Below are 115343 nucleotides of genomic sequence, written 5' to 3'. Positions count from 1 at the left end.
ATAGTCATATCCTTTCCAAAAATCTACACCTTCCTCTTCTGGCTCATAGAAAAGCTCATTTTGCCACGCTGAAAAATTCTGATATTCAACAACTTCTCGCTCATTTTTTTGATATGTTTCTATGTTGATCAATGCATTTTTTAAATCTTCACAAAATAATATTGTACTATAACTATCTGCCCAAAAAGAATAAATCCTTACAATTAGTTCTTTAGTACTTTCTGTAGTCACATAGCAAAATCGAATAGGCATGTTTTTAAAAATATCATAGGCATATCCTAAATAATGATTCGCTATGGATTCCATTATTAGCTCCGTCTTAGAAACTGTCTGAAATTCTAATTCTTTCAATTGATCTATATACTGTTTTGGATACAGTAAACTTGTTTCTTTTACAGCTTTGAAAAGTAACGTTTCATTTTTTTGAATGACAGCATGAATCGCTTCTTTTAACTTATCTTCTTTAGTCGTATTATCAAGTTTTACTATTACTTGATTATAAAATACCGATGATTCACTTTCGTATATTGCCCAAAGATTTCTTTGGTTTACTGAAAGTTCATAACTGTCAATTCCTTTTACTGTATTTTCTTGCATAATAATGATAGTACTTGTAAAATATTTTAGCTATATGATTTTATTAGATAGTTTTTTTGATTGTTTAAAAAATAGAGGCAATAATTTTTCGGTCTCCTTTATATGGGGTTCTACCATGTGACATAAGCATATTATCAAGAAATAATACATCTCCCGTTTGCCAAGGAAATTCATATGTTGCTTTCGCATATGCTTCTTTAATTTCTTCTATCTCTTCTTTAGAAATTGGTGTTCCATCGCCGTAAAAAGTATTACTTGGTAAGTCATCGTCTGAATCAATAATTGATAAAAAATCTTCATCAAATGTGTATTTATTAAAGAAAAAACCATGATTGAACCAAACAGTATCTTCTGTATGTGGATGCTTCCAAATAGCATCTTTTGTCCAGGTTAATACTAATTTATCTTCACTTACCCAATTACATGTAATTCCTTTTTCTGCGCATATCGCTATTACTTCTTCTTTGTCATTTGTTTGAAATACTTCTTGCCAGGGTAACCCTAATGATTTCGTTAAGTTTCGAACATATTTTACACCTTTTTCTGAAAACTTAGTTCTAGTTTCTTCACTAAGATTTTGAAGCACTAATCTATTATCTGCTATAGGTGTGGCACCTCTTTCTTCAGCTGGAATAATACAACAGAATACAATATGATCTGGATGATTGGGATCATATGAACTTTCACTATGCATATTGATACTATACTCACTAGGGTATGTAGTAGTATGATATACATTGTCACCTACAGAATAACGAGGAGATGATCTCATCTTATATTCTAGAGGTTTTTCTGCAAATAATTTTACTAAATCTTGGAATTTCTCCACTGTATTTATATCAAATCCACGGAATAATACAGCTCCATTTTTTCGAAGTTTTTCTTTAAATTCATCTCTATGCTCATCAATCCATGATTTCAGGTAGATTCCTGATTTTGAAGTTTCCGCCAATAATGGAAATTGTAATATTTCTGACATTATTGAAAAATCAATTGAGATAACATTTTCAACATTTCTCGCTTTTGTATTCAACAGTTTATTTACTCTAGACATAATTAAAAAGTTTAGTGTATTGGATCATAGGACTTATTAGCCCTATAATCATATTAAATTTTCACAATATTTATTTTTGAATTCTTATCAGATTACATCTTAAATGCTTTTAATCTCGATATGTTTTTGGACTTTAAATCCGTTTTTATTTCTTCTTTGAAATCAATAGTTGAGATTTCTTTATTTGGATTTTTCAGAAGTTCAACCATTAGTCTCTTGAAATCTTTCAATACATTTGTCATTGATTTTTCATCATATACATCTATATTAAATTGTAATTCCATTTGTAGAAAGTCTTTATATAGTTCAGCTGTAAAAAGAATATCTAGTTTTGGAACTGATTCTCCTTCATCTGTTACTTCATCTACTAGTAAATTTTCTTTAATGTAAGTAGGAGAATCATTTGTCATATTCTCATAAGTAATCATGATATCGTATATTGGGTTTCTATTAGAAATAGTTTGTATATCCAAATCTTCTATTAACCAATCAAAATAATAGTTTTGATGATCAAAACTTAGAATATTATTTTTTCTTACTTGCTGAAATATTGTATTGAAATTATTTTCTTCTTCAATTGTATTTCTAAGTACTATAGTATTTAAATAATTTCCTATTTGATGTTCTAACTCAGGGCGATATCTTCCTAAGGATCGCGTAGCGATAATAATATCTTTTTGTAAAGTATATTTTTGAAATAGTATATTAATTACTGCTAAAATCCCTATGAATACTGTTCCATTATTTTTTTCGCAAAATGCCTTTAGTTCATTCGATAATTCTTCATTAATTCGCATCTTAAGCAATTTTCCATTATAAGTTTTTACCAATGGGCGTATTTTTGTGGTTGGCAAATTTATTAGTGAAAGTTTACCTGATAATTGATTCATCCAAAAAGATTTACTCTTTGAAAATTCCTCTTCGTAGCGTTGTGACGAATGCCAATATGCATATTCTTTATATTGTATTTCTAATTCTGGCAATATAGGTTGCATATTAGCCATATAGGCTACATAGGTTGTCATTACATCTGTATGAAAAACTTTTAAGGAATTTGCATCTCCAACCATTTGATGCATTCTAAAAAAGAATTTATATTTTTTATTTGGCAGTTGGAATAGACATGTTTGTATTAGTGGTCCTTTCTCAAAATCAAAATAATTTTGTAAATATCCATTCAGATATGTGTTCATATCATGAATAGCAGTTGAGCGATTGCTTAGGTCTATAACATTTAACTCATATTCATCTGAGATCTTTGATATAATAAATTGAGAGATTTTACCTGTTTCATTTTTTCTAAAAACTGTTCTTAGAATTTCATGTCTTTGTATTGTCGCTTCTATGGCTTTTTTAAATAACTCTATTGATTCAATTTCATCTATATCATCAAAATAAACTGTATCGTAGTGAATTGAATCGCCATCAAGTTCTGTTAAAAGAAACAAATTTTGTTGTGCATCAGATAGCATATAGGATGCCGCTTTCGGCAAAATTTCTATCATAGATGCTGTATGTCTATCCTTGCTTTTGATTAATTTTGTGTGAGAAGCTAAACTTGTATTTTCAAATAATTCGCCTAGACTAAATTGTACATCAAATTCTTTTTTATAGCGGATGATTAATAAGTTCATTTTTAAACTATGTCCTCCTAACGCAATAAAATCATCAGCCATTCCAATAGATTCTTGTTGTAACGTTTTTTTCCATATTTCTACCACTTGTTTTTCAATATCATCTTGTGGTGCTATATAGTCAATTCCACTTTCTAATTGATTAACAAAAGGGTCTGGTAATACTTTTTTATCAATTTTTCCATTAGACGTCAACTTAAATTCTTCTACTTGAATAAAAATTGTTGGAATCATATAATCGGTTAAATAATGAGCTAGAAATTCTCTAAGACTATTTGCTTTTTGCTTATTTTTAGACTTGAAATAAGCAAAAATTGTATTTTCTTCTGAATCTTCTTTTTTTACTGCAAGTACAACAGTATTTTCTATTTCTTTATGATGTAGTATTGCATTTTCTATTTCACCAAGATCAATTCTATAACCTCTAATTTTGACTTGATTGTCTATTCTACCTAGAATTTCTATATTTCCATCTATAAGATATTTCCCTAAATCTCCTGTTTTATAGAGTGTTGTATTCGCTTTAAAAGGATTAGTTATGAAAGTTTGGGCTGTTAGTTCCGGTTGGTTTAAATAACCTCTACAAACTTGTATTCCTGAAATACATAACTCTCCTATTTCATCTATCTGGCATAGCTCTCCTTCTTCATTACATATATAGATATCTGTGTTTTGAACTGGCTTACCTATAAGTACTTTACTTTGTGCTATTTTTTCTTGGATTCTAAAATAAGCTGTAACATCTGAACATTCAGATTGTCCATAGGTATTTATGATTTCTATTGAAGGATTGAGATCGAAAAATTTATTTACATAATTAGGAGTCAATCGTTCACCTGTAAGAATAAGTTTTTCTAAATGTGCCAATTTCGATTCATTTCCAGTAGCAAAAACATTGTTTAATTGAGATGGAATTAATTCCAATATTTTCACATTATTTGCAATTGTTTTATCTAATAATAATGAAATGTCTTGTAGTTCTTCTAAAGTGGTTAACATTACTGTTCCACCAGTTAATAGAGGTCCCCACAATTGCCATAATCCTCCTACGAAATTCAATTTTGACGTATGACAAATACGAGTGTTTTCATTTAAATCTAAGAGTTCTATTTTACTCAATAAATGGTTTATAATACCTCTATGTTCTATCATACATCCTTTTGGAATTCCAGTAGAACCTGAAGTATAAACAATATAGGCTAATTGTGATGATTTTCTTGATGTATATATTGTTGAAAATGTAGATGATTTTTCTAGGAATGTATTTATATGGTTTTGATCAATTATTATTTTAGTATTCTTTTTGATTACTTGTAAACGCTCTTGTGGCGTTTTTATATCTATTGGAGAACAGCAACCATTTACTTTAAATATTGCTAGTATTACAATAATATATAATTCAGATCTTTGTAGTTGAACTCCAATAATATCTTCCGCTTCTATGTCATATAAAGGCAAGAGATAATTTGAAAAACGATTACTTTCTTCATTTAATTCTCTGTATGTCAAACTTTTTCCTTCAAATTGTATAGCAATCTGATTGGGCGTTTTTATGACTTGCTCTAAAAATAAATCAACTATTGTTTTATCTAAGGAATACATTCTTGTGATGCTATTAAAATCTATTTTTTACTTCTGTAAGAACTTCTTATTTATTCAGCATGTACCAAATTAAATACATTTGCTATTTCTTGCATTTCTTGTATATCAGTATCAATAACAAATCTATTTATACCTAATTTTATATACTTAATAATATACTCTTTTACTTGTTCGTGGGAGCCTACTAAATATGGGCAATCTGCTCTAAAATGTTTAAATGGATCCATTTGAAAAACCATATCTTCACTTTCTTCTAGTAATTTTTTCTTCCATTCTGCATCAGTATTAAGCATCGATAATTCGAGTAATTCTCCGTATTCTTCATATTCTGGTTTAAAGAGGGCTTTCATTACTGAGATTGCTTCTTCTTGGGTTTTTCTAGCAATAATTCCTAGATACATTCCTGTATTCTCAGTAGTGAGACTACATTTAGTTACAGGTTTTCCCATTTTTAAATTTGAGAGTTTCATTTTTTCTCTTAATCGATTAGCATCATCTGAACTTCCTGCAATAAAACTTTCAGGAAAAAGTTCAGCTTCTATAGTAGATGTTAGCTTTAGGTTTTGAGTTTCGTAATAAACTCCTTTATATGTAAGAGATGTCGAATTATTTCTCAATAATGCATATACTATTTCTATATATTCTTCTAATCTGTTATAACGTTCTTCATGCGATAGGTGGTCGCCAATGGAGGCTAATTCAGATACTGAAGTTCCTATAATAAAGTTTAAATATATTTTCCTTTTGTATAATTCCGTGTAACTAATAATTTTTTGAGCAGCTGTATATGGATGCATATAGGCTGGATTCACAGCAATGATAGGCTTTTGGTTATCAGTACTTGTCAAAATTTCTTGGGCTAAAACCCAAGGTTCTGTATTATTAGAATTACTTTGAAAAAATAGAATTCCTTCAAAATTCAATCTTTCACTTTCTTGAATCATTGTTTTCATTTGTGATATGGAATCTGCCTCACCTTCAACTCTTCTATAAGTCACAAACAGTTTTATATCTTGCTTATTCATCTTTTAGAGCCCCATTTCGTATTGTACTTCTATTACCGATTCTATAATAATATTAGCCAATTCTTTTACTTCATCAGTTGTAATTGTCAATGGAGGGCTAATGAGCAGGTGATCACCTAAAATCCCATCTACAGATCCTTTTCCTGGATATAGGACAACTCCTTTTTCTAAAGCTTTTTGATATATTTTTTTGCTAAGTTGTAATTCTGCAGGAAATGGTTCTTTTGTTATTTTATCTTTTACTAATTCTATTCCAAGTAGTAATCCTTTCCCTCTTATATCTCCAACAATAGCTGAAGTTAAAAGTGAATTTAAACGTTCCTGTAAAATTCCGCCTGTAATTCGTACATTTTCAAGTATATTATTTTCTTCAAAATAATCTATTACAAAGCTTCCTACTGCTGCACCAACAGGATTACATGCAAATGTATGGCCTGCTTTAAATGTGGCTTTATTTTCTTCAAAAACAGTCGCTATTTTTTCATTAATTATTACTGCTGAAAGCGGAAAATATCCTCCACTAATTCCCTTTCCTGCTGCTATTATGTCTGGAGTCGTTTGAAATTGCTCTATTCCAAAATTGGTTCCTAACCTCCCAAAACCTGTCATCACCTCATCAGAAATAAAAAGAATTCCATATTTTTCGCAAATCTCTTTAATTCTTGGAAAGTAATTTTCAGGAGGAGGAACTGCTCCTAAAGCTGCTCCAACAATAGGTTCTGCTATAAATGCTGCTATTGTATTTGGATCATTTTCTTCTATTAAATTTAAAAATTCTTCAATACAATAATCACAATATTCTTTTTCTGATAGACCATTTGCATATCTATATTGGTATGCAGCAGAAATATGTGGAAAGTTATGCATCCAGTTATCATACATTTGCCTTCTGTATTTCATTCCTCCTACATCTAAAGTAAATATAGAATTCCCATGATAGCTGTACCATCTTGATATGATTTTGTGCTTCTTATCATTTCCAATTAACTGATGATATTGTAAGGCAATTTTTAATGCATTTTCTACTGCTTCAGTTCCACTCATAACGGTCCAAGCTCTTTTGAATCCTTTAGGTGAAAATTTCACTAGTTTACTCAAGTATTCTTCAACTATAGTTGCGCTAAAAGCATGGGTAGGTAAAATGGATACTTTTTGTACTTGTCTCTTTATGACCTCTGAAATTTCCTCAATTCCATGGCCAATATTAGCAACAGCCGCAGAACCTGAACTAGCGTCTAAATATTTATTCCCCATTTCATCAAAAAGGTAAATACCTTTCCCATAAGCTATTTTAGGGTATGTTTCTGTCATTTCAGGACACACCACCATAGAATGTATTAATGATTCTATCATTGAGTACTATTTTGATATTTATAATAAAGATGCATATGGAATAGTATTTACAAGAATCTAAATACTATAAACCCAATTTTTTGAATTGTATAAAATCACGCTATTTATCGTAACTGAAGAAAAGCAACATAGCGTTTTAAATAATTTAAAAATTATTTGTATACCCTTTTTAAGTAGAAATAATTATCTACAAGGTTTAAGCAATATTTTAGTGGAAATTTTAAGCTTACTTTACAGCTTCGCTATTCTACCTTACAGGGTAAGATAGTCAATTGTAAAAATATATTTTTTGTTAATCTTTTGAGCCGATCAACGATGCTAATATATAAATTATAGTTATAATTTACAATTTTTAATAAATTAAAAACAGACTTATTTGGTATTAAAATACGATTTGTTTCGTTTTTTAACTTTTTTTACTTCAAGATGTTTTTATTTGATTTTCATATTGAATCGCGTCTTATTCTTTTCTTTTATTGTTTTTTTTATTTCACTATTATAATCAATATTTTTTATTTTCTCACTCGGATTATTCAAAAGTTCATTTAAAATTCTTTTGAAATCACTCATTAGTTTTCTAATCATTGCCTCTTCATAAATATCTGTATTATAATTAATATCAAAATATAAATATTCTCCTTCTTCTTTAACATTAATCAACATATCTAGTTTAGAATTTTCCAAGTCGTCTACATTAATTACATCTATTTCTTCTCTCGTAAGTTTTAAATGTAAGTTTTCGTTTTCGTCTGTATTATGATACGATAGCATTACATCATATATAGGATTCCTACTAGGGTCATATGTGAGTTTTAAATCATCCATTAACTTATCTACAGGATACATTTGATGTTTTGTACTGGCTAATGTAGAGTTTTTTATTTTCACGTATGTTTCTATAAAGTTATCTTCTACATCTAATTTGTTTCTATGAATTTTCATATTCATATAAATCCCAATTTGATTTTCTAAATCTGTAATATCTCTCCCTGCTATTGGAGAACCAATTATTAAATCTTTTGTATTAGTATATTTATAGAATAATATTTTCCATACTGTCAGTATTCCTGAAAACATTGTTCCTTTATTATGAAGACAAAATTCTTTGAACTTATTTGTCGTTTCTGAGTATATATATGTTGATAATGTGCATCCGTTATAGGTCATAACTTTAGGCCTAGGTTTTTGATTTGGTAATTCTAAAATTGGTAATTTTCCAGACAATTCATTTAACCAAAACTTTTTATGTTCTTGGAATTCTTTGGTTTTTAATTGTTCATATTGCCATAAGGTATAATCTTTATATTGGATTCTTAACTCTGATAAACTTGGTTTTCTATCCATTATAAATGCTTCATAGTATTCTAGAACATCATCTTTCATAATTTTCATCGACACTCCATCAGTAATAATATGGTGCATCATATAATGAAAAATAAAACTATTATCTTCTAACTGAAATAAACATGTTCTTAATAATATATCTTCTGATAAATTGAATACCTTATTTTTATCTTTCAGGATATAATCATTTACATATTCTTCTTTGTTTCCTGCATTTCTAAGATCTTTATACTCCAGTTTAAAATTGATAATTGTTTCTGGTAAAATCCATTGTCTTAGTTCATCATTTTCATCTTTTCTAAATATAGTCCGTAGAGATTCATGTCTTATTATAGTTGAATGTATTGCTTTTTCTAAAAGTTCAACATCTACTTTAGCTGGGATAATCATTACATCTGATACTATATATGCTATGGAACGCTCTTCTAATTGACTTAATACCCAAAGCTTTTTTTGTGCAAAAGAAAGCGGATATCCAACATTTGAAAATGCTGCTTTTTGTATACTATCCTCATTCTTTTTAAAATCATTTAAATACTTTATTATCGCTTGCTTTTTTTCTTTTAATAAAAGTATGATTTCTTGATTAACAACTCCTTTTGGAGCTTTTACATCAAGTTCATTATCATTCACTAATGTTATTCTTATATTTTTACTCCTTAATTCTTTTAATACTTCTTCTATTGTCATATTATTTTCTCAAATTTTGATTTTGATCAATCATTAACATGCGTTTACTCATTTAAATTTTAAATGATTCTAATTCTTCTTCCGAATTATCCCAAACTACATTAGAAATATTTTCAGCAATTACTTCCAAAATAGGATTATCAAAGAATTTTTGAATATTAATTTTTATTCCAAATTCTTTTTGGATTCTTGCAATAACTCGAATTACTTTTAAACTATGTCCTCCTAAATCCATGAAATTTGCATGTATGCTAATTTCCCCTGGTTCAATTTTTAATATATCAGCCCAGATTTCTATTAGCTTTTCTTCAATTTCATTTCTTGGACCTGTATATAAATTTACTTTTTCAAGTTTGTTTTCTTCTATTTTTAATAATGCATTTTTATCTATTTTACCATTTATAGTGATTGGTAATTCATCTACCCTGATATATTCAGAAGGAAGCATATATCCAGGTATTTTGCTATGTAAATATTCTATTAATGTCGTTACTGTTATATTTTCTTTTGAAACAAAATACACTACTATCCTATTTTCTTCCTCTTCAGTTTTCTTAATTAATACTACAGCTTCATCAATTGTTTCTATATTTTTTAAATAACTTTCTATTTCACCTAATTCTATTCTATATCCTCTTATTTTTACTTGATCGTCTTTTCTTCCATAAAATTGAATATTTCCATCAAGTAACCATTTACAAATATCTCCTGTTTTATAAAGACGTTCACCTACTTTGTATGGGTGTGGAATGAATTTTTCTTGAGTTAAGACCTCTTTGTTTAAATATCCTAAGGCTAAACCTTTTCCTCCAATATACATCTCGCCTTTGATACCGATTGGTTGCATTACTCCAAGTTCATTTAGTATGAATATTTCTGTATTCGCAATAGGTTTTCCAATTAATATTTCTCCTTCTGAAACCTCTGTAGCATTATAAACAACACAGCCTACTGTCGTTTCTGTTGGTCCATACTCATTATATATTTGTATAGAAGGATTTATTCTTTTTAATATATTAATGTGTTTTTGCTCTAACTTATCACCTCCTACAATAGCTGTATTAATATTACTTTTTCCAATATTCAAACTTTCTAATACACTTATATGTGCTGGTGTTAATTTAATATATGACAATTCACTTTCAAAATAGTGTTTTAATATTTCTGTGATATTGAATTCAGAATCATATATATGTAATTTCCCTCCATTAAGTATCGGTAAGAATAAGCTTGTTACTGTTAAATCAAAAGATAGGGAAGTAAATAATCCAAAATCATTTGAACAATTCTGATCTTTAAAATAATATCCTTTACTCCATTCCAAATAATTCATCAATGATCCGTGTGATATCATTACGCCTTTAGGCTTTCCAGTTGATCCCGATGTGTATAATGCATAGGCAATATCTTGAGGTAATATGGTAGTATTTTCCAATTTTAAATCATATGATCCATTTTTAAATTGTTCTAAAATATTATTATTTATCAATAATTTACAGGCACTATCCTCTACAATATATTGTATTCTTTCTTCTGGATATAAAGGGTCAATTGGTACATATGTTCCTCCTATTTTTAATATCGCTAATATTGATATTACAACCCACTCGCTTCGTTCTAATTGTATCCCTACATAATCTTTTTGTTGAATGTTATATTCTGTAGTCAAGAAATTAGCATATTGATTAGATAAGTCATCTAATTCTTTATAGGTATATGTTTTATATGCCGTAGATAGGACTATTTGATCTTTATGAGTTAACAATTGCATATTAAATGCATCAACAATTGTAAAATGTTCATTATAGTCAACGGTAGTATTAATATAACTTCCTAATAGTTCTTTTTGTTCTCTATCTGAAATAATTTCTATCTTTTTTAATGATTTGTTTGGATATAAAAGGAATTCACTGATGACTTTTTTGAATTGTTCTGCTAAGTTTTCAATTAGAGTGGTTTCAAAATTATTTTCATTGTATTCAAATTCTATTTGTATTCCATTATCAGCTGGATAAATAAAAATCCCAAATTGATAGTTCATTTGCTCTCTATATTCTACTGCTTTTACTCCTGATTTAGATTCTTTCTCATTTTCATTTTTAGATTCTATTCCAGTAGTCTCTAATGGATAATTCTCGAATGTTAGTGTATGATTAATCAATTCTGAATCTAATGAAGATCGCGATTGTATTTCAGATAAACCTGTAAAGTGATGTTCTTGATTATCTAAAAAGTTTTGTTGTAACCTTTCTATTAATTGTCTAGGAGTATCATCAACTTCATATTTTACTCTGACAGGTATTGTGTTTACAAATAATCCTACCATATTTTCAATTCCATCGATATGTCCTGGTCTTCCAGACACAACGGTTCCAAACACTACATCTTGTGTATTATTGTAATTTGACAATAAATAACCCCAAACTGATTGAATAAAAATATTATGTGAAACTCCTATATTTAAGCATAATGCTTTCATTTCATTATAAAGATCATTATTTATAAGAATGCTTTTAATTGATTTACTAAAATCTTTATCTTCATCATAATCTGATTTTTTATAAGGTAGTTCTGTTTTCTTTGAAACATCTAATAAATATTCATCCCAATAGTCTAAAGATTTTTGTTCATTAATAGTATCTAACCACTTTATATAATTTGAATATGGATAGACTGTTTGTAAGTCTAATTGAATAGAGTTTTCAATACTATTTAATATTTGTACAAACTCATTAATCATAATTCGGATACACCAACCATCCATTAAAATATGATGATGACTCCAGATAAATTCATAGTTGACATCTCCTAAATCTAGAATTGTTAATCGCATTTGACATGGTTTTGACAAATCAAATCCTCTTTGTATATCTTCTTGTTTTTTCTCTTCTATATAATCCTTTTTTTTCTCAAGTGTTAGATTTTGAGGCACCACTTCATAAGCAAAACTACTTGGTACATTTTTATGAACTATTTGCAGTAATTCTTCATCTATATTATTTGTGAAACTGGTTCTTAATATAGCATGTCTTGAAACTAAAATATCAAACGCTTTTTTAACATTATCCTTAGTGATTGATATACCTTCAAATCGATATGATACTTGATCAAAAAATAGTTTAGGATTATTATTTGATAGCCAAAAGAAGTATATCCCTTTTTGTAATGGAGATAATTTATAAATATCTTCAATCGTATTATTATGATTAATATCTAATAATGTTTCAATAGAAAGGGATGAATATGTTAAATCTGAAGGTGTAAGCAATTGTTTATTTGCATCTGCTAATTCTTTTATTAGTTTCTCTAAATTAGATTTGTAAGCGTTTGAAAGCTTTACTATTGTTTCTAATTCATAGTCTTCCTTATTATAAAAAAGTGTCAATTCTAATTGATTATTCACTATCATTCCAGATATATTAAGTGTAATATCATCTGTATTTCTAATATCTGAGTTCATCCCTGCACTATCTGAAACATATTCAAATTGTTGTGCTTCGTTATTTTCTGAATTTAATTCATTTCCAAAATCTCCTAAATAATTAAATTCAATTGTAGGTTTTAATTCATTTATAAAATCTTCTTTTGTAATATATTTTAGCATTCCGTAACCAACTCCCTTATTTGGTATTTTTCTTAAAGATTCTTTTACTTTAATTAAGTTATATAGATTAGTCTCAGCATTTACATCTAAAATAAAGGGGAATAGTGATGTAAACCAGCCTATTGTTCTTGTAATATCAATATCTTCAATAAATTCTTCTCTACCATGACCTTCCATATTAATGATGCTTCGGTCTACTTTCAATACTTCTTTGATGGCTAGACCTAAGCTTGTCAACAAAACATCATTGATTTCTGTATTGTATACACTATGCACTTTTGTTTGTAATACATTTGTTAGTTCGCTATTTAACTGAAATGTTATTTCTGCAGGTGATTTTTCATTCGTTAAATTTTGACGGTCTTTAGGTAAATTAGGAATTTGTGTATTAGCTAATCCTTTCCAGTATTGTTGTTCTTTATGGCTTATACCATTAAATGCATAGTTATGTAATGCTCTAGACCATTCTTGGAATGAACTTGTTTTTAATGGTAATACTAATCTTTGGTTTTTTTCAGCTAAGTTGTATAATGTAGATATATCCTCTAATAGAATACGCCACGATACGCCATCAATGACTAAATGATGAATAATTAATGCTATATAGTCTCCATCATCTAATCTAAAATTACCCACTCGCATCAATGGTCCTTCTGTTAAATTAATACTAGATTGCAATTCATTCGCAATAACACTCATTTTATTAATCTGATCTTTTAATGATCCTTCAGTAGTCAAATCATGAAAGTCTAATGAGTAATTTTTTGATGTAACATTTCTATTGTATTGTTTTCTAACTCCATCTTTATCTACATAAACCATTCGTAATGCATCATGATGACTTACTACATGTTTTATACATTCGTTTAATAATGTATTATTTAGCGGATTTTTACTTTTTATTAATATCGATTGATTATAATGAGATGGATTTTTTATGTTTTCATCTGAAAAGAGCCATTCTTGTATTGGTGTTAATAAAACCTCTCCCTCTAATATACTTTGATCAATTTCTTTAATTTTATTTTTAATTAATGCTGCTAAACCTTTAAAAACCGGTGTTCGCATAATATCATCTACCTTAAGTTTGTAACCCAATTGAGATAAACGAGAAACTATTTGAATAGATTTTATAGATTCTCCCCCTAAACTGAAGAAATTATCATTCATACTGATATTCTTTCTTCCTAGTACAGCTTCACAAACAGTAATTAATGTTTTCTCTTGTTCGGATTGAGGACCAACATATTCAATTTCATTTGATAATGATAAATCTTGAGGATTCGGTAATTTCTTTCGGTCTATTTTTCCATTTGCTGTTAAAGGGAATTTTTCCAATTGGATATAATATAAAGGAATCATATAGGATGGTATTTTATCCTGTAAATAAATTCTCATTTCACTAGCTTCACATGTTTCAGAAACTATTACATATGCTACTAATTCTTTTTTAGCATGTTCAGCTTCAAAATGCGTAACTAAAACTTCTTTAATATTATTCTTTTGAGATAACTGATATTCTATTTCTTCTAATTCAATTCTAAATCCATTAATTTTCACTTGATTATCTCTTCGTCCATGAAATTCTAATGTTCCATTTGGAAGCCACATTCCTATATCTCCTGTTTTGTATAGCTTTTCTCCTGATTTAAATGGATGGTCTACAAATTTCTCAGCAGTAAGCTCATCTCTATTTAGATAGCCTTTTGCTAATCCAATTCCCGATACACAAAGTTCTCCTTCTATTCCTATTCCACATAATCCTAAGTATTCATCTAACACATACATTTGCATATTTTGAATAGGTTTACCTACTGAAATATTTAAACGTTCAGGAATGGCATCCATAATATGTAATGTAACATCATCTGATGCTTCTGCTGGACCATATGCATTCACTAGTTTTATTGCTGGATACTTGATAAACCAACGTGTTACTAAATCTTTAGTTACTGTATCTCCAGTCACTAATAGATAGCTTAATCCTTCAAAAGAGTTTCGCTCAAGACTTTCATCCATATCTAGTAAAACTTTCAAGTAACTCGGAACTGTTTGGAGAATTGTTGGCCTTTCTTCATATAATCTGTCTAAAAATACTTTTGAATTTAAGACAGTTTCTTGATCATATATACTTGTGGTTCCACCCACAATTAAACTGTTTAATAATTGCCAAACCGAAATATCAAATGTATAAGGTGCATTTTGAATGATACTACTATCAGAAGTTAATTCCAATTCAGATTCCATGACATAGAAATGATTCATCATCCCTTTATGTTCAATCATTACTCCTTTTGGGTTTCCTGTAGACCCAGAAGTATAAATGATATAGGCTAAATCATCAGCAGTTATTTTCACCGAACTAAATGTTTTGGTAATATTTGGCATTACTGCTAAAAATGAAGTGATAAAATTTTCATCAATAATATTTTTACAATTACTATCATCCAAAATATATTGTTTTCGTTCTTCAGGATAAGATGTATCTACTGGGATGTATGCACATCCTAATTTAAATATTGACATAACAGAAGTCATCAACCAATGTGTTCTATCAATATTTATAACAACTAAATCTCCTTGACTTAGTGCATATACATCTTGTAAATACTGTGCAAATTTATCTGTGAGTTCATCTAATTCTTGATAAGTAATTTCAATATTGCCATTTTTAACTGCAATCTTAGTTGGTGTTTTTTGTACATATAATTGAAACATATCAAGAAATGAAACCTCTTTTGAAAAAGCTGTATCTGTAGCATTAAAATCAAGTATTAATTCTTTTTGCTCTCTAGCTGACAAGTAGTTTAATGCATATATTTTTTCTTCAGGTTTTTTTAGAATTGATAATAATAACTCTTGAAAATGATACATTAATTTTGTAATCATTTCGGCTTCATATACATTAGTATTATAACTGATTCGAAAGTTTAATCCTTCACCAACTTCTTCAAAATCGAGCTCTAAGTCAAACTTGCAAAGGCATTTGCCACCATTTTGTACCAATCCATATTCTTTGTTATTTGATACTTCTTCTTCACGATTACCAATGTTTTGTGAGGTTAATATAACATCAAATACGGCACTTCTACTACTATCCCTAATTATATTTAAATCATCAACTAATAAATCAAAAGGATACATCTGATGATCATATGATTCTAGCGTATCATTCTTTACTTTATTGAAAAATTCACTAAAACTCAATTTTGCATCAACCTTATTCCTTAATGCTAATGTATTTATGTAAAATCCTATTTGATCTTTTAAATCAATATGATTCCTACCAGCAGTTGGATTTCCTATTATGATGTCTTTTTGTCCACTATATTTATAGAATAAAATGTTCCAAACGCTTAATAATCCTATGTATAAACTTGATTGTTGTTTTTTACAATAGTTTAAAAAGAGTTGAGTAGTTTCTGGGGCAATACACATTGTATAATAATTCCCTTCATGATCAAATATTTTAGGACGTGCTTTACTAGTTGGTAGATCTAAAACAGGTAAGTTTCCTGATAATTGATTTAACCAATATGATTTGTGTTCCTTATAAACATCTTTCTCTAATTCTTTTTTTTGCCAAAATGTATAATCTTTGTATTGTATCTTTAATTCAGGTAACATTACTTTTTCACCAGATAAAAAAGCTTCATAATAAAGCATTAAATCTCTTGAAAGAATATCTATTGACCAACCATCACTGATGGTATGGTGCATATTATAATAAAAAATATAATAACTATCAGTAAGTTGTAATAAGCTCATACGCAATAATGGACCATTTTCAAGATCAAAAGGTTTTACCGAATCTTCTGATACGTAAGATGCTACTAATTCATCTGCGTTTACTAATTGTTGGTAATCTTTATGAATCAACTCGAACCCTAGTTCTTTTCGCTCTTTTACCCATTGTCTTATTTCGCCCTCTGCATTTTCTTTAAAAACAGTCCGTAATATTTCATGACGATCAATAACAGCATTAATCGCTCGTTCAAAAATCCCTAAATCGTCTATTACTAAGGGGGTTGTAACTGGCAAATTATAGGCTTCTGATCCTCCCTCAAACTGACTTAATATCCATAATCGATATTGAGCAGATGATAATGGGTAGCTTTCTTGAACAGCTATACTTTCAATACTTGTATAACGATCTTGCGTATTATTATCATTAAAAAAAGCCAATATCGCTTCTTTATTATCACGTATATTTTCCTTGATTACATCAGTAAGATTTCCATCATGATTAATCTTAAGATTACCATTATCGCATGTAATGTGTATCCCTTGCTCAAATAATTCTTTTATAAATCCTTTCATTATATGATATCTTCAAATTTAGTACTTGCAACTACCTCTTTATTGTCTTTAATTTGAATATTAAAATCAATTTCTTTGGACAAGTTTCTAATCGTAGAGTTCATGAAGAAGTCTTTAAGGTTTAACTCCACATTGAATATCTTATGAATACTATTGGATATGGTCATCGCTTTTAAAGAATCTCCTCCCATTTCAAAAAAATCATCGTCTATCCCAATTCCTTTTATTTCAAAAAACTCTTCAAACAAATTGTATAGTTTGTTCTCTGTCTCTGTCTCTGGTCTTGCAAAAGGTGTCGATAATGAACTCCTGTCTATTGTATGAGTGGTTACCTTCAATAGCTCTTTTTCCATAATCTCTTTCTTAGCAGTTGCTGGAGCAACCCATCTTTGAATTCTTTTTTCTAAATCTCCAACTGAGATCACTAATTGACTAGCCGATAACCTTGAGAGCGAATGTTCTATAACTTCAATAAGTTCTGAAGGGTCTAATACTAATTCTTCTGTTTCTCCATTAAAACTTAATCCATCAAAATTTATACTGATACTATTTTTTATACATTGTGCATTGGCAACATAGTCCATATACGCATTGGCCGCTGCATAAGCTGCAAATTCTTTCCCTCCAATCACGGTGGCTAATGAAGAGGTAAAGACACAAAAATCAAGGGGCTGATCCTTAAAAAGATCCATCAAAACTTCCACTCCTTTTACTTTCGCTTCAAATTGAATCTCACTTTCTTCCTCTTTTAATAAATGAATTCCGCGTCTGATAGAAGGGCCTGTTATCACACCTGCTGTGTGGAAGATTCCTTGAATTTCTCCAAAAATTGCAGTTCCTTGGCTTAGAGCCGTTAACATACCTGATTTGTCTGAAGCATTTGCTTTAAAGTAAGCTACATTACCTTTCTCAAGAAGTAATTGTAAACGATTATATTTTGTGAGGTCTTGATCCTTTTCACTAACGAATGTCCTACCTGTTAGAATTAAAGAGGCATCATATTTTTCAAGTAGATATTCTGCCAATACAAAACCTAACTCACCTAAGGCTCCTGTAATTAGGTATACGCCCTTGTTTTTTATCTTCGAGCTTGTTACCGGTATATTATTACTTACATCTATTCGATCGTAGACTTTCACCCATCTGTTTTCTAGCCTATGAGCCACAAATCGATCCGGTGTAACATCTTGAATTTCTCTTACTAATTGTAAAACTGTATCAGTATTTGCTTCACTAACTCTTACATCGATGTTTCTGGTTTGTAATTCTGGATTTTCTTGAGAAATTACAGGTAGGATTCCTTCAATTAAAGAAACTAAAGCAGGAGAATCTTCGTTGCCAAAAACTTTGTGTAATTCTTGCGTCACAACGGATACATTTACTCTTTCTTTTATGCCTGTAAGAGCTTTTGCGATATACAATAAACTATAGAATCCTTGTTGTTTCTCTAACCTATCATTCTCTTGTCTTACTGAATTGATATTCAAGAGCTGAATAATATGTTTAGGGTGAATAGTATTGCTTGATAAGCCATCAAATATTCTTTGATAATCTGCCGAATTTCCAAGATCTATTTCATAGCTTGTATCGGATACTTTTACAAATTCATTTCCTGCATATACTGTTATAATATTTGTGGTTGTCTTTGCAAGCTCATTTATTAGTAATCTACTAAAGCTGTTATCATTGAGAAAAACAATATACCAGTCTTCTTTATTTACCTGCTCGCATATCGTAACCCGATTATCTCTCTTCCAAGTGGGTTGATAGAACCATTGGCTTATCTCACTATTTTTACGGATTTCCCTACTGAAGATATCTTGCGATAATAACTCATTTAAATTTTCTGCTACCGAGTACACTACTGGTTCAAAAGCATACGTTGGCATTGAAATTTTATGTCGTGGGGTATTTCCATGGAACTCGTTCCATGGAATCGGTACTCCAAATGTCCATAGCTTTCCGATTCCATTTAAAAAATAGCTCGTATCATTCTCTTCTTCCTTTGGGTGTCTTACCACATTACAGGCTCGGATAGTTTCTGATTGCCTCGCATAGGATCTTGCAAAATTATACAAGGTAGAACCTGGTCCAACTTCTATTAAAACGACATGATCCTGACTAACTATATTCTCTAATCCTTCTTCAAATCGAACCGTTTTTCTAATATGGTCTGACCAATAACTTTTTTGATTTAGATCTTCTATAGTTATTGATTTTCCACTAACATTCGAGATATAAGGAATTTTTGGTGTATGAATTGTAATAGTTTCCATAAAATTCGTGAACTCTTCTTCTATTGGCCTCATCATACTTGAATGAAAAGCATGGGATGTTTGTAGGGATTGGTATGAAATCCCATCCTCTGTAAGTTGCTCACACAAAGCAGCTATAGCTTCATCTGTTCCTGAGAAGGTACAACGTTCTTTACTATTTATAGTGGCTATCGAAATAGCTTCTGTGGTATATTTATTTGCTATTTCTGGTCTTAATCCTACTCCTATCATACTTCCACTTGGAAGGCTCTGAATCATCGATCCTCTTTTAATTACTATTTTTATAGCATCTTCTAATGAAAACACACCACTTAAACAGGCTGCAACATATTCCCCAATACTATGACCAATCATCATATCGGGTTGTATTCCATAATGCATCAATTGCTTGGCTAAAGCATATTCAAACACAAAGAGAATGGGTTGCGTATTTTGAGTCTCATGGATTAGGTTAGCATCTTCACTGAAGAGGATCTCTTTATAGCGATTACCGCTTATCTGCTCTGCAATGGAAAAACATTCATCCAGCGTTTCTCTAAAGACTTCTTGAGAAGCATATAAGTCTTTTCCCATATTGACATATTGGGATCCTTGTCCTGAAAACATAAATACAACTTTTTTCTTCACATCTCCATGAATCTGATTTCGGAAATAACTGCCCTGCTCTAGTCTTTCAATCGCTGTTGCTCTATCTGATGCAGTGAAACTCATCCGATGTTTGAATGTCGTTCTTCCACTTTGAAGGGTCCAAGCCGCATTGGATAGATTAACACTCTCCTTCTCTTGTAAAAATGATTGTAGCTCTACTATTGATCTTTCTAAAGCTGTTGCTGTTTTGGCCGAAAGAGTAAAAATTTGTGGCTTATCTGTTTTCAAAACCTCATCTTGGATTGAATATTCTTCTAAGATTATATGAGCATTAGTGCCTCCTATTCCAAAAGAACTTACGCCTGCTCTACGAGGACCATCATAGGACGAGATCCATGGGCTTAAAGTATCATTTATATATAGATTACTATTCTCATACCTCAGTTCTGGATTTGGGGTGTTAAAATGCAGAGACGGAGCTAACTTTTGGTGTTGTAAACACAATACTGTTTTGATAAGTCCAGCTACACCTGCAGCGGTATCCAAATGCCCTATATTGCTCTTTACAGAGCCTAATCCACAATACTTATCTCCCGTATTACCAAAGACTTGACGAAGGGCCTCAAATTCTATAACATCTCCCAATTTTGTAGCCGTACCATGGGTTTCTATATAACTTATTGTTCTAGGGTCTACCTGGGAAAATTGTTGTGCTTTTTTGATGACTTCGATCTGACCATCAACACTCGGTGCTGTATAACCTACTTTGCGGTTTCCATCATTATTTATTGCACTGCCTTTAAGGATCGCTAAGATGTTATCTCCATCGGCGATGGCCTTATCTAATTTTTTTAATACCACTACTCCTGCTCCTTCACTCTCTACTGTACCACTTGCCAAGACATCAAAGCTTCGCGTATGTCCATCAGGGGAACTGATCATTCCTTCTTGATAAATGTATCCTTCTTTTCTTCCAATTTGCAAGGAAACTCCTCCGGCTACCGCTAGATCATTCTCTCCCGATAATAAACTTTTTGCAGCATGATGAATCGCTACTAATGAAGTAGAACACGCTGTATTTACTGTATTTACAGCGCCTTTTAAATTCAACTTATAGGCAATTAATGAATTTGCAAAATCTTTGTCTTGTAAATAACTCGCTGTATATCCATCTATTTTTCCTGAATTCTCAGCTAAAAGGTTGTAGGCTTGCCAACCTAAATTTGCTTTATTACCTGCATATAAGCCTATAAGGCCTCTATAATTTAAAGGATTATAGCCCGAATCTTCTAGTGCAGACCAAACTACTTCATGAAGTAATCGGGTTTGAGGATCTAACAATTGAGCCTCCGATGGCATATACCCAAAAAAGGATGCATCAAAAAAGTTTCGGTCTTTCAAATAGAAACCTGAACGTACGTAGTTTTTATTGTTTATTAATGACCTTGAAACACCTGAGGCTAATAATTCTTCTTCTGTAAAGCGATAAGAGGGTTCTTGCCCTTTTTCTAAAAGATTCCAATATTCCGAAATAGTACGCGCTCCTGGAGTTTTTATTGACATACCTATAATAGCGATATCTCTATTTTCATTCGTAGTGTTAAAATCTTGAGGTCTGCTACCTTCGAATTTTGCTTCAAAATTGGAGGAAAATGTAGTGTCAAAAAATTCTGCTTGCTGACGAATAGTCGTATTCTGAAATAAGATTGCTACTGAAATATCTTGGTGTAATATTTTTTCTATTTGGGTTTTTAATGCAATTATCTTTAAGGAATTCCCCCCAACATTAAAAAATCCATCGTCTATTCCTATTTCGCCTTTGTCTTTGTGTAAAAGTTCGGACCAAATTGAAGCTAATGCATCTTCTATTTTTCCTCTTGGAGCGATATAAGCTTCTCCTGAGGCTAATTCTGCATTCTCTACTCTTAATAATTCTTTCTTATCTACTTTACCATTTGAGGTTAATGGCAACTCCTCTAATCTAAAAATCTTAGAAGGACTCATGTAGTTGGGTAAGCTAAGTAATAAGTGATTTTGTATATCTGATCTACTGATCTCATAATCACTAGTTATATAGGCCCATAATTCTTTTTCGTGACTTACAGCATTATCTGTCGCTATTACTGCCGCATTTTTTATACCCTCAAAGCTTAATAGTGTATTCTCTATTTCGCCTAATTCAATACGATGACCTCTTATTTTTATTTGATTGTCTATACGTCCTACAAATACAAGATTACCATCTGCTAACCATTTACCACAATCACCAGTGCGGTATAAACGTCCATTTTTAACAAATGGATTTTTGATAAACTTCTCTTGAGTAAGTTCTTCATTATTGAGATACCCTTTGGCTAATCCTTTTCCAGTTATACAGATTTCTCCAACGGCTCCAAGAGCTGTTAATTGGGTACTTTCTTTATCTAATATATATATTTGTCTGTTGAGAATAGGTCTTCCGATTGGAACATTTTTTTCTCCTCCTTTTACTTTATAATAGGTAGAGCATACAGTACTTTCAGTTGGGCCATATGTGTTATACACATTAAAAATGTCATATAAATTATTAATCTGATTCATCGTTAATACATCTCCACCACTAATAACTTCTCTTAGCGAAAGTGTATATGATTTATAATTTTCATTTAAATATTGTAATACGTAAGGGTTTGTACTTAGAATCGTAATTCTTTTTTCTTGACATAAATTAAATAACGCTTTGAAGTCCGTTTTATCTTTATGAATGACCAACATTCCTCCACTAATTAAAATAGGAAATATTTCTTCAATTGATGTATCAAAAGATAAACTAGCCTGTTGTAAAATACTATCTTTTGAGGTTACTTTAAAATATGATTTGAATGTACTAACGTAGTCTATAAAAGAGGCATGTGATATTTCAACTCCTTTCGGTTTTCCTATAGAGCCAGAAGTATAAATAATATATGCCAAATCATTTAGGGCAATATTGTTTTCTAGTTTATTTTTCTCAAAATTTTCATTTAAATCTTTAAATCTATTTATTAATACACTATCTATCACAATAGAGCAAGATGAATCTTTTAAGATGTAATCTATTCGTTCAATTGGATTATTAGTATCAATCGGAACGTATACAGCACCACTTTTTAGTACAGCAAGAATACTAACTATTGCCCATTCATTTCGTTCTAGTTTTATTCCAACCAGCTCTCCTTGTTTCAAGCCATTTTCTTTTGCTAAATAATGGACTAGTTGATTAGATTTTTCATCTAGTTCTTTATAAGTCAACTCATTTTTTTCGAATACTATGGCAATATCATTTGGTCTTGTTATTGCTTGCTCTTCAAAAAGATCTATTACTGTTTTATTGTTAACTTGAGTAATTTCTGCATTATTGAATTCATTCAATAATTTTTCACGTTCAACATCTAATAAATAATCAAAATCAGATATTGAAATATCATTATTTTTAAGTGCAAATTTTATAATATTATCATAATGATAAAAAATTCTTTCGATAATCTCTCCATCATAAAGATCAGGATTGTAAATAATATCTAGAGATAAGTATTCTCCAACTTCTTGGAAAGCAAACTCTATATCGAAAAGACTTATAACATCTCCTAAATCTTTTACAAATAACTTGTCGGTTCTTTCAATTTCCTCAGTGAAATTAAACTCCGTTGTGTTATTTAAATGAACGAATACGTCAAAAATAGTACCTCTACTTATATCCCTTTCTAAATTTAAATCTTCAACTAGGCGATTAAATGGATACACTTGATGTTCATAGGATTCTAGTAAATTGTTTTTAATTTGGGTATAATTCCAATCAAAATTTTCTTTCCCATTTACTTGATCACGCAATGTTAAAGTATTTACATAGAATCCTATTTGATTCTCCAACTCTGCATGTTCTCTTCCAGCTGTTGGACTGCCAATTATAATATCTTCTTCTCCAGTATATTTATAAAGTAAGATTTTGACAGAAGCTATAAGAAATGTGAATAGGGTTCCTCCATTTACTTTGACATAATCATTAATTGATTTTACTTTATCTTTAGTTATGTAGGTCCTTAAATTCTTCCCCGAATTTGTCATCACTCTAGGACGTGACTTCATCCCCGGAAGACTTAAGAGTGTTAATTCACCTGATAATTTATTTTCCCAATATTCTTTATGGTTGCCATATTCGTCAGTTTCTAATTGTGCTAATTGCCACAACGAATAATCTTTGTATTGTATACGTAGTTCTAATAAATTAAGTGCGCTTCCATCGTTGTAATGTTCGTAGTATGATAAAATATCTTTCGATAAAACATTCATTGACCAACCATCACTGATAATGTGATGCATATTAAAGTATAAGATGTGATTTTCTTCTGAAATTTTTAATAAGCTTATTCGAACTAATGGTCCTTCGGATAGATTAAACTCTCTAGATGAATCATCATTTATATATGCACTTGCTATGGCAATAGGATTGTCTTCATTTTTAAAATCTTGGTAATCAATTTCAAATCCTAATGTAGTTCTATCTAAAATAAATTGATGAACATTTCCTTCTACTTCCCTAAATACTGTTCGTAATGTTTCATGACGATCTATAACACTTTCTATTGCTTTCGTGAAAATAGTGATATCATAATTACCCGCAAGTTGAAAATCCCCTGAGATATTGTATGCTGCACTTACACCTTTAAACTGACTTGCTATCCACAAACGGCGCTGTGCATCTGAGATAGGATAGCTTTTTCGTTCTTCTACTTTTGGAATTGATAAATCAAGTCTATTATCTGCTTCTCTTATTAGAACCGCATGTGTTTGTAATATATTATTTGCAAATAATTTTTCTAGTTTTAATTTTACATTGAATTCTTTATGATATGCATTTACTAAACGCATCATTTTTAAACTATGTCCACCAAGTTCAAAGAAATCATCAGTAATGCTTATGTTTTCTTTTTTTAGTACATCTTCCCAAATAGCAACTATTTTTGTTTCAAGTATATCTCTAGGTGCAACATAAATTGTAGCGTTATTTTGTATTGACGTATCTGGTAATGGTAATGATTTTCTATCTACTTTTCCATTTTTAGTTAAAGGAATTTCCTCTAATTGAATGTAGTAGGTAGGAATCATATAAGAAGGTAATATTTTTGTAAGGTGATTTCGTATATCATCTAATAATATATCTTCATTTGATTTGTAATAAGCTACTAATCCATATTCTTCTAAATAGGATACAACAGCATGTTCAATTTCTTTTATATTATTTAGTGTCGTTTCTATTTCTCCTAATTCGATACGATGCCCTCTTATTTTTACTTGGTCATCTTTTCTACCCATAAATTCTATGGCCCCATCTGACATTAGTCTTCCTAAGTCGCCTGTTGCATATAAACGACTTCTTTGTTGAAATGGATTTGCTATAAATTTAATTGAAGTCAATGCTTCATCATTCAAATATCCTCTTGATAATCCTTCACCACCTAAGTATATTTCTCCAATTACTCCCTTCGGAACTAATGATCTATTTTCATCTAAAATATATGCTGTACTATTATTGATTGGATAGCCAATTGGAATATCACCTTGTACTTTTCCTATTTCATAAGTAAGCGAAAAAGTTGTGTTTTCTGTTGGTCCATATCCATTGATAATTTTTAACTCAGGATAAGTCTCTTTTAATTTACTTATATGCAAGGGTGATAGTTTATCTCCTCCTGCTAGTATTGTTGTTAATGAGCTAAATAAACTAATTTTGGTATCTACAAGCTGACTTAGCCATCCCGCAGTAAACCACATTACATTTACATGATTTTCTCGTATCGTTTTGGATAGTAGTTCAGTATCAAGTAATGTATTTTGTGGACATAATACTAGGCTACCTCCATTTAATAATGTTCCCCAATACTCAAAAGTAGTTGCATCAAAAGAGAATGCCCCAGTACTTAACAATATATCTTCTACTCTGAAATTATAATAATTTGTTTCTTTTACCAATCTGATTACATTTCGTTGTTCTACTAAAACTCCTTTGGGAATTCCTGTAGATCCGGAAGTATACATTACGTAAGCTAGATTAAAAGGCATTACACTTACTTTTGGTTTTGTTGTAGCATAAGCTGAACGATTTTTCTCAAATTCCTTCAAAAAGTCTTCATCTATAATTACACTACAATTAGTGTCAGATTTTATATAGTCAATACGTTCTTGTGGATAGTTTGCGTCTATTGGTACATAAGCACCTCCAGATTTTAGAATTGCTAAAATGCTTATTATAGACCATTCACTACGTTGTAAATCGATTCCAATAAAATCTTCAACTTTTATAACATGATGTTCTATTAAGTAGTTTGATAACTGACTTGAAATGTCATCTAGTTCTTTGTAGGTAAGCTGTTTTCCTTCAAAGATAATTGCAGTATTATCCGGTGTTTTTACTACTTGTAATGTAAATAGTTCTGCAATTGTTTGCTTACTTGGATATGTTGATGTAGTAGCATTGAAATTATTTATTAATTCTTCTTTTTCTGCTACTGTGAGATAATCTATACTTAATATGGAGGACTCATTTTTATGAATGAGTTGTAATACAATGTTGTGGAAATGATAAAACATTTGTTCAATCATTTTTTTATCATACAGATCCTTGTTATAATTAATATTTAAACCTAGTGATTCTCCAAATTCATAAAAAACAAATTCAATATCGAACTTATTTTTTATTTCACCTAAATCCTCTACAATTAATCCTTTTTCATTAGATATTTTGACATCATTATGTGTTTCTCCTGCATTTTGAAGCACAACAATTATATCAAATATAGCACTTCTACTTGTGTTTATTTTTAATCCTAAATCTTCAACTATATTATCAAATGGGTACATTTGATGTTTATAGTTTTCTACTAAATTAGCATTAATTCTTGCATAATTTGTATCAAAACTTTCATCACCTTTTATCGTATCACGTAAAACTAACGTATTTACATAAAAGCCTATTTGATCTTCTAACGAGGTATGATCTCTACCTGCAACTGGGGTCCCTATAATAATATCCTCTTGCCCAGTATACCTATAGAATAATGTTTTCAATGATGTAATTAAAAATGTAAATAAAGTTCCTTCTTTTTTACTTACATAATCTCGAATTAATTTAACATCCTTATTATCAAAATATCCTTTTAAACTTCCTCCATTATTCGTTTTTAGTTTTGGTCGTAACTTCATTCCTGGTAAATCTAATATTGGTAAATCTCCGGATAGCTTTGTTCTCCAATATGCTTTATGAGTTTTATACTCTTCAGTCAATAGTTGATTTAATTGCCATTGTGAATAGTCTTTATATTGAATGGTAAGTTCTGGTAAATCAAACGTCTTTCCTGATTGGTAATTTTCATAGTAAGCTAAAATATCTCTTGATAAAATATTCATTGACCAACCATCAGTTATGATATGATGCATATTATAATACAACACATAGTTTGTTTCTGATATTTGCAATAGACTTACTCTTAATAAAGGGCCTTCAGATAGATTAAATTCTTTATACGAATCTGCTATGATATATTCTTGCGCTAAATGTAGCGCATTAGCTTCTTTACGATAGTCTTTGTAAGCTATGTTAAAACCTATTTCTTCTCTATCTAATATAAACTGACATACTTCTATCTCACCATCGATAACTACTTCTCTAAATACAGTACGAAGTACTTCATGACGATCTACAACACTTTCTATAGCTTTGATAAAGACTTCAGCATCATAACTACCATCCAGTGTTATAGTGTCTGGCATGTTATATGATGAACTTACTCCTTCAAATTGGCTTAATGTCCATAAACGTCTTTGTGCACTGGAAATTGAATAGTATTCTTTTTGAGGAAGTGCTTCAATTTCCTTATATGAAGATCGTACATTAACTTTTTTAAGAAATGATATTAATTCTTCTTTGTGCGTTTTAATTTTCGCAATTAATTCTTCTTTAATTTCATTTTCGAAATTGACTTTGAGGTCTTTTCCTTCAAGAGAAATAGTTATATTATTTTTTTCCAGTTCTTCTAAAAAAGTTAACATAGGGCACGGGGGTTTTTGTTGTAATCTTATATTTTTTAAAAATAAGATTACAATGGTCTTTTTAAAATATATATATCAATCGATTTTATTCGTAAAAAGCTAGTATTTGATTTGCTGTAGCTTCATCTTGTACTTGGTCTTTTAAGAAGTATCTTAAAATTTCTAATTGATCGTCGTTAGGATTATTTCTTAAATGATTTAATAATCCTTCTTTGCCAGAGGAATGAATAAAATTCCAGGTAACGGATATACTATCTGATTCACAGGTCACGTCGTGGAACCAACCGGATGGGAAAAGGATAATTTCTCCGGGTTGCAATACATCTTCATAATCAGGTTCAATAGCAGAAAAAGTAGGGAATTTTACATGATCAACATTTATCAAATCAACAAATTCATTATTTTTCATTACATTATTTTCTTTATTGGGATGAAATAAATAAATTTTCTTCGTTCCATAAAACTGACATAATAAGGCATTACTATTGAAAGGATCTTTATGTAATCTTGTTCTTGCTCCTTTTCCAGAAATAAAAATTCCTTTATAAGGATATTGAAAATCTGTTATACTTCTGGAGTCTTCTTTTTTACAAAATGGGACACTTAAATCATTATGAGGAACAAAATATGGATGGCTCCAAAATTCTTTTAATTTAGAAAAAAGATTATCTGACCAAAAAAAATCTACATCTTTTAATTGTGTATACCATCTAATATACTCTTTTGCTTTTTTGTCTTGATCAAAATTTTCTTCAAAATATTTTGCAAGTGTATCTACATTTTGCAAGTCAAACAAATCATTGTATATCTGTACTAATTCATCTCCAAATTGTTCTTTTAAGTATGGAGGTGTAAATTTTTCTCTATCCCAATCTTTCATTCCGTCAGTTACAATTACTGGCTTGTTTAAAATTAAGTACTCATTTATAAACTCCTGTGTTGATATATTTGCTATCCTTTTCACTTTCATTTTAAAATAATTTTTATTGGTTATATATTTTTTACTTCTTTTTTAGGGAAGATCCACCTGAAATATTTTTTTCGGTCACAACTGCATTTCCTTTATAACTAAAATTACTATCGCCTTTTGCATTACACTCAATAGAATTATTTACAGTTAATTTAGCAGAGCTATCACCAGATAAATTTGCTTTAATATGATCTACTATTAAATCATAATTTTTAATTTCACTATCACTAGATAATCTAAGGTTTAGGTTTTCTATATGCCCTTCTATTTTAACTTTAGAATCATCTTTGGCAGTTATAGTCCCTTTTTGAACTTTAACCTTTCCTGAAAATGTACTGTCATCATTTAATTTTATATCTAAATGCTCTGATACGATTAGAGATTTCACTGTAATGTTTGAATCATCTATAGCTATAAAATCAAAAAATGGTTTACTCTTTACATACAGATTTAGTATTTGTTTTCCTTTAAAAACTAAATTATGTTTTTTGTATATATTGAATATTCCTTCAACATATTCGTAGTGTATATAATTATGTAAGTTGTTATTTGTTTCTATAATAATTTCTTCTTCAGTTTCAGAAAAAACAATATTTACATTAAAATCATTTGATACTTTCAATGAATGAAAGCTTTCATAAGGGATTATCTTTTTAGTAATACTAGAATCTAATCGAACCTCTTGAAAAGTTTCATCTCTCTTTGGATAGATACTTAATTTCATAAGTGTTTATATTTAATGAATAATTAGGAATTTGATGTAATTAGGAATAATTACATGTTAAAAAAACATTACTCTGATTGTTTATTGTTATGCTTAATAATTCTGATAAAACTCTTCATTTATACTCTTTATGATATGTGATTCAAAGCTGTCAGATTCATTTTATAAATCACCTCATCTATAAGTACATCTATAACATCTATATATGGAATATCTGTTGTTATATAATCGTATCCTATTTGAGCTTCTGTACATCCTCCTATTATTAAATCAACTCCTTTCATTTTAAAAGCGTCAATAGCATCTTCAAAAAGGGCATAGGATTCATTCGAAATTATTGAAGATTTGAATCCTTCTTTTCCATAAACAGATTTCATAAACTTTTCTTCTTGTTCAAAGTCATCTAGGGTAATTAACTCAAAAGATGATTTTGCGAAAATTTCATGAAAAAGTTTCGATTTTATAGTTCCTGTTGTTGCTAAAAGTCCTATTTTCTTATAGTTACTATGTTTTTCTTTTATCGCAGCAAACACCAGTTCTATTGGATTTATAATATTTTCTTTAACGGAGTTTTCAAGTTGATTAATAAAAAAATAGGACGTTACACACGTAGAAACAATAAAGTCAACATCGCAATCTTGTAACTTATTTATAGATCTTTTCAACTCTATAAGAGGACATTCTTCATCATAAACAATAGCTAAAGTTCTATCAGGAATTTTACTATTGTTATGTAAAATAAATTCCGGAAAATCTTGGTCACTAGGTGCATTTATACGCTCTATAAGCTTATTCACAAAAAGCAATCCTGCTCTTGTACCCATCCCAGAAATAATTCCTAAAGTTTTAGTTGGCATTGTATAAAGATTATGATTGATTTTAAATGAGTGACTTATTAATTATAACTACTTTGAAAGTTTTTTTCTTTTAATGTATAAATTACTTGCTCTAATTTATCAAGTCCTTTCTCCAAGTTTTCTTCTGTAATAGTAAGTGCTGAAAGTAATTTTACTACTTGTCCAGTATTTCCACAAGTTTCAATGATCATACCTTGTTCAAATAATGTTCTGGAGACTTTAGATGCTTGTTCTCCTGATTCGAATTCTATTCCCCAAATCATTCCAAGTCCTCTTACGGCTACAACAGCTTCTGCATTTTTAAGAATAGTAAGCAATTTTGTTTCTATTATTTTAGCTTTATTTTTAATCATATTAGAAAAAGTCGGATTTGTCCAATAATCCAAAGCTTTCGTTGCTCCACATAAAGCTAAATTATTTGCTCTGAATGTCCCGTTATGTTCTCCAGGTTTCCATATGTCTAATTCTGGTTTCATTAAAATTAATGACAATGGAAGTCCAAATCCACTAATCGATTTTGATAATAAAACAATATCTGGTGTTATACCGGCTCTTTCAAAACTGAAAAAATTACCTGTCCTTCCACATCCTACTTGAATATCATCGACTATTAATAAGATTCCATTTTCATTAGCAAAGTGTTGTATTTTTTTTAACCATTCAACACTAGCAATTTTAATTCCCCCTTCAGCTTGAATAGTTTCTAAAATAATTGCTGCTGGAAGGTCATTACCTGAGCCCTTTGTCACTACCATTTTTGAAATATACTCCATTGTATCAATGTCAGTTCCTAAAAATCCATCGAAAGGAAAAAAGAGAATATCTTGTGAAGGTATATCGCTATGTTTTGCTTCTTGACTTCCTGAAAGTGCTAAAGAAGTAGCAGTCATTCCATGAAATGAATTTGTAAATGAGAGAATTTTTTTTCGTTTGGTTACTTTCCTTGCCAATTTTATAGCAGCTTCCACCGCATTTGTTCCTGAAGGACTAGGAAATTGTATTTTATAATTAAGATTTCTTGGCTCTAAAATGACTTCATTAAATTTATTTAAAAATTTTAATTTCATTACAGTATCCATATCCAAACAATGTATTGGAGAATCGGATTGTATAAAGTCAATAATTTCTTGTTTTAAAATATCATTATTATGGCCATAGTTTAAAGCTCCTGCGCCACTAAAAAAATCTAAATACTCTACGTCTTGGTCATCTATTAGAATATCATTTTTAGCATATTTGAAAGTAGTTGGAAATGATTTTGAATAACCACTTACATTCGATTCATTTGTTTTGTTGATCTTTTCTGCGTTCATTTTTTTTAAGTTTTTAAGTTTATTTTAATAATAAGGAGACATTTACATATACTATATTCTCATACTTTTCAAGAAACTATGATTAGTATTAATTTAAATTGATTGTATTTTTTATTTATTTTTTAGACAGTATGATTCTAGGCAATGATATTATTGAAATATTATATTGCTGTTATTTCTAGTACTTATTCTAACTATTGTTTGAGTTATTAAACTTCCTAAATGATTATGGCATTGGTTGTTTTTTGTATTTTTTGAAGACTTATTATTTTCAGAGAAACTTCTATTTCTTTTGCTACGGCTTCTACGCAAGGATTTTTAAAGAAATCTTCGATACTTATTTCAATATCATATATTTTATGAAGTCTTTTTAATAGAGTCATTGCTTTTAAGGAATCGCCTCCCAGTTCAAAGAAATGATCTTTAATCCCAATTTCTTTGATCCCAAGAAATGACTGCCACAATTCAGTTATTTCTTTTTCTAACGAGGTTTTTGGTTCTAAAAAATCCATCGTAATTGTAGGGCGATCAGAAACTGGCTCTGCTTTTTCTTCCTCAATGGCCTGAATTTTATTGAATTGTTTCTTTAAAACAGTATTTGGATCTCTCGCTGAAATTACTAATTGCGGAAGTTCGTTTATATAGAATGATCTTTCGAATACTTGTATTAATTTTTCGTTGTTAATTCTATTCTCTGAAATACCATCTAAATTGACACTAAACCAGTTTTTTAGTTCTTCCGATTTATTTCTAATAAAATTATCGATGAATTTATTTGCTACAGCATAAGGCCCATATCCTAACCCTCCCAGAATTGATGCTAAACTCGATGTTATCCATACAAAGTCAAGTGGGCGTTCTTTGAAAATTGAATATATATTTAATGTACCGTTAATTTTTGGATTGAATTGCTGATGTACTATCGAAGCGTTTACATTTTCTACGGGTTTAAATGTATGGCTCAAAACATTTCCCGCAGCATGTACTACACCAGAAATGATTCCATGTTCTGTTTCAATTTTTTGAATTGCTTCAGATAAAGATTCATAATTAGAAACATCAGCAGTGTAATAGAATACGTTTTTGTTTGTTGCTTTTAATGCCTGCAATTTTGTAATACTTGTTACTACTTTTTCATCTAGGTCTTCTTGCTGTAAATATTCTTCCCATTGCGCTTCAGAAGGAATAATGCTTCTTCCTAACAGAATTATTTTAGCATTATATTCTTCTCCTAAATGTGTTGTTAATACCTGCCCTACTTTCCCTAAACCACCTGTTACAAGATATGTTTTGTTCGGTTTTAAATACGTTTTATTTGGTGTTGTTGGTAGTTCTATTTCTTCATAGTATTCTACCCATTTAACATTGTTTCGGTATGCAATGCTTCTTTCTGTTTCATTGTATTCTAAATCAATACAAATTTCATCTATCAGTTTTGTATTCGTTATATCATTTTCATTAGTAATATCTATAGTACTAGTAAAAATGATAGGATTCTCTTGTGCGCAAATGTCAACGATAAATTGAGCTGTACTATATCCTAAATTGATTTTTTCATTTCCAAATACAGTTCTGTTGAAGTCAGATATTATTGTAATTTTCTTTCTCTCATTTGAGTTGTGATTGATTATATTTTGACTGAGATAAAGCAATGTCATAAAGATTTTCTCTATTTCTTTTTGATCATCCCCATTGAAATTCCAATTGAAAATTATATGATCTAAAACCGTTTTTTCTTTTTCTAGAGCTGCAAATAAATTTTTGAAATCTTCTTCTTCAATTGGGTTTAATTCATATCTATTATTTGATATTTGATTGAAGTATGCTCCTTTTTTAACTGTTATAATTGTATTATTTTCTGCAGTAAGTTTATCACTAATCGCTTTTGTCAATTTTTCATCCTCAGAAAATAATAAGTACGTTTTTGATAAAGTTTCAGTTGAAGTATTATTCAACGTAACTGCCTTTTTCCAACTAGGAATATAGAACCAAGTATCAAAAGGTTTGATCTCTGTTTGAAGTATTCCACTTTCTATAATTTTCTGGAAAGGATCAATTTTAAAATCTAAAGCGTATTTATCAAAGTTGTATGTTGGAGCATTAACTTTATATCGTATTTCATCTTTGTAGTATGCATTCCAATTAATTGATATTCCATTTGCCCATATTTTACCTAAAGCGTTTGTAAGTGTATAGTTATCATTATAAACCTCTTTTGGATGCCTTAACAGGTTAATAGAGTTATGTGTATTAGAGTATTTTTTACTTTGTAAAATGATAGTTGATAGTGATCTACCTGGGCCAACTTCTATAAAAGCAAAATTTGTATTGTTTAATAGCTCATTTATTCCATCATTAAATCTAACAGTTTCTCTTAAATGTTTTACCCAGTATTCAGAAGAAATAGCTTGCGATTTTGTTATTTCTTTTCCAGTTAAATTTGAAATAAAAGGGTATTTAGGATGTGATAGTTGTATCTTGTTTACAACTTCTGCATAATCTTCTAATATAACATCCATCATGTTTGAATGAAATGCATGTGATGTTTTCAATTTAGAAAATGGAATTTCTTTTGCTTCAAGAATTTCACTAAAATACTGAATACTTTCACTATTTCCAGAAACTACACAGGTATCAGCAGTATTTACAGCAGCAATAGCTAAATCATTAGGTAGTATATTTTTTATTTCATCATTTGAAATTCCGATGCTTAACATTGATCCTTTTTCAACTTTCTGCATCAAGCTCGCCCTTTCAATAATTAAGTCTAATCCATCTTTAAATGTAAATACCTCAGCAATACAGGCTGCCACATATTCCCCAAGACTATGTCCTATCATATATTTGGGTTCAATTCCCCATTCTATTAAAAGCATACCAAGCGCATATTCTATTAAAAATAATGCAGGTTGCGTATAATAAGTTTCATTAATTAGACTTTCATCTGTATCATTTTTTAAATTATATCCTAAAATTTCTAAAAAATCATGTCCTGTTTTATCAAATAAAATTTCAGCTCCTTCATCAATTATCTTTTTAAATACTGCTTCATGAGCGTACAAGTCTTTTCCCATTTTGAAATATTGACTTCCTTGTCCTGGAAAAACAAATGCTACATCTTTTATACTCGCTTTAGTAACTTTATTATAATTTTCGTTGCTTCCTTCACTTGAATGATCAACTGCATTTTTATACACCAAAAAGTTTCTATAGTTGAATTCTTGTCTGCCTAATTTTAATGTGTAAGCTAGATCATTTAAATTCGTAAATGATTTATAAATATATTCAGATAACTGGTTACTATAATTTTGTGTTGCTGTTTGTGTTTTTGCAGAAAACGGCAATAGTTGATAGGGTCTAGAGACACTTCCTCTTATTATTTTTGGTGCTTCTTCCATAAGCACATGTGCATTTGTTCCACCAATTCCAAAACTAGAAACCCCAGCTCTTAATGGAATTCCATTCTTTGATTCCCAAGATTTTAATGTTGCATTTACATAAAATGGTCCTTTTTCAAAATCTATTGCAGGATTTGGTGCATTGAAATGCAATGACGCCGGAATCATTTTATTATTTATTGCTAATGCTGTTTTTACCAATCCAGAAATTCCTGATGCATAATCTAAATGTCCAATATTTGTCTTTACAGAACCAATAGCACAAGAATGTGATGCATCGTTTTCAAAAGCTTTGTTAAGTGCTTCAATTTCTATAGGATCACCCAATTTAGTTGCTGTTCCATGCGCTTCTATGTAGGAGATCGTATCATAAGGAATGTTTGCAAATCGGTGAGTTTGCTTTATACACTCATACTGTCCTTTTACACTTGGTGCTGTATATCCTACTTTACGTTTTCCATCGTTATTGGTTGCCGATGCTTTGATCACCGCATAAATAGGGTCATTATCTTTCAATGCTTCTTCTAATTTTTTTAAGACAACTATTGCGCCTCCTTGTCCAGAAATTGTACCGGAAGAATCTGCATCAAAGGCTCTACAAAGACCATCTTTAGAGCTTATCATACCTTCTTCATAAAAGTAAGCCGTATTGGTATCTGTTATATAACGTAAGCCACCAGCCATAGCTATAGAACATTCTTGTAATAGTAAACTTCTACAAGCTAGATGAACACTAGTTAGCGACCCTGAACAGGCAGAATCGACAACATAACTAGGACCTCTTAAATTTAAATTGTATGATATTAATGTACTCGCATAATTTTTATTGATGATGTGAGACATGAAGAATGGATTTACATCTTCATTTCTTTTTAAGAGACTATGTGCTATCCATTTTACATTATCGCTTACAGCTAAAAATAATCCTATTTTCTCCTTGTATGTCGCAACATTACAACCTGCATCTTCAAGTGCCATCCATACCAGTTCATGAAGTGCTCGTATTTGAGGATCCATAATATTTGCTTCAGGTTTTGTATATCCAAAAAACGGGTAATCAAATGTATCAGATCCTTCAATATGAGATTTAAGTTTTACATAATTCGGTATTTTAAGGATGTTTTTACTAATCCCTACATCTAACAACTCTTGATCTGTATAAAAATCTAAGAAACTATTTCCGTTCTTTAAATTCTCCCAAAACTCATCTGGCGTTGAGACTTTTGGATATTTACATGAAATACCTATGATTGCTATATCTTTTTTCATTTACTTATTTTTTGTACTATATTAAATCCAAGAAGTTGTCTATTTCTTCAGATAAATTTTCGTTAATTTCTTCCTCAAAGTATTCTTCTTCCTTCTTCTCTTCTACTATACTTGCACATTGACTTAATACTAGTTCTACTATATTTGGATATTCAAACATGGCGGATGGTTTAATTTTTAAATCAAGTGTTTTATTTATAATCGTTAACGTTCTGATTAGTAATATGGAATTCATTCCTAAATCGAAAAAATTTTCTATCGTACTAATCTGACTTACCTTCTTATCTAATATATCTGCAATGATTTCTGTAATTGTTGTTTCTATCTCGTTTTTAGGAGCTACGTAAGTAGATTCTTGTAAGGAACTCTCTAATACATTTACATTTAATAATGCTTTCCTATCTATTTTCCCATTAGAATTAAGGGGTAATGTTTCTAATTGAATAATTTTTTTAGGGCACATAAAATCAGGAATCTTATCTGTAATATAATAACGTAAGTCGTTTAACTCTTCCTGTACATCTGAAACGATATAGGCTATTAATTCTTTTCCTCCGAATTTGGTTTCTTTTGCTAAAACTATAGCTTCCTTGATTGTACTTTTACTTAGGAAATGATGTTCAATCTCTTGTAATTCAATTCTAAATCCATTAATTTTTACTTGGTTGTCTCTTCGTCCATGAAATTCCAATGTTCCATTAGGAAGCCACATTCCCATATCTCCTGTTTTGTATAGCTTTTCTCCTGATTTAAATGGGTGGTCTACAAATTTTTCAGCAGTAAGTTCAGTTCTGTTTAGATAACCTTTTGCTAATCCAATTCCTGATACACAAAGTTCTCCTTCTATTCCTATTCCACATAATTCTAATTGCTCATCAAGCACATACATTTGCATGTTTTGAATAGGTTTACCTACTGAAATATTTAAACGTTCAGGAATGGCATCCATAATATGTAACGTAACATCGTCTGATGCTTCTGCTGGACCATATGCATTCACTAGTTTTATTGTTGGATACTTGATAAACCAACGTGTTAATAAATCTTTGGTTATTGTGTCTCCAGTTACTAATAGATAGTTTAATCCCTCAAAAGAGTTTCGCTCAAGACTTTCATCCATATCTAATAAAACTTTCAAGTAACTCGGAACTGTTTGAAGAATTGTTGGTTTTTCTTCGTGTATTCTATCTAAAAACACTTTTGAACTGAATACCGTTTCTTGATCGTAAATACTTGTAGTCCCACCCACGATTAAGCTGTTTAGTAATTGCCAAACTGAAATATCGAAGGTATAAGGTGCATTTTGAATGATAATACTATCCGAATTTAACTCTAATTCAGATTCCATTGCATATAAGTGATTCATCATCCCTTTGTGTTCAATCATTACTCCTTTTGGGTTTCCTGTAGACCCGGAAGTATAAATGATATAGGCTAAATCATCAGCAGTTATTTTCATCGAACTAAATGGTTTCGCAATATTCGGCAATGCTTCTAAGAAAGAAGTTATCACATTTCCATCAATAATATTTTTACACTTACTATCATTTAAAATATATTGTTTTCGTTCTTCAGGATAAGAAGTATCTACAGGAATATATGCACATCCTAATTTAAATATTGATAGGACAGAAATCATTAACCAATGTGTCCTATCAATATTAATGACGACAAAGTCTCTTTGATTTAAGGCATATTCATCTTGTAAGTATAATGCAAACTTATCCGTAAGTTCATCTAATTCTTGATATGTAATTTCAATATTGCCATTTTTAACCGCAATTTTGGTTGGTGTTTTTTGCACATATGATTGAAATATATCCAAAAATGAAGTCTCTTTGGGGAAAGCTACATCTGTAGCATTAAAATCAACTACTAATTCTTTTATTTCAGCAGTTGATAAATATTTTGCTTTACCAATCTGTTCCGCTGGACTTTGCAAAAGACTTGTAAGTAATTCTTGAAAATGCAACATCATGTTTCCAATCATTTTATCTTCATATATATCAGTATTATAGATTACTTGAAAATATAATTCATCATCTACTTCAAGGAAATCAATCACCATATCTAATTGAGCAAATGCAAATCCATTATCTTTTATAGCATCCTTTTCATTTTCGACTATAAAAGTTTGGTCTCTTTTCTCACCATCGATAGTTTGCAAAGTCAACATAATGTCAAACAAAGCATTTCGACTTGTATCTCTAACTACAGACAAGTCTTTTAATAATTCATCAAAAGGAAATTGTTGATGATCAAAAGATTGTATCACATTTGTTTTTACAGCTGTAAAAAAATCATTAAAACTCATTGCACCATCAATCTCGTTTCGTAATAGTAATGTATTGATGTAAAATCCAATTTGGTCTTTAAGATCTGCATGGTGTCTATCTGCTATAGAAGAGCCGATTATAATATCTTGCTGATTTGTATATTTATAAAAGAGTATATTCCAGACAGCCAATAACCCCATGAATAAAGTTCCATCATTATTAAGGCAATATCTTTTTAATAAAACTACATCATCTACATTCATTATCGTACTTAATCGTTTCCCTTTGAATGTAAAGCTTTTAGGTCTATTTTTAGTGCGCGGTAAATTTAATATTGGCAATTCACCAGAGAGCTTGTTTTTCCAATATAGCTTACTTTTATTAAAAGAATCGTTTTTCAATTGTTTCAATTGCCATGCTGAAAAATCTTTGTATTGTATTGGTAATTTTGGTATTGTAACTAACTTTTTATTCAAATAGGATTCATAATATGCAACCACATCTCTATTTAGAATTTCCATGGATTGTGCGTCACAAATAATATGATGTATGTTATAATAAAAAACATAATAATTATCTGAGAATTGCAATAAGCTCATTCGAATTAAAGGACCACATTCTAAATCAAAAGCTTCATCATTATCATTTGCTATATAAGATTGTATTGTCGAATTCTTATTATTTTCATTACGAAAATCCTTGTAGGTTAATTTAAAATTTAATTCTTTTCTTTCTTTTATATATTGTTTTACTTCACCTTGTTCATCTTTTTTAAAGATTGTACGTAATATTTCATGTCTATCAATAACTGCGTATATTGCTGTTTCGAATGCAGTTATATCTTGTATTTCAATTTCCATAGAAACGGGCATGTTATAAGCCCTAGATGCCACATCAAACTGACATAAAATCCAAAGTCTATATTGAGCAGATGATAATATATAACCATTTTCACTTAAAGTTATTCTTTCAATATTGTTGAATTCTAAAGTTTTTGACTCAAGTATGAGTTTTGCCTGCTCCTCTACTTTATTTTTTATAAAAAGATCATTTATACTTAATGAGACATTGAATAATTGATGTAGCTTCATTTTAAGCTTAATTAGTTTTAAGCTATTACCTCCTAATAAGAAAAAACTATCATCGATTCCTATATTTTCTATATTCAATATGTCTTTCCAAGTATCAATTAAGAGTTGTTCTGTTTCATTCCTTGGCTTAATTTTTTCTACTTCATTTACAGGTTGTGCAATTAATATTTGCGCTAAAGCTGATGTATCAACTTTCCCATTTGAATTAATTGGAAATTCGTTTAGCTTCACAAAAACAGAAGGAATTTCGTAATGAGATAGGAATTGTAAACAATGTTCTCTTACATCATTTTCATTTATATCATTCGACATAAAAAAACAAACTATTGAAATATTATGTTCTGCATCTTTATCAAGTATGCATTTTACCATTTTTATTTCTTCAAGTTTAACGATCGTTTTCTCTACGTTATTGATATCTACTCTAACACCATTTATTTTTACCAATCCATCTTCTCGTCCTAAAATAAGTATATTTCTATTAGCATCATATTTACCAAAATCTCCTGTTTTATATATGATATCCTTTTTAGGAATTAGCGGATTTTGGACAAATCTTTCTGCTGTTTGTTCCTCATTTTTGTAATATCCTTTAGTCATGTATGGCGTTCTAATATAGATACTACCTTCTTCATTAATGCGGCATAACTCATTTTTAGAATTTAAAATCAATACCATTGTATCAGATATTGGCTTTCCAGCACTCACTGTATCTGAAGGATTACCGTCTAAAGGGTATTTTACGCGAAAAAAAGTCTTGACTAATGTTGTTTCTGTAGTTCCGTAAAGATTTATGATACAAGTGTTATTCCCATATCTATTTTGCCATTCTAAAATGTCTTTATTATATAGCTTTTCTCCAGCCAACAGTAAGTATTTTAAATCTTCAAACTGTTTTACATCTTCATGATTTACCTTATTTTCGATAAGTAAAAGACGTAACATTGTAGGTATTGTATGAAGGACAGTCACTTTCATTTTGATTAGCCAATCTTTCAATTCAATAATATTCTCTACTGTATTCTTACTTGGAATGCAAATACATCCACCAGTAGTAAGAGCTAAAAATATATCTCGTAAAGATGCATCGAAAGAAAGCGAGGTTAATTGTCCGATTCTATCATTTTCAGAGATATTAAACTCTCTTGTTTCCCAATTGATAAAATGACTTAAACTCTCTTGTTTCCCCAATACTGCTTTTGGCATTCCTGTTGACCCAGAGGTAAAAAAGATATAGTTTGCATCTTCTCCATCAATTTCAACCTCAGGGTTTTCATGAGATAATCTATATGTTACATCTAATCGTTCGTATCCTGAAGAAGAATGCTTCATATAATAGAAACTCATTGTTCCTACATCATTTATAGCAGCAACAATAATTTCTGGGATGACGTAAACAAACATTTCATCGTAGGCATAAAGAAGTTTTAAATTATCTTCGGCTATGATTATTGTTTTAGGTTGAATATTTTCATAAAGAGAATGCCAATGATTCTGATTGTATTTTTGGTCAATAGGTAAATATATAGCTCCTGTTTTAAAAATCCCAAGCAGAGCTATTATCTGTGCTAAAGAATCATTTAAAAATACCGCAACAACATCCTCCTTTTCAATATTTCTTTTAATTAGTAAATCTGCCAGTTTATTGGATTCTTTATTTAATCCAAAATAAGACAACTTTAGCGTTTCAGTTTGCACTGCAGTAGCATCTTTTTTAAGCTGTGCTATATTTTCAAAAATATTATGTACTACTTTATTATTCATTGTAAATATGATTTTATAGTTTTAATCTTAAACCGGTAGTAATGGCTTAATTACTTTATTTAAAGAGTTTAGACTGTATTAATTAACAGAAGGCATGGTTATTATAAAACATATGGTTTATGTTATGTTGCAACGGAATATTTAATATCAATAGCTCGTATTCATATCTTTCATCATCTCATTAAAAAATGAATCGTGCTCTTGAAAATCACTATCCTTCATTATGGTATTAGCATATTCATTGACTGTTAATGAAGGGTCATTAACTACTAATGCAATTAAATCCATATAATCTGTTAACATATTTTCTATAGAGGTCTTTTTATATAAATCTGTATTGAAGACTACATTGCAATTAATTTCATCATTATAGATTTCAAAAGCGAATGTAATATCAAATTTACTTCTTACTTTTTCATCTTTATAAGCAATACTGGTAGTGGTTTGAACAACTTCAGAATTTATTCCATCTTGGTCATTAACGACTAACATCGCATCAAATAATGGATTTCTAGAAAAGTCTTTCCCTTGATTTAAATTTTCTACTAATAAATCAAATGGATATTCCCTATGCTCAAAGTTTTCTAATACATAATTTTTAAATTCAGCCAATGCATGCATATAGCTATCTTTTTTATTGATGAGAATCTTATAAATTAAAGTATTTGTATAAAAGCCTATTTGATTACTCAGTTCTTCTTGAACTCTCACAGATACTGGGCTTCCTATTATAAATTCTTTTTGGTTAGAATGTTTATTTAATATAATGCCGTATACATACATTAAATGCATGAATATTGTGGTATTGGTATCTTTTGTTAATGCTAGGAACTTATTTAAAGTTTCTCCTTCTATTTTAGCGCTTATGGTGCTTCCATTATATGTTTTTATTCTAGGTCTCTCTGCCGAAAACAAAAGATTCAATTGTGGTATATTTTCTTTGAATACACTTAACCAGTATGATTTATTTTTATCAAAATCTCCATTTTCAAATCGTTTGCGTTGCCATTCTGCATAATCTTTATATTGTATTTTTAAAGGTAGAAGATCGGGACTCGTTTTATTCACATATGCATTATAAAAATTCATTGTATCCTGTGATAGTATTTTCATTGATATACCATCGCTAATGATATGGTGCATATTGTAATAAAAAACATATTCATTGTTGGATATTCTTAATAAACTGGCACTTAATAAAGGCCCTTTATCTAAATCAAATTGCTTCTGATTACTTAAGTTGATGTAATTAATAGCTGTTTCATTTGCATTGGAAAGTTCTCTGAAATCTTGAATATCTATTTTGAATTCAACTTCTTCATTTGGTTGTATCCATTGTTTAAAAGTACCATTTTCATCTAGCTTGAATGTTGTTCTTAATATTTCATGTCTTTCAATTACAGAATGTATAGCCTTCTTAAAATCATCAATAATAACCGACTCATTTAAAATAATAAATGTTGGCATGTTATAAACCGTTGCACTTCCATCCATATTACTTAAAAGTAATAGTCGTTCTTGCATTAATGAAACTGAATAGTTTTCCTTCTCTTCAATTCTCTCAATTTCGGTATATGTACTTTTCTTGTGTTCACTTACCAATAAAGCTTGTTTTGCAACCGTTCTATGAGAATATATTTTTTGTAACTCAATTTTACAATTAAACCTTTTATGTAATTTGTTTACTAGCCCTATAAGGGATAGACTGTTCCCTCCTAATTCAAAAAAGTTGTCATTAATCCCTATATGTTTAGTTTTAAATATTTCTTCCCATACTTCAACTACTTGTCGTTCGATCTCTGTAGTTGGCGCAGAATAGACTGAGGTTTTTATGGGTTGAATTTCTAAAGTTAGCAATGCATTTTTTGCAATTTTACCATTAGGTAATAATAACATTTTATCTAATAAACAATAATGTGTAGGTAACATATAATTTGGTAGTTTCTTAGCTAACTTGTCCCAAACAACTTCAATATCTATTGTTGTTCCTTCTAAGTAAGAAACTAAAAGTTTTTCGCCTCCTATTTCTTTAACTAATACTACTGCTCGCTCTATATTGACTTCTTCTTCTAAAATATGTTCTATTTCACCCAACTCTACACGATATCCTCTAATTTTTATTTGATGATCTTTTCTTCCGATAAAACCAATATTTCCGTCTGGCATCCAGTATCCTAAATCTCCCGTTTTATACATTAATTTGCCAGCATCAAATGGATTTGGTATAAATTTTTCTTTGGTTAATTCATCTTGATTCAAATAGTATTTTGCTAAACCATCTCCTGATATACAAAGCTCTCCAGTTACTCTGATTGGCTGCATCAATAATGTATCGGATACAATATAAAATTGCGTATTTGCTACAGGTTTTCCTATAGGAAGCGAATGTGTATGTGTATTTGTTATTTTATAACAACTACTATAAGTAGTATCTTCCGATGGCCCGTATAGGTTTCTAATTTCCATTGGAAATTGTACTAATGCATTACTCAATACAATTGGAATTGGCTCTCCCGCCATATTTAATGCAACTACGTTTTCAAAAGATATTTGCGATTTTAATAAGTTACTAACTACTGAAGGGACCGTGTTTATCAATATTTTTTCGTCTTTACTTATGTATTCTGGAATAACTAAACCATTTTCAAGAAGTCTGATTGTTTTCCCTATACATAAAGGGTAAAACATTTCAAAAACAGATAAATCAAAACAATGAGAAGTTGCTCCATATAAAATATCAAAATCGGTGTTTTTAAATTCTTCCATGCTCCAATTCAAAAAAGAAGTTAGATTGGTATGTGTCAAAACAACTCCCTTTGGAACTCCTGTTGAACCTGAAGTATAAATAATATAGGCTACTGAATTTGCAGTTATGCTAGTTTCAATAGTATTATCTATAATATCACTATTGCTTTTATAATTAGTAATCATAGCTGATGTAATGATTAATTTACAAGCGCTATCTTTTTCTATATATTGAATTCGTTCTTCTGGGTAATTGATATCCATTGGAACATATGCTGCTCCTACTTTAAAAATCCCTAAAATAGAGATCAAAAGCCATTCATCTCTTGGTATTCTAATTCCTATAAGATCGCCTTCTTTTATCGTGTATTCTTGTTTTAGATAATTTGCAAATTGATTACTTACTATATCTAATTCTTTGTAACTATATGTTTTATTACCATAAACTACTGCAATCTTATTTGGTGTTTTTGCTACTTGCTTTTGAAAAAGAGCAATAACATGTTCATCCAAATTGTAATTTAATGTATTCGCATTGAATTCATTTTTAATTATGTTCTTTTCAGTTAAAGAAAGATAATCGATATCTTTTAGTTTTAGTTTTGGTGTATTTACAACGTGTTCTAATATTGATTTGAAATGATTCATAAATTGTTTCATCATTTCCATTTCGTACACATCTTTATTGTAAATCACAAAAAATGATAAACCATCTCCAACTTCTTCAAAAGTGATCGATAAATCAAATTTTGAGGGGCAAGTTCCTAAATCCTGAATTTCATTTTTTCCTTTTATTACTCCTTTTGCTTGACGGTCTCCAATATTTTGAAGGGATACTAGAATTTCAAATAAAGGACTCCTACTCAGATCTATAGATTGATTTAAATCTTCAACCAATTTATCAAATGAATACATTTGATGGTTATAAGCTGTGAATGTATTTTTCTTTACTTCTTGAAAGAGATTATGAAAAGACATTTCAGGATTTACCTGATTACGTAATGCCAATGTATTTACGTACAATCCTATCTGATCTTTTAAATCAATATGGTTCCTACCAGCAGTTACAGTTCCTAAAATAATATCTTTTTGCGCTGTATATTTATACAAAAGAATATTTAAAACGGTTAATAATCCTATAAATAAACTTCCTTTTTCTTCTTTTACATAACTCCTAAGTTTTTGAACGGTTTCTGCATTGATATCTGCTGCTAGACCGTGACCGTTATGTGTTTTAATTAAAGGACGTAATTGACTACTTGGTAATTCGAGTACAGGCAATTCCCCTTGAAATTGATCAAGCCAATATAGTTTATCATTTATTACTTCTTCATCTGATTGCCCTAATTGCCATGCTGCATAGTCTTTGTATTGAATCTTCAATACGGGTAATGAAGGAATCGAATTATTTTTAAAAGACTCATAATAAAGCATTAAATCTCTATTAAGAATATTCAACGACCAACCATCACTGATGATATGATGCATATTGTAATAAAATATAAAATCTGTTTCTGTGAGTTGTAATAAACAAATACGAATTAATGGACCATTTTCAAGATCAAAAGGCTTAAATGCATCTTCTTGTATAAATTTATTGGCTGCTGCTTGTCCGTTTGGAATTGTAGTAAAATCTTTCTTTTCAATTTTAACAGCAACTTCTTCAGGGGTTAAAACCCATTGTTTTAACGTATCATTTTCATCTTTTTTATATACTGTTCTAAGTATTTCATGACGATCAATAACAGCATAAATTGCTTTTTTAAAGATTTCCAAATTTTCAATTTTTATAAAAAGAGAACTTGGCATATTATAGGCTTCTGATCCTCCCTCAAACTGACTTAATATCCATAATCGATATTGAGCAGATGATAATGGGTAGCTTTCTTGAACAGCTATACTTTCAATACTTGTATAACGATCTTGCGTATTATTATCATTAAAAAAAGCCAATATCGCTTCTTTATTATCACGTATATTTTCCTTGATTACATCAGTAAGATTTCCATCATGATTAATCTTAAGATTACCATTATCGCATGTAATGTGTATCCCTTGCTCAAATAATTCTTTTATAAATCCTTTCATTATATGATATCTTCAAATTTAGTACTTGCAACTACCTCTTTATTGTCTTTAATTTGAATATTAAAATCAATTTCTTTGGACAAGTTTCTAATCGTAGAGTTCATGAAGAAGTCTTTAAGGTTTAACTCCACATTGAATATCTTATGAATACTATTGGATATGGTCATCGCTTTTAAAGAATCTCCTCCCATTTCAAAAAAATCATCGTCTATCCCAATTCCTTTTATTTCAAAAAACTCTTCAAACAAATTGTATAGTTTGTTCTCTGTCTCTGTCTCTGGTCTTGCAAAAGGTGTCGATAATGAACTCCTGTCTATTGTATGAGTGGTTACCTTCAATAGCTCTTTTTCCATAATCTCTTTCTTAGCAGTTGCTGGAGCAACCCATCTTTGAATTCTTTTTTCTAAATCTCCAACTGAGATCACTAATTGACTAGCCGATAACCTTGAGAGCGAATGTTCTATAACTTCAATAAGTTCTGAAGGGTCTAATACTAATTCTTCTGTTTCTCCATTAAAACTTAATCCATCAAAATTTATACTGATACTATTTTTTATACATTGTGCATTGGCAACATAGTCCATATACGCATTGGCCGCTGCATAAGCTGCAAATTCTTTCCCTCCAATCACGGTGGCTAATGAAGAGGTAAAGACACAAAAATCAAGGGGCTGATCCTTAAAAAGATCCATCAAAACTTCCACTCCTTTTACTTTCGCTTCAAATTGAATCTCACTTTCTTCCTCTTTTAATAAATGAATTCCGCGTCTGATAGAAGGGCCTGTTATCACACCTGCTGTGTGGAAGATTCCTTGAATTTCTCCAAAAATTGCAGTTCCTTGGCTTAGAGCCGTTAACATACCTGATTTGTCTGAAGCATTTGCTTTAAAGTAAGCTACATTACCTTTCTCAAGAAGTAATTGTAAACGATTATATTTTGTGAGGTCTTGATCCTTTTCACTAACGAATGTCCTACCTGTTAGAATTAAAGAGGCATCATATTTTTCAAGTAGATATTCTGCCAATACAAAACCTAACTCACCTAAGGCTCCTGTAATTAGGTATACGCCCTTGTTTTTTATCTTCGAGCTTGTTACCGGTATATTATTACTTACATCTATTCGATCGTAGACTTTCACCCATCTGTTTTCTAGCCTATGAGCCACAAATCGATCCGGTGTAACATCTTGAATTTCTCTTACTAATTGTAAAACTGTATCAGTATTTGCTTCACTAACTCTTACATCGATGTTTCTGGTTTGTAATTCTGGATTTTCTTGAGAAATTACAGGTAGGATTCCTTCAATTAAAGAAACTAAAGCAGGAGAATCTTCGTTGCCAAAAACTTTGTGTAATTCTTGCGTCACAACGGATACATTTACTCTTTCTTTTATGCCTGTAAGAGCTTTTGCGATATACAATAAACTATAGAATCCTTGTTGTTTCTCTAACCTATCATTCTCTTGTCTTACTGAATTGATATTCAAGAGCTGAATAATATGTTTAGGGTGAATAGTATTGCTTGATAAGCCATCAAATATTCTTTGATAATCTGCCGAATTTCCAAGATCTATTTCATAGCTTGTATCGGATACTTTTACAAATTCATTTCCTGCATATACTGTTATAATATTTGTGGTTGTCTTTGCAAGCTCATTTATTAGTAATCTACTAAAGCTGTTATCATTGAGAAAAACAATATACCAGTCTTCTTTATTTACCTGCTCGCATATCGTAACCCGATTATCTCTCTTCCAAGTGGGTTGATAGAACCATTGGCTTATCTCACTATTTTTACGGATTTCCCTACTGAAGATATCTTGCGATAATAACTCATTTAAATTTTCTGCTACCGAGTACACTACTGGTTCAAAAGCATACGTTGGCATTGAAATTTTATGTCGTGGGGTATTTCCATGGAACTCGTTCCATGGAATCGGTACTCCAAATGTCCATAGCTTTCCGATTCCATTTAAAAAATAGCTCGTATCATTCTCTTCTTCCTTTGGGTGTCTTACCACATTACAGGCTCGGATAGTTTCTGATTGCCTCGCATAGGATCTTGCAAAATTATACAAGGTAGAACCTGGTCCAACTTCTATTAAAACGACATGATCCTGACTAACTATATTCTCTAATCCTTCTTCAAATCGAACCGTTTTTCTAATATGGTCTGACCAATAACTTTTTTGATTTAGATCTTCTATAGTTATTGATTTTCCACTAACATTCGAGATATAAGGAATTTTTGGTGTATGAATTGTAATAGTTTCCATAAAATTCGTGAACTCTTCTTCTATTGGCCTCATCATACTTGAATGAAAAGCATGGGATGTTTGTAGGGATTGGTATGAAATCCCATCCTCTGTAAGTTGCTCACACAAAGCAGCTATAGCTTCATCTGTTCCTGAGAAGGTACAACGTTCTTTACTATTTATAGTGGCTATCGAAATAGCTTCTGTGGTATATTTATTTGCTATTTCTGGTCTTAATCCTACTCCTATCATACTTCCACTTGGAAGGCTCTGAATCATCGATCCTCTTTTAATTACTATTTTTATAGCATCTTCTAATGAAAACACACCACTTAAACAGGCTGCAACATATTCCCCAATACTATGACCAATCATCATATCGGGTTGTATTCCATAATGCATCAATTGCTTGGCTAAAGCATATTCAAACACAAAGAGAATGGGTTGCGTATTTTGAGTCTCATGGATTAGGTTAGCATCTTCACTGAAGAGGATCTCTTTATAGCGATTACCGCTTATCTGCTCTGCAATGGAAAAACATTCATCCAGCGTTTCTCTAAAGACTTCTTGAGAAGCATATAAGTCTTTTCCCATATTGACATATTGGGATCCTTGTCCTGAAAACATAAATACAACTTTTTTCTTCACATCTCCATGAATCTGATTTCGGAAATAACTGCCCTGCTCTAGTCTTTCAATCGCTGTTGCTCTATCTGATGCAGTGAAACTCATCCGATGTTTGAATGTCGTTCTTCCACTTTGAAGGGTCCAAGCCGCATTGGATAGATTAACACTCTCCTTCTCTTGTAAAAATGATTGTAGCTCTACTATTGATCTTTCTAAAGCTGTTGCTGTTTTGGCCGAAAGAGTAAAAATTTGTGGCTTATCTGTTTTCAAAACCTCATCTTGGATTGAATATTCTTCTAAGATTATATGAGCATTAGTGCCTCCTATTCCAAAAGAACTTACGCCTGCTCTACGAGGACCATCATAGGACGAGATCCATGGGCTTAAAGTATCATTTATATATAGATTACTATTCTCATACCTCAGTTCTGGATTTGGGGTGTTAAAATGCAGAGACGGAGCTAACTTTTGGTGTTGTAAACACAATACTGTTTTGATAAGTCCAGCTACACCTGCAGCGGTATCCAAATGCCCTATATTGCTCTTTACAGAGCCTAATCCACAATACTTATCTCCCGTATTACCAAAGACTTGACGAAGGGCCTCAAATTCTATAACATCTCCCAATTTTGTAGCCGTACCATGGGTTTCTATATAACTTATTGTTCTAGGGTCTACCTGGGAAAATTGTTGTGCTTTTTTGATGACTTCGATCTGACCATCAACACTCGGTGCTGTATAACCTACTTTGCGGTTTCCATCATTATTTATTGCACTGCCTTTAAGGATCGCTAAGATGTTATCTCCATCGGCGATGGCCTTATCTAATTTTTTTAATACCACTACTCCTGCTCCTTCACTCTCTACTGTACCACTTGCCAAGACATCAAAGCTTCGCGTATGTCCATCAGGGGAACTGATCATTCCTTCTTGATAAATGTATCCTTCTTTTCTTCCAATTTGCAAGGAAACTCCTCCGGCTACCGCTAGATCATTCTCTCCCGATAATAAACTTTTTGCAGCATGATGAATCGCTACTAATGAAGTAGAACACGCTGTATTTACTGTATTTACAGCGCCTTTTAAATTCAACTTATAGGCAATTAATGAATTTGCAAAATCTTTGTCTTGTAAATAACTCGCTGTATATCCATCTATTTTTCCTGAATTCTCAGCTAAAAGGTTGTAGGCTTGCCAACCTAAATTTGCTTTATTACCTGCATATAAGCCTATAAGGCCTCTATAATTTAAAGGATTATAGCCCGAATCTTCTAGTGCAGACCAAACTACTTCATGAAGTAATCGGGTTTGAGGATCTAACAATTGAGCCTCCGATGGCATATACCCAAAAAAGGATGCATCAAAAAAGTTTCGGTCTTTCAAATAGAAACCTGAACGTACGTAGTTTTTATTGTTTATTAATGACCTTGAAACACCTGAGGCTAATAATTCTTCTTCTGTAAAGCGATAAGAGGGTTCTTGCCCTTTTTCTAAAAGATTCCAATATTCCGAAATAGTACGCGCTCCTGGAGTTTTTATTGACATACCTATAATAGCGATATCTCTATTTTCATTCGTAGTGTTAAAATCTTGAGGTCTGCTACCTTCGAATTTTGCTTCAAAATTGGAGGAAAATGTAGTGTCAAAAAATTCTGCTTGCTGACGAATAGTCGTATTCTGAAATAAGATTGCTACTGAAATATCTTGGTGTAATATTTTTTCTATTTGGGTTTTTAATGCAATTATCTTTAAGGAATTCCCCCCAACATTAAAAAATCCATCGTCTATTCCTATTTCGCCTTTGTCTTTGTGTAAAAGTTCGGACCAAATTGAAGCTAATGCATCTTCTATTTTTCCTCTTGGAGCGATATAAGCTTCTCCTGAGGCTAATTCTGCATTCTCTACTCTTAATAATTCTTTCTTATCTACTTTACCATTTGAGGTTAATGGCAACTCCTCTAATCTAAAAATCTTAGAAGGACTCATGTAGTTGGGTAAGCTAAGTAATAAGTGATTTTGTATATCTGATCTACTGATCTCATAATCACTAGTTATATAGGCCCATAATTCTTTTTCGTGACTTACAGCATTATCTGTCGCTATTACTGCCGCATTTTTTATACCCTCAAAGCTTAATAGTGTATTCTCTATTTCGCCTAATTCAATACGGTGACCTCTTATTTTTATTTGATTGTCTATACGTCCTACAAATACAAGATTACCATCTGCTAACCATTTACCACAATCACCAGTGCGGTATAAACGTCCATTTTCAACAAATGGATTTTTGATAAACTTCTCTTGAGTAAGCTCTTCATTATTGAGATATCCTTTGGCTAATTGTTTTCCACCAATATAAATTTCCCCTAAAACTCCTATTGGCAATATCGCTTTATCTTTATCTAGGATATATATTTGAACATTAGTTGTTGGCTTTCCTATCAGAATTTCTTGATTTACATCGTTTTGGATTTGCTTACTGATACATCCTACAGTAGTCTCAGTTGGGCCATATTCATTCCATATTGTGATTGCATTTCCATAGAAAGAAAATGCTTTATTTACAGTTTCTTTTTGTAATGCTTCTCCTCCAACTATAAAGACTTTTTCACCTCCTTTATATAATATTTTTTTAGTTATTTCAAACTCAAGTAATACATTGAAATGTGAGGGTGTTAATTTTATAACATCAAAATCTAAACTTTGGATATAGTCTAGGTTTCCTAATTTGTTTTCATCTTCTGGTAATATTTGTATAGATCCTCCAGTAATTAATGGTGTAAATATGCTTGTTACTGTTAAATCAAAAGAAATTGAGGTAAACAATAAAAATTTTAACGGCTTACCTTTTGTGTATGTTTGACTTGCATAATAACTATAATTAAATAATGATTCATGCGTAATTAGTACACCTTTTGGTTTTCCTGTTGAACCAGATGTATAAATACAATATGAATATTGAGAAGGATTTATTTGTATTTCTACTGCTTGTGAAGAATATAATTCAAAATCAAATGTATCTATTGAAATAGAACTATTTGTTTTAAGTGTATTTTCATATTTAGAACTTGTAATTACTAGCGTTGCAATTGTATCATCTATAATATAATTTATTCGGTCTTTCGGTAACGATGTATCTATGGGTACATAAGCATTACCTGATTTTAAGATTCCTAGGATTACTACAATCATCTCTAAAGAGCGATCTAAAACAATCGGAATCAATGTATTCTGTCCAATTTGTTTAGCTAAAAGGCAATTTGCTAATTGGTTTGATTGTTCATCTAAAGCTTTGTAGGTAAGGTTTTTTCCTTCTAATTGAACAGCTATTGCATCAGGACTTTTTAATATTTGTGTTTTAAATGCATCTAAAATAGTCACTTCCGGAAGTTCAAGTGAAGTATCGTTAAATTTATTGAGTAAATGCTCTATTTCATCTTCTTCCAAGTACTCAATACCACTTAGGGGTTTTAATGGTGATTTTATGACATTTTTAAGTAATAATTTAAAATGATTCATGAAACGTTGTATTGTCTCTCCATCATAAATATCAGTATTGTAAATAAGTGAAAAGTCAATTACATCCCCTATTTCTTGGAAAGTAAACTCTAAATCAAATTTTGCTGGTATTTGTCCTGCATTTTTTATCGTATTGATTTCTTCCTCAAGAATAGTATTATTTACTATTTTATCTGCATTGTTTTGCATCACTAACATTACATCAAATAATGCATTTCTACTTGTATCTCTAGCAATGTCTAATTCTTCAATGAGACGATTAAAAGAATAAGCTTGATGTGTAAATCCTTGTAATGCATTTTCTTTTACTTTGGCATAAATTGTTGAGAAATTATCAGTTGTTTCTATTGTATTTCGCAACGCTAATGTGTTTACATAAAATCCTATTTGATTCTCAAGGTCTTTATGTTCTCTTCCAGACATTGGGGTTCCAATGATAAACTCTTCCTGACCAGAATATTTATGTAATGCTACATTTGTTACTGCTAATAATGCCATAAATAAACTTCCACCTTGCATTTGTACAAAGTCCATTAATTGGCGTGTTCCTTCTGCATCAATGTAAGTTCTAAATTTCTCTCCATTACTAGTTTTTACACTAGGACGTATTTTAGTTGTTGAAAAATCTAATAATGGTACTTCTTTAATAAATTGATTCTTCCAATATTCTTTATGTATCAAATAACTTTCACTTTCCATTTGTGCAAGTTGCCATGAAGCATAATCTTTGTATTGAATTGGTAAATCAGATAATAGGACTGGTTCATTCTTCTCAAAAGCATCATAATACGTCATAACATCTTTAATCAGTACATTCATTGACCAACCATCACTAATGATATGATGCATATTGCAATAAAAAATATAATAATCTTCTTCCAGTTGTAATAATCCCGCTCGTATTAAGGGTGCTTGAAATAAACTGAACGATTTTTTACTATCTGCCTGAATATAGGCTATTACTTGAGCTTCTGCATCAGTAATCTCCCTTAAATCTTTATAATCAATTGTGAAATTTGCCGCTTCACTTTGTAAAATCCATTGACAAACTTCTCCATCTTCATTTTGCTTGAATATTGTTCTGAGAATCTCATGTCTTTCAATTACTGCATGAATGGATTTTTTTAAATTTTCAATAGTATATTTTCCTTTCAAAGGAATTTGAAAAGGAACATTATAAGTTATTGATTCTTCTTCCAATTGAGATAATATCCAGATACGCTTCTGCGCATCTGAAAGGGGATAGCTTTCTGCAGAAGCCAATGCAGGAATGTTAATAAACTGGTCCTCTGCATTAATTAAATGACTTTGACTTTTCAAATAAGCTATTATTTCTGCTTTCTTTTCTTTTATTTCTAAAAGCATTTCTTTGTCTATACTTTTATCTCTAGAAAGAATTTTTAATTGGTCATTTTGCATTTTAAAAAACACACCATGTTCAGCCAATGTATTTAACCACTTTATCATATTTATTTGCATTAAAACTTAAAGAATGAAGCGTTTTTTTTACCCTCAACTATTTTAAATAAAGTAGTTAAGACCTATATTGATTGTGAAAAATTATAGTTTTTGAATACCGAGTAGTATTTTGTTCGATCAAAAAGAAGCTTGTTGAAATTAGATTTCTATTTCGTTTAAATCCGTAACATCTACTTCTTTTTGTTGATTAATAAACTGGATAAATTCTGCTGTTTTCTGAATGGTATTTTTATCAAATAAATCGTTTATATCTATTTTGATGTTGAATATTTTATGGTATTCATTTTTGAGACGCATTAGTTTTAAACTTTGTCCTCCTAGTGAAAAGAAATCATCAATGATTCCTATAGTATCAATTACTAAGATTTCTCTCCAAATGTTTACTAATTGTTCTTCTATTTCATTTGTTGGTGCAACATATTTTTCTTTAATAAGATCATCTTCATTTATTTTTGGTAGTTTATTCTTATCAATTTTGCCATTTTCAGTGAGTGGAATTACATCAATATTCACGTAGTAACTTGGCAACATATAATTTGGAAGTATCTTTTTTAAACGTAATTGCAAGGCTTTTTTATCTACTTCTTTATTGGTCATTATATAGGCAACAATCAGTTTATTATTTGAAAATTCTTTAACATCAACAACGACTTGTTTTACTTCTTCATCCATCAAAATTACTTGCTCAATTTCTCCAAGTTCAACACGATGTCCTCTTATTTTTATTTGATTGTCTATTCTCTCTATGAACTCAATATTTCCATCTGAAAGATATCTACAAACATCTCCTGTTTTGTATAATCGTGAAGTTGCATTTGTATCAAAAGGATGTTTTATAAATTTTTCTTGAGATAATTCTGGTTGATTAAAATATCCTCTTGCTACTTGTATACCAGAAATGCATAGTTCTCCTGCTACTCCAATTGGGCACACGTTATTATATGCATCTAATACATATGCTTTTACATTTGGCAATGGTTTACCTATGCTAGCTCGATGTTCATTAATAAATGGTGAATTCGTCATTGTTGCACAAACCGTATTTTCCGACGGTCCGTAGGCATTGATTATTGTAATTCCTTTTTCTTGAAATTTTTTCGTCACTTTCATACAGAGGGCTTCCCCCGCAGAAATTAGTATTCTTAGCGAATCAAAAAAATGAATATTATCTTGTAATGATATTTGATATGAAGGAGGTAGTGTTGCAATTGTGATTTGTTCTTTTTGTATCAATGTTGCTAATTCTTCTGCTGAGCCTATTACTTTTTTAGTAGTTATTACTAAGGTACTTCCTGAAATTAGGGAGGCATATAATTCCCACCCGAAAGCATCAAAAGAAATAGAAGCAAATTGTAGTATTATATCTTGATTAGTAATTCCAATTTCTTTTTGTTGATTGAGTGCTAAATTGATAATTCCTTTGTGCTCAATCATTACGCCTTTTGGAGTTCCTGTTGATCCTGAAGTATATATCACATATGCTAAATCATTTGGAGCAATAGCAACTTCAGGTAATATTGAGTCGAATTCATCAGCATTAAATTCTACATCTACTGCAAAGATTACTCCTTCATAAAAGTTATAATCGAAAATATAATTTACTTCTGTAAGTAGTATTTTTACATTGGCGTCCTTTATGATATTTTCTTTTCTTTCTACTGGATAATTTGTATCTATTGGTACATAAGCCCCTCCAGATTTTAAGATCCCTAAAATAGCAATTACCATCCATTCACTTCTGTCTAATAAAACCCCTACTAGATCTTCCTTTTGAATTTGATATTGGTTGATTAAGCAGTTTGCTAATTGATTTGAGATTATGTCTAATTCTTTGAACGTTATTTTTTTATCTTGAAATACAATAGCAACATGATCAGGATTTTCTTGTATTTGTCTTTGAAAAGCTTCTAATACATTTAATGTTTCATACTTGTAGTCTGTCTGATTGAAATCATAAAGTAATTGATATTTTTCTTCTTCTTTCAAAAAGTCAATACTATGTAAAGATGCTTCTGGTTTTGCTATAACTGCATCTGTAAGTTGTTTGAAATGATTCATGAAATTTTCAATCATATCTACTTCATATACATCTGAATTAAATATTGCTCTAAATGAGATTCCATCTGTTAATTCTTCAAAATGAAATTGAATATCATTTTTTGCGGGTCTAAAACCAAAATCTATAAATGTATCGGAAGTAAGATTTTCATGAACGTCTTTTGAACTCATATTTTTTGATTCATGAAGCGTTAAGGAAATATCAAAAATAGGTGTTCTGCTTAAATCTTGTTCTACCCCTAAATCTTCTACCAGTTTTGTAAATGGATACAGTTTATGTTGAAAAGATTCTTGTACCATTTTACTAGTAGTAGCATATAATTTTTTGAAATTTTCTTCTTCTATAGTTTTAGTTCGCAATGCTATAGTTTCTACATACAGTCCTATTTGATTCTCCAAATTAGAATGACTTCTATTGGCTATTGGAACTCCTATTATGATATCTTTCTGATTTGTGTATCTGTATAATAATATGTTTAATACGGTTAATAACTGTGTGAATAAGGTACCTCTATTCTCTTTTCTATAGTCAGCTAAACGTTCCATTATCGTTGAAGATAATAAAGTCCCTATTGATACACCATTGTTAGTTTTGATCTTAGGTCTTAACTTAGAGCTATACAAGTCTATAACTGGTAAATCTCCTTTAAATTGATCCAACCAATATTTCTTGTGGCCTTCAAAACTCTCATCTTTTGACATTTCTAATTCCCATACCGCATAGTCTTTGTACTGAGTTATTAATTCTGGTAGTTCTATGTTTTTATCTTCTAGAAAAGCATTGTAATATTCTCTAATATCACGGTTTATTACTACTTCCATAGACCAATCATCGCTTATAATATGATGAATGTTATAGTATAGTAAATAATTGTCAATATCAGTTTGGATAATGGTAACTCTAAGCAATGGACCGTTTTCAAGGTCAAATTTTTTATAACTATTTTCTTTTACATAGGCGTTTACTAATTCTTCAACATTATGTTCTTTTTGAAAATCTTTGTATGCGATGTTAAATTTTATTGCTTCCTTTGGTAAAATCCATTGTTTTATTTCTCCATTTGCATCTTCTTTAAATACTGTTCTTAGTATTTCATGGCGATCCAAAAGTGCATAAATAGATTTTTTAAGCACTTCAATATTATAATTCCCTTCTAAATTCATAAAGTATGGCATATTATATGCGCCGGAATCTTTATAGTATTGAGAAAACAACCATATTCCTTTTTGGGCATCTGATAAAGGATAATTTTCAGATATAGTAACGGGTTGAATAGTATTTTGCTCTGAATTAAATGATGTCAAATAATCAATTAATATTGCTTTATTCGCTTTAATTAATTCTATTTGAGCTGGCAATAACTTATTTCCTAAAGATAAAATTTCAATGTTTTTATCTTTCAGGATAAGCTTAATATTCTCTGCTCTTAATTCAGAAATTATTTCTTTAGGACTTTTCATAGTTAATGCTTAATATTCAATAGTTTTTTCTCCAAATAGTCTTTCTGCTTCTAATCCAAGTTCATGGCATTTGTTTACCAATCTATTGGATTCTATTATAGGTCTTGATTCTTCAGTATATTTTATTGAGCTAATAAATTGTAGCCAAGGTTCTAATCCCATTGCATATACAAACACATTTTTAGGATTAAAAATATTTACTAATTCCATTCCTTGATCGTAATTACATCCTGATAAACAACGTGTCTGATCTTTATCTCTTGATATATCTTCTGCTAAAAGTGGTCCGTAATACCATGATAATGGGGCGCCATCACATTCCATTCCTAAGAATAATACATCTACATCTCCTATAACTTTCTGAATATGTTGATATACTTTAGGTTCTATATTACACGAATCTGCTACAAATAGTACTTTAAATTTGTTGTGTAATGCTATATGATAACAGAGTTTACTTCTAACATCTAAATCAGCATGCTCTCCCATAAAAGGAATTCCTGTAATTGTACATTTATCTAATTGGATTGATTCCATTTCATCCAATTCAATAATGTTTTTAAACCCTAGGTTTTTAAATAGTAATTTTAAACTTGGATCTTGAAGGTTGCCTTTTCCACCATTCGGAATAATGATGTTTTTAATTTTATTCCTAAGTTGTAGTATCGATTCCAATAAGATATGATCTTGATGATTATGAGTTATCATTACATAATCGATCTGCTCTGGTAAATCATTAATTGTATATCTACTTACATCAGATTCATAACCTCCATAGCTAATTACTGGATCAACTAAGATTGAAATTTCTTTTGTCTCTACTAAAACACTTGCGTGTCCAAAATATCGAGTTCGAATACCATCTCCATCATATTCTTGATAGGTTTCTGGTGGTATTTCTGTAAAAAAACTTCTAAAAAGTGCTTCTTGATCGGGTTGTATTCCTAGTTTATTTTTGATAGTTTCATAATCTCCTGGTATTTTTTTCATAGCAAATAGGTCATCTATTTCAGTAGATTTGAATGGGAAATTTAAATGTAATAAATGATTATCATCTAATCTTGGTGTACTTAATACAAATGACCGATCATTATCCGATCCAATTAATTGAAGTGAAATCGTTTGTGCTGATTCGTCATAGTATTCACTATTGTATAACAGTGATTCAAAAAATCTGAAATTTGCATTGTTATTTAGATCGTAGTACAATTCTACATATCCTTTTAATCTTTCAGGAACTTTTTCATACAAGGGATCTAGGGAATAACCTTTTGCATAGTTCGCTAACATTGCGTTTAAATCTTGAATATCTTCATATAATGCTAGCATATTTGATCGTTTTTCAATCGTAGTATCATATAAATCTTTTATTTCTTCTACTCTTTGTCCATCATAATCGATGAATGGCCCTCCTAGCATTTTAGGATTTTTTACAGCAGCAGCATGAATTTTCGCATTTTTTATATACGATTCCATGATTTTTAAGTGTCTCTTTTTAATATTCATCGCAGCGGTCGCTGGAGATACTAAATGAGACCAAGCGTACCATCTATCTATTAGTGCTTCTAAAGCAACATTTAATTTTAAATACATCATTATTATTATATTTCTATTGCAAAATTTTTTAAGTTTAGAAAATTGTTAGTGCAAGGCAATTATTGTCTAAATAATTATTCTATCAACAACTTCACTAACATCAGGGGTCGCTACTTGCCATATTTGATTTTCAATCTCCACAACCAAATCACTAACCGTTAGCATTTTATAAAAATCAGAAGTATTAATCATCACTCCAAACTCCTTATTTACTTGATTAATCATTTTTATAATTTTGATACTTTGTCCCCCCAATTCTAAAAAGTCATCAAAAATTCCAATATTCTTTCTATTTAAAATAACTTCCCATATTGCTACAATTTTTTCTTCCATAGCATTTCTTGGAGCAATATATTCATTGGATATTTTAGTTGATTCATTCGGCTTAGGAAGCTGATTTTTGTCTAATTTCCCACTTGCTGTTAAAGGAAATGATTCTAATTGCATAATATGATTTGGAATCATATACTGAGGGAGTACACTTAATAATGACTTTCGTATTTCAGTAACATCTATTTTACCATCAGAAATTACATATGCTACTAGCTCTTTTATTCCTGAATTTTCTTGATATATTTTCACTACAGCAGCCTTAATCTCTGGGGTAGATAATAATTTATGTTCAATTTCTCCTAATTCAATTCTATAACCATTGAGCTTAACTTGGTCGTCTTTTCTCCCAATAAAATCTATGTTTCCATTTGGTAACCATCTTGCCAAATCACCTGTTTTATATAAGCGTTCATTTAGTTTAAATGGATTATTTATGAATTTTTCTTTTGTTAATTCCTCCTTATTTAAGTATCCTCTACCAACGCCATCTCCTGCAATACATAACTCACCTACAACCCATTGTGGTTTCGGACTTAGATCATCAGCAAGAATATATGCTTGTTCATTCCTTAAAGGTTTTCCTATATGTAAATCATCACTTTCTTTAATATCTAAAACTGTACTCCATATTGAAGTTTCTGTTGGTCCATATACGTTTATAATCTCTATATCTTTAAATGTATTTTTATTCTTAAAAAGTACTTCAGGAAATGCTTCTCCACCTATTAGTAATAGCTTCAAGAAAGGCAATGATTCTCCTAAAATCCCTTCCCATAACAAACTAAATCTAGAAGGTGTTGTTTGCAATATTTCAATATTATGATCTTGCAATGTTTTTATAAACAATTCGGGAGACATTAATTGTTTTTCAGAGAACAATATCATTTTTCTTCCTGTACAGATCGTTCCAAAAATTTCTAACACTGAAATATCAAAAACTACATTGGTTGTTGCTGCTACAGTTGTATAGTTTTTAAATTTTAATTTTTCTTCTACATTTTGTAAAAATGAAACCACATTTTGGTGTTCTAGCATAACTCCCTTTGGTTTTCCTGTAGAACCAGAAGTATAAATTACATAAGAAAGATTTGCAGCACTTAAATTTATATCTGATAATTTCAAATCAACTTTTTGATTTTGAAATTCAGTTAAAATAGCTTCTGTGATATTTAATTTACAATTGCTATCCGTTAGCATATACGAAATTCTATCCACTGGAAAATTAGGATCAATAGGCAAATAGGCCCCTCCTGTTTTCATTATTGCTAATAGGGTTATAATTAACCATTCTGTACGGATTAATTGCACACCAATTATATCTTCTATCTCTATAGAATATGTAGCTAATAAATAAGCTGCTAATTGATCTGATTGTGTATCTAACTCTTCATAGGTTAACTGTAAATCGTTAAATACCAAAGCAATTGAATTTGGGCTTTTTACAACTGTTTCTTTAAATAATGTTATTATTGTTTTTGACTTATCATATACTTGATTCGTTGCATTATTTATTAAAGTAAGTTGCTTTATTTCTTCGTTTGATAAATAAGAAATATTGGCTATAGCTTTGTGAGGTGATTGTATACCGTTACTAATAAAACGTTCTAAGTGGTTAACTAGCATTTTCACAAAATCTTCATTATAAATGTCTGTATTGTATTCTATTGAAAGTCCTAAATGTGATTCACTCTCCGTAAAAGAAAAAGTCATATCACATTGACTGTATTTCTTTTCTTTTTTATATTTTTTTACTATAATTCCATCTAAAGTATCCCCTTCACTATTTGCTATACTTCTTTGGTTTTGTAAAATCACCATAAAATCAAATAAAGGTGATCTTGATAGGTCTTTTTGTATTTCTAATTCATCTACCAAAACATCAAATGGTAATGCTTGATATTTATATGCTTCTAGTAAAGTATCTTTTTGAAGTTCTAGTAATTTTTCAAATCCAATAGCATCATCAAACTTCGTTCGTATAGCTAATGTATTTAAGAATAATCCAATTTGATTTTCCAAATCCGCGTGTGATCTTCCAGCCACTACTGTTCCTAAAGTTATATCTGTAGAATTTGTGTATCTATAGAATAAACCATTGATTCCAGCCATTAATCCCATGAAGAGACTTGCATCAAATTTCTGAGTATAGGTTGTTAATGATTCATGAAAATTTTCAGAAAATTGATGTTCATATATCGTTCCATTGTACGTTTTCATTTGTTGACGCTTTGTAACATAAGGAAAATCTAATGCTGGTATTTCTTCTTTAAACTTTTCTAGCCAATACTCTTTTGTAATTTGCAATTGTTCTTGTTGCTTGTCTTTTGAAAGCCATATAGCATAATCTTTATATTGGATACTTAATTCTGGTAATGCAACAGGTTTTCCTTGTAATAATATATTGTATATGTATATTACTTCTCTAACCACAATTTCCATTGACCATCCATCTCCTATGATGTGATGCATGTTGAACAGGAGTATGTATTTTTCGTTTACAACTTTTAGTACTTTTACTTTAAATAAAGGTGCTTTTGATAAATCAAAGGTATGTGTATAATGTGCTAAAATAGCTGCTTCTTTTTTTGATTCTGAGGCACTTACATCTTCTATTTCTATAGCAAATTGTATTTCATCATAAGGAACAATATATTGTTTTAGGTTTTCTTCAGAATCCTCTTGAAAAAATGTACGCAAACTTTCATGTCTATCAATCAGTATTTTAAATGCTTGATTGAATAGTTTCTTTTCTAGGTTCCCATGAAATTCTAATTCAGTAGCAATATTATATGCTGCATTACTTTCTCCAAATTGACTTAATATCCAGAAACGTTTCTGGGATGAAGTCACAGGATAATTTTCTTCAACTGGAGCTAAAGGAATTCTCTCGTATTTAGACGAAAGTAAACTCATTAAACTCAATTTATTGCTTTTAATTTCTTCCAGTAACTCTTGGGTTAAAGCACCTTTTGGTGCATTAATTTTTAAGTTTCCGTCAGCAACACTTAGTTTAATATTATTTGCTGAAAGTCTATGTATTAAATCTAGATTCAATGTAGTACAGTGTTTGCTATTATCTTAAAAAAAGTAATAGTTGGTTTTTGTTAGATTACAAATTGATCACTTTCCTCAGTTTCAATTTCCATTTCATTTTGCTGAATTGAAAATGCTAATACCCCTGATAAATGTTTAATTTTCAAGTGATTATACATACTTTCTATAGATAAGTTTGTATCAAACTCCTGATTTATTCTATTAACAATAATTACAGCTTGTAGACTATTCCCTCCTAATTCAAAGAAACTATCATCTATTCCAATTTCTTTTATATCGAGATGTAAACATTCTGCGATTATTTTTGCTAATGTTTTTTCTATTTCACTCTCTGGTGCAACATGTTTTTTTGTTTTTAAATCTGCTAAGGTTGGTAATGGTAATTCTTTTCGATCTATTTTACCTGTCCTAGTTAGTGGAAAAGTCTTCATGAAAACAAAAATTGAAGGCACCATATATACGGGTAAAGTTTCTATTAGATTTATTCTAATTTCTTCTTTAGTGATTGCTCTATTTTTACAAACATAGGCTACCAAATATTTTGTATTATTGACTTCTTTTACCGAAACAATAGCTTCTTTAATCCCTGGATTTTTTTCTAATTGATATTCAATTTCTGCCAACTCTATTCGCAAACCATTTAGTTTTACTTGCGTATCTTTTCTACTTATAAATTCTATTTCACCATTTGCTAATCTTCGTCCAATATCTCCTGACTTATAGATACGACCGCCTAATTCTCTCGATTCAATAAATACTTTTTCAGTTAGTTCTGGTCTATTTAGATATCCTAGAGAAAGATATTCGCTTTTGAAAACAATTTCTCCTTCTTCGTAGATCCTCATTTGTTTATCATCTTCTCCAAGTATAAAAACTTCCGTGTTTATTACTACATTTCCTAAAGAAATATTATTTCGTGTAGGATTCGATTTCTGAGACAAGAACTTTTGTGATATAATGGTTGCTTCTGTAGGTCCATAATCATTTACCAATAATGCATTTTCTGAAAAGTATTTTTTGAATAATTCAAAATCTGATTTATAACATGCTTCTCCTCCTAAATCTATTAAGCGAACTGATTCTATTTTTTGATCTTCAGCTAATTCTTTTAAGAAATGTCTATATATGGTAGGTACCATATGAAGAATTGTTATTTTTTGATCTTCTAACCAAGTTGCTAATCCCATTAATCCTTGATCCATAATATCATAAAAACTTACTGTAGCTCCGTTCAGGATTGCCGCATAGATATCTTTTACGGATGCATCAAAAGTATAGGTAGACAATACGCTTAGATTATCTTGTTCTGATATTTGAACATTGTTTGTATACACACTGATATAATGTAATACGTTTTTATTATTCTGCATTACTCCTTTTGGTTTCCCTGTGGAACCTGAAGTATATAGTACATAAGCCTCATCTGAAGGTTGAGTATCATGCAAATGATTTGATCGTATTTTTGTTTCTTCTGTATTTAATACTACAACTTTTATATCAGGAACGTATGCTTCTAATTCTAAAGCAATCATTTTTGTTTTTGAATTACAAACGATTACATTACATTTTGCATCTTCAACAATAAATTGTATCCTACTCAATGGGTTTGTATAGTCTATTGGAACATAAGATTTTCCAGTTTTTAATACGGCTAACATTGCAATCACAGAAGATTCATCGTGATTCACTAATAATGCAACTCTTTGAAATCCATTTTGATTATTGTTCTCAATTTCTTTTGCTAGTAGGTTTGCTAAGTTGTTTACTTCTGTATAAGTAAATGCTCTATTTTTTGAATATACCGCAGTACGATTTGGATGTTTTTCTACCTGAGATTCAAATCTACTTATAATGCTTTGCTGAATTTCTTCGGCTTCAAATGGCGTGAATTCATTTATTGGTTTTGGTGCTACAATACTTGGTAAATAACTTTCAAAAACAATAATTTCATCTATTAACTTAGTTGGCATTATTAATACTTGATTGAGAATATCTACATAGGCTTCAATCCAATATTTTATTGTTTCTTGAGTAAGTAATTGATTGTTATAAACACAGTTTATTGCAATTCCATTGGTATATGTTTTTAAATAGCATTCCAATTCAAATTTAGGCGTACTGTTTATAATTCCATCTTGGCTACTAAAATCATGAATTTCTTCATTTGTTTCGGTATTAAAATCCAACATGTTTAAGAAAACTGGACTTATTGGGAAACGAGATTGTGTTTTCGTAACCTGTAAATCATTTAATATACTTTCAAAGGGATAATTTTGATTTGCTAAACCTTCCATCACAGTCTGATTTACCTGCTTTACAAAGTTTTCAAAAGAAAAGCCTCCTATTACAGTATCCCTTAACATTATTGTATTTAAAAAACATCCAACCATGTTTTTTAATTGTTCATGATTTCTATTTGCGGCTGGAATTCCAATAACAATATCTTTTTCAGAAGTAATTCTTTGCAATAATATTTTTAATGATGCAACAAATATTGAGAATACACTTGTTTTAGTTTTCTTAGATAGTGTTATAATTTTTTCTTGCGTTTCTTTATTGAGGAAAATGGTATGATAGCCAGAAGTTGTAGTCGCATTTTTAACTGTCTGTATATAATCTTTAGGTAACTGTAAATAAGGAATATCTCCTGCAAGTTTTTCTTCCCAATATATTTTTTGACTTTTAAGTTTTCCTGTTTCTAATAGTTGATTTTGCCAATAAGAATAGTCTTTATAATGTACTTCAATTTCAGCTAATTTAGCTTCTTCACCGGTTAATAATGCTTGATATATTACTAGAATTTCTTTGACAACAATATCTAGTGACAATCCATCACTTATACTATGATGAATATTAAAAAATAAGGTGTAACCCTCTGTTCCTTTTCCTATAGCCATTTTATATAATGGAGCCTGATCTAAATCAAACTCATAATTATAAATGCGGCTTTCTATTTTGTCTAAAGAAAGTAGTTCATCAATTTCAATTTTAATGGGAGAATAAGCTTCAATTTTTTGTCTTGGTCTTCCTTCAACCTCTAAGAAGATTGTTCTTAAGATTTCATGGCGTTTTACTATTGTATTGAAAGCTGTTTCAAAAAATTCAAGGTTTAAATCCTCTGATAAGAAAAATTTACTACAGATATTAAACTCTTTAGATTTTCCATAAATCTTATATAACAACCAGAAGCGCATTTGCGAAGGAGATATTTCATAAGTATCTTGTAATGATATCTTCGTTATTTCTTCATACGTTCTTGATTCATTTTTCATAATCAAATACGCATGATATTCAGGCGTTAAATTGGTATAAATTGTTTTTAAATCAATTTCTTTTTCAAAAACTTTATGGTAAGTGTTTGTTAGTTTACTCAATAATAAACTATGCCCCCCTAATTCAAAGAAATTATCAGTAATTCCTATCGTTTCTTTTGCTAGTATTTCTTTCCAAATTTCAACGACTTTACTTTCTACTTCATTTGTTGGTGCTATAAATTCTTTCTTTACCAACTCTTTTTCCGTTATTTCAGGTAATTGTTCTTTTGCTACCTTTCCATTACTCGTTAATGGAATCTGTTCCAATTTTATATAATAGTTTGGAATCATATAGGAAGGTAGTTGAGTTCCTATATAAGCTCTTAATTCATTTGGATTAATACTCGTATTGGAAACATAATAAACAACCAATTCTTTTTCATTATTAATTTCTTGTACATTGACCACAACTTGAACTATTTCAGCAGTGTATTGCGCGATTGTATATTCTATTTCTCCTAATTCTATTCGATGGCCTCTAATTTTTATCTGAGTATCTTTTCTTTCAATGAATTCTATATTTCCATCGGGTAACCATCGGGCTAAATCTCCAGTTCTGTATAGTTTTTTCCCAGAAACATATGGATTCTCTACAAATTTTTCAGCGGTTAAATCTGGACGATTTAAATATCCTAATGCAAGTCCATCACCCGAAATACATAATTCACCAATAACCCCAATAGGTGTTAATACTAAATTTTCTGATAGTATATATACTTGGGTATTACTAATTGGTTTTCCGATTGGAACCTGTTCTTTAGTTTGGTATTTACAGTCATAATAGGTAGTTACTACAGTATTTTCAGTAGGTCCATAGTTATTGTAAATTTGTAAATCCGATTTTTTAGGATAAACCAAAGCCTCTCCTCCCGTTAAAATTGTTGTATTAAGATTTGTGATTCCTTGTATTATAAAATCTTGACATATTCTAGATGGTAAATAGGCATGTGTAATTTCTTGTATTCTTAAAAAAGAAACTAACTGTTGAAGGTCTAAACGGATTGCGTCTAGTTGAATTGGATATAAACTTGCTCCAGCTGTCAGATATGGATATATTTCCCATACAGAAGCATCAAACCCAATTCCTGAGAATAATGTTCCTTTACTTTCTTGAGTTACTCCATATGCATCTTGGTGCCAAAAGCATAGATTTGTTAAGCTCTTATGAGTAATCATTACTCCTTTTGGTTTTCCTGTTGAGCCAGAAGTATAAATTACGTAAGCTAAATCTGAACTCTTTATATTTAATCCTGGAATTGCTTTCGACTTCTTCTCTATAGAATAATATTGTGTTATAAAATCTTGATCTATAGTTAAACATACTTTTGCATCTTCAATAATATAAGAAATACGTTCTTCTGGATAGTTTGTATCAATTGGTACATAAGCTGCTCCCGTTTTTAAAATCGCTAACAAACTAATGACTAATTGTGCACTACGTTCTAAATGTACAGCTACTAATTTTCCTTCAGATAATTGATATGATTCGATAAGATAAGAAGCTAAGTTATTCGCTTCTAGATTTAAATCTGCATATGTCCATGATTTTTCATTAAAAACTATCGCTATATTTTCTGGGCTTTTTTCAACTTGTTCATTGAATATTGTTACGACTGTTTTCTCTAATGGATAATCAATAGTAGTGGCATTGAATTTAGAAAATATTTGTTGTTTTTCTTCAAGTGTAATGAAATCAATTTCTTCAAGCTTTGTCTCGGGAGCATTTATAATCTGTTCAAATATTTTCTCTAAATGCTTTATAATATTTTCAACAAAAGATGCTGTATAAAGATCTGTATTATAAGAGAGTAATAAAGACAATGTATCATGTTCAACAAAAGTAAATGATAAGTCAAACTGTGCTACTTTTCTACTAATTTCAAAATCACTTACTGAAAATCCTGATAAGGAATCATTGTTTTGAAAAGTTGTTAATTGCTGTTGATTTTGCAAAACAACCATTACATCAAATAAAGGAGATCTTGAAGTGTCTCTAGTGATATTTAATTTTTCAATTAATTGATCAAATGGGTATTCTTGATGGGCATAAGCAGCTAAAAGTTGTTGTTTTTCATTTGCTAAAATTGTTGAAAAATCATCTTCATTATTCAATTGAGAGCGGATAGCAAGTGTATTTAAATATAATCCTACTTGTGTCTCTAAATCTGGATGTGCTCTTCCTGCAATTGGAGTTCCAACAATAATATCATTTTGATTACTATATCTAGAAAGCAACATTTTCACAGTAGACATTAACGTCATAAATAAAGTAGCTTGATGCTCTTGTGATATATTCTTTAATTTTTTAATTAATTGTTTTGGAAAATTATATTGAATAATATCGCCAGTATATGTTTTTACAAGGGGTCTTGATTGGTAATTTGGTAATTCTAGAATCGGTAAAGTATCACTAAATACAGATAACCAATATTCTTCTTCTACCTGTTTTTGAGAGGAATCCATTGCATCTGACAGCCATACAGCATAATCTTTGAACTGAATAGATAGCTCCTGCAAGATTATATCTCCCTTTTTCTCTTTTTGTTGGTAAGCATCAATTACTTCAGAATTTAAAATTTCTAAAGACCATCCATCACTAATAATGTGATGTAGTGTCATAAAGAACACATGTTCATCTTCTGTAATTTTTAAAAGATTTGCTTTAAATAATTGTCCTTTTTTTATATCTAAACCAGATTTGCATACTGAGTTTATATAATGTCTTGCTGCATCTTGAGGGAATTCTTCTTTAGATAAATCTTTTAGTGACAATCTATAATCAAAAACTTCTTTTGAAATAATATTTTGTTTTAATATACCGTCTGTATCATGTTCAAAGAATGTTCGAAATACCTCATGGCGATTGATTATATGATCAAAAGCTTCCTTGAAATTTTCCGTACATAAATTTCCTTTTAGCATTAATGAAGTTGTAATTTGATATGCCTGATTTCCACCTTCCATCTGACTTAACAACCATAAGCGATGCTGAGATGGTGTCACAGGATAAGATTGCATTTCTGGTGCTTTTTTTATGGCTACAAATTCTTCATTCTTCAGTGAATTACATAAACTTTCTATCGTAGGGTTTGTGTAAAATATCTTGAAAGGAATTCGTTTGCCCATTGTTTTATGGACTTTATTGATCAATTGTGAAATCATTAAACTATGACCTCCTAATTCAAAAAAATGATCTTTGATTCCTATTTTTTCAACACCTAAAATTTCTTCCCAAATTGCTACTAAAGATATTTCTGTGTGATTCCTTGGCCCTACATAGCTTTCTTTTATAACTGATAATTCAGACAATTCAGGTAATGCTTTTATATTTACTTTACCATTTGGCGTTAATGGAATTTGATCCATTTCCACAAAAAACCCTGGTACCATATACGACGGTAATTTTGACAATAGAAACTCTCTCATCAAAGCCTTATCAATAATAGTCGCTGTGACAAAAAATGCAGCTAATACTTCTTCATTCATATGTCTTCTAACTACAACTACAACTTGTTGGACCACTTCCGAAAAACTTTGAATTGCAGCTTCTATTTCTCCTAATTCTATACGATATCCACGTAATTTTACTTGATGATCTTTTCGTCCTAAAAAGGCAATATTTCCATCTAGCATCCAACGTGATAAATCACCAGTATCATACATTAGCTCTCCCTTTTTATAAGGATTATCAATGAATTTTTCAGCTGTTAATTCAGGTTTATGTAAATATCCTTCAGTAATTCCTAATCCTGATAAATATAATTTCCCAGTAACACCTATAGGAACTAATGCTAATGATTCATCTAATATATATGCTTGCGTATTATCTATTGGTTTTCCTATGGGTATTGACGTTTCATATAACTTATCAGATATTTTATAACAAGTACTATATGTTGTATCTTCTGATGGACCGTATAAATTTCTAACTTCAATATTTGTCTGTTGTAATTTCGTTGCAATATCAACAGGGAAAGCTTCCCCAGCCAGGTTGATAAGTGTTACATTTTTTAAATCATGTCCTTCTTCTAATAATTTTCTAGCAGTTGATGGTACAGTGTTTAAAAGTATATTTGAGTAATAAGGAAGTGCATCGCTTATGTCTAATCCTGAAGAAAGTACTTTTATTTTCTTTCCAATAGATAATGTATAAAACATCTCATAAACTGATAAATCAAAACAATGAGAAGTTCCTGCAAATACAATATCAAATTTAGAAGAATCAAACTCCGATTGAGCCCAATAAATTAAAGCTACTGCATTAGCATGCGTAATCATTACACCTTTCGGGTTTCCTGTTGTTCCTGAAGTATATATAATATATGCTAATGAGAAAGAATTAATTTCAATTCTTTCTTTTAATTTTGAATATGATTCGCTAATAGATTCAAAAGAACTTAGTACAACCTCGTCAATAACTAATTTACTATTACTATCTTTTTCTATGTATGCAATTCTTTCTTCTGGATAGTTTACATCTACAGGTACATATGCAGCTCCTACTTTCAAAACTGCTATTAGTGCTATAATTAACTTCTCTGTTCTTTCCAATTTGACAGCTACTAAATCTCCTGCTAGAATGCCATGATCATCTTTTAGGTAGTTTGCAATTTGATTTGCTCTTTCGTCAACCATACGATACGTGATTGACCTATTATCACAAATTATTGCGATGGCATCTGGAGTTTTTTCAACTTGCTTTTCAAAAAGACTTATTATCGTATCTGTACGATCATACACAGTAGTTGTTGCATTGAATTCATCCAATAATACTGTTTTCTCTTCCTCAAAAACTAATGATATTGATTTAGATACTAAAGAAAGATATACTTCTAAATTACAAACCCATTTTTTTATATTTCTTAGGAAGTGATTGGCTACATTTTTAGCTATAAACTTATCACTGTACACCAATTGAAGCTTCATTCCTTCATTCGTCGTATTGATATGAATTGAAAATGGCAACTTCGCTACATTTGTTATTTCTTTATTAAAGAAAAACCCAAAAGAGGTATAGGCAGCTAAAGAATCATCTTTATATGATGAATTGTCATACATTCTGTATTTATATACTTCTTGAACTTCACTTTTTACATTTTGAAGAATTTCTTTAAATGCCTTATCTTCAATTAAGTCAAAAGCATATAGAAGAGAAATATCTCTGTCTACACCAATTCCCTGAGAATATATGAGTTGACATTCTTCAAAATAACGCTGAACAAGTGTATTAAATATCGTTATCAAAATTGTGAACTCAGCTAACTCATTACCAGAAGTTAACTTATAGTAATAAGCCAGTTCTGATTGAGGTACTTCGATAACTTCACTATTAATTGGAGAGAAACTTCCAAAATCTATTTTAGAATTCTTCTTTATTTTGTCCGCCCAATAATTAGCAATTATTTTACTTTCGACAGTATCCATATAAGATTTGCTTTTAAATTCAAAAAAACTTTTATGTTCTTTCTGAGATAATAGGTTATTGATTAACTATTCTAATAGAATAAGTTATTGCGCAACAAATCATTGAAACAGGTATTTCAATAGGCAATTGTTGTATAATATTAACTTACTTTTTATAAAAAGAAATTTTAAAGTGACAGAGATTTTATATTAAAAAATCTACAGTGCTTCTTTAAAATAATTAGTAGACAATGTCGCAGTAATATTTTGTTGTAAAGAACCAATCCTTACCACAATTTTATTTACATTATTCACTTTTATTACTTCACAATCTAAACCACTTAGAGTGCCATAGCAGATTTTTTTAATATCTCCTACTTTTAGTAGTTCTACATTTGTTTCAAAATCTGAAATGTCTTCTGAATTCAATAATAGCCTAATCTTATCAATTTCATCATCTGGAATTCTTGCATATTCTTTACCAAAGCGAATATATACGCAAGCTCCATGAACAGATAAAGCCTTATAAAACTCTATGGACGATTTCACATTAACAAATACATATGAAGGAAACAATGGTTTTAAAACCGTTTTCTTACGATCACTCCATTGTTTAATTGTTTTTACTTGGGGCAAAAAAGTTTCTAATGAAATATCCTTTAAAGATTCATGCACTTTTTTTTCCCAGCGAGATTTGACATATAGAACATGCCACCCATTGTTAAAAATCATTAAAATTTAATTTATAAGAAAAGCTGCGCTTTCCTCAGTTACAAGAAGAATTTGTTTGAAAGATTTATTTTCGATTTAGATAACTAATTTAACATAGTTGCCACTATATATAAAGAAACTTAGTTATTTAACTTCAGTAAAGCTAAATTTTTTTTTATAATAAAACAAATAAAAATGTTAACAAAAAATTAATTTTATTTAAAGAATTGTGATTTTTTATAAGATAACATCATTATTTTCATATATAAAAATGAACAGAAAAAAATTAAAAAAATGAGAGAATCCCATAATACTAAAAACATTGGCAAACCCATATATACTCCATACATTTCAAAAAATCTTGGAGCGTAAATTTCTCTGAGAAAAAAGAAAAATTAAGCCCTAAAATAGAGCCTCATTTTGAATTTTTCAAAAAGAAAAAAAAACATAAAAAAGAACCTATAAAAATAGCTAAATACTTACACAAAATTAGTTTTGAGAATAAACCTTGACATTATAATGCTAATTCTAATTCACTTTAAAAGCTCTCTAATTATTAGTATTAAAATCAAATCTTGAAATAACATCTGGAGCTTCAAAAAATTATTGATAATCTAAAATATTATTAAAAATTAAATTTCAACAAGGATTTCACACATAATTAAATTCTATTTTTAATAAAAAAGCCTGCAGATATAATTCTACAGGCTTTTTTTCATCTACAAATTATTTAAAATCGTTTTTGTTTTTATCCTTTAGTAAACACAAACTCTCCTCCTCCTTGTTTTAATACCATTATTTTTTCTATGGGATTAAACTCTAATGTAATCCCTCCTCTATAGTATTTAAATTTATCTTTTTCGGTTGCTTCCAATAGATATGCTGACTGTCCTGCCGCTTGTGCAATAAGTGTTTTATTGTCTTTTGAAACTGTTATTTTGATTGAAATTTTATTAGATGAATAGGTTCCTAAATATTGATCTAAATCTTCAGAATTAACAGCATAGGTTTTAAATTCTGGGATATCAAATGATTTATTGTAAACTGCACTCAAAACAACAACAGGAACTTCATTATTGTTATAGTTTGTTCCATTTGACGTTAATGCGAAAGATATTTTTCCATCATAAAAATAAGAGAAAGTAGCTGTAAATTTATCAATGCCTCCTCTATGTCCGTAACCAATATTTTCATAAAATGGTGTTTGTGCAAGTCCTAATCCATGTCCTTCATTTATTGTTTTCATCAATTCAAGACTTTCAGCTTTCAAAAGCTTTCCACCAAAAAGGGCATCACTGAATTTCACTAAATCTGTTGGTGTTGATACTATTCCACCAGAACCCAATGGAATTGAAATATCCGTTTCTAATTCAGCTTGCCATTTGTCCGTAAATCGATAAGATTTAACTTCATTATTCTTACTATTGATTTTTCCTCCCAGATAGGTGTTTTTCAAACCTATAGGTTTTGTAATATAGGTAGTCAATAATTCTGAGTATGGCTTTTTATAAATTTTTTCAAGAATATAACTTAACAATACATAATTTGAATTGCTATATTCCGCTTGAGCATCAGGTTCAAATTCACTTCCTCCTTTAGTAATAATTTCAACCATTTCTTTTTCCGTTTTGGCTTCCGTATTCCAAGTCAGAAAATCATCATCATCAGTGAAATCATGTATTCCGCTTCTATGGTTCAGCAAATGCTTTATTGTAACCTTGTCTGCATTACTAATTGTTGGAAAAAACTTTTCAATCGTTTGATTTAAATCTAATTTTTTATTCTCCACAGCTTTTAAAACTAAAACTGAAGTGAACGTTTTTGAGATGGAACCAATTCTATATTTTGAATTTTCATTGGCTTTGATATTATTTTCAACATCGGCATATCCGATTGTTTTGGTATAAATAATTTTACCATTTTGAGAAATAGCAACACTTCCCATAAATTTATTACTATCTTCTAATGATTTAAAGTATAAATCAAGCTTTTGAGTGTCTATTTTTTGTGCTATAGCAAATGATGAAATCAAAAAGCAAAGCAAATAAGCTAAATAATTTTTATTCATAATAATTTTATTTTAAGGTTCTTTTTAATCGGAGTAATAGCGTTATAACAACGTAGAAAGCTGTAGCCAATAGGAGCATTACAGGTATAAACCAATTCCCTAATCGTTCATATTCTTGGAGACTGATTCCGTTTTCTCTAAAATAGCCTAAAGTAAAAACGTCGTTTGCACGGTAAAAAAAGCCAACGTTTTGTGGATCGATAATTTTAGCAAAAATCAAGAATACAAAACCAAAAAGTAACAGGTATAGTATGGCAAAAACAACATATGAAATACCATTTCCTATATTTAATGCTAGTGCTTTGATTATTTTTAATGGATTGAACGTTTTAGTAGCTTCTTCTAATTTTTTTTCTGCTACCAATGGTTTTAAGAAAACTTCGGGTTGTCCTAATTTTTCTAAAATATCTAATAATCGTTCTACTTCACCTTTTCCATTTTCTAAATCATCAATAATACTTTCATAGATATGACTATTGATTTCCAACAAAACCTCTTGCTGATTTTCTTTGTTCAATATTTTTGTAGTATGTTGAATTCTTGATATATAATCCTGATATATCCTTATAGAATTTTTATCTTTAAATGTTATTTCTTTAAACTTCATATCGAATTTATCGTTGTATTGAGATTATCCCAATAGGTTTTCATTTCATTTATTGTACTCAATCCCAATGTTGTAATAGTGTAATATTTCCTTGGGATTCCAGAATCTTGCTCTACCCACTTAGATTCTACTAAATCTTCTTTTTTCAATCGATTCATCAAAGGGTAAAGTGTGCCTTCAGCAATTTCAATTTCTGTTTTTTTCTTTATCTCATTGATTAGATCATACCCGTAGTATTCCCTCTTATCTTTTAAGACGCTTAACACTAAGAAAGACAAAGTTCCTTTCTTGAGTTGTGATATCCATTTGGTTGTAAAGTCTTCGTTCATTTTTCAAATGTAAAACAAAATACTTTGTTATACTATGTATTTCGTTTAAAATTATCCATCAGCAAACTAACATCCGTCAAATTGCTTCTATTACAAATAGTTATACAAACTAAAGAACTACCGTCAATGCTGGGAATTCTATCGAAAAAGACCTCTCGAAATATTTATTTTTTTATTGAAAAAAAATCGATTATTGATTGAACAATGGAATTCAATGGAGTTAATGATGTGTGTTTTTTAAGAAAAAATACCTTGTTTCATCTTATCAAACAATCTACTTTTCTAAAAAAAGATAAAATCGGACAATTAAATGCAGTAATTTTATTAGGTATTGGCTCAACCTTCCATAACTGTACACAAAAAAAGGGATGATTTTTCAATCATCCCTTTTTTATCTTATTTCCTATATCCCTCACTACGAATGAGGTCATCATTAACTCTTTTTGAATAGTGCAATTACTTTTTTAACAATGGTCAAAATAGCCACTACAAGTAATCCAGCTACTAAGCCAATTACTAGTTCTTTAACAACAGATGGAACTGCTGGGAATATATGGTGCAAAAATTCAATATTATGAACAAAAATTCCACCAGAAACTAATATAAGAGCAATTGTTCCGACAACTGCTAAAACTCGAATAATAATAGGCAATGACTTTACTAATACATTCCCTAATTTTGCTAAGAAGCCTTTATTATTATAACGATTAATCAATTTATAACCGGCATCGTCCATTCTCACAATTAGGGCAACTATTCCATAAACACCTATTGTTGCCAAAAGAGCTACCACTGAAACTGTTATTATCTGTAGGGTTAAACTTCGGTCTAAAACACTCCCTAGTGCAATAATTACAATTTCAACTGAAAGGATAAAATCAGTAGTAATCGCTGATTTTACTTTCGTTTTTTCAACATCACTACTGCTCTCTTCCGTTTGCTCAACAACGAGCTCACCTTCTTTTGAATGGTGAAAAAAGTATTCAATAATTTTCTCAACACCTTCATAGGCTAAATAAAATCCTCCCAACACAAGAATTACTTTTATTGCAACTGGGAAAAATACATTTAGAAGCAATGCAATGGGAACAATAATAATCTTATTAATCAAAGAGCCTTTTGTGATTGCCCATAAAACTGGTATTTCACGTGAGGATAGGAAGCCTGTCGCTTTTTCGGCATTAACCGCTAAGTCATCTCCTAATATCCCTGCTGTTTTACCTGTTGCTACTTTTGTTGTAACTGCAACATCATCCATTAAAGCAGCGATATCATCTAAAATTGCAAAAAATCCTGACGCCATGTTTTATATAATTGTTTCGTTATAAAAATATTGAATTAAATTCAAATGTATATCGTTATGATTGTATGATTTAAGAATTAAATCGGTGCTGATATTAAAGATTATCTTCCGTTGCCATCTCTGCTTCAAGCGCAATAGCTTCTAACGCTACATTCTCTTCTTCTTTCTCTGGTTTTGATGCTTTAAGCGCATTAAATCTTTCCAATTCTTCCATTTCACCTTCTTCTCCACTGAAATATGGAAAAACATCCATAATCGGAGATTCTGAAATAGCAGGTATTGTATATTCTCCCATAGTATCTTTCATAATGACATTCGTATTATCATACGCTTCTTTTACATCATTGGCTTGTACTAACATATACAAATTTGATTTTCGTTCTTTACCGCTTTCTTCATCATATGCTAATAAAGAAACTTTTGATTTAAACCAACGGTCTGAGTTTTCGAAGGGATGTATCTCTGCATAATTTCCTACTTTAATGTTAGTGATTTTGAACTCTTCACTAATGTAGGCGGACATTTCTTCATTGATTCTCTTTTCTGCTTCTGTATAGGACAAGGCATCTACTAAATAAGGTTCTGTTGTAATTTTCTGTACTCCAGTCTCGTCTGTTTTTCTGTATTTTACTTTGCATTCGTACCAAGTTGTGCTCATTTCTTTTTTTTTAAGGATGCCAAAGATAGATTTTCAAGAAAAAACAAAACCATTATTCCTAAAATAGATATTCACAATTTTGAAGAGAATTATTTAAAGTAATAGAATACAATGCTTTAACCATCAATTGTAAAAAAGAGACTTTATTTATCGGAATTGTTTGGGTTTGAGTTTTTGCGCAGCCAATTTGACTATTTCACGAATTCGTTTTTGTTTGGTCTCTTCTCTTTTAGCCATTACAAGCCATTGCAAAATACTTTTTCTAGCCGATTTACTTAGTCCTAAAAAAAAGTCGATTGAGCCTTCTTCTTTTTTGAATTCTATTTCTAAATCAACAGGGATTTTTAGTTCTTCTACTTCATCTAATATTGTCCATGAACCATTTTGTTTTGCCGTATCAATACTTTTATGTCCTGCTGGCGCCATTAGTCCATGCGTAATTAGTCGATCAATTTTTGTCTTATTAATCTTGGACCAAACACTATTGGGCTTTCGCTGACAGAAAAACTGCATAAACGTATGATCATCAATCGATTTCTTTGTACTGTCTATCCATCCAAAACAAAGTGCCTCATCTACTGCATCACTCCATGTTATCGTTGGCACATTAGATTTCTTTTTATAATAAATCAACCAAATTGATCGCTTTAAGTGATGATTCTCTTCTAGCCATTGTCTCCACTCTTGTTGGCTTCTTGGACAAAAAGTTTCTATATCTGTTTTTTCCATTTCTTCTTTCTTTTTACTACAATTGATATCTTCTTTGAACTGAATCTTTCTGAGGAAAAACATATAAAATGCCCGCAAAAGCTTAATTACAACTATTCTGACTCAAAGTTTACGCAACAAATTTATACGACCTCAATGACAACCCTATGTCAAGAATAAAAATAATTATATACTTTTATAGTAGCTTATTTGCCACATCTTGAATTACAAACCAACTTTGTCGCAAACAGCCTTTTAATTGTCATTTTCAGACGTGTTCATTTATTCCTTTTCATAGCATCTTTGTATTATAATTTAATATAAAATTTCTAACCCCTTAAATACCTGCTTTATGAAAACATCTAAATCAAACCAAATCATCTTTTGGATCGCAACAATTTTAATTTTTTTATTTGAAGGCGTAATGCCCGCTTTAACCTGGCATACAGAATTAGCCAAAGAAGGAATACGTCATTTGGGTTACCCAATGTATTTTGGAGATGCTCTAGTAGTCTTTAAAATTTTAGGTGTTATTGCTCTTATAATTCCTCAGGTTCCAAAGCGTTTAAAAGAATGGGCTTATGCTGGTTTTGTATTTGACTTTTTGTTTGCTTCAATTAGTCATTTCGCTGTAGATGGATTGAACTTTCAAGGTTTTTTTCCATTAATCGTTTTAGCCGTTCTAATGGTTTCCTATATTTATTATCATAAAATAAATGCTGTAAAACTTTAAAACATAAGAATATGTCTTTTCAAGCTTACTTAGATAATATCAAAGCCAAAACTGGTAAAACCACTGCCGATTTTCAATCCTTAGCAGAACAGAAAGGTTTCATCGAAAATGGAGAAATTAAAAAAGATGTAAAAGCTACTCAAATTACAGACTGGCTCAAAGAAGATTATACCCTAGGGCATGGCCATGCGATGGCTGTCTATGCTTTTCTTAAAGGAAAAAGAGAATAACATACAGCCTAAAGCCTCTTTAAAACAGTGTTTTAAAGAGGCATTTTATTTAGAACAACACCTACAATCAACTGAAATTAAAAACATTAACTCTAAAATATCTCACTTATAACAACGATAATTATTGTGTCTCAAAAAGTTTATATATATTTAGAATCCAAAAAACCCATAATCTAAATACCATATGATTCAATTATTACCATTATTTGCCATTAAGTTTTTATTTTTCAGCTTATTATTCACTGAACCTTCTAGTGAAAAAATGATTTCTAACAAGGACATCTCTATCATGACTAATGAAGTCGTTCAAAACAATGACATCATGAGTGTAGCAAAGAAATACATCGCAAAAGATTTTTCGAACGCTGCTGCAATTCAATACCTTGACAATGATCTAGTGTCAGAAGTAGATGCAAATTATCCATACATGAGCCGATTCACTACAAAAGATGAATTTAAAAATATAAAAGACGTTACTTCAAAAAAATGGGTTGCCTATATTGACGTAGATGGGCCAAATAAAAGTGGTGAAACAAAAAGATACTCTTACTCAGTTTTAGTCCGCGAAAATGGAGATGCTTTAAAAAGTAAAAGAGGTCAATATGAAGTAATTGGTGTTAAGGTACTAGAACGTTAGTCCTAACTTTACATCGCTTTAAATAAAGGTCATTCTATTTCATATTCAAGAAAAATAAAATAACTTTATAACTCTATCCAAAAGATCTAGTTATGAAAAAATCTGTATTTATATTACCTTTTAAAGTCGTATTAATTCTATCTGTTTTAATTTTCACTGGATGTAAAAAAATAGATCCTCAAAGCGATTCTAACCCATCTAATGATAAACAACAGGTAACCACCACAGATTCAACAGCTATTTTTAAAATGGCTAAGCGATACCTCAATACGAGCTTTATCAATCCATCTACAATACAGTACATTGATGACAGCAATAGAATCGTTAAAGTTCGTCGCGATTATCCCTATAAATATAGGAATATGAAAAATGATGTTTTTGAAAAGATGAGGGATACGCTTTCCAATAAATGGCTGATCACTATTGGCTTTAATGCGCATAACAAAAATGATTCTGTAAAAAGATTTTCTTATTCAATATTGGTTCGTGAAAAAGCCAATAGTCTTGTCAAAAAGGAACACTATGATGTAATTGGCGTGAAATCGACAGAATATAAACCTTAATTAATAATTACAGCATAAAAAAAGGAGCTTCTCAGCTCCTTTTTCTTTTATTATTTCTTCATGATTTTAACTGTTTGCTTATTATCTGTTTTAAGAATATAAACACCTGCTTTAAGATGGGTGATGTCTAATTCCACATCTCTTTCTATTGCTTTTACTTTCTTAGAGAACACCAAATTATTGTTATAATCATATAAATCAAAATTCATACTGTTTGAATTGATGATATGAACAAAACTAGATGTTGGGTTTGGATATACTACAAGAAGCTGAGCTGGTTTATTATTTACTTGTCCTTCTGGACTACAACCTACATTGAAATTATCTCCAATAGGCATGTGTGGCCCTGAAGATGGATAATATGATGCCATACAACACCAATCAGACCAAGCTTCTCCACATGGCAATTTAATTCTCCATTGTAGACATTTTGAACCAATCGCTTGAATCAATTCGTATCCATTGATAAAGTTGTCATTTACTACTACAGTTGTCGTTAATCCTTCGGCATGTGCATTTGCTGTAGATCCTGGACAGCAATAATCACCACCTCTTAATTCTATAATGTATGGTCCTCCAAAATTATCCCAATGTAAAACATCATTATCAAAATAATAGTTTACTGTTCCTCCAAATGAAACATCTGCACCTGGATTGGTGGATTGTGCGATGACTTCAAAAGTTTGTCCGGTACTATTAGACACATAAGTCGCTTTTACTCTAAATTCATACGTCCCAGTTGGTGGAAGTGTCGTTGAATTAAAATAGACGTTAAAACAAAATGAGGTTGCATCAAGATTATCAATATTTACATCTCCTGGTGCTAAAGTCACAACATTACCATTATGTAATACTTCCAACTCAAGGTTAGTCAATGTATTATCTCCTGGCACTTCAAATGTTCCACAAACTTGTACTTTTTCTTTTGGAGCACAATTATTTTCTATTGGAACTAATTTTATACTACCTATAGGCATAGGAGTACATTCTTTCTCTCCTACAATATTATCGATATAAGTTATCCCTCTATCTTTACCTGCACCACAATCGGCTGCAATAAATTGAAGTATTACTTTTTTACCAACATAAATTTTAGGGATAGTTACAGAATGACACAACCATCCGTCCGTATAGAATAAATGGTTATTTTGGTTTATCAACGTTGAATTTGCAGGGTCAGCTACTAAACAATATTGTGTACCAGAAATTACATTACGGTTTTGATCTAATACTCTAAAAGTAAAAAATGTTTGATGTTCCAAATCTGCAATATGTCCTGAATCAAAAATTGACATATAATTAAAACTAACATTTCTTGGAGCAAGATTTACTACTTTTTCAAAAGCAGTAATATCCTGATAACCGCTTACTACGTCATTCAATCGAATAGCAAACTTTCCTCCATTTGGGGGCACTACGTCTTTTTGAATGCCATAACTTGCTAAAATAGGATCATAGTTTCCAACCGAAACAATACTCGCTTTTTCACTTGCATTATCATAACTACTAAAATTAGGATAATACAAACTACCAAATGATGTCCCAATTTGGCAATTCAAAATACTGAAAGGGGTCAAATTTTGATTTCGATAATCTAATGTATTACCTGTTGATAATCCAGATTCAAAATTCTCAATTATTTGAGCGTTTGCAAAATTCATACTCATTCCGGAAATGAGTAAGCAATAAAATAATTTTTTAATCATAGTATAGGGATTTTGTGTTAAGCAATAAATCTACACTATTTAATATTATTTTAACATAATTTATATAAATAAAAAATCATTTATGATAAATAATAACATAATAACCATATAATGTTATTTTATAAAATTATTCTACATAACAGTATGCCCTAATTATTTTAGTTTAGAATCGTAACAAAAAACATCGCTTTTTATAGTGTAAGGAAAGAAATTTCGGTAAAACTCACTAGAGGTATTGCTATCTTAAATTATAGCAACTCTTAAAAAACAGGTATAAACACTCGTTTTTATTTGAATTATAAAATACTATATTTACAAAATAATCCCTACAAATAAAATATTAAAATTTTTGCATTTTATCCTCTAAAAATGCCCTAACCCTATGATATAAAACTACCATGAGAAAATCTTATGCCCTTTTCCTATTATTAGCTGGCTTGTCTATTTATGTTTTCAGAAGTCGAGAAAATGAAAACAGAATCAAATCTTCACATCTGATTTCATCTTCCAAAATGCAAGTTTTACACAACAAAGTAAATGATACTCTTTTGCTTCAAGAAAAAACAAGATCAAAATAAAAAACAGAATCTTCTACTGGATATTTTTTTAAAATTTCATTTCTAATTTAATTAGAAAGGGATATGCTACCCTTTTATTTTGTATTTTTCATCTTCATTTATTCGTTAAACATAGTATCAAAAACTTTTATTCCTATGAATACAGCTAAAATCGCCCATTTAGTACTTCAACAATTTAAAGGACTTCCTTCTGGAGCTAAAATACAATTAGCAGAGACCGTAACCTCTATTACAAACGACAATCGTTTTAGCGCTGAAAAGGTCCGTAATTACTTATTTGATCAAGAATTAATCAATCTCCATTCTAATGGTAATGTTTCAATTTCTGAAAAAGGTCAGACTTTAATCCAAAAATAATCCATAAAGTAATTTAGATTTACTACCCTCATCAATTATAATAGAGAAAAAACCTAAACCAATGGTACAATTTTTGTGTGTTGAGAAATTATAAAAACAGATCCAATTTATAATTTTAAATCCCACACAATGATTCAATTTAAATCATCTTTTTTAAGTAAATCACTATGCCTATTTACACTAGCATTACTCTTTTCCTGCTCTACTGATGATAGTCCTGCTTTAACTTGTGAAGCAAAAAAAGCAAAAATAAACAGAGAATACGATGCACATATTTTATGGATTCGCGCTGGTGGAGAAAACTCGATGCAAGAAGCTATAATCAATCAACAACGGTATGATAAATTAGCAAAGGCTTGTGATTAAAAATCACTCTCTAAATCTATTCCTATAAAGAATATTATATCCTAAAAAAATACTCAAAAAAGTATCTTTTAAAGCTTAATTAAAATTAAAAACCCCTTATAAATAAGGGGTTTTCTATTATATCTCCATAAAGCTGTACGATTTTAATCCCTGGAAGCTTATTAAAATTGAATTAATGATTCCCCAAACATTTTTATGTATCAATTTTAACAGCAATAAAACTACATCTTGACTTTTATAAAATCGTCTAATGGTTTCTTTCCATAATGATCAAAATACTTCAAAGAGAAATAATTTAAGCCAGTATACCCTAATTCGTATACTATATCTGTTAACGTGTTAAATTTACCACTTTTAAGTAATTCATGTGCTAAAATAATCTTTTCTCTAGTAAAAAATATATTTGGTGGGTCAATATACATTTTTTTAAACAAAGTTTTATATTTCGTAACAGACATTCCTGCTTTATCCGCTAAAAATTGAACACCAGGAAATTCACTAAATAAATTATCTAGTAAATATTCTTTTGTTATTTTCAATGCATCGATTTCTTTTTCTGATATATGGTGCATCATAGGCATCAAATTGGAATATCGATCTAGAAATTTAGCCAACAATTTCAATGCTACTCCTTTGGTATAGAAGTCGAACGCCGGATCCAAAAAAGATTTATTCTTTATTTCATGTAAAATGATCTTGCTTTTACTATCGATATGGTCATAAAAAAACAAGGTATTTTTATCGCTTTGTATCTTACGTTTATTGGAATTCGCTGAATTTATTGCACTAATTGCCGAGCCTAATAACTCTTTTGACACCAGCAATCGCATAGCAAAAATTCGCTCTCCTACTGCTGGATAAAAAACATTATCAATATTATTATCAATCACACCTAAGCCTAAATTTGCTTTATAACCAATTTTATGTTTTTCATTCTGTACTTCAATCAAGTTCATTTCATCGCTAAAATCATAATGAATAATATACAAACTATGATTTGACCTACATCTTTTTACCCGAACTGGCTTCTTCATCACCATGTCCAATATAACAACTGATAATCCCGGTATTACTTCGGTAAAAAATGTTTGTCCATCGGCTATTTCTTTAGGAAGAATAATCAATTTATTGTCAACTAGTTCAGCTCCCAATTGCTCCACTAGTGGTTTTTGCCATTCTGGCGTCAAAGAATATGTATGATTAATTTCAAGCATTCTTTATAAATGTTTTAAAAATGTTTTTGGTGACATTCCAAAATATTCTTTAAATTGATTAGCGAAGTAGGCATTATTCGTGAAATTCAAAGCATCGGAAACCTCAGTAACACTCAATTGTCGCCCTTGCAAAAGTTCGCGGGCTTTTAATAATTTATTGCTTCGAAAAAAAACATGAGGTGTCATTCCTGTAATTTTTTTAAACAAGCTTTTATATTTGGATTCAGACATGTTTACCTGTTGTGACAAAAAAACAATGCTTGGAAAAATTTCAGTTACATTTTCAATCAAATAGGCCTGAGAGCTTATTATCGCAGTTAAATCTTGTTCATTTACGGTATCAATCACCATATCTTCATACTTTAAATGTTCGATATAATTCGCTAGTAAGCTTTGTACCGTCCCTTTCAAGTAGAGATCAAATATGGACCCTCCTACTGTTTGCGCACGTAAATTATTCATCAAGTGGTAACTTTCATTGCTCATCCTTGTAAACTTCACAATCGTATTTGCTCTTGAATCAAACAACTTATCTGTATGTTCGCGCAATGAGGGATTCATTCTAATGTAATCTCTAATTACTTCTTTTTTTATAAAAATACAGAGTGCAAAAGTTGTACTTCCAGGCTTAACAATATAATCAGTCTTTAAGGAACTATCTATTATCGCTAAATTATAACTCCATCGTCCTATAGAATTGGAAGCATATCCTGATAATAGCGTAGCATCTCCTTCTGTAAGATTATAATATATTCCAATAAAATCGTTGGTTTTATTTTCTTGTCTAAGGCGAATTTCTGAATGATATAATACATCTAGATATAATACAGAGATTCCTAATCCGCAATTTAAAAAATAACGAATTCCTGTATGTATATGATCAGGTACAATTATAAAGTTGCCTTCTACTTTACCTTCTAATTGTTCTGCTAATGTTTCAACCCAATCCAACTCAACGCCATAGTGGTGCGTTATAGTTTTCATAAACAAAGGGTTTTGGATAATACTGTTTTAAATATAGTCAAGATATGTAGTTTTGGGATACTAAAGATAAATAACAAATTTCAAAATCAATTCACAGTATTTGTTAAATAAACTTCTATTGAATGACTATTAAATCATTTAGTAGCATCCCATTGCCTATTTTATTTTTACTAATTCCACACAGTATTTCAACCCCTTCTAGCACATTAAACTAAAAATATTGGATTCTTATTAAATTGATGGATATACCCTAAAAAAATCAATCCTTCTTGAGTAATTATTTTATCATATTTTACTTTTTATTTTTATTATCAACTCTAATGATTTTATTGTCTTCGCAAATTTGATTCAATTATATTCTTTTTACTGGCTGTAAAAGTTTTAAAAATTACAGAATAAGACAATTTTCATACTGTTTTAAGATAATTTAATAAAAACTAGTTCCTTTTTATTGTACATACATTTATACTCCCATAAATGTCTTACTATCGTTAGGTATAACACTCCCAGAAGGGATTTGGTGGGATTAAAATGAGGTCACTTCTACTACTTCTCCAGATTGGAGATCGTTTAAATATACCGTTCCTACGCGTACTCTAATCAAACGTAATGTAGGAAAGCCTACTGCAGCTGTCATTTTACGTACTTGCCTAAATTTACCTTCGTTGAGGGTTAATGAAATCCAACTGGTGGGTCCATGTCGGTCATCTCGTATTTTTTTAGTTCGGGCTGGAAAATCAGGAGGTGTTACTAATATCGATGCCTCACAGGGTAGCGTTTGGTATCGAATTCCTTTAAAGCCTATTTCTACACCTGACTTTAATTGTTCTATTGCTTCTGGAGTAATCATACCATCTACTTGGGCATAATATTCCTTTGAAACTTTTTTACTGCGTACAATCTCACTCATCATTCCGTCAGTAGTTAATAAAAGTAACCCTTCAGAATCTTCATCTAACCGTCCTATAGCCATTGTTCCTTCTGGAAAGTCATATAATTCTCCTAGTAATTTTTTCTTCTTTACTGGGTGTACAAATTGACAGATGTAACCATGTGGCTTGTGAATAATAAAATGCTGGTGATTTGCCATAGAATTTATAATGCGTGTAGTAATCAATTAAAGGCAAATTTACAGTTTCTTTTCTTGAAACTGATTCTCTATAGTCATGAAATACAAAAACAAAAAATTTGTAATGAGATCAATTGCTTCACTCATTACAAATCTATATACTTTAAGTACTGATTATCTTATGGATATATCAATTTCTCATGATAAATGTCGCAGGTACAGAACTGGCATCCATTTACTTTTTTATACATTTCTTGAGCTTTTTCTAAAGCTTCTTTTGGATTTGAATAATCTCCTACTTCTTTTCTCATAAAAAAAAGTGGAATAAATAAACAATCCTCGCGGTGAATTTCATAATCACCGTTCTCAAGTGGCTGAGTTTTAATGTAATACTTACACATGGCATTCTTAGTTTGGGGTGTACTAATTTAAAAAATAATTAGCCATTTTGTAATAAAATTAGTATAAACTTTATCCCCAAAATAAAAAATCATTAAATCTAGTTAGAAACACACTCTAACCAAATATAGTGATGTGAAATAATACACTTTTAGTGCATCATTTTTAAAGTTATCAGTATTTACAAGCTGTATATTCATTTTAAAAATCTGAATATACTCTTATTTTAATTGAAAAATATTGGTTTTTGTTTTGTAAAAAAATCTATCATTAAAATTTAATTTTACAATTTCAACACTTAAAATTTATGTTATTTTTCAGAAAATTCTGTATAATAGGCAATTGCATTATGTACGATTGCTAAAGACGAAGGATAATTCTTTGCATTATATCGGTATCTTAAATCAATATAGAATTGGCTATTAGGATCAATATCAAATAAAATCTGAGAGCAATAGGTCAATAAACCATTTTTGAAAGGTTCATTACTATCCTTGTTGATTAACGATTGATACAATTCTGTTAATTTATCAATTTGTTTTTTAGTTGCTTTACTCATTATCGGTTCTTTTTAAGATTCTATTCTTCTTTACGTCGGATAATTTTATTGTTGGCTATTTCCTGATCTACTTCATTCGTATATCGCAATTCATTTTTTTCAAAATCCTGTAATGAAATATTATAATGTGCATTTTTCAATCGCTCATAACTTGCGACACTATCTAGTTCAAAGTACGCAAATCCTTTTCTCATCCCAGAAGAAAGATAATTGCAATATGCAAAATGTTTTCCATCAATAATAATACTTACATTATAATAATCAAAATCATCATTATTAAGCAAAGAAAAGCCGTCCGCAAAAAATTCAATTTGCGGGTGTATCGTCTCTGATTCATTTTTACTGCATGAAAACAGAAGAACCATCATCAATAAGAGTATAAACCTCTTTAGCATTTTCTTAATTATCTTGTTTTTCTTTTTATTATTTATGCAAAAAACACATACAAATGTAAAGTGCTTTTTGGGACTTTCATCATATTTGTTAAAATAAATTTTAACATTTTTTGGTTTTATTTAACAACTCTCCTCTCCATAGCAAAAATGGCGCCATAAGCTGGATTTTAGAAATCATTTTTAAAGCTTTTTCATTGAATCTCTTCTGAATCATTTTGATGTTTATCAAAGAATAATATCTTTGTAGATTATGAAATGGATTAAGAACATATTTTGTTTATTAGTTTTCTCTTTCTTTGCTTACTTGGGCTTAGGAAAGACGACTTCGCCTGTTTCTGAATTTTCTTTTGAAAATAGTATTCCTTCTGAGGTTCCTACCTATCAGAATTTTATTTTATTTCAGTATGATGCCATCTTACAGCCCCAGATTGAATACAATCTTTTTAATGGGCATCATTTCTTAAAAAATTATGGCTTAAAATGGTTTGATTGTTTTCAAATACAGTCAATAGATTCTTTTACGTCAATTATTACAAATTATTGTGTAAATCCTGAATTTCATATTCAAAAGATTGCATTATTGTTATTCCCTTTCCATTTTTTCTGGTGATTCTTTTTTGTTTATCGTATTTTAAAATTGCTGCCTAGTATTTCATTAGGCCAGCTATCATTCTATTTATTAAAAAATAAAAACATACTTAATGGATCATTCTGTTACAATTATAGGTTTAGTAATTCTTGTCTTATTTGCTATTCCTTTATTTTTTGCAATCAAAAAAAATTATTCAAAGAAAGCGGCTATCAATAAAGTCATCAACCAATTTAATCAGGAAAAGAAGGTAAGCCTTGGCCAACTAGAAACTGTAAATCATAAGGTTATGGCAATAGACTCAAATCAAAAAGCAATCTTGTTTGTTGATTTGAAAAACAATAATGAAGCAACTTTCATTGATCTTAAACAAATAGCGAAATGTAAATTGAGTAAGACTACTCAATTTGATCAGTACAATGATGAGATTATTATAAGGATTGAATTATTATTTGAAAATAAGGATCGTCAACTTCGTGAAACTTCATTACTTTTTTATGATTTTGAACACGATAATTCAATGCAGGTTTTATTAGAAAATGATCATACAATGGCTAAAAAATGGTTAGCCATTATAAACGATTCGCTGTAATCACCCTTTTTACCCCCAAAAGAAAAGAGATGTTAACGCATCTCTTTTCTTGTTTCATTTTCATTGTGAATTTGATTTTTTTGATAAAACTCATACAATTGATTGTTCAATTTTATGAATCGGTAAATCCCAACAATTATGGATATAATGCATAAAACTAGACAGACATGTCCTAGCCATTGTATTTTTTCAAATCCGCTTAATTGCAATAGTCCGATGCCTCCTAATAACAAGTACAAGGAGGTCCGAAGGTAGGACATTAAGGTTCGTTCGTTTGCTAATCGGGTTCGTTCTAGTGCTAAAAAATCACGCAATATAATTTCTTCTCTATTGATGAATTCTTGGTTGATTTTAAAAGCTTTGCTAATGCTGATTTTTTTAATTTTCATAATTACGGACTTTTAATTTCATTTTGTAAATGGGAAAAATAGCGGTATTAAGAAACTCGCTACAATCCATACTATAATATTTAAGGGTGTTCCTACTTTTAAATAATCATTGAATTTATAATTTCCTGGCGCATATACCATTGTATTGGTTGGATAACTCATCGGTGTCATAAAGGTTAGTGAGCAGGCAAACATTATAGCGATTAGAAAAGGTCTTTCGCTAATATTCATTACATTCGATAGGCTAATTACAATAGGGCATAAAATGGCTGCTGTTGCTTTACTGGATAGAATATTTGTGGATAAAAAAGCAATCAGAAATAGAATACTGAGCGTAATACGTGGATCATATTGTCCTAAGGTTTGCTGTATAAATTCGGCTGCAATTTTTGCTCCTCCTGTTTTTTCCAATGCCGTTCCCATCGATAATACACCGGCCATCATAAACAATACTTTCCATTCTATAGCTTCATAGGCTTCTTTCGGTTTAATCATTGAAGAAGCTACTAATACTAGACTTCCTACCATTGCACTAATGAGTATCGAAGTAATATTGAATGCTGCAACAAGGATTACTCCCAAAGCAACAATCAAGGTTGGAATTGCTTTTTTATAATTTATCCTTTTACTTTTATATTCTGAAATTGTGATTACAATTCGTTTTTCAGTAATTCTGGACAGTTCTTCTTTTGTTGCCGAAATTAACATCAGGTTTCCCTCTCTGAGTACTACATTGGAGAGTGCTCCCATCTTAATATCTTCTCGTTGCCGAAGGGCTAATACATTGAAATTGTTTCTAAAATTCAAGTCATTTAATGTTTTTCCTGCTAAAGGAGAACTATAAGGAACCATTACTTCATAGAGTGATCGTTTTGAATCTATTGCTGCAAAATCGTCTTTATTATCGCCCTGTATGCTGTATCCTTTTCGATTTCTAAGTTCACTTAATTGTGAGGGTAACATTATCATCTTTAGAATATCTCCTTCCCGTAATTCTAACTTACCATCATTATTGTTATAAATAATGCCTTCTCTGTTCACTGCAATTATATTTCCTTTTAATTCTTGTGTCAAGGCAGATGTTTCTATTTTTTTGCCCAAATCAGGGCTTTCTGCTTCGATAATAACTTCACAGGTATATTCTTCTGCCTTGAGCACTAATTCGTCTTTATTGCCCTTCCTATTGGGTAATAATAGCTGTCCTATCGTTAGGATATAAATCAATCCAATCACCGCAATACATACAGCTGGTAATGTGAACTCAAACATTCCAAAGGGCTCGAATCCATATTTTTCAGCATAGCTACTCACTAGGATATTTGTTGATGTTCCAATTAGGGTACAGGTTCCTCCAAATAGTGCTGAAAAGGAGATCGGAATTAATAATTTACTCGGGCTTATGTTCGTTTCTCTTGAAACTTGTAACGCCACAGGTAGGAATAATGCTACTACCGCTGCATCGTTAATGAATGCTGAAAAAATTGCCGCAATACAACAAATAGAGATTAAAGCTACTGAAAAATGTATTTTACTAAGTCGGATAATCAGGCTTCCTACTCCGTCAAGTAATCCTGACTTGAAAACAGCTGCGCTAACAACAAACATACAGCCTAATGTAATGGTTGCAGGATGATTAAAACCAGAAAATCCTTCTTCGGGAGTTAATACATTCGAAACAATGAACAAAGCCATAATCAATATTGAAGTAGTATCAATCGTGAAATAATCTTTTACAAAAAGTACAATCCCAACCGCTATAATGCACAGGGTAATAATTAAGTTTATATCCATCTATATTGTTTAGGTTTTAGGGCAAAAAGCAAGCTTATTATTTTTCATATAACTGGGTGATATAAAAAGATACTATTTTTAAAGATACTGTTTTTTTGTGATTTTTAAAATTCAAGCTGTCTATTCTATTTGTATTTAAACACTATTTTATCTGATTTTAGTACATAAAATCAATGTCTTATGATAATTATCATTTTTTCTCTATAACGGTCACAGTACTTTTGGCGTATCAATTCATAGATTATGAAAACTACTTTAATTCAAAAATATAATGTTCCCGGACCACGATATACAAGCTATCCTACGGTTCCGTATTGGAATGAAACTGCATTTCATTACGATGATTATGTACATCATTTAAAACGTTCTTTTATTGAGAGTAATGGATCTGAAGGAATCAGTTTGTATATCCATTTACCTTTTTGCGAGAGTCTTTGTACCTTTTGCGGTTGTCATAAACGAATTACCAAGCGGCATGAAGTCGCTCATCCTTATATTGAGGCATTACTTAAAGAATGGAATTTGTATTGTGATTTATTCGATCAACGTCCTATTATCAAAGAAATTCATTTGGGTGGTGGAACGCCTACTTTCTTTTCCCCAGAACAACTGGAGGATTTATTGTATGGTATTTTTAAAAGGGCCGAAAAACCTTGCAGTCATGATTATAGCTTTGAAGGACATCCGAATAATACGACTTATGAGCATCTGAAAAGATTATATAATCTTGGTTTTAGGAGGGTGAGCTTCGGAGTACAGGATTATAGTGAAAGAGTACAAAAAGCTATACATCGCATTCAACCGTTTGCAAATGTGGCAAAAGTGACTCTTTGGGCACGAGAAATTGGATATACTTCCATCAGCCACGATTTAATCTTTGGTTTACCTTTTCAGGAAACAGAAGATGTAATTGATACCATTGAAAAAACACAATCCCTATTCCCAGAGCGTTTGGCTTTTTATAGTTATGCTCATGTGCCTTGGGTTAAAGGCACTGGACAGCGTGGTTTTAAGGAAGAAGATGTTCCGAAAGATGATCAAAAACGTCAATTATATGAAATTGGTAAACAAAAATTGCGTCAGATAGGGTACCATGAAATCGGAATGGATCATTTTGCTTTTGAAAAAGATAAATTATTTCAGGCGGCTCAAAATGGGAATTTACATCGTAATTTCATGGGATATAGTGCTTCTAAAACTCAATTGATGATTGGATTAGGCATTTCCTCAATTGGAGACAGTTGGTATGGATTTGCCCAAAATGAAAAGGATTTAGATACTTATTATAAAGTGCTTGAAAGTGAAAAATTACCAGTGTATCGCGGACATATTCTAACGGATGAGGATCTTATTATCCGCAAACACATATTGAATTTAATGTGTCAATTTCATACTTCTTGGTCGAATGATATGGAGTATTTCCCTGAACTTTCTGAAGTATTGCTTCAATTACAGGAAATGGAAAAGGATGGTTTATTGTGTATCCACCCAAACAGTATTGAAGTCACAGAAAAAGGAAAGCCATTTGTTCGTAATATCTGTATGGCTTTTGATCTTCGTTTAAAGCGCAAAGCTCCAGAAACACAGCTTTTCTCCATGACCATTTAATTTATTTCCATAAAAAAAGCGGTAACAATAATTGTTACCGCTTTTTTATTAATTACATACTACCTTTCTATTCATCTAAAAAAAGCAGCAACAATTTCCTTTTATTCAAAGGGATTGTTGCTGCTTCACAAAAAAACTCTCGTTTTATCCGCAATAAAACACCACTAATTACATTACGGCACGATACACGTAGGGTTTTGTTTCACTATCAAATTCATGTTGGAAGGTGAAACGTATGGGATACCCAGTCCCAACCCTCGTATTATAAATAGCATTCCGATCAAAACAGTGATATACGGAATTGCTCTTTGTATTTTATTTCGAACAGGTAATGCTAAAAAATTACCGATATAAATAACGCTCGTTAATAAGGGGAGTGTTCCCAATCCAAACAGTATCATATAGAGTGATCCTGTAAATGGATTTCCCATTGCAATAGCGCCAAACAAGGCCATGTATATCATTCCACAAGGTAAAAACCCATTGAGTAATCCTATTGTAAACAGGGATTTAAATGTTCTTTTTTTGAATTGTTTCCCTAAGGCCGACTTTACTTTTGAAATCACACGGTAAATGGGTCTTGAAAAATTATACTGTTGAAAGGTTCGCTCTGGTATCCATACTACCATTATCATTAAGATTCCAATAATAATGGATATTTTTTGTTGAATTCCGGCTACATATAATCCTTTTCCAATACTTCCAAAAAGAAGTCCAATGCTTCCATAGGCTACAAATCGCCCCGTATGATAAAAGAGAATCTGAAAAAACTTCTTTACAGGTTTGCCATGATCTACAGGTAGCATCACCGCGATAGGACCACACATCCCAACACAATGAAAGCTACTGAAAAAACCGAGTAGAATGGCAGACCAAAGCATCTTCTATAATTTATGGTTTAAAACTTTTTTGGAATAAAAGGACTGGTCTTTTACTTTCCAATTGATAATAATGTCCCAACGACCATCCAACAGACTTCTGTTAGGTATGAGTAAGTGCGAATCGGATAATGAAATCGGGGCTTCAAAATCTAATTTCTTATCAGATGGTCTATAGAGGGACACTGTTCCTGAAATATCTTTCGGATTGAATTCTGCTGGAAAAACAATTTCTATTCCAGTAGCCTTTGTTTCAATCTGAATATCATTCTTTAAATTCTTTGCATTTTGTTCCCGATTCAATTGATCTTGAAAATGCAATTCTTGTTTATAATATTCTTCTACTACCAAATCATTATCATACTTAGTATCGGTTTGTACCTTAATCACAAAGTATAAGATGAAGCTCATGAATAATAGAAATGCTATAATTACGCCTACTCCCCAATTGATTTTCATATTTTTATTTTTTAATTAAAACTTCTTGGTCCTAAGAAATTAGTTGTTGTCGTCTCAATCAGTTTATTGCCATTGTATACGCCTATCTTCAACTTATTCTTATCGCCTTCTAACAGGGCACTATTGATTTCAATAAAGAATGTCCCTTGTGCTAATCCTTGACTTGGCACTTTAAAATGCTGTTCCCGAACCATTTTTATAGTTCCTTTATGTGACAATAACTCCAGGTGTATGTCTTCGAAATCATGTGTCGTTTTATTGATCATTTTATAGGTGAATACATTACTGATATTCTCTCCTTTGTGTTCATACAACTGACCTGGTAATCTCAATACGGTAGTTTCGACATCGTTTCTTAGAAATAGCATCCCAATCAATATCCCGATTAGGATTGTTAGTACAGCCACATATCCTTTTAATCTTGGTGTAAACTTGAAAGGTTCATTTTTGGTAATATTATCTTCTGATGCGTAGCGGATTAAACCTGTAGGTAATCCTACTTTTTCCATAATCTCATCGCATTCATCGATACAAGCCGTACAATTTACACAGTCTAATTGTGTTCCGTTTCGAATATCTATCCCTGTAGGACAAACGTGTACACACTGCATACAATCGATACAATCTCCTTTTCCAGTAAGTGCTCGGTCTTCTTTTTTATTGAATTTTGCTCTTCCGAGTTCTTTTTCACCTCGCTTATAATCATAGGCCACTACAATAGATTTCGTGTCGAGTAATACACCTTGTAATCGTCCATATGGACAAGCAATTACACATACTTGTTCTCTAAACCAAGCGAATATAAAATAGAATACTGCTGTAAAAATTAATAAGGCAATCAGCGTACTTCCATTATTAGTAGGTCCCTCTTTAACCAGATTAAAAACCTCATCACTTCCTATTAAATAGGCTAAAAATACATTTGCAATTAGAAAGGATACTATAAAAAACACAAACCACTTGAGTCCTTTCTTTCTGATTTTTTCGGCATTCCACTCTTGTTTATCCAATCGGATTTGTGAACCTCTATCGCCTTCAATCCAAAATTCTATTCTTCTAAAAACCATTTCTAGAAATACCGTTTGTGGACAAATCCATCCACAAAAAATACGTCCAAAAGCCACCGTAAACAGGGTTACGAAAACAATTCCAATCAACATCGAAATCACAAAAAGATAAAAATCTTGTGGCCAAAATGGAAATCCAAAAATGATAAAACGTCTTTCTAAAACATTAAACATTAAAAACTGTTTTCCCTGTACTTTAATAAAGGGTGCCGAAAGTAAAAAGGCTAATAGTACATAACTTACATAGGTACGATAACGATAGAATTTCCCTTTTACTTTTTTAGGATATACCCAGGCTCTTTTTCCTTCCTGATTAATGGTTCCCAGACCATCTCTAAAGGATTCATCTGATGATTGTGTCATAGTATTAGTTTGAAGTTACAGCTGTACTATCTTTTTGTACTACTGCATTTTCTTCTTTTTTATCTGTGTTTGCTGCTTCATCTACCCAAACATCTCCTTGTGCTTCTTTTGCATCAGGTGGATTAGTCCCTTGTAAAGACAAGATGTAGCTGGCAACTTGTTGTATTTCGGATGGTTTTAGGATTCCTTTCCAGGATACCATTCCTTTTCCATCTCGTCCTCCTTCCATAATGGTATGGAAAACATTTTTTATTCCACCACCTAGAATCCAATGGGCATCAGTTAAATTGGGTCCGATACCTCCTCCTCCATCATTACGGTGACAAGCCACACAATTGGTATTGAAAACTTCTTTTCCTTTTTCTAAATCTCCACTTTCGGTTAGCAACGTAACAGAGTTTACATCGATTAAATCTTTGGCTGTTTTTTTGTATTCTTCAATTGCGACTTTGGCCATTGCCACTTCTTTTTCATATTCTACTGTTTGATTATCCCCATCTAGGATTTCAAATCGGATTAAATAAATTGCAGCAAAGGCAATCGAAATATAGAATCCATACAACCACCATGGCGGTAGTGAATTATCCAACTCTTTGATACCGTCGTAATCATGTTCTAATAACAATTCTCCTTCTTCTTCTATGGATCTTGATTTCGTTAAACGTTTCATCAAGTTTTTATAGAATTTAGTTTCGTTAAAGGCTACTGGAACATATTCTCTCCTTGCTTTCTTTTCTTCTTCACTTAATAGGTGAAACATCACATTATCGACTGCACTCAGCATGATTTCGATAGCAATAAGAACAAATAGTACTAAGGCTAAAAAAAGCGATACCATAGGGTATTCGATAAAAGCAGGCTTATCTCCAGAGTCTATAAAATATTCCATACCTGCAAAAACTAACGCAAATATCACAGGAACTCTAACGTATGATGGAATTACATTCTTCATTTTATACTAATTTAATATTGGAATACGAACGGTTATTGTTCATCTTTTAATGGCATTTCACTTAGTTCTTTAATACGTTCTTTTTTATACGTAAAGACCCATAAATACAGTCCTGCAAAAAAACTAATGTAAATCAGCATGGATATAATCGGATAAATTTCAATACCGGCTATAGAATCCATATGGTGTTTGACAAATTTTAGCATGGCTTATTGTTTTTGTAAGTTATCTATATCTTTAATTTTTATATCTGTTCCCAATCGTTGTAAGTAAGCAATCAGCGCAACAATTTCTCGTTCTGCCATTGGAACAAAAGTCTCCCCTTTGGCTACCGCAGCTTTTTTACTTTCTTCATAACTTTTCACAAAATCAGGATCGGCATATAGGTTATCTTCAATTTTCTTTCCTTGTTTTTTAATACTTTCATTGGCATTTGCAATATCTTCATCAGTATAGGGAACTCCCAGTTTCACCATCGTTTTCATTTTAGTCTGAATATTGGATGCATCCAATTGGTTTTTAGTCAACCATTTATAACTTGGCATAATCGAACCTGAAGAGGTACTTTGTGGATCCCACATGTGATTAAAGTGCCAGTTATCAGAATATTTTCCTCCTACTCTGAATAAATCTGGACCTGTACGTTTTGATCCCCATAGGAATGGATGATCGTATACATATTCTCCTGCTTTTGAATATTCTCCATATCGTTCTACTTCAGAACGGAATGGTCGAATCATTTGAGAGTGACAAGACACACAGCCTTCTCGTATGTATAAATCCCTACCTTCTAATTCTAAAGGTGTATAGGGTTTTACACTACTAATTGTTGGTATATTCGATTTAACAATTAGCGTTGGAACAATTTGAATAATTCCCCCAATTAGAATAGCAACAGTTGCTAAAATGGTTAATTGTATCGGTCTACGTTCTAACCAAGTATGGAAACCTTCTCCACGAATACGTCCTTTTGTGATTTTTGTCAAGGCTGGTGCTTCCGCTAAATCATCTGTTACCGCATTACCGTGTTGGATTGTTTTTATAATATTGAATACCAATACAAACATTCCGATGATATATAATGTCCCTCCAATGGCACGCATCCAGTACATTGGGATAATCTGCGTAACGGTTTCTAAAAAGTTACCATATAATAGTGTTCCGTCTGGATTAAATTGTTTCCACATTGACGCTTGCATAAATCCGGCAACATACATTGGAACGGTATACAATAGAATCCCTAATGTTCCAATCCAAAAATGGAAGTTGGCCAATGATAAAGAGTATAGTTTTGACTTCGTTAATTTTGGTACTAACCAATAAATCAATCCAAAAGTGAAAAATCCGTTCCAAGCTAATGCTCCTACGTGAACGTGTGCAATAATCCAATCTGTAAAGTGTCCAATTGCGTTTACATTTTTCAGAGATAACATAGGCCCTTCAAACGTAGCCATACCATATCCCGTAATAGCAACTACGAAGAATTTCAGTACTGGTTCTGTTCTTACTTTATCCCAAGCACCTCTCAAGGTTAACAATCCATTGATCATACCTCCCCATGATGGAGCAATTAACATTACAGAAAATGCTACACCTAAATTTTGAGCCCAATCTGGTAAAGCTGAATATAATAAATGGTGTGGTCCTGCCCAGATATAGATAAAAATTAAGGACCAAAAGTGTACAATTGATAATCGATAAGAATACACTGGTCTATTTGCTGCCTTAGGAATATAGTAATACATTAACCCTAAGAAAGGTGTTGTCAAGAAGAATGCTACGGCATTGTGTCCATACCACCATTGTACTAAAGCATCCTGAACTCCTGCATAAACGGAGTAACTTTTTAGTGCTGAAACTGGTAGTGCCAAACTATTAAAAATGTGAAGTACAGCAACGGTTACGAAAGTCGCTAAATAGAACCAAATAGCAACATATAGATGTCGTTCTCTACGTTTTAAAATAGTTCCAATCATATTGACACCAAATGCAACCCAAACAATAGCAATAGCAATATCTATAGGCCATTCTAGCTCTGCATATTCTTTTGAAGAAGTATATCCTAATGGAAGTGTAATAGCTGCGGCTACAATAATTAGTTGCCATGCCCAGAAGTTCAAATTACTTAGAAAGTCCGAATACATTCTTGCTTTTAACAGACGTTGTAATGAGTAGTAAACTCCTGCAAAAATTGCATTTCCAACAAAGGCAAATATTACAGCATTCGTATGTAAAGGTCTTAAACGACCAAAACTAAGCCACGAAATTCCATCGGTAATATTGGGGAATATAAACATTACAGCGAGCAGTAAACCCACTGCCATTCCTACTACTCCCCATAAGATGGTAGCGTAAAGGAATTTTTTTACAATTTTGTTATCGTAATAAAATTGTTGCATTTCCATAATCATAATTGTTTTTCTTGTTTTGTCTGTTTTGTTTTTGGTGTTTCCTTTTTGAGTTCATCGTCAAATAACATTCTGACGGAAGGTGTATAGGAATCGTCGTATTGCCCACTTTTCACTGCTTTTACAAAAGCAAAAAAGAAGGCTATTGCTACCACGATACTGATTGATATTAATAAATAAATGACACTCATACCTTAGTGATTTTATGAAGTAAAAGTACCCTGATGGCTAGAGATAAAACATGATATTTATCATGTATGCTCAATAAATACAGCCTTTCCCTTTATTTTAACTTCTTTCTTTATTGTTTTACTTTTTATTGAGTTTTCGAGCATAGAAATTAGACATCAGCGTCACAAAACTGACTACCGAAATGGAACTCAATGGCATTATTATAGCGGCAACCAACGGCGATAAATGCCCCGTTATGGCAAAAGATAAACCAACAGCATTATAGGCTAATGAAATACCAAAACTCATCTTGATCACACGAATGGCTTTCTGGGTTAGACTTAGATAATCTTGTAGTTTTTCAAATACACTCGCATCCAGGATAGCATCACAGGCTGGGGAGAAAACATTTACATTTTCCGAAAGGGCAACTCCCACATTACTTTGGGCTAATGCTCCTGCATCATTTAATCCATCGCCTACCATCATCACCGTTTTACCTTCTTGTTGTAATTTTTCAATAAAAAGTAATTTCTCATCGGGCTTTTGATTGAATATCAATTGGGTATTTTCTGGCAACAAAGTTTCCAATGCTTCTCGCTCTCCTTCATTATCTCCTGATAATACTACGAGTAGATAATTCTTATGGAGCTTTTTGAATAAAGGAACTAATCCCGCTCTATATTGATTTTTAAACAGGTAATATCCTTTGTAATCATTGTTTATATTAATATGTACTTCGGTTTGATTTTCTTTTTTTGAGGCTATACCTCCCACAAAAACAGCGGAACCAATTTTTATTGTATGCCCATTTATCCTTGCTATAATTCCTTTTCCAATGATCTCATCAAATTCAGAACTTGCATAGGTGGTTTTCATGGGTAAAAAATCATATAACATTCTGCTCAAAGGGTGATTTGAGCCTCGTAGTGCATTTTTCAATATGGCTTGTTCTTCAGCAGATAATGCAACTCCTTCATATTGAATGTTAGATTTTTTATTGGTTGTCAACGTTCCTGTTTTATCAAAAACCAACGTATCTACTTTAGCCATTTGTTCTATTACAGTGGCACTTTTCAAGTACATTTTCTGATTTCCCAGAATACGAAGTACATTCCCTAAAGTAAAGGGTGCTGTTAATGCCAATGCACAGGGACAAGCCACAATCAGAATAGCAGTAAACACCTGAAAGGCTTTATCTACATCAATGAATAACCAATATAGCAAGGCTAGAAAAGCAAGTGCTAATAAGGCTGGAGTAAAATAATGACTGATGGTATCGGTTATCGTTTTATAATGTTCCTCCGTTTTTTTCTGGAATACAGCATTACTCCACAATTGGGTGAGATAGCTTTGGGAAACAGAATGTAAAACTTCCATTTCGATAACTCCTGAAATTTGCTTTCCGCCAGCGAAAATAGTATCTCCTGATTTCTTTTCTACTGGAACAGATTCACCTGTTACAAAACTATAATCGATTTGCGCGTCTCCTTTAATGAGGATTCCATCAACAGGAATTAATTCTTGGTTTCGGATTAATAATCGATCTCCAGCCACAACATCATAAACTTGTACTGATTCTTCATTACCTTGAGCACTAATGCGTGTAATTGCAATTGGGAAATAGGATTTATAATCCCGTTCAAACGATAAAAAGCTATAGGTACGTTGTTGGAAATACTTTCCTAACAGCATGAAGAAAACTAATCCCGTAAGGCTATCAAAATAGCCTTGTCCCCAATTATTTATAATATCTATTGTACTGCGCAAAAACATCACCAATAGTCCTAGAGCAATTGGTATATCGATATTGAATTGACGAAAACGAATGCTTTTATATGCTGAAATAAAATATCCACTCGCTGCGTATAATAAGGAAGGGAGTGATAGTGCAAAAATCAACCATCGAAAGAATCCTTTATATTGATCTAGCCAAAATTCTTCTACTTCAAAATATTCCGGAAAAGACAGGAGCATCACATTCCCAAAAGAGAAGAAGGCTACTCCTAGTTTATACAATAAACTTCGATCCACGTTTTTTGTTCCTGATTCATAATTATCCAAACTAATATAGGGCTCATACCCTATGGAGCTCATCAAAATCACTAATTCCTTCAACGTCATCGTCTCGGAATTGTATGTAATTCGTACTGTTTTCTCTGGAAAGTTTACTTGTGAACTGCGGATATCTGGTTTTAATTTATTCAAATTCTCTAGAATCCAGATGCAGGAACTACAGTGTATATGGGGAACATATAGTGTAACAATCTCAACACCTTCTTCTTTGAAATCTAATAGCTTATCGACTATCTTTTCATTATCTAAAAAATCAAATTTCCCCTGAATATCTTGTGGAATTGCTCCCGGTGAAGATTGGAAATCATAATAAGACGACATATCATTAAGACTGAAAATCTCATATACGGTTTGACAACCTTTGCAACAAAATGATTTTTCATCAAAAATAATCTCTGTCTCCGCTGTGGTATTCCCACAATGATAACATATTTTCTGATCCATACTTTACTCATTTACCTGCTGCAAAGTTTGGCTTTTGTTTAGGTTAAAAGAATGATAATTATCATGTTTTTCGTATCTTTGCCAGTTAAATGCCTAGTTATTATGAGTAAGTGTGATCAATGTATAGTCCGGGAATTCAGCGCTTTAAAAGCCTTATCTAAAGAGCAATTAATTAGCCTTTCTGATTGTAAATCATCGTATTTAGTTAAAAAAGGTGAGGTAATTTTTGATGAAGGTGAAAATGTAAATGGAATTTACTGTATTAAGGAAGGAATTTGTAAGCTTACAAAATTGAGTCCTAATGGAAAAGATCAGATTGTAAAACTGATTACAAAGGGAGAATTATTAGGGCAACGCGCTATGATTAGTGAGGAACCTGTTAATTTGAGTGCTGTTGCACTGGAAGATATGGAAGTATGTTTCATCCCACAACAGGAAGTCATGGGGCTTTTTGATCAAAATAATCAATTTTCCATGAACATTATGAAATCTGTATGCCATGATTTGAAAGAAGCCGATGATATTATGGTGAATATGGCTCAGAAAAATGTAAAAAGCCGCTTAGCACAGACGTTATTATATCTTCATACTGATTTTGGTGTTAATCCCGATCTCACTTTAAAGGTTCAGCTTTCACGAGAAGAATTGGCGAGTATGATTGGAACTGCTACAGAATCTTGCATTCGACTACTTTCTGAATTTAATAAAGGTGGGCTAATTGCTTTAATTGGAAAAAAAATAATATTAAAAGATATTCCTAAACTTAAAAAAGTTGCAGAACAATAAATAAAAAAAGCCCCGATAGTTATCGGGGCTTTTTCATATATATAGTATACTTTATTATTCTTGTTCTGGAATCACGACTTCACCATCCCATTGCATCATACCGCCCATCAGATTAAAGGTATTTTCAAATCCTAGTTGATTCATTATATTACAAGCTTGTCCACTTCGTGCACCTGCTTGACAGTATACATAATAGTTTTTTGATTTATCCAATTCTTCTACTTGGTATATAAATCCTTGTCCTTTATATATATCAATATTAATAGCTCCTGCAATTCCACCTCTATGGTATTCTTCTGGTGTTCTCACATCTAGAATTACTGCATTAGTATCGGCTTCTAATTGTGATACCCAATTTTCTTGTGTTAAATTCATCTTCTTTTTTTGTCAAAAATATTACGCTTTTATCGAACATCCAATTGCTTTGGTCTCTTTTACTGTAATTGCTTTATTTTTTAATAAGGCATCTACTGCATTTTCAACATATTTTTGTTTTACTGCTTTCTCATCTTGATAGTTATCATCAATTGCTCCAATATATTTTACTTCATTACCTGCTTTTGTTTTTTGTAAAACATAAACGTGTGGTGTTTTTGTAGCGCCATATTGTGGATAGATTTTTTGTCCTTCATCAAATAGGTATGGGAAAGTAAATCCTTTTTCTTTTGCTCTTACTTTCATTTTATCAAAACTATCATCAGCTTGTTTCGCTGGATCATTTGGATTGATTGCGATCACTGGGTATCCTAGTTTTTTATATTTCTTGTCTAATTCGATAATTCTATCTTCATAAGCTACAGCATACGGACAATGGTTACACGTAAATATTACAATGAATCCTTTTGCATCTTTATAATCTTTTAAGGATACTTTTTTGTTATCAATGTTTTTCAAAGAAAAATCGGTAGCGATAGCTCCTACTGTATATCCTCCTTTATCTTTATGCATTGTGAAGGCACTTACGACACATACAATTAATGCAACAGCTAAAATTTTAATGGTTTTCATGTTATTTATGGTTTTTATGGGATTGTTTTTTCAAAACTACAGAAAAGATTCTGCTTTAATTCTTACTTCAGGAATGTTTTCATTTCTTTTTCTAGGGTTGCATAATCAAAGCTTTGTTCAAAGAATGCATTTTTGTCTTTACTATAGATATAGGTTGCTGGTATGGCACCGGACCAATCTTTATTTATTTTCTCTATCCAACTGTTTGCATCTGGATCGTCCAGAATAACAACTTGCGATTGAATCTTCTTATTGATTACAAACGGAATCAATTGCTTTTCAATCATTTTTGTCATATCCAAACTCACTAATAAGACTTTAACCTTTTTGTCTTTGTAATTGGCTTGCAATTTTTCAAATTCTGGTAATTCCGCTACACAAGGTACACACCAAGTTGCCCAAAAATTCACTACATATACTGTATCATTTTTTCGCTCCAATAAATGTTTCAACTGATTATAATCGTATGATTTTATCGCCACTCCTTCTCCTTTATACGTCGCTTTGGCAATTGGAATAATTTCTTTTTGTTCTTGTTTACAAGAAAATAGTGTGAATAAACAAAAAATAGAAAGGGCTTTTAAAGTGTGAGTCATTGTAATATCAAGGCTAAAATGTTAGTGCAGTTAAAAATAGCCATTAAAAATAGTGACCTTAAAATTTTAACAAAATTTTATTAATGAAATGCATTTTGAAAACAAAAAACTCATACATTTGTATATACAAATATTGTAATGACAAATGAAGATAGAAGATGTAATAAAATCGAGTTCAACATTATCGCTTTATAAAAAAACGATATTGAATATTTTGTACACGCAAAATGTCATTTCTGAAAAGATCAATGAAGTATTTAAACAATATGACATTTCTGTAGAACAGTTCAACGTGTTACGAATATTAAGAGGACAAAAGGGTAATCCGGCTAATATGTTTTTAATACAGGAACGTATGCTTTCTAAAACAAGTAATACAACCCGTCTTGTAGACAAATTATTATTGAAAGGATTAGTAACCCGTGAGGTATGTGAAAAAAATCGACGAAAAATCGAAATTATGATCACAAAGGAAGGTTTGGATTTATTGTTCGACTTAGATCCAAAACTTGATGAATATGAAAAAGGAATTTTGAATGGTCTTAGCGATGAGCAACTCACAGAGATGAATGCGACACTGGATCATATACGAGAGAACAATTTGAAATGCCCTAATTCATAAGAAGAAGAATCAATGCGCTTACCGATGATGTCAATCATCACATTAAAAAGGATATAATAATCAATTAAATATTTAAACACAAAAACCAATTTTAACAATGAAAAATTTCAAAACAATTGCAATTGCATTAGTAGTAGCTTTAGGAACTTTAACTGCTAGCGCTCAAAACGGAACTAAAAAAGTAGATGCTTCTAAAAGCAAAATTACATGGGTTGGAAAAAAAGTAACAGGTTCTCATGAAGGAACAGTTAACTTAAAAGAAGGTTCATTAATCTTCAAAAAAGACGTATTAGCTGGTGGTAACTTCACAATTGATATGACTACTATTTCTTCTACTGACTTAACAGGTGAATACAAAGGAAAATTAGATGGTCACTTAAAAGCTGATGATTTCTTTGGTACTGATAAATTCCCAACAGCAAAATTAGTTTTCAAAAAAATCGCTACTAAAAGCAAAGGTAATTATACAGTAACTGCAGACTTAACAATCAAAGGAATTACTAAACCAGTAACTTTTGATATCGCAACTACTGCAACTACTGCAACTTCTTCTTTCAAAATCAACAGAACTGTATACGGAATCAAATATAACTCTGGAAGTTTCTTTGATAGCTTAGGAGACAAAACAATCAATGATGACTTTGATGTAACTGTAGCTTTACAGTTCTAATACGATAGATTTTAAATTGTAAAAAGCCTGAAGGATTTATTTCTTCAGGCCTTTTTTATGTTTTTATTTTTCCAATGCTTGCAGGATGTCCGCAGTAATATCATCGATATGTTCTAATCCAACAGATATTCGGATTAATCCATCGGTAATACCAACTGCCAATCGCTCTTCAACACTGAGTTTGGAATGTGTTGTTGAAGCGGGGTGTGAAGCAATGGTTCTACTATCACCCAGATTATTGGTCATGGAACACATTTGTAATCCATTTAGAAAATTTCTCCCTGCTTCTATTCCTCCTTTTAATTCAAAAGTGAGGATTCCTCCTCCATTTTTCATCTGCTTTTGAGCAATTTCATATTGTGGATGTGTTTCTAAAAAAGGATAACGTACTCCCTTCAACTTTGGATGGTTTTGAAGTTTCTGTGCTAGTTTCAATGCATTGTCTGCGTGTCTTTCCATTCGGATGAAAAGCGTTTCCAAGCTTTTAGTCAAAGTCCAAGCATTAAAAGGACTCATTGATGGACCTGTATTCCGAATAAATAAATATAATTCATGAATCAATTCTTTTTTTCCTACAATTACTCCACCCAAAACTCTTCCTTGCCCATCAATAAATTTGGTTGCAGAATGCAAAACTAAATCGGCTCCTAAATTAATTGGTTGTTGCACAGCTGGTGTTGCAAAACAATTATCGACTACCAATATAATATTGTTTTTTTTACACAAGGCTGAAACAGCTTCAATATCAATGATGTCCAATCCCGGATTAGAGGGTGTCTCTATATATAATAGTTTGGTATTGGGTTGTATTAATGCCGCAATAGTTTCTGGTTTATTCATATCAAAATAGGAATATTCTATTCCCCATTTTGGTAAGTACTTTTTTAAAATAGTATGGGTTGAACCAAATACAGCTGATGCAGAAAGTATATGATCTCCTTGTGATAAGAAGGACATAAAGATAGCATACACAGCTGCCATTCCTGTTGCTGTAGCTACTCCATCTTCGGCATTTTCTAATACACAAATCTTGTTTACAAATTCATCTACTGTAGGATTTGAAAATCGAGAATAGATATTCACATTTAAACTGTCATCGGAGAATGCAGCTGCCATATCTTCGGCAGAATCATAAACAAAACTACTGGTTAAAAACAATGGTGTACTGTGTTCTTTTTGTGCAGTTCTATCGGTTTGAGTACGTATTGCACTCGTTTCTAATTTATAAGCCATTATTCTGGTATATTATTTTTTGAAATTAATACGCCATTGACTTCCACTTCCAAATTGATGGTCGTTCCAGATCGGCGTAATGTTTCTGCTACTGAGCAGTATTTATTAATTGATAAATCGGCCGCGCGAATTGCTTTTCCTACTTCAATATCTCCTTTAAAATGGAATCGAATAGTAACCCATTCCCACAATGAAAGTACTTTGTCTTTTTCACGTTCTCCATCAATACTAAAAGCAAAATAGCTGATGTCCTGCTTTTGTTTTTTCAGAATAGAGATAATATCTACTGTACTACAGCCTCCCAAAGCAGCCAATAGACTTTGCATTGGGCGCATTCCTTCTCCAAGCCCACCTTGTTCTACCGGAATATCAATTTTCATTGAATTGTTACTCTCATCTGTTATCAATAAACCGTAATCGCCAAATTTTACTTCACCGTGAATCAGTGCCATATTTCTTTTTTTATATGATTAAATAATTTTCATTAACATTCTAATACTAAAAATAATAACTAAAAAAGCTACTAATAGTAAGGCTATCTTTTGCGGTAATTTCCCTGCCAGTTTTGCGGCTAATGGTGCGGCTATAGATCCACCAATTATTAATCCCAAAATGATATACCAATGACTTACTCCTAAAGTAACAAAAAAAGTAATGGTAGCCGCCAATGTCACAAAAAATTCTGCTAAACTTACTGTCCCTACTACATAGCGTGATTTTCGTCCTTTGGCTAATAAAGTGGATGTTACAATAGGTCCCCAACCTCCCCCGCCAAAGGCATCAAAAAATCCTCCAGAGAATCCTAAAATTCCGGTATGTTTTACTCTTTGTTTTACCTGATTTTTGCGGAACGCAATTACAATCAACCTCAACCCGATTATCATTGTATAGGTAGAAAGAATAGAATAGGTCACTACTTCGTAAGTAGTACCAAGATAGTTTAATAAGGATGCTCCACTTACTGCTCCGATTACTCCGGGAATAGTGAGCCAAATGAGCAGTTTCTTATTGACGTTTCCAAATTTATAGTGTGAATATCCACTTATGGCACTGGAAAACATTTCGGCAGTATGGATACTTCCACTTATAGCGGGTAACCTAACGCCTAATAGCATCATACTCGTTGCACATGTTACTCCATAACCTAATCCAACAGCTCCATCTACCATTTGAGCAAAAAAACCAATGAGTAACATTCCATAAAATTCATTTGGAATTTCCTGTAGATGTACTTGTAAATCCTGAAAAGATACAATAGTCGACAATCCATATCCTATAAATAGGGTGATGAATAATACTGTAATATTGAATGCTAATTTCTTATATTTTCTTCCTTCTTTTTGTTCCGTTTTGGACTGTCCCAATACCGCTGTAGCTTGATTTAACGCGGTTAGCTTAGTTTGTAAATCGCCTTTGTGTTTACTTCTAAAAGAATTCAGATTTTCAATACTATCATTGATGTCTTGCGGAATTGCTTCTTCCAAATGTTCTCTTAATCTGCGAGCTAATACCGGTGATTTTCCATTGGTAGAAATAGCTATTTTTAAATTGCCTTTATTCACAATTGATCCCAAATAAAAATCACACAATAGTGGCTGATCGGCTACATTGACTAATATTCCTTCTTCATTTGCCAATACCTTCAATTGTCGATTCAATTCTGTATTTTCAGTCGCTATAATAGCAAAATCAATATCTGCAAAATCGGTTTCACCCACTGCTCTTTCATGGGTTACAATGTGTGGATACTTCCTTAAAAACTTTTTGAGTTCCACACTAATTTCTTTGGCAACTAATGTCAAGGCTATAGCAGGGTTCTGCTTGAGTAATGTTTCTGTTTTCTCTAATCCTATTTTTCCTCCACCCACAATTAGAAATCGAAAGGTATCCGTTTTTAAAAATATAGGGAACAATGTGTTTTCCATCTAGTGTTTATTATTGTTCTTAAAATCTATTTTATGAAATACGGTAAATCGTATTATATCTCGATTGTAAAATTCATACCCAGAAGCCCGTTGCTGATACCAGTTTAAATAGCCCGCTTCTATGGAAAGCTTAGGCGTTATCTTATAATTTAAAGCTAGGTATACACGGTTCTGATCAAATACGTTTTTTACAATATTTCCTCCTGTATTAAAATGAACCTCATCCATAACCCGTACAGAAAGCAAATCCCTTTGTTGTTGCTTTGATTTCAAAATAGGAATTTCAAGTCCTATTTGATAACGAAATCTGAAATTCCCGAAAGTATAGCCCGTTGTTAATTCACCATTAGCCGTATTATGAAAATACCGTGCTTCTGCTTTATAACGGTGAGATAATATTCCAAAGCTCAATTTCTGTTTGTATACAAATTCAATATTGGGTCGTAGTTCTGGAACAATCAAATTACTCGTCGATTCAGGATCATTTGGGCTTTGCAGAAATACGGTCATTCCTACGGATGTATTCCATTCTTTTCCAAGATTCCGATGTAATTCTGTTCGAAATAACAACTGATGTTGTGCCAAGGGGTCAATAAAATGACGTTCCTGAACTTCACTAACCAAATACCAATTAGCACTGAATGAAACAGTCGTATTGTAGCCATACCATATTAATTGCTGATGGGTTACTTCTTTACTTTGTTGTGAAAAAACGACATTCGTTTGCAGAAGCAATACTAAAGCTGATCCTTTAAAAAAGAATTTCATTTTTAATTCGCAAAAAATCTTCGATGTGTAAAATCTCCAAAAGTTTCATTTTCAATTTTTGCTTCAACATATTGTTTCAACAAATCATCTACTTCCACTAGAATCTGATCTTCTTCAACCTGTTTTTTATACAACTGATTCAACCGTGTTCCAAATCGATCTCCTCCCAACATCAAATTATACTGTCCTGGTCCTGTTCCTACAAAAGCAATTTCTGCTAAATAAGGTCGCGCACAACCATTGGGACAACCCGTCATTCTAATACTGATTTCTTCATTCTCCAATTGATATTTTTCTAATATTGGTTCTATTTTAGTAACCAACTCTGGCAAATAACGTTGTGCTTCAGCAAGTGCCAAAGGACAAGTAGGCAATGCCACACAAGCCATTGAGCTTTTTCGTAAAGCACTATCTTTCTCTTCTACACCATAACGAACTAACAGCTCTTGTATCTTTTCTTTGTCTTCTATTGTTATGCTTCCTAGAATCAAATTCTGATTACATGTAAATCGGAAGTCATTTATTCCCAATTGTGCTAGCTCTGATAATAGCTGTTTTTGATCTGTTTTTACAACACCATGCTCGACAAACAGCGTATAGAACCAATCTTTCAGATTATTTTGTTGCCATCCGTATCGGTCGTTACGTTCTGTAAATTCATATTCTTCTGCAGGTGCCAAGGCAAATCCTATCCTTTTTTCCAGTTCCTCCTTGAAGACATCCAGTCCCATTTTATCAATCGTATATTTCAATCGGGATAATTTTCGATCACTACGATTTCCATAATCACGTTGTATCGTCAATACTTCATAGACTGCTTTCATCGTTTTTTCTTCTGTATCAGTAAAACCAATCACCGAAGCTATTCTGGAATACGTATTCGGATTACCATGTGTCGTGGCCAATCCTCCACCTACAGCAATGTTAAAACCTTTGAACTCATTGTTTTTTATAATTGCAATAAGCCCTATATCATTGGCAAATACATCGACATCATTGGAGGGTGGAATTGCAATTGCAATTTTAAATTTTCGCGGTAAGTAGCGGTCTTCGTATAGCGGATCCGCTTCACTAGAGCGTTCATATACTTTTTCATCGTCAATCCATATTTCATAGTATGATTGTGTTTTAGGTAATAATAAAGTGGATATTTTATCTGCATAAGTATAAATCTCTTCAAATAGAGGGGATACCTGTGGATGAGAGCTTGTAATAACGTTTCTATTTACGTCCCCACAGGCTGCTATTGAATCCAACTTTGCAACTAAAAATCCTTGAATTGTTGGGCGCAATTGGTGTTTTAATAAACCATGCAATTGCACTGTTTGACGGGTTGTTATTTTTAATGTTCCCGTTCCATATTGTTCTGATATTTCATGAATCGCTAGCCATTGTTCTGCCGAAATCACTCCTCCCGGAATACGCAATCGAATCATGAAAGAATAGAGTTTGTCTAATTTTTTTGCAGCACGCTCTACTCTACGGTCTCTGTCATCTTGAACATACATCCCGTGAAATTTTACCAATGCTTCATCATCTGCTCTTACATTTCCGGTATGATTATCTTGTAGGCTTTCTTTTAATGTGCCTCGAAGTCCATCGCTTTTTGTTTTTATTATTTCTATCGGTGATAATTTATCGCTCATCTTGTTTTCTTTTCTATCGATTAATACACATCTTTTTGATATCTCCCCGCTACTTCCAAAGCTTCAATTCGTTCTTTTGCTTCAGCAATTGACAACTTATTTTCGGCAGCAATAATTTCAATAAGGGTTTGTTCTACCTCTTCACTCATTGGACTTTTTTGCCCACATACATATACATAAGCTCCTTTTCCAATCCATTCATTCAATTCTTTTGCATTTTGTTTTAATCGATCTTGAACATAAATTTTCTCTTTTTGATCTCTTGAAAATGCTGTATCTAGTTTGGTCAACACTCCAGTCGACAACCATTCTTGAATATCGGTTTGGTAATAGAAATCGGTTACAAAGTGTTGTTCTCCAAATACCAACCAGTTTTCTCCTTCTGAACCGGTTGCATCTCGATGAGCCAAAAAGCTTCTGAATGGAGCAATCCCTGTTCCGGGTCCTATCATAATAATCGGTGCATCTTCCTCTGCTAATTTGAAATTCTGATTGTGGTGGATGTAAAAATCAATTTCACGATCCAATTCAAAATCTGCTAAAAACTGTGAGCATAGACCTATTTTATCCAATCCGTTACTTTGAAACTTATGTAAGTTCACTGTCAGATGAACCTGTTCTTCATGTGCTTCAACCGCTGAGGCTATAGAATATAAACGAGGTGCTATGGGGTTTAATAATACTATTATTTGCTCTGGAGTTACAGTATCTGGTTTTGAATATTTTTTTAAAAATTCAATTAAATCTAGTTTCTCTTCTGTTATTGCTACGCCAAATAATTGTGCCAATCCTTGCAGCGATTTTTTGTTTAATCCTCTTATGTTTTTATGTAACAGATGTGCTTCCCATTCCGTTCCACTAACTGCCAATAGTTGAGTCAAAGATTCTATCTCTTGTTGGTTATTCTTAGGATAAAGCCCCAAAGCATCACCGGGTTGATAGTGTACTACTTCTCCAGTAGTAATCTCTATATGATAGGTTTCTTTATTCGATCCACGATCATTTAAAATCACTTTATGCGTAACAATTCCTTTATATGATTTCTTAACGGGTGTTACAGTAACTGCTTTCTTATTTTCAATTGCATCTACTGTTCCTCCATCTTGAAGAACTTTTACCACTGTATTAGACCACGACTGTACAGCCTGAGCATAATCGACATCTACTTTTTCCAAAGGCACAACACTCAGAGCTCCAAGTTTGTTCAATTGGGTATCAATATCTACACCGGCTTGACAGAATAATGGATAAGACGTATCTCCTAATCCTAAAACAGCATATTTTGTGTTTTTAAAATGAAATGTTGATGCTGCTAATTTTTCGTAAAATCCGACAGCATTTTGCGGTAGTTCTCCATCTCCTTGTGTGCTCATTATAATAATCAGAAATTCTTCTTTTTCAATTTTATCAAATGGATACTGTAGGGTATCAAATACTTTCGCTTGGATTTTATTCTTCTTTAATAGGGCTTGCAACTGACTGGCTACTTTCTTTGAGTTTCCTGTTTCAGTACCATAAATAATGGTTGGTTTTATAGAAACAGTAGGTGCAGCTACTATACTGTTTTCTTTGCTTTCATTTTGCCCCAAGTAACCTGATATGTATCCATTTATCCATACTAGTTCTTCTCTTGTATAGTCTTGAATTAAATGTTTAAAGGGTATTAATTTATGATCCGATAGCATATTGATACAGTGTTGAATGGTTATCAAAATAGGAGTCTTTTTCTTGGTTTTCTTTTACCCAAGAATACTTTTCATGCAAATGCACCACCTTCCCCACAATGATTAATGTGGGTACAAATTCAAAATCAGTCAAAGCATCGGGGGTTATATTTTCAAAAGAAAAAATTGACGTTTTCTGAAAAGGAGTAGTCGCTTGTTGTACTACAGCAATGCCTTTACTGTTATCAATTGAATAGGAAGCTAAAGTGGAAGCCAAGGTTTCTAATTTTTTACCACTCATATAAAAAACAAGTGTATCTTCTGTTGAAGCCCAATCCTTCCATTGATGTGGTGTGATAGAATCTAAATCAAAAAGGGTTAAAAATCGTACTCCACGAGAATGTTCTCTTGCCGTTAAAGGGATTCCAGTATAAGCTGCGGCTCCAAATGCAGCAGATATTCCCGGAATGATTTCATACGCAATCTGGTATTTCACTAATACTTCCAATTCGTCCAAAATATTAGAAAACAAAGAGGCGTCTCCTCCTTTTAATCGTAAGACCAACTTATTCTGAAGAGCAAATTCTACCATCAATTGATTGATCTCTTCCTGCGGGGTGTGAATACCTTTCGAGCATTGTTTTCCAACATAAATCACGAGTGCATCGCTTCTTTTATTGTCTTCAATTAATTCTGGTGATACTAAACGATCGGTGAGTATAACATCGGCTATCTTCAAATATTTTAATGCCTTCACACTAATTAAGTCTGGATCACCTGGCCCTGCTCCTGCCAAAATAACTTTTCCTTTTTCAGTAATTCTCATGGTATTTTTTATTTAAAACAGGTCTTCTATCGAAAGATAACGTTCCCCTGAATCGTAATTAAATGTTAGTATATTCGCTCCTTCTGGGAGTTCATTTATTTTTTTTGCTATTGCTGCCAGCGAAGCTCCCGTTGATATCCCAACTAAAATCCCTTCTTGTTTGGCTGTATTGCGCGTATAGGTATAAGCTTCTTCTTTTTCAATTTGAATGATTTCATCAATTAGTTCTCTTTTTAAAACCTTTGGGATGAATCCAGCTCCAATACCTTGAATTGGGTGTGGCCCCGGATTTCCTCCACTCAATACTGGAGATAGTGTTGGTTCTACAGCGAACACTTTCAAATTTGGAAATTGTGTTTTTAATACTTCTGCTACCCCTGTAATATGGCCTCCTGTTCCTACTCCTGTAATCAAATAGTCTAATCCTTCTGGAAAGTCTTTTATAATTTCCTGAGCTGTTGTTTTCTTATGAATTTCAACATTTGCAGGATTATCAAATTGTTGTGGTGACCATGCATTTGGAATTGTAGCGGTCAACTCAGCAGCTCTTTCTATTGCTCCTTTCATTCCTTTTTCCCTCGGTGTCAACTCGAATTCAGCGCCGTAGATTGCCATTAATTTTCGACGCTCAATACTCATTGACTCGGGCATGACCAGAATAATTTTATATCCTTTTACCGCTGCTACCAGTGCTAAGCCTATTCCTGTATTTCCCGATGTAGGTTCAATAATTACACTCTCTGGTGTCAATAATCCTTTTTGTTCTGCATCTTCAATCATCGCTAATGCGATACGATCTTTAATACTGTTTCCTGGATTTGTTCGTTCTAACTTTAACCAGACATTATGCTTGTTCCCAAAAAGGTTATTAATCTTTACACTGGGTGTATTTCCTATTGTTTCTAATATTGTATTTGCTTTCATTGTATTCTTTTTTTTGTTTCGTACCTGATGGTTTAATTTAAAAACATCAATGCACCTACTGTGTTTAAACTTGTTTCGTCAATTAAAATCGCATTTCCATTTTTCGGATTATCGACAAAATGATCGTAAAAAAGAGGTTGATTTGTTCGAAAAGTAACTTGGGCAATATCATTCAACTGGATGGTATCACTGGATGTAAATTGCCATTGATTTACATCCCATCGTTGATCGATGGATTGAATTTTCACTCGAACTGTTTTAAAACGGTGCTGTAAAATATATGTCTTTCCTAATTGTAAAGGAGTTGTATCCAGCCAACTAATCCATGACCCCAATTGGTTTGCTGTTCGTGGTTGCTCTGTTATTTTGACAATGGTATCACCACGGCTACTGTCGATATTATCTTCAAAGTGCAATACGATATTTTCTCCTGCTTTGGCAAAAGCGACAACTTCTTGTTTCTTTTCAATTTTAGATATAACGGTTGTAATGCCCGAAGGAAAAATCTGAATCGTATCTCCTACGGCATAGGTACCGCTTAATACCAATCCTGCATAACCTCGATAGTCATGGTATTCATCTCCTTTAGGCCGAATCACCCATTGCACCTGAAAACGCGCTGCAAGATTTTCATTGGAATGAATTTCAATTTCTTCTAGAATCTGTAACAAAGCTTTTCCTGTATACCAAGATGTATTTTGAGATTTCTCTACAATATTATCTCCTTGTAGCGCACTTACCGGTAGGTATACAATCTCATCAAAATTCAAGTGTTCTTTTATTGTTTCAAAATCATTTTTTATAGACTCAAAAACAGTTTCAGAATATTCGACTAAATCAATTTTATTGATTGCCAGAATTGCTTTTTTAATTCCCATCAAAGAGCTAATACTAGCATGGCGTTTGGTTTGTTCTGTAATTCCTTTTCGAGCATCGATTAGAATAATAATCAAATCGGAATTTGAAGCC

67 protein-coding genes and 3 pseudogenes (2 of these 70 cut by a window edge) are annotated in these 115343 nt (G+C 31.2%); 12 read left to right on the top strand and 58 right to left on the bottom strand.

Annotation, left to right across the window (positions count from 1 at the left end; translation table 11 throughout):
• The 29 genes and pseudogenes from P6733_RS08585 to P6733_RS08455 all read right to left on the bottom strand — a co-directional run.
• On the bottom strand, positions 1-597 hold the 5' end (the start) of the coding sequence (locus P6733_RS08585; RefSeq protein WP_306352341.1) for an amino acid adenylation domain-containing protein. The gene continues 3861 nt to the left of window position 1, outside the view; the window shows 597 of its 4458 coding nt (coding positions 1-597); the start codon lies at positions 595-597; the stop codon falls past the left edge of the window.
• Between the two features lie 64 nt (positions 598-661).
• Positions 662-1651 (bottom strand): TauD/TfdA family dioxygenase, encoded by a 990-nt coding sequence (locus P6733_RS08580; protein WP_306352339.1) that lies wholly within the window; start codon positions 1649-1651, stop codon positions 662-664.
• 92 nt (positions 1652-1743) lie between these two features.
• Complete coding sequence (locus P6733_RS08575; RefSeq protein ID WP_306352337.1) at positions 1744-4887, bottom strand: amino acid adenylation domain-containing protein; 3144 nt, start codon at positions 4885-4887, stop codon at positions 1744-1746.
• Between the two features lie 50 nt (positions 4888-4937).
• Positions 4938-5912 (bottom strand): LLM class flavin-dependent oxidoreductase, encoded by a 975-nt coding sequence (locus tag P6733_RS08570; protein WP_306352335.1) that lies wholly within the window; start codon positions 5910-5912, stop codon positions 4938-4940.
• Between the two features lie 3 nt (positions 5913-5915).
• Positions 5916-7265, bottom strand: a complete 1350-nt coding sequence (locus tag P6733_RS08565; RefSeq protein ID WP_306352333.1) for an aminotransferase family protein — start codon at positions 7263-7265, stop codon at positions 5916-5918.
• A gap of 432 nt (positions 7266-7697) precedes the next feature.
• Positions 7698-9299: a condensation domain-containing protein gene (locus P6733_RS08560; protein ID WP_306352332.1), complete on the bottom strand. Its 1602-nt coding sequence runs from the start codon at positions 9297-9299 to the stop codon at positions 7698-7700.
• A 52-nt stretch (positions 9300-9351) separates the two neighbouring features.
• Positions 9352-17223 carry a non-ribosomal peptide synthetase gene (locus P6733_RS08555; RefSeq protein WP_306352330.1) on the bottom strand — a complete coding sequence of 2624 codons (7872 nt, stop codon included), beginning with the start codon at positions 17221-17223 and terminating at the stop codon, positions 9352-9354.
• Positions 17223-28151: a non-ribosomal peptide synthetase/type I polyketide synthase gene (locus P6733_RS08550; protein WP_306352327.1), complete on the bottom strand. Its 10929-nt coding sequence runs from the start codon at positions 28149-28151 to the stop codon at positions 17223-17225. The genes P6733_RS08555 and P6733_RS08550 overlap by 1 nt, the downstream gene beginning before the upstream one ends.
• An 85-nt stretch (positions 28152-28236) precedes the next feature.
• Positions 28237-29121, bottom strand: a complete 885-nt coding sequence (locus tag P6733_RS08545) for a cupin-like domain-containing protein (RefSeq protein ID WP_306352325.1) — start codon at positions 29119-29121, stop codon at positions 28237-28239.
• 31 nt (positions 29122-29152) lie between these two features.
• Complete coding sequence (locus tag P6733_RS08540) at positions 29153-29845, bottom strand: GIN domain-containing protein (protein ID WP_306352324.1); 693 nt, start codon at positions 29843-29845, stop codon at positions 29153-29155.
• A 128-nt stretch (positions 29846-29973) separates the two neighbouring features.
• Complete coding sequence (locus P6733_RS08535; RefSeq protein ID WP_306352322.1) at positions 29974-30702, bottom strand: aspartate/glutamate racemase family protein; 729 nt, start codon at positions 30700-30702, stop codon at positions 29974-29976.
• Positions 30703-30740: 38 nt separating this feature from the next.
• Positions 30741-32015 carry a diaminobutyrate--2-oxoglutarate transaminase gene (ectB, locus tag P6733_RS08530; protein WP_306352320.1) on the bottom strand — a complete coding sequence of 425 codons (1275 nt, stop codon included), beginning with the start codon at positions 32013-32015 and terminating at the stop codon, positions 30741-30743.
• Between the two features lie 218 nt (positions 32016-32233).
• Positions 32234-36682 (bottom strand): SDR family NAD(P)-dependent oxidoreductase, encoded by a 4449-nt coding sequence (locus P6733_RS08525; RefSeq protein ID WP_306352319.1) that lies wholly within the window; start codon positions 36680-36682, stop codon positions 32234-32236.
• A 16-nt stretch (positions 36683-36698) separates the two neighbouring features.
• Positions 36699-36986, bottom strand: a pseudogene (locus P6733_RS18050) (acyl carrier protein); the annotation flags it as partial.
• Between the two features lie 114 nt (positions 36987-37100).
• Positions 37101-38453: pseudogene (locus tag P6733_RS18045) on the bottom strand (amino acid adenylation domain-containing protein); the annotation flags it as partial.
• Between the two features lie 117 nt (positions 38454-38570).
• Positions 38571-41813 (bottom strand): annotated as a pseudogene (locus P6733_RS18040) (condensation domain-containing protein); the annotation flags it as partial.
• Positions 41814-41960: 147 nt separating this feature from the next.
• Entirely contained in the window at positions 41961-46646 is a 4686-nt protein-coding gene (locus tag P6733_RS08515) for a non-ribosomal peptide synthetase (protein ID WP_306352316.1), read from the bottom strand.
• Positions 46646-54514 carry a non-ribosomal peptide synthetase/type I polyketide synthase gene (locus P6733_RS08510; protein ID WP_306352314.1) on the bottom strand — a complete coding sequence of 2623 codons (7869 nt, stop codon included), beginning with the start codon at positions 54512-54514 and terminating at the stop codon, positions 46646-46648. Before P6733_RS08510 ends, P6733_RS08515 begins: the two co-directional genes overlap by 1 nt.
• Before the next feature lie 150 nt (positions 54515-54664).
• Positions 54665-58045 carry a non-ribosomal peptide synthetase gene (locus P6733_RS08505; RefSeq protein WP_306352312.1) on the bottom strand — a complete coding sequence of 1127 codons (3381 nt, stop codon included), beginning with the start codon at positions 58043-58045 and terminating at the stop codon, positions 54665-54667.
• Between the two features lie 9 nt (positions 58046-58054).
• Positions 58055-59641, bottom strand: coding sequence for an MBL fold metallo-hydrolase (locus tag P6733_RS08500; protein WP_306352310.1), 1587 nt, complete (start codon positions 59639-59641; stop codon positions 58055-58057).
• Between the two features lie 66 nt (positions 59642-59707).
• Positions 59708-63028, bottom strand: coding sequence for a non-ribosomal peptide synthetase (locus P6733_RS08495; RefSeq protein ID WP_306352308.1), 3321 nt, complete (start codon positions 63026-63028; stop codon positions 59708-59710).
• 50 nt (positions 63029-63078) lie between these two features.
• Positions 63079-71766: a non-ribosomal peptide synthetase gene (locus P6733_RS08490; RefSeq protein WP_306352306.1), complete on the bottom strand. Its 8688-nt coding sequence runs from the start codon at positions 71764-71766 to the stop codon at positions 63079-63081.
• 198 nt (positions 71767-71964) lie between these two features.
• Positions 71965-72420, bottom strand: coding sequence for a UpxY family transcription antiterminator (locus tag P6733_RS08485; RefSeq protein WP_372339296.1), 456 nt, complete (start codon positions 72418-72420; stop codon positions 71965-71967).
• Positions 72421-73204: 784 nt separating this feature from the next.
• The gene (locus tag P6733_RS08480) at positions 73205-74524 is read right to left on the bottom strand and encodes a serine hydrolase domain-containing protein (protein WP_306352302.1); all 1320 of its coding nucleotides are present in this window, start codon (positions 74522-74524) and stop codon (positions 73205-73207) included.
• Between the two features lie 7 nt (positions 74525-74531).
• Positions 74532-75131 (bottom strand): DUF1700 domain-containing protein, encoded by a 600-nt coding sequence (locus P6733_RS08475; protein ID WP_306352300.1) that lies wholly within the window; start codon positions 75129-75131, stop codon positions 74532-74534.
• Entirely contained in the window at positions 75128-75460 is a 333-nt protein-coding gene (locus P6733_RS08470) for a PadR family transcriptional regulator (RefSeq protein ID WP_306352298.1), read from the bottom strand. Before P6733_RS08470 ends, P6733_RS08475 begins: the two co-directional genes overlap by 4 nt.
• Before the next feature lie 433 nt (positions 75461-75893).
• On the bottom strand, positions 75894-76763 hold the full coding sequence (locus P6733_RS08465; protein WP_306352296.1) for a DUF808 domain-containing protein: 870 nt from the start codon (positions 76761-76763) through the stop codon (positions 75894-75896).
• Positions 76764-76857: 94 nt separating this feature from the next.
• On the bottom strand, positions 76858-77421 hold the full coding sequence (locus P6733_RS08460) for a DUF4494 domain-containing protein (RefSeq protein ID WP_306352295.1): 564 nt from the start codon (positions 77419-77421) through the stop codon (positions 76858-76860).
• A gap of 147 nt (positions 77422-77568) precedes the next feature.
• Entirely contained in the window at positions 77569-78150 is a 582-nt protein-coding gene (locus P6733_RS08455; RefSeq protein ID WP_306352293.1) for a YdeI/OmpD-associated family protein, read from the bottom strand.
• A 331-nt stretch (positions 78151-78481) separates the two neighbouring features.
• Here P6733_RS08455 and P6733_RS08450 point away from each other — a divergent pair, with 331 nt between their 5' ends.
• The 4 genes from P6733_RS08450 to P6733_RS08435 all read left to right on the top strand — a co-directional run bounded on the left by P6733_RS08450 (position 78482) and on the right by P6733_RS08435 (position 80292).
• Entirely contained in the window at positions 78482-78862 is a 381-nt protein-coding gene (locus tag P6733_RS08450; protein WP_306352291.1) for a DoxX family protein, read from the top strand.
• 11 nt (positions 78863-78873) lie between these two features.
• Positions 78874-79092 (top strand): DUF4287 domain-containing protein, encoded by a 219-nt coding sequence (locus tag P6733_RS08445; protein ID WP_306352290.1) that lies wholly within the window; start codon positions 78874-78876, stop codon positions 79090-79092.
• Between the two features lie 184 nt (positions 79093-79276).
• Positions 79277-79729, top strand: coding sequence for a hypothetical protein (locus P6733_RS08440; protein WP_306352288.1), 453 nt, complete (start codon positions 79277-79279; stop codon positions 79727-79729).
• 92 nt (positions 79730-79821) lie between these two features.
• Positions 79822-80292, top strand: coding sequence for a hypothetical protein (locus P6733_RS08435; RefSeq protein ID WP_306352287.1), 471 nt, complete (start codon positions 79822-79824; stop codon positions 80290-80292).
• 50 nt (positions 80293-80342) lie between these two features.
• Here the strand turns inward: P6733_RS08435 and P6733_RS08430 are convergent, their stop codons facing one another.
• Positions 80343-81998 carry a T9SS type A sorting domain-containing protein gene (locus tag P6733_RS08430; protein WP_306352285.1) on the bottom strand — a complete coding sequence of 552 codons (1656 nt, stop codon included), beginning with the start codon at positions 81996-81998 and terminating at the stop codon, positions 80343-80345.
• Between the two features lie 713 nt (positions 81999-82711).
• Between P6733_RS08430 and P6733_RS08425 the strand changes: the two genes are divergently transcribed.
• Together P6733_RS08425 and P6733_RS08420 are read left to right on the top strand one after the other, a co-directional pair.
• On the top strand, positions 82712-82933 hold the full coding sequence (locus P6733_RS08425) for a hypothetical protein (RefSeq protein ID WP_306352283.1): 222 nt from the start codon (positions 82712-82714) through the stop codon (positions 82931-82933).
• 129 nt (positions 82934-83062) lie between these two features.
• Positions 83063-83299 (top strand): hypothetical protein, encoded by a 237-nt coding sequence (locus tag P6733_RS08420; RefSeq protein ID WP_306352281.1) that lies wholly within the window; start codon positions 83063-83065, stop codon positions 83297-83299.
• Positions 83300-83520: 221 nt separating this feature from the next.
• On the opposite strand, the gene P6733_RS08415 is transcribed toward P6733_RS08420, so the two are convergent.
• The 6 genes from P6733_RS08415 to P6733_RS08390 all read right to left on the bottom strand — a co-directional run bounded on the left by P6733_RS08415 (position 83521) and on the right by P6733_RS08390 (position 87919).
• Positions 83521-84513: a helix-turn-helix domain-containing protein gene (locus P6733_RS08415; RefSeq protein WP_306352279.1), complete on the bottom strand. Its 993-nt coding sequence runs from the start codon at positions 84511-84513 to the stop codon at positions 83521-83523.
• Between the two features lie 3 nt (positions 84514-84516).
• Complete coding sequence (locus P6733_RS08410; RefSeq protein ID WP_306352277.1) at positions 84517-85497, bottom strand: helix-turn-helix domain-containing protein; 981 nt, start codon at positions 85495-85497, stop codon at positions 84517-84519.
• A gap of 526 nt (positions 85498-86023) precedes the next feature.
• A complete protein-coding gene (locus P6733_RS08405) occupies positions 86024-86587 on the bottom strand; it encodes a pseudouridine synthase (protein WP_306352275.1) in 564 nt (187 codons plus the stop codon).
• A gap of 158 nt (positions 86588-86745) precedes the next feature.
• Complete coding sequence (locus P6733_RS08400; RefSeq protein WP_306352273.1) at positions 86746-86877, bottom strand: hypothetical protein; 132 nt, start codon at positions 86875-86877, stop codon at positions 86746-86748.
• Positions 86878-87275: 398 nt separating this feature from the next.
• Positions 87276-87524: a hypothetical protein gene (locus tag P6733_RS08395; RefSeq protein ID WP_306352271.1), complete on the bottom strand. Its 249-nt coding sequence runs from the start codon at positions 87522-87524 to the stop codon at positions 87276-87278.
• A 20-nt stretch (positions 87525-87544) separates the two neighbouring features.
• Positions 87545-87919, bottom strand: a complete 375-nt coding sequence (locus P6733_RS08390) for a hypothetical protein (RefSeq protein WP_306352268.1) — start codon at positions 87917-87919, stop codon at positions 87545-87547.
• Between the two features lie 250 nt (positions 87920-88169).
• On the opposite strand from P6733_RS08390, the gene P6733_RS08385 reads away from it, so the two are divergent.
• Together P6733_RS08385 and P6733_RS08380 are read left to right on the top strand one after the other, a co-directional pair.
• Positions 88170-88529: a hypothetical protein gene (locus tag P6733_RS08385; protein ID WP_306352266.1), complete on the top strand. Its 360-nt coding sequence runs from the start codon at positions 88170-88172 to the stop codon at positions 88527-88529.
• A 91-nt stretch (positions 88530-88620) separates the two neighbouring features.
• Positions 88621-89100: a hypothetical protein gene (locus P6733_RS08380; protein ID WP_306352265.1), complete on the top strand. Its 480-nt coding sequence runs from the start codon at positions 88621-88623 to the stop codon at positions 89098-89100.
• A gap of 32 nt (positions 89101-89132) precedes the next feature.
• On the opposite strand, the gene P6733_RS08375 is transcribed toward P6733_RS08380, so the two are convergent.
• Both P6733_RS08375 and P6733_RS08370 read right to left on the bottom strand, forming a co-directional pair.
• Complete coding sequence (locus P6733_RS08375; protein WP_306352263.1) at positions 89133-89489, bottom strand: DUF202 domain-containing protein; 357 nt, start codon at positions 89487-89489, stop codon at positions 89133-89135.
• A gap of 18 nt (positions 89490-89507) precedes the next feature.
• A complete protein-coding gene (locus P6733_RS08370; RefSeq protein WP_306352261.1) occupies positions 89508-91280 on the bottom strand; it encodes an SLC13 family permease in 1773 nt (590 codons plus the stop codon).
• 243 nt (positions 91281-91523) lie between these two features.
• Between P6733_RS08370 and hemN the strand changes: the two genes are divergently transcribed.
• Entirely contained in the window at positions 91524-92888 is a 1365-nt protein-coding gene (gene hemN / locus P6733_RS08365) for an oxygen-independent coproporphyrinogen III oxidase (protein WP_306352258.1), read from the top strand.
• Positions 92889-93061: 173 nt separating this feature from the next.
• Here hemN and P6733_RS08360 read toward each other — a convergent pair whose 3' ends face one another.
• The 8 genes from P6733_RS08360 to P6733_RS08325 form a co-directional block, all read right to left on the bottom strand.
• On the bottom strand, positions 93062-93769 hold the full coding sequence (locus tag P6733_RS08360) for a sulfite exporter TauE/SafE family protein (RefSeq protein ID WP_306352256.1): 708 nt from the start codon (positions 93767-93769) through the stop codon (positions 93062-93064).
• 3 nt (positions 93770-93772) lie between these two features.
• Positions 93773-94225: a FixH family protein gene (locus P6733_RS08355; protein WP_306352254.1), complete on the bottom strand. Its 453-nt coding sequence runs from the start codon at positions 94223-94225 to the stop codon at positions 93773-93775.
• 11 nt (positions 94226-94236) lie between these two features.
• Positions 94237-95655, bottom strand: coding sequence for a cytochrome c oxidase accessory protein CcoG (gene ccoG / locus P6733_RS08350; RefSeq protein ID WP_306352253.1), 1419 nt, complete (start codon positions 95653-95655; stop codon positions 94237-94239).
• A gap of 4 nt (positions 95656-95659) precedes the next feature.
• Complete coding sequence (locus P6733_RS08345; RefSeq protein ID WP_306352251.1) at positions 95660-96607, bottom strand: cbb3-type cytochrome c oxidase N-terminal domain-containing protein; 948 nt, start codon at positions 96605-96607, stop codon at positions 95660-95662.
• A 32-nt stretch (positions 96608-96639) separates the two neighbouring features.
• Positions 96640-96813: a CcoQ/FixQ family Cbb3-type cytochrome c oxidase assembly chaperone gene (locus P6733_RS08340; RefSeq protein WP_306352248.1), complete on the bottom strand. Its 174-nt coding sequence runs from the start codon at positions 96811-96813 to the stop codon at positions 96640-96642.
• Positions 96814-96816: 3 nt separating this feature from the next.
• Entirely contained in the window at positions 96817-99012 is a 2196-nt protein-coding gene (gene ccoN, locus P6733_RS08335; protein WP_306352246.1) for a cytochrome-c oxidase, cbb3-type subunit I, read from the bottom strand.
• A 2-nt stretch (positions 99013-99014) separates the two neighbouring features.
• Positions 99015-99206, bottom strand: coding sequence for a cbb3-type cytochrome oxidase assembly protein CcoS (ccoS, locus tag P6733_RS08330; protein ID WP_306352244.1), 192 nt, complete (start codon positions 99204-99206; stop codon positions 99015-99017).
• A gap of 118 nt (positions 99207-99324) precedes the next feature.
• The gene (locus P6733_RS08325) at positions 99325-101706 is read right to left on the bottom strand and encodes a heavy metal translocating P-type ATPase metal-binding domain-containing protein (protein WP_306352242.1); all 2382 of its coding nucleotides are present in this window, start codon (positions 101704-101706) and stop codon (positions 99325-99327) included.
• 102 nt (positions 101707-101808) lie between these two features.
• Between P6733_RS08325 and P6733_RS08320 the strand changes: the two genes are divergently transcribed.
• Entirely contained in the window at positions 101809-102492 is a 684-nt protein-coding gene (locus P6733_RS08320) for a Crp/Fnr family transcriptional regulator (protein ID WP_306352240.1), read from the top strand.
• A 54-nt stretch (positions 102493-102546) separates the two neighbouring features.
• On the opposite strand, the gene P6733_RS08315 is transcribed toward P6733_RS08320, so the two are convergent.
• The 3 genes from P6733_RS08315 to P6733_RS08305 all read right to left on the bottom strand — a co-directional run bounded on the left by P6733_RS08315 (position 102547) and on the right by P6733_RS08305 (position 104096).
• The gene (locus P6733_RS08315; RefSeq protein ID WP_306352238.1) at positions 102547-102867 is read right to left on the bottom strand and encodes a rhodanese-like domain-containing protein; all 321 of its coding nucleotides are present in this window, start codon (positions 102865-102867) and stop codon (positions 102547-102549) included.
• Positions 102868-102888: 21 nt separating this feature from the next.
• Positions 102889-103500, bottom strand: coding sequence for a thioredoxin family protein (locus tag P6733_RS08310; protein WP_306352236.1), 612 nt, complete (start codon positions 103498-103500; stop codon positions 102889-102891).
• Between the two features lie 62 nt (positions 103501-103562).
• A complete protein-coding gene (locus P6733_RS08305) occupies positions 103563-104096 on the bottom strand; it encodes a TlpA disulfide reductase family protein (protein WP_306352234.1) in 534 nt (177 codons plus the stop codon).
• 145 nt (positions 104097-104241) lie between these two features.
• On the opposite strand from P6733_RS08305, the gene P6733_RS08300 reads away from it, so the two are divergent.
• Together P6733_RS08300 and P6733_RS08295 are read left to right on the top strand one after the other, a co-directional pair.
• Entirely contained in the window at positions 104242-104718 is a 477-nt protein-coding gene (locus P6733_RS08300; RefSeq protein ID WP_306352233.1) for a MarR family winged helix-turn-helix transcriptional regulator, read from the top strand.
• A gap of 97 nt (positions 104719-104815) precedes the next feature.
• Positions 104816-105388, top strand: a complete 573-nt coding sequence (locus tag P6733_RS08295; protein WP_306352231.1) for a YceI family protein — start codon at positions 104816-104818, stop codon at positions 105386-105388.
• Positions 105389-105451: 63 nt separating this feature from the next.
• Here P6733_RS08295 and P6733_RS08290 read toward each other — a convergent pair whose 3' ends face one another.
• The 9 genes in view from P6733_RS08290 to P6733_RS08250 are tightly spaced (at most 32 nt apart) and all read right to left on the bottom strand, a layout consistent with a single transcriptional unit that may run on beyond the window.
• Positions 105452-106621 (bottom strand): O-succinylhomoserine sulfhydrylase, encoded by a 1170-nt coding sequence (locus tag P6733_RS08290; RefSeq protein ID WP_306352229.1) that lies wholly within the window; start codon positions 106619-106621, stop codon positions 105452-105454.
• A complete protein-coding gene (locus P6733_RS08285) occupies positions 106621-107073 on the bottom strand; it encodes an OsmC family protein (RefSeq protein WP_306352227.1) in 453 nt (150 codons plus the stop codon). Before P6733_RS08285 ends, P6733_RS08290 begins: the two co-directional genes overlap by 1 nt.
• 18 nt (positions 107074-107091) lie before the next feature.
• Positions 107092-108546, bottom strand: coding sequence for a TSUP family transporter (locus tag P6733_RS08280; protein ID WP_306352225.1), 1455 nt, complete (start codon positions 108544-108546; stop codon positions 107092-107094).
• Entirely contained in the window at positions 108547-109314 is a 768-nt protein-coding gene (locus tag P6733_RS08275) for a DUF2490 domain-containing protein (RefSeq protein ID WP_306352223.1), read from the bottom strand.
• Positions 109315-109316: 2 nt separating this feature from the next.
• Positions 109317-110960: an NADPH-dependent assimilatory sulfite reductase hemoprotein subunit gene (locus tag P6733_RS08270; RefSeq protein WP_306352221.1), complete on the bottom strand. Its 1644-nt coding sequence runs from the start codon at positions 110958-110960 to the stop codon at positions 109317-109319.
• A 20-nt stretch (positions 110961-110980) separates the two neighbouring features.
• A complete protein-coding gene (locus tag P6733_RS08265) occupies positions 110981-112645 on the bottom strand; it encodes a diflavin oxidoreductase (RefSeq protein WP_306352219.1) in 1665 nt (554 codons plus the stop codon).
• The gene (gene cobA, locus P6733_RS08260; RefSeq protein WP_306352217.1) at positions 112629-113450 is read right to left on the bottom strand and encodes a uroporphyrinogen-III C-methyltransferase; all 822 of its coding nucleotides are present in this window, start codon (positions 113448-113450) and stop codon (positions 112629-112631) included. The genes P6733_RS08265 and cobA overlap by 17 nt, the downstream gene beginning before the upstream one ends.
• A gap of 12 nt (positions 113451-113462) precedes the next feature.
• Positions 113463-114374, bottom strand: coding sequence for a cysteine synthase A (gene cysK / locus P6733_RS08255; RefSeq protein ID WP_306352215.1), 912 nt, complete (start codon positions 114372-114374; stop codon positions 113463-113465).
• A 32-nt stretch (positions 114375-114406) separates the two neighbouring features.
• Positions 114407-115343: the 3' portion of a sulfate adenylyltransferase subunit 1 gene (locus tag P6733_RS08250; protein ID WP_306352213.1), read on the bottom strand. The gene runs 299 nt beyond the window's last position; the window shows 937 of its 1236 coding nt (coding positions 300-1236); its start codon lies off the right edge, out of view; the stop codon is at positions 114407-114409.

Source organism: Flavobacterium aerium (assembly GCF_030766725.1).
In the GTDB taxonomy this organism is placed as follows: Bacteria; Bacteroidota; Bacteroidia; order Flavobacteriales; family Flavobacteriaceae; genus Flavobacterium; species Flavobacterium aerium.
Note: the sequence above shows the minus strand (reverse complement) of the source record. Positions and strands in the feature narration are given on the sequence as shown.

Bases quoted from the DNA above. Each gene is read 5' to 3' on its own strand.
- P6733_RS08300 (WP_306352233.1), top strand. From the start codon at position 104,242: ATGAAGATAGAAGATGTAATAAAATCGAGTTCAACATTATCGCTTTAT.
- P6733_RS08295 (WP_306352231.1), top strand. From the start codon at position 104,816: ATGAAAAATTTCAAAACAATTGCAATTGCATTAGTAGTAGCTTTAGGA.
- ccoG (WP_306352253.1), bottom strand. From the start codon at position 95,655: ATGACACAATCATCAGATGAATCCTTTAGAGATGGTCTGGGAACCATT.
- P6733_RS08560 (WP_306352332.1), bottom strand. From the start codon at position 9,299: ATGACAATAGAAGAAGTATTAAAAGAATTAAGGAGTAAAAATATAAGA.
- P6733_RS08270 (WP_306352221.1), bottom strand. From the start codon at position 110,960: ATGAGCGATAAATTATCACCGATAGAAATAATAAAAACAAAAAGCGAT.
- ccoS (WP_306352244.1), bottom strand. From the start codon at position 99,206: ATGAGTGTCATTTATTTATTAATATCAATCAGTATCGTGGTAGCAATA.
- P6733_RS08460 (WP_306352295.1), bottom strand. From the start codon at position 77,421: ATGAGCACAACTTGGTACGAATGCAAAGTAAAATACAGAAAAACAGAC.
- P6733_RS08490 (WP_306352306.1), bottom strand. From the start codon at position 71,766: ATGGATACTGTCGAAAGTAAAATAATTGCTAATTATTGGGCGGACAAA.
- P6733_RS08410 (WP_306352277.1), bottom strand. From the start codon at position 85,497: ATGAAAACTATAACGCACCACTATGGCGTTGAGTTGGATTGGGTTGAA.
- P6733_RS08575 (WP_306352337.1), bottom strand. From the start codon at position 4,887: ATGTATTCCTTAGATAAAACAATAGTTGATTTATTTTTAGAGCAAGTC.
- P6733_RS08550 (WP_306352327.1), bottom strand. From the start codon at position 28,151: ATGTTAACTTTTTTAGAAGAACTGGAAAAAAATAATATAACTATTTCT.
- P6733_RS08360 (WP_306352256.1), bottom strand. From the start codon at position 93,769: ATGCTTTGGTCTGCCATTCTACTCGGTTTTTTCAGTAGCTTTCATTGT.
- P6733_RS08395 (WP_306352271.1), bottom strand. From the start codon at position 87,524: ATGAGTAAAGCAACTAAAAAACAAATTGATAAATTAACAGAATTGTAT.
- cysK (WP_306352215.1), bottom strand. From the start codon at position 114,374: ATGAAAGCAAATACAATATTAGAAACAATAGGAAATACACCCAGTGTA.
- P6733_RS08430 (WP_306352285.1), bottom strand. From the start codon at position 81,998: ATGATTAAAAAATTATTTTATTGCTTACTCATTTCCGGAATGAGTATG.
- P6733_RS08375 (WP_306352263.1), bottom strand. From the start codon at position 89,489: ATGAAAATTAAAAAAATCAGCATTAGCAAAGCTTTTAAAATCAACCAA.
- P6733_RS08565 (WP_306352333.1), bottom strand. From the start codon at position 7,265: ATGATAGAATCATTAATACATTCTATGGTGGTGTGTCCTGAAATGACA.
- P6733_RS08440 (WP_306352288.1), top strand. From the start codon at position 79,277: ATGATTCAATTATTACCATTATTTGCCATTAAGTTTTTATTTTTCAGC.
- P6733_RS08355 (WP_306352254.1), bottom strand. From the start codon at position 94,225: ATGAAAATCAATTGGGGAGTAGGCGTAATTATAGCATTTCTATTATTC.
- P6733_RS08405 (WP_306352275.1), bottom strand. From the start codon at position 86,587: ATGGCAAATCACCAGCATTTTATTATTCACAAGCCACATGGTTACATC.
- P6733_RS08425 (WP_306352283.1), top strand. From the start codon at position 82,712: ATGAATACAGCTAAAATCGCCCATTTAGTACTTCAACAATTTAAAGGA.
- P6733_RS08370 (WP_306352261.1), bottom strand. From the start codon at position 91,280: ATGGATATAAACTTAATTATTACCCTGTGCATTATAGCGGTTGGGATT.
- P6733_RS08450 (WP_306352291.1), top strand. From the start codon at position 78,482: ATGAAAACATCTAAATCAAACCAAATCATCTTTTGGATCGCAACAATT.
- P6733_RS08455 (WP_306352293.1), bottom strand. From the start codon at position 78,150: ATGGAAAAAACAGATATAGAAACTTTTTGTCCAAGAAGCCAACAAGAG.
- P6733_RS08340 (WP_306352248.1), bottom strand. From the start codon at position 96,813: ATGCTAAAATTTGTCAAACACCATATGGATTCTATAGCCGGTATTGAA.
- ectB (WP_306352320.1), bottom strand. From the start codon at position 32,015: ATGAACGCAGAAAAGATCAACAAAACAAATGAATCGAATGTAAGTGGT.
- P6733_RS08400 (WP_306352273.1), bottom strand. From the start codon at position 86,877: ATGAGAAAAGAAGTAGGAGATTATTCAAATCCAAAAGAAGCTTTAGAA.
- P6733_RS08525 (WP_306352319.1), bottom strand. From the start codon at position 36,682: ATGAAAAAAGATATAGCAATCATAGGTATTTCATGTAAATATCCAAAA.
- P6733_RS08310 (WP_306352236.1), bottom strand. From the start codon at position 103,500: ATGAAAACCATTAAAATTTTAGCTGTTGCATTAATTGTATGTGTCGTA.
- ccoN (WP_306352246.1), bottom strand. From the start codon at position 99,012: ATGGAAATGCAACAATTTTATTACGATAACAAAATTGTAAAAAAATTC.
- P6733_RS08470 (WP_306352298.1), bottom strand. From the start codon at position 75,460: ATGAACGAAGACTTTACAACCAAATGGATATCACAACTCAAGAAAGGA.
- P6733_RS08385 (WP_306352266.1), top strand. From the start codon at position 88,170: ATGAAATGGATTAAGAACATATTTTGTTTATTAGTTTTCTCTTTCTTT.
- P6733_RS08275 (WP_306352223.1), bottom strand. From the start codon at position 109,314: ATGAAATTCTTTTTTAAAGGATCAGCTTTAGTATTGCTTCTGCAAACG.
- P6733_RS08305 (WP_306352234.1), bottom strand. From the start codon at position 104,096: ATGACTCACACTTTAAAAGCCCTTTCTATTTTTTGTTTATTCACACTA.
- P6733_RS08320 (WP_306352240.1), top strand. From the start codon at position 101,809: ATGAGTAAGTGTGATCAATGTATAGTCCGGGAATTCAGCGCTTTAAAA.
- P6733_RS08540 (WP_306352324.1), bottom strand. From the start codon at position 29,845: ATGAAATTAAGTATCTATCCAAAGAGAGATGAAACTTTTCAAGAGGTT.
- P6733_RS08570 (WP_306352335.1), bottom strand. From the start codon at position 5,912: ATGAATAAGCAAGATATAAAACTGTTTGTGACTTATAGAAGAGTTGAA.
- P6733_RS08380 (WP_306352265.1), top strand. From the start codon at position 88,621: ATGGATCATTCTGTTACAATTATAGGTTTAGTAATTCTTGTCTTATTT.
- P6733_RS08535 (WP_306352322.1), bottom strand. From the start codon at position 30,702: ATGCCAACTAAAACTTTAGGAATTATTTCTGGGATGGGTACAAGAGCA.
- P6733_RS08445 (WP_306352290.1), top strand. From the start codon at position 78,874: ATGTCTTTTCAAGCTTACTTAGATAATATCAAAGCCAAAACTGGTAAA.
- P6733_RS08415 (WP_306352279.1), bottom strand. From the start codon at position 84,513: ATGCTTGAAATTAATCATACATATTCTTTGACGCCAGAATGGCAAAAA.
- P6733_RS08435 (WP_306352287.1), top strand. From the start codon at position 79,822: ATGAAAAAATCTGTATTTATATTACCTTTTAAAGTCGTATTAATTCTA.
- P6733_RS08500 (WP_306352310.1), bottom strand. From the start codon at position 59,641: ATGATGTATTTAAAATTAAATGTTGCTTTAGAAGCACTAATAGATAGA.
- P6733_RS08510 (WP_306352314.1), bottom strand. From the start codon at position 54,514: ATGATAAAGTGGTTAAATACATTGGCTGAACATGGTGTGTTTTTTAAA.
- P6733_RS08545 (WP_306352325.1), bottom strand. From the start codon at position 29,121: ATGAAAGTGAAAAGGATAGCAAATATATCAACACAGGAGTTTATAAAT.
- P6733_RS08290 (WP_306352229.1), bottom strand. From the start codon at position 106,621: ATGGCTTATAAATTAGAAACGAGTGCAATACGTACTCAAACCGATAGA.
- P6733_RS08315 (WP_306352238.1), bottom strand. From the start codon at position 102,867: ATGAATTTAACACAAGAAAATTGGGTATCACAATTAGAAGCCGATACT.
- P6733_RS08555 (WP_306352330.1), bottom strand. From the start codon at position 17,223: ATGAAAGGATTTATAAAAGAATTATTTGAGCAAGGGATACACATTACA.
- P6733_RS08465 (WP_306352296.1), bottom strand. From the start codon at position 76,763: ATGGCGTCAGGATTTTTTGCAATTTTAGATGATATCGCTGCTTTAATG.
- P6733_RS08265 (WP_306352219.1), bottom strand. From the start codon at position 112,645: ATGCTATCGGATCATAAATTAATACCCTTTAAACATTTAATTCAAGAC.
- P6733_RS08480 (WP_306352302.1), bottom strand. From the start codon at position 74,524: ATGAATAAAAATTATTTAGCTTATTTGCTTTGCTTTTTGATTTCATCA.
- P6733_RS08280 (WP_306352225.1), bottom strand. From the start codon at position 108,546: ATGGAAAACACATTGTTCCCTATATTTTTAAAAACGGATACCTTTCGA.
- cobA (WP_306352217.1), bottom strand. From the start codon at position 113,450: ATGAGAATTACTGAAAAAGGAAAAGTTATTTTGGCAGGAGCAGGGCCA.
- P6733_RS08505 (WP_306352312.1), bottom strand. From the start codon at position 58,045: ATGAAAAGTCCTAAAGAAATAATTTCTGAATTAAGAGCAGAGAATATT.
- P6733_RS08390 (WP_306352268.1), bottom strand. From the start codon at position 87,919: ATGCTAAAGAGGTTTATACTCTTATTGATGATGGTTCTTCTGTTTTCA.
- P6733_RS08580 (WP_306352339.1), bottom strand. From the start codon at position 1,651: ATGTCTAGAGTAAATAAACTGTTGAATACAAAAGCGAGAAATGTTGAA.
- P6733_RS08285 (WP_306352227.1), bottom strand. From the start codon at position 107,073: ATGGCACTGATTCACGGTGAAGTAAAATTTGGCGATTACGGTTTATTG.
- P6733_RS08475 (WP_306352300.1), bottom strand. From the start codon at position 75,131: ATGAAGTTTAAAGAAATAACATTTAAAGATAAAAATTCTATAAGGATA.
- hemN (WP_306352258.1), top strand. From the start codon at position 91,524: ATGAAAACTACTTTAATTCAAAAATATAATGTTCCCGGACCACGATAT.
- P6733_RS08420 (WP_306352281.1), top strand. From the start codon at position 83,063: ATGATTCAATTTAAATCATCTTTTTTAAGTAAATCACTATGCCTATTT.
- P6733_RS08325 (WP_306352242.1), bottom strand. From the start codon at position 101,706: ATGGATCAGAAAATATGTTATCATTGTGGGAATACCACAGCGGAGACA.
- P6733_RS08345 (WP_306352251.1), bottom strand. From the start codon at position 96,607: ATGAAGAATGTAATTCCATCATACGTTAGAGTTCCTGTGATATTTGCG.
- P6733_RS08515 (WP_306352316.1), bottom strand. From the start codon at position 46,646: ATGAAAGGATTTATAAAAGAATTATTTGAGCAAGGGATACACATTACA.